Source organism: Sphingobium sp. RSMS (assembly GCF_005406185.4).
Taxonomy (GTDB): domain Bacteria; phylum Pseudomonadota; class Alphaproteobacteria; order Sphingomonadales; family Sphingomonadaceae; genus Sphingobium; species Sphingobium fuliginis.
Window position 1 is genome coordinate 3136650 of record NZ_CM191257.1, and the last position, 113578, is coordinate 3250227.

Genomic DNA, 113578 nt, shown 5'->3' on the forward strand with positions numbered 1-113578 from the left:
GCGGAACGCTATGCGGCGGGCCTGATCGACGACCTCACGGTCCCGGCGCGCCCGCGCTGGCCGCTGGACCCCGGCGCGGAAAAGGCGCGCGGCGCAGGAGTGAAAGCATGAAGGCTCCCTCCCTGAAGGCAGGCGTCATCGGAGCAGGCGCCTGGGGCACCGCGCTGGCTCAGACGCTGGCGGCGGACGGGCGGCATGTCCGCCTCTGGGCGCTGGAACCCGAAGTCGTGGCGGCGGTCAACGGCGACCGCCAGAACCCGCTCTACCTGCCCAATATCCCGCTCAGCGCATCGATCGAGGCGACCGGCGACATGGCCGCCATGGCCGACCGCGATCTGCTGCTGATCGTCAGCCCTGCCCAGCATCTGCGCACCGTCGTGGCGCAGGCGCCGGCGGGCACGCCGCTCGTCCTCTGTTCCAAGGGGATCGAGGCGGGCACCAGCCTGCTGATGTCCGAGGTGGCGATGGAAGCGCAGCCGACCTCGCCCATCGCCGTCCTTTCGGGGCCGACCTTCGCGCATGAGGTCGCCAGGGGCCTGCCCACCGCGATCACCCTCGCCTGCGCCGACGCCGCTCTTGCCGCGAAGATCGCGGGCCGCATCGCGCGCCCTGCCTTCCGCCCCTATCTGTCCGACGATGTCGTCGGCGCGGAGATTGGCGGGGCGGTGAAGAACGTCCTCGCCATCGCCTGCGGCGTCGCGGAGGGCGCGGGCCTGGGCCTCAATGCCCGCGCCTCGCTGATCAGCCGGGGCTTTGCCGAAATGACCCGCTTCGGTCTGGCCAGGGGCGCCCGCGCCGAAACGCTGGCTGGACTTTCCGGACTGGGCGATCTCGTCCTTACCTGTTCCTCGACCAACAGCCGCAACTTCTCGCTCGGCAAGGGGCTGGGGGAGGGGCGGGCTGCCAGCGACCTGCTGGCCAACCGCCGGACCATCGCGGAAGGGGCCTTTACCGCGCCCGTGCTGCGGGAAGCCGCCCGCGCCGCCCATGTCGAAATGCCCGTGGTCGAGGCGGTCTGCGCCCTGCTGGAAGATGCCGCGCCGCTCGCCCAGGTGATGGATGCGCTGCTCGCCCGTCCGCTGCGCGCCGAATAAATTCATCGCCCTATCATCATTTGTTGCTACAGTCCGGCTCCACAAAATGACGCGACAGCATTGATGTCACAGGGGGATCATAATTCTTTGGCGGCTGAAGGGGCCTCTCCCGCGCAGCAGGACGATATTGCGGCGCTCGCCAAGGGTGGACGGACCAATGTGTTCGGTTTCCTGCTCCGCCTCGCGGCGCGCCTGCCGTTCCTGTTCATCGCCGGCCGCTGGTATGGCGCCGACGCGCTGGGCCGCTTCGCCTATGCGGTGCTGGTGGTGGAGTTCGTCGCCCAGCTCGCGACGCTCGGCCTGAAACGCGGCCTTGCGGGCGCGCTCGCCCAGACCGAGCGGCCGCACAGCCATGTCGTGACCGACGCCATGGTGGTGACGCTGATCGCCTCCCTGATCGGCAGCGCGCTCCTGGTCGCCTTCCCCCAGGCCATGTTCCCGAACAGCGGCATCAACGGCCTCGACCGCCTGCTCGCCCTGATCGTGATTGCGGTCGCCGGGTCCGACGTGGCGCTGGCCGCCTGCGCCTACCGCTTCGACATCGGCGCCACGGTGCGGGCCCGGTCCATCATCGAACCTTGGGCGATCAGCATCGGCGCCTTCGGCTTCGCTTATTATTCGACCCGCGACGGCCTGATCCTCTCCTATGTGGTCTCGATGATCGCCGCGCTGGTCGCCTCGATCATTCCGATGACCCGCCATTACAGCATTCCCTATGGCTGGCGTCCGGATTTCGGACGGCTGTGGCGGCTGGCGCGCCGCAATCTGCCGCTGGCGGCGGCGGACGGCGTGGAATGGGGGTCGCGCCGGCTGGACATGGCGATCCTCGGCCTGTTCGTCAGCCCCGCCGTGGTCGGCATCTATTATGTGGCGCAACAGGTCGCCTCCCTGCCCCAGAAACTGAAGACCAGCTTCGACCCGATCCTGGGCCCGGTCATCACCCGCAATCTTTCGGAGGGCAATCTCACCGCCATAGCGCGGCAGGTGAGCCAGGTCGGCTTCTGGATCATCGCGGCGCAGGCGGGCATCGCGCTTGCGCTCGGCATTCCGGGCGAAGCGGTGATGGGGCTGGTCGGTCCGCATTTCGTCGGCGGAACGGGCGCGCTCGCCTTCCTGCTGCTGGCCGAAGTCGTGGCGGCGACCGCCGTGGTCAGCGAATCGGCGCTGGTCTATATCGCGCGGCACCGCAATCTGATGATCTCGCTGCTGATGATCGGGCTTCAGGCGGCGCTCAGCTTCGCTCTGATCTTCGTGGCGCGGCGCCTGGGCCTGCACGACATGGCCATCGCCGCCGCGCCGGCGCTGGCGCTCAGCATAGCGCTGGGCGTCAGTGCGCTGGTCAAGGCGCGCCTGCTGTCGAACCTGCTGGGCGCCAGGGTCAACGCCTGGCGCTGGCCGTTGCTCAGCGCTTCCGGCGTCGCCTGCATCGTTGGCGCGGCTTTCGTCGCATTGCCACCTCATTTCGAGTGGGTGGAGCTTGTCTTCGGCGTCTTCACCATCCTCGGCGTCTACGGCTTCGTCATCTGGCGCTGGGGGTTCGGCCCCGACGACCGCGCGCTGTTCCGGAAGCAGAAGGCGGCCTGACGCAAAGGAAAAGGCCGGACTTTCGCCCGGCCTCTCATCTTACCCCAGCGTCTTCGCCCGGATCGCCTTCAGGTCGTCCTCCGGCCGCGCGCCCCAGTGGGAGATTACTTCGGCCGCCGCCGCCGCCCCCAGCTTCAGGCACTTCTCGACCTCCAGTCCCTCCAGATGGCCCGCCAGGAAACCCGCCGCGAACAGGTCGCCCGCACCGGTCGTGTCGATCACTTCGGCCACCGGCGCCGCATGCGCTTCGTACCGCACGCCGTCGACCATGGCGATCGCGCCCTTTTCGCTGCGGGTCGAGACCAGCACCGGCACTTTCGCGGCGATGGCGGCCACGGCGGCGTCGAAATCATGCACCCCGGCCAGCGACTGGATTTCGCCTTCATTGGAGAAGAGGATGTCGATCAGCCCCTGGTCGATCAGGTCGATGAAGTCGGCGCGATGGCGGTCGATCACGAAATTGTCCGACAGGGTGAAGGCGACCTTCCGCCCCGCGCCCCGCGCCGCGTCGATGGCGGCGCGCATCGCCGCGCGCGGCTGCTCCGGATCCCAGAGATAGCCTTCGAGATAGAGGATGGACGCGGAGCGGATAAGGTCCAGGTCCAGCGCCGTCTCGGGCAGGAACTGCGACGCCCCCAGGAAGGTGTTCATCGTCCGCTGCGCATCGGGCGTCACCAGGATCAGGCAGCGGGCCGTCGGCACGTCGCCCTGCATCGCCGGCGTATCGTAGCGTATGCCGAGCGCGCGCACGTCATGGGCGAAGACGGCGCCCAACTGGTCGTCATTGACCTGCCCGATGAAGCCGCATTTCTTGCCCAGCGCGGCCAGCCCCGCCAGCGTGTTCGCCGCCGATCCGCCGCTGATCTCCTTGCCCGCGCCCATGTCGGCATAAAGGCTTTCCGCCGTTTCCGCGTCGATCAGCTGCATGCCGCCCTTGGTCAGGGCATGTTCGGCCAGGAAAGCGTCGTCGCTCCGGGCGAGCACGTCGACAATGGCATTGCCGATGGCGACAACATCAAGCGTGGGGGCAGCAGCGGTCACGCAAAATCCTTCGTGAATAAGGGGAAAAATCCCGCCGTCTCTACCGATCCGGGGCGCGCTGCGCAACGGCGCTGATTGACGCTGCGCGCCAGGGCGGGAATAGCGGTGTCATGGTCCTTGCCGCCGTCCTTCGCGCATTCCCTTCCATCTTCCACGGTGCCGCCCTCCGGCTGCTGTTCAGAACGCTGCTCCTGACCCTGCTCGCCTTCGCGGTCCTCGCCGCCGCCTTGTGGACCGGCATCCACGCCGCCCGCCTGCATTATGGCTGGCTGCCGGGCGCGGGCTGGGGCGGGCTGGCGGAGGCGACCGCGACCGCCATCGGCGTGATCGCCGCGGGCTGGCTGCTGTTCCGCGCCACCGCCATGGCGATCATGAGCCTGTTTGCCGACGACATCGTCATTGCCGTAGAACGGGACAGCTACCCCGCGGCGGCAGCCCGCGCCCGGCCGGTCGGCTGGGGCCGCAGCCTTCGTTTCGCGCTGCGCTCCATCCTGCGGACCGTCGGCTGGAACCTGCTTGCCCTGCCGGCCTATCTGCTGCTGCTGGCGACCGGCATCGGCACGCTGGGCCTGTTCCTGATCCTGAACGCCGCCCTGCTTGGCCGGGACATGGCCGACATGGTCGAGCCCCGCCATCCCGACCTGCCGCCGATCCCGCGCGGCAGCCGGTGGCTCATGGGCCTCGCTTCGGCGCTGATCTTCCTCGTGCCGCTGCTCAACCTGCTTGCACCGATCTGGAGCGCGGCTATGGCGGTCCACATGCTGCACGGTGCCCGAAGGAACATGCCATGACCCGTCCTCATCCGGCGCTCGTCCTGGCTTCGCTCTTGACCCTCGCGGCTTGCGGAGGTGTCGTGCCGCCGCCCGCGACCCAGATCGCCCGTCCGCCCGCCGGTCCCCCGGCCAGCGCCTTCACCCGCCCCGGTCCGCTGATCGGATCGGACGCGAAGCAGCTCATGCACCTGTTCGGCCAACCCCGGCTCGACATTCGCGAAAGCACCATGCGCAAGCTGCAATTCGCCAATGGCCGCTGCGTGCTGGACGCCTATCTCTACCTGCCGCCGCAGGGGAAGGAGCCGCTCGTCACCCATGTCGATGCGCGTACGCCCACGGGCACGGACGTCGACCCCGCAAGTTGCTCTGCCGCCTTGCAGGCGAAATGATCTTTTCGATGGGAGAGGGAGGTGCTCCCGCGGAAGGCGGGAGCCCCGTTCATGCGCTTGAACAGGACAAGCGCTAGGCCAGCCGCTCCAGCGCCCAGCGAGCCGCCTCCGCCACCACCGGATCGTCATCCGCCACCAGCGCCCGCAACCGGTCCGCCAACCGCCTGTCACCACTGTTCCCCGCCGCGATGGCGGCATTGCGCACCATCCGGTTCCGTCCGATCCGCTTGATGGAGGAGCCTGAGAAAATCTCGCGAAAGCCCGCATCGTCCAGCGCCAGCAGGTCGCCCAGTTCCGGGGCCGCCAGCTCCGCCCGCCCGACAAAGGCGCGGTTCGCCGCTGCCGCGTCCGCGAACTTGTTCCAGGGACAGACGGCCAGACAATCGTCGCAGCCATAGATGCGATTGCCGATCCCGGCTCGAAACTCCTCCGGTATCGGTCCCTTATGCTCGATGGTCAGGTAGGAAATGCACCGGCGCGCGTCGACCATATAAGGCGCAGGAAAGGCGTCGGTGGGGCAGGCCGCCTGACAGGCGGTGCAACTGCCGCAATGGTCCTTCTCCGGCGCATCGGGCGCCAGCGCGATCTCGCTGTAGATCGCCCCCAGGAACAGCCAGCTTCCATGCGCACGGCTGACGAGATTGCTGTGCTTCCCCTGCCAGCCCAGGCCCGCGGCCTCGGCCAGCGGCTTTTCCATCACCGGGGCGGTATCGACAAAGACCTTGAGCGCGCCGGGATGCTGCTCAACCAGCCAGCGGGCGAGGGACTTCAACCCCTTCTTGACCACGTCATGATAGTCGCGCCCCTGCGCATAGACCGAAATCCGCCCCCGGTCCGGCACATCCGCCAGCGCCAGCGGATCGCGCCCCGGCGCATAGCTCATCCCCAGCATGACGACGCTGCGCACGTCCGGCCAGAGCCCTTGCGGCGATCCGCGCTGCCCGGCGCGCTCCTCCATCCACAGCATCTCGCCATGATGCCCGGCGTCCAGCCATTGCCGCAGCCTTTCGGCCGAACGCGGCGCCGCATTGGCGGGCGCAATGGCGCAGGCCGCGAAGCCCAGCCGCAACGCTTCGGCCTTAAGCCGCTGTTCCAAGGTTTCGTTTTGCGTTGGCATGCGATGCGACTATCAGAGGCCGATGATCGGGGCTCCTCAACCGACCTATGCCGTCGAAGGGCGTGGTCTTGTCAAGACATTCGGTGATTTCCGGGCGGTGGACGGCATCGACATCGCGGTGCCCGCCGGGTCGATCTACGGCATTCTGGGCCCCAATGGCGCGGGCAAGACGACGATGCTGCGCACGCTGCTCGGCATCATCGATCCCGATGAGGGGCATCGCAGCCTGCTGGGCGATCTCGCGCCGCTGCGCCAGGCGCGCAATGTCGGCTATCTGCCGGAGGAACGCGGCCTCTATCCTTCGATGAAGGCGTTCGAGGCCATCGCCTTCATGGGCGCGCTGCGTGGCCTGCCGCTCAGGATCGGGCGGGAACGCGCCCGCGCCATGCTGGCGGACTATGGCATGGGCGCCTCCGCCGAAAAGCCGATCCGCCAATTGTCGAAGGGCATGGCCCAGACCGTGCAGCTTTTCGGCACCATCGTTCACGAACCGCGCCTGATCGTGCTGGACGAACCCTTTTCCGGCCTCGACGCCTTCAACCAGGGCAAGCTGGAGGCGCTGATCCGGGATCAGGCCCGGCGCGGCGTCACGGTGCTGTTCTCCACTCATGTCATCGCCCATGCCGAACGGCTGTGCGAGCGGGTCGCCATCGTCGCGGGCGGCCGCGTCCGTTTCGAGGGCACGGTGGACGACGCCCGCAACCGGCTGCGCCCGCAGGTGCGCCTGCGCACCCGCGCCAGCGATGGCGGCTGGCGCCGCGCCCTGCCCGCCGAAACCATGGCGCAGGATGGAACCTGGCATTTCGCCCTGCCGCAGGAGGGCATAGAACCGCTGCTGCGCGCCCTGCTCGACGGCAATGCCGGGATAGAAAGCCTGTCGATCGAACGCCCCGGCCTGCACGACGCCTTCGTCGCCATTGCGGGCGAGGCGGCCGCCCGGCAGATGCAGGACGACCAGCAGAGGGAGGAAGCGGCATGACCGAATTGATGCGCGCCGCCTTCGTCATCGCCCGGCGGGATTTCACCGCCGTGGTGCTGTCGCGCACCTTCATCTTCTTCCTGCTGGGGCCGCTGTTCCCGATCGTCATCGGCATGGCGTTCGGCGGGCTGGGCGACAAGATTTCGACCACCGACCTGCGTCCGGTCGTCGGCGTCGCCATGTCCTCCGCCGATGCGGCGCGGATGGAGCGCGCCCATGCCCGGCTGGCGGAGCGCATGGGGCCGCAAGCGCTGCCGGCGCTGCGCCGCGTGCCGCTGTCTCCCGCGCCCCGCGTTCAGTTGGCCGGGACGAATGCGGACGTCATGGTGATCGTGTCGGGATCGCCCGCCCGGCCGGTGATGACCGGCCAGCCGCAGGACATCCGGCGGCTGGAAGGGGACATCAGCCTGCTCGCCAGCGCCGCCGTGGCCGAAAAGTCGCTGCACATGGTCCAGGTGGAGGCGCAACAGGTCGCCACCAGCGTCGGCGCGCAGACCCAGGGCAGGCTGGTGATCGGCCGGATCGCGCAGATCGTCGTCTTCTTCCTCACCATCCTGCTCGCGGGCATGATCCTGTCCAATCTGGTCGAGGAAAAGACCAACAAGATCATAGAAATCCTCGCCGCCGCCGTGCCGGTCGACGCGATCTTCCTGGGCAAGCTGATGGCGATGCTGGCGATGAGCTTCGTCGGCATCCTCTTCTGGGGCGGGACCGCCTTCTGCGTGTTCCTGGCGCTGAAGACCCCTGGCGTCAGCCTGCCGGAGCCCGCCATCGGCTGGCCCCTCTTCCTGATGCTGGCCGTCATCTATTTCGCCATGGCCTATACGCTGCTCGGTTCCCTCTTCCTGGGCATCGGCGCGCAGGCGGCGACCGTGCGGGAGGTGCAGACGCTCAACATGCCCGTGACCATGGGGCAGATGCTGATCTTCTTCTTCGCCACCTATGCCGTCGACAAGATGGGATCGCCGCCGGAGGTCGCGGCGGTGATCCTGCCCTTCTCCTCCCCGTTCGCCATGATCGCCCGCGCGGCGCAGGTGGACACGCTCTGGCCCCATCTCCTGGCCATAGGCTGGCAGATGCTCTGGGTCGGCCTCATCATCCGCATCGGCGTGCTGCTGTTCCGCCGCCATGTGCTGAAATCGGGCGGCGGCTGGTGGAAGCAGCTGTTCAGAAGCGCGACAGGCTGACCCTGCTATGGCGGGGCCATGAACCGGCGGCGCTTTCTGGGCATGGGCGGCTGTGCCGCGACGACGATCGTCCTCTGGCAGGCCGGGCTGGGCCGGGCCGCCGCCTATCCTTTCACGCTCGGCGATGCCGAATGGCGCAAGCGCCTGAGCCCGCCCGCCTATCAGGTGCTGCGCAAGCGATCGACCGAATATCCCTTCACCAGTCCCCTCAACAAGGAACATCGCACCGGTATCTTCGCCTGCGCCGGTTGTGGGCAACGGCTTTTCAGCTCGAAGACCAAGTTCGACAGCGGCACGGGCTGGCCCAGCTTCTGGGCGCCGCTGCCCCGCGCCGTCGGCACTTCGCGCGATTTCGAACTGGGCTATCCGCGAACGGAGGTGCATTGCGCCCGCTGCGGCGGCCATCTGGGCCATGTGTTCGATGACGGGCCGAAGCCCACCGGCAAGCGCTATTGCATGAACGGCGTTGCGCTGGCCTTCGTCGCCGGCTGAGCGATCACCTTGTAGATGCGGAGCGGCCCCTTGGTGGGAACCGGCTGCAGCCAGCGCGGCGGCCGGTTGCGCTTCAACGCCGCGGCCAGGCCCTTCGGGAAGTCGGCGCGATAATGTTTGATCTCGTTCATCTCGTTGCAGATCAGCAGATAATCCGCACCCCTGCCGCCATTCAGGCGCATGATGGTCGCAAAGGCCTTTTCGGGCGCTTCCGTGAAACCGTCGATGACCGCGGTGATGCCGGCGGCATTGCGGTGATGGGCCGTGCCGATCACGCTGTGCCCGGTTCGCACGAGGATGTCGGGCCCCAGATCGAGCGGCGCGAACAGGGTCGAGCGGGGCAGCGCCCGCAAGGGCGCCAGCAGCGCGGCCGTCCGGCAATTGACGGTTTCAGGCTGCTCCTTTTCCGCCGCGCCGCTCGTGATCAATATCCAGGCGCCGCACAGGCCCGCCGGGGTGAGCAATATGGCGACGCTCGCCGTCACCAGGATGCGCGCCACGGCCCTGCTCCAGCTCTGGATATGCTGAAAGATCGCCAGCAGCAGCCAGGCCGTGCCGGGCAGCGCCAGGACATGCGCCACCGACATGGCGCGCAGGACGAGGATCGCGACCGCCAGCGCTCCGGTCAGCAGCAGGGCAATGACGATCCAGCGGTCCCGCGCCTCCCTTTCCGTGGCGCGCCAGGCCGCGACGATCGTGCTGACCAGCCCCATGGCCGCCGGCAGCAGGATGATCCCCGCCATCAGAAGACCCTGTTCCCAGACCGGGCGGCCCTCCTTCACCTGGAGATACCATAAGCGATAGGCCACCGGACCGAGCGCCTTGAAGGGATCGCCGGAAAGGCAGGCTCCGCCGCTCAGCAGGAACACGCCGGCCGCCGTAACTCCTGCCGCCGCCGTCGCCATGAAGCGTCGCCGGACGCTGGTCGTGCCGATCAGGCGCAGGGCAAGCGGCATCGCCAGCGCAAAAGCCACGAGCGGCCAGATATAGGCTGCCGAAAGGCTGTCGCAATATCGGACCAGCGCCGCACCGGGGCCGCGCAGCAGCAGCAGGAGGAGGAGCGCGCCGCCGCCCAGCGTGGCGGCATAGGCGGCGATCCGCGCCGCATCCCGCCGGTCGAACCAGGTCCGCAGGGCGAAGGCGCCGGCGAACAGCGCGGCATAGGGCAGCGCCTCGCTGGAGATCTGAAGCCACACCGCCAGCGCAAGGCCGGCCGTGAAGCCGCCCCTCAGGCGACGGGCATCCAGTGCGCCGCACAGGGCCATGGCCGCCATCCAGATCTGCCACCCGTGATGGTCGATCCGGAACGGGGTGAACTGGACCAGGATGGTCGGCGTGGTCAGCAGCAGCGCAACCGCCAGCATCGGGACGAAGACGCCGCCGGCAGCGCGCCGCGCCGCCAGGAAGACCGTGCCCGTCAGCCCGCCCAGCAGCAGCAGCGGCACCAGCGCACAGGCGGCGACTTCGGCCCTTGCAGGCCCAAGCAGCGGTTGGAGCATCAGGATCAGCGCGGCGATCGGCATGTCGACGATGCGCGACCAGTGCATCGGTCCGCCCGCCGGCGGGTTTACCCGGTGCTGGCTGACGTCCCAGAAATCCTGGCCATGCAGCCAGTCGCGGACCTGTTGCAGCCGCATGGCGTCATCGGGATCGCGGAATTCGAGCGTGGTCAGCCCGTTGCGGAACAGCCAGAGCATGACCGCGCAGCACAGGGCCCAGAGCAGCAGGACCGCCACGCCGATCTGCCAACCGGCGATAGAGGCTGTCTTGGGAAGGGGGCCGCTGTCAGGCGCGGGCGAAGATGCCATATTTCCGGATCGCATAGACGGACAGGAAGCTCACCGGCACGGCCGCCAGCTTGGCCATGGCGGGCGGAAGCCCCAGGCTGCTCAGCCCGCCCACCAGCCCCATGGTGATCGCCATGCCGATCAGGGCGCTGAGGATGAAGGCGATCCGCTGTCCATGCGTCGCCGGCTGCTGCATGTCGAACACGAATTGCGTGCTGATCATCCAGTGCAGGACCAGTCCGCCCGAATAGCCGCCGAACGCAGCAATGGCAGGCGGCACGCCCAGCCGGTGGAACAGCATGAACAGAGCGAAATCGGCCGACAGCGCGCAGATGCTAGCCAGAAGATAGCGCGTGAAGGTGAAACGGCCGAAGACGGCGTTGAACGGCCCGGCCATGCTCCGCACCCAATGGGGCATGGGGGTCAGGCCGCCTTCAGACGATTGGGCACCAGCCTTTCGCTGGCGAGCGCGGCGCGCCGGCCGGCTGCGTCCTGCCCTTCCTCGCCCGCTTCGTGATATTCGGCATCCTCATTGACCGCCCAGATGTCGTAAAGCTGCTCGCCCGCCTCGATATTGCGGACCGTCAGCATCGCCGTCATCATCGCATGGTCCTGATTATTGTAGCGGTGCATGCCGTTGCGGCCGACCAGATGCAGCGTCGGATAAAGCCGCTGCAATTCGGTGCGCATCGCAAGGACATTGTCGGCATAGCCGTCATCATAGACCGGATAGGCCTTTTCCTGCCGCACCACCGCGCCGCCGACGACATCGGCGGGGTCGCACAGGCCCAGGGTCGCCATTTCCTTCTTCGCCAGTTCGATCAGATCGGCGTCGCTCGACGACCAGAGGCCATCGCCCTCGAAGCAGAAATATTCCAGGCCGACGCAGGCCAGATCGGGGTCCGGCACCATTTCGGGGGACCAGCTCCGAAAATTCTGGATGCGGCCGACCTGCACCTTCGGATCGTGGATATAGATCCAGTTGTCGGGGAAGATGTCCTCGCCCTTCACCATCAGCGCCACGGTCAGGAAATCGCGATATTTGAGGTCCATCGCCTGGCCCAGCGTCGCGGGCAGCGGACGGATGCGGCCGGCCAGCTCGCGCATCGGGGCGGAACTGATGACATGGCCGGCGGTGATGGCGACTTCGCCGTCCGGGCCGCGCGCCACCATGCGCCAGCCGCCGCTCGCCTGATCCTGCGACAATTGCTCCAGGCTGTGCGCCATCAGCACGCGGTTGCCCCGCGCGACCACGAAGTCGCGGGCCGCTTCCCACATCATGCCGGGGCCAAGGCGCGGATAGCGGAAGCTTTCCAGCAGCGTCTTGGTCGCCATGCCGTCATTGGGCTTTTTGTTGAGGCCCAGGGATCGCCTGAGGCCGTCGGTCACTGCGCCCCAGAGCGACAGGCCCTTGATGCGCTGCGCCGCCCAGTCCGCCGACATCTCGTCGCAGGGCATGCCCCACACCTTCTCCGTATAGGTCTTGAAGAAGATCGAGAACAGCTTGTCGCCGAAGGCGTTGACCGTCCAGTCCTGGAAGGAACGGACATCGCGATTGGGGAACAGCTTCGCCTTGGCGAAGCTCGCCATGCAGAGCGCCGATCGCCACAATCCCAGATTGCCGAGCGCTTCGAAGGCGCGCAGCGGATAGCTGTAGAATTTGCCTTCATAATAGATGCGGCTCATCCGCGGGCGCTGGATGAAGTCGTCGGGCAGTATCTCGTTCCAGAGGTCGACGACCTCCTTCGACTTGGAAAAGAACCGATGGCCGCCAATGTCGAAACGGAAGCCGTTCAGTTCCACCGTTCTGCTGATGCCGCCGACATAGACCGGGTCTTTTTCGATGACGCTGACCGAATAGCCCTTCTTGGTCAGCAGATAGGCGGCCGTCAACCCAGCCGGCCCCGCGCCAATGATGGCGACATCCACATGGTGGTCGTTCTGCGGCATCCAAGGCCCCCCGGTGAAATCCTTCGCCGGTTTAGGTGAAGGAAATCTTCTAAGGAGTAGTTAATAGCCGGTAACAATGCAAGATAAGGCAAGGCCGGCGGCCATGGTGAGCCGCCGGCCTCCACTCTTTTCAAAAGGGCGGATCAGCCCTGGCGCTGTGCCTGGATCAGCGTGTTGAGGTCCGTGCGAGCGCCGTCGAGCGCCTCGCCGAAACAGGCGCGATAGTCCGGCGTGGCGGGCAGGATCGATCCGTTCATCCAGCCGCAGACCTTCTTCGCCGCCTTGGTGATGCGGGAGTCGGCCACGCGGACGCCATGGGTGCTGGCAAGGTTCAGGTCAGCCATCGACACGGCGATGCTGCGGGTTTCCGTCCCGGTGCGGCCGTCGACCACCACGTCCATATCGTTGATGCCGGCAAAGGCATTTGCTGCGGGCAAGGCAAGGGTCATCGCGGCGGTCAGCGCCACCAACGTCTTTCTGGTCATCCTGTATCTCCTGTCGAACTCTTATCGGATCTGCCCAACGCCTGACGTGGGAGTAGGGTCCTCTTCTAAATAGGCTTCGCGAAGGCATATGAAAAGGGGCCACTTGGCAGAAAGTGGCTGAAAACCGCTATTTTTGCGGATGCGAAAGGATCGGCGCCCTTTCGCATCCGCATCAATCGCCCTTAGTGGCGGAAGTGGCGCATGCCGGTGAAGACCATCGCCAGACCCGCTTCGTCAGCAGCGGCGATCACTTCCTCGTCGCGGATGGAGCCGCCGGGCTGGATCACCGCCGTCGCACCCGCCTCGACCGCCGCCAGCAGGCCGTCGGCAAAGGGGAAGAAGGCGTCCGACGCAACCGCCGAACCGATGGTCCGGGCCTCCGCCCAGCCGGCCTTTTCCGCGGCATCCTTCGCCTTCCACGCGGCGATGCGCGCGGATTCCAGCCGGTTCATCTGTCCCGCGCCGATGCCGGCGGTGCTGTTGCCCTTGGCATAGACGATGGCGTTCGACTTCACATGCTTGGCGACGGTCCAGGCGAACAGGCAGTCGTTCAGCTCCTGCTCGGTAGGCGCGCGCTTCGTCACCACCTTCAGCTGATCGCGGCTGACGCGGCCATTGTCGCGGCCCTGCACCAGCAGACCGCCGGCAATGCTCTTGATCTGGAGGCCGGCACGGGCCGGATCGGGCAGGTCGCCGGTCAGCAGCAGGCGGAGGTTCTTCTTCCTGGCGAAGATCGCCTTGGCGTCCTCGTCCGCATCGGGGGCGGCGACGACTTCGGTGAAGATGCCGCTGATCGCCTCGGCGGTCGGACCGTCAAGCGGGCGGTTGACGGCGATGATGCCGCCGAATGCCGACACGCTGTCGCAGGCAAGCGCGGCTTCATAGGCTTCGATCAGCGTGGCGCCGGTGGCGACGCCGCAGGGATTGGCATGCTTGACGATCACCACGGTCGGCGGGCCGTCGCGGAACTCGCTGACCAGCTCCAGCGCGGCGTCGGCGTCGTTGTAATTATTGTAGCTGAGTTCCTTGCCCTGAATCTGCTTCGCCTGGGCGATACCGTTGGCCGACGGGCCGACGGGCAGGTAGAGGGCAGCCGACTGATGCGGGTTTTCGCCATAGCGCAGCGTCGAACCCAGCGTGCTGGAGACCGAGAGGCTTTCGGGGAACTGCACGCCCTGATCGGCAAAGGCGAACCAGCTTGCGATCATCGCATCGTAAGCGGCGGTGGCGGCATAGGCCTTGGCCGCGAGCATGCGGCGGAAGTCGTAGCTGGTTGCGCCGCCCTTCTCCTCCATTTCCGCGATCAGCCGGGCATAGTCGGCGGGGTCGGTGACGATGGCCACGCTTTCATGATTCTTCGCGGCGGAACGGACCATGGAGGGGCCGCCAATGTCGATATTCTCGATGATCTCCTCGCGCTCCGCACCCTTGGCGACGGTGGCGGCGAAGGGATAGAGGTTGACGACCACCAGATCGATCGCGCCGATGTCGTGCGCCTGCATGGAGGCGACATGATCGGGATTGTTCCGCACGGCGAGCAGGCCGCCATGGACCTTCGGATGCAGCGTCTTGACGCGGCCGTCCATCATTTCCGGGAAGCCGGTGAGGTCAGAGATGTCCTTGACCTCCAGACCCGCCTCGCGCAGCGCCTTGGCCGTGCCGCCGGTCGACACCAGCTCGACCCCATGCCTGCCCAGCGCCTGACCCAGTTCGATGAGGCCGGACTTGTCCGAAACGGAAAGAAGGGCGCGCTTGATGATGACGTCTGACATGGAGGTGCTTCCTGCTGCTGTTCGGGTGCCGCTCAGGCTTGCCGCAGGCCTCTAGAGCGATTCCGAGTGAAAGGGAACATTCGCCGTCCCGGAAATCGCGGCAATCGCCATGGGGCAAGCCGCCGGCCTCATTGCACGGGCCGCGAGGCGCTCAGCTCACCTTTTTCAGCAACCACCCCACGGTCGAGCCGCCCGGAAGGGCCTCGCTGGTGACAGCCAGCTGCTTTGTGCCATGGGGGCGGCCTTGGGCATCCACCCACAGGCTTTCCTCGATCGCCAGCTTCCCCGCATTGGCGCGGAACTGCCATGTCGCGCCGGTGTCGATGCGCAGCAGGGCGCCCATGCCGTCGGCGGTGGGCGTGGGCTCGACGCCGGGGGCGAGGTGGAATCGAAGCTGGACCGGCAGCTTCACTGGCTTGCGCCGCCGCACCGCGGGCGTCAGCATGTCCTCGCCACGGATTTCCTTGCCGTCCGCGCTCATCAGCAGCAGGCGGCGGTGGACATAGCCCATGCGCCGCACATAGCCGTCATGGCTGAGGTCGAGGCGGCTGCCGCTTTCCGTCTCCTGCCGGTTGATCTCCACCTCTGTCACGCCCTTGCCCAGCGTGCCGTCGGGCAGCAGGGCGGTGGAATTGCTGTCGTCCAGCACCAATGTGCTGTGCGCCGCGGTGGTGCGCAGCCCCTGCGCCAGATCGCGCGGCATCCACGCGCCCTCCAGCGCGGCGCCGCCGCAGTTGACGATCAGCCGTTGCTGCCCGTCGCTGATCTCGACCGCGCCGGTGGAGGCGCAGCCCGCATCGGCCAGTTGGGCGACGGGGGGCGGGGCGGCATCGACCTGCACCACGGTGCCCCCGGCGGCGAGCCGCTGATAGCCCCAGCCATTGGCCTGCCGCAGCGGACGGGCGCGCACGCGGCTGGCGCGGATGACGGCGTCGATCGTGGCGGGATCGATGGCGCCCGCGCCCTGCCAGTTGCCAAGCCCGCCATCGCCATGGGTGAGGCCGAGCAGCGCCGGCACGGCCTTGGCCAGTGCCTCCTTCAGCAAGGCAGGCGTCTGTTCGCGGCGCACTTCATAGACGGCGGCGACCATGGTCAGCAGCATGATCGCTTCCAGCTGGTCCAGCGGCGAGCGCGAGATGATGCCGCCGTCGCCATGGAGGCCGCTGTCGAGCGCGCGCTTGAGGCCGGCTTCTCCGAACAGCTTGCGCGCCGCGCCGCCCGGCAGCAGCATCGACGCCGCGACGATTCCGCCCCAGGCGACCAGGCGCGGCAGGCCGACCGGCGCCTTGTCCGCGCTGCGGTCCAGATGACGGGCGGTGCGGGCGATGCAGTTCAGCACCAGAGAGCGATAGACGAGGTCGCTCGATGAAAGGATCAGCGGCGCATGGGCCGACCAGAAGAGCAGGCGCCAGCCCGCATTGTCGGCGCGCCATGCGGGTTCGCTGGGCGTGTCGGCATGGGCGGCGAGCCATTTGCGCATCACGCCTTCGGCAATCGGCGCGGCCTGTTCGCGGGTGGCCACGGTGGCAAGGTCGCGCAGCCAGTGGAAGCCGTGCAGATAATCGGCAAAGCCCGCCGTCACGCCCGGATTGGCGAAATCCAGCCTGTCGAGAGGCAGTTTCAGGCCTCGGAACAGGAAATAGCCGGCGCGGATCGCCTGACCCGCATGGGCGTTGCCCGGGATTTCATCGTCGGGCACGGCAAGCAGCTTGAGCGGATATTTGCCCTTCAGCCGGCGGCCGTGGATCGGCGTCTTCCAGCTCAGCAGATAGAAGCGGTTGGCGATGCGCTGCGCCAGCGAAAGCCCCTTGTCATCCGCGATGCGGATGAGCCGCTTGCCCTGTTCGATCCCGTCCTCCGGGCCGGGTCCGGCCTCCTCGGGGGCGGAATGGGGGGAAGGGCGGCGGCGGTCGCTCACCCGCCGCGCAGCGTCCGGATGTTGTCGGCATAGGCGGACGGACCGCCCCGGAAGGTCGCGGTGCCCGCCACCAGAACGTCGGCGCCCGCCCCGATCGCCTGTGGCGCGGTGGCGAAGTCGATGCCGCCGTCCACCTGCAGACGAATGTCGCGGCCGGACTTCTCGATCATCTTCCGGATCGCCTCGATCTTGCGGAGCTGGTTGGCGATGAAGCTCTGTCCGCCGAAGCCCGGATTGACGCTCATCACCAGGATCAGGTCGACATCGTCGATCAGGTAATCCAGCATCTTGGCCGGGGTGCCGGGGTTCAGCACCACGCCCGCCTGCACGCCCAGCGACTTGATGTGCTGGATGGAGCGGTGGATATGCGGTCCGGCCTCCGGATGGACGGTCAATATGTCGGCGCCCGCCTCCGCAAAGGCGTTCAGATACTGGTCCACCGGGGAAATCATCAGGTGGACGTCGAAAGGCTTCTTCGTGTGCGGACGCAGCGCCTTCACCACGCCGGGACCAATGGTGATGTTGGGTACGAAATGGCCGTCCATCACGTCGATATGGATCCAGTCCGCACCCGCTTCGTCGATGGCGCGGACCTCCTCGCCCAGACGGGCGAAATCGGCGGACAGGATGGAGGGTGAGATCAGGATCGGGCTGGTCATTTGACCATCGGCCTTAGCCTTGGCCGCAAGTCAGGGCAACGCCCGATTAACGCTATCCACAGGCTTTTGGCGACAGGCGTCGGCGTGCGGACTCGCCCGGCCTGTCAGGACAGGATGAACAGCGTGGGATCAAGGCCGGTCGACGGCCTGGAACCCCTGGGCAGGAACTGCTTGACGCCGTGCAGCGCAACCACCTGATTTCGCTGGATGATGGGCGCGGCGATCAGGCGCATGGCGCATTCGCCGCCGTCCGCCGGGCGGATGTCGACATCCACCGTGAAGCCGCGCCTGTGGCGTATCGCATAGGCGCGCAACTGCTCCATCGCGGCACGGCTTTCGGGCGTGTAGAGCGACACCGCGAGCGGGCGGGGGACCGTCATCCCGCGTTCCAGCCCGAAAATGTCATAGACCCCGTCCGTCCAGTTCAGGCTGTCGTCGCTGAGGTCGCAATGCCACAGGCCCAGGCCGCGCTCCGCCAGCGCCCCATCGTCGCGGGCGATCCGGTCGTCCAGCATCACCGGCGCAAGATGGTCGCGCAACGCATAGAGCGGCCAGCTATGGTTCAGGGGAAGGGGCTCGGTCGGGCGCAAGGCAGGTCTTTCTGAATGCCGGATCGCACCATAGGGTTGCTTGGTTAAGGCTTAGTGGATCGTATCAGCCTTGCAACGAAAAAGCCGTCGGTTCCGCCCTGCGCGGCAAGGCTGTCCGGCAGGGTGCGGACCCATCCTTGCGCCGTCGGCACGATGCTGTCGGGCAGCTCGGCGGGCGTCGCGGGCAGCGGGCTGAAATCCGGCCGGGCGTCGATGAAGCGGGCGACCTGCTCCTCGCCCTCGGCCCGTTCGAGCGAGCAGGTGGCGTAGATCAGCGTGCCGCCCGGCTTCAGCCATGCCGCAGCGCGAGCCAGCAGTTCGGTCTGGAGTTCGGCCAGCTCCGCGATCTGGCGCGGGCCGATGCGGTGCAGCACGTCGGGATGCCGGCGGTAGATGCCGGTTGCGGTGCAGGGCGCGTCGAGCAGGATGGCGTCGGCCGCCCCATCGGGTTCCCATGCGCGCAGGTCGCCCTGCACGATGGCGGCGGAAAGGCCGGTCCGCGCCAGATTTTCGCCCAATCGTTCAAGGCGCTTCTTCGACTGGTCGACCGCCGTGACGCGCCACCCCGCGGCGGCAAGCTGCATCGTCTTGCCGCCGGGCGCGGCACAAAGGTCGAGGACGTGGCGTCCCTCGCCCAAGCCCAACAGGCGCGCGGGGGTGGAGGCGGCCAGATCCTGCACCCACCAGGCGCCTTCGCTGAAGCCGGGCAGGTCGGGGATCGCTGCACCTTCGGGCAGGCGGACATGCCCGGGGGCAAGGCTCCGGCCGTTGAGCGCTTCGGCCCAATGCGCGGTCCGGGCGGGATCGCGAAGGCTGATGTCGACCGGCGGACGCTGGCCATAGGCGTGCGCGGCGGCCTGCGGCATGGCGTCCCCCCATTGCGCGGCCCAGCGGCTGGCGGTCTCCGGGGGCAGGGTGGGGGGTGAGGGAAGCGCCGGATCGGCGCGGGTCAGCGTGCCGAAGACGCCGTGCACCAGCTTGCGCGGACCGCCATCCACCAGCGGCAGGGCGGTGGCGATGGCGGCGTGCGGCGCGGTGCCCAGCGCCAGCACCTGGATAAGGGCGATGCGCAGGACCATGCGCGCCTTGGCGTCGTGCGGCAGCGGCTGGCGCGTGGCGCTGTCGATCAGCGCGTCGAGATCGGGCAGGTGGCGCAGCGTCTCGGCAGCGATGGCGTGAACCAGCGCCCGGTCGGCGGGAGCAAGCCCCTGCGCCGCGCCATGCAGCGCCAGTTCAAGCGGATCGCCGCGCCGAAGCACGGCGTCGAGCAGGCGAAGCGCTGCGCGGCGGGCGGGGAGGCCGGGGACGTCCTCGGGGCGGAAAGGGCGGGGCATGGGAAGCGCCTAGGGCAAAATGCCGGGGAAAGTAAGTTTTGTTGGCGGCTGGCGCATATTTGCCGATCGCGGGATCAAGCGCCATGCTCGTTCCGATGCCGGCGCAGCAACGCGGTTCACCGGGCCGGCCATCGACCTTCGCCATCTTGCCCGACCACCAAAAGAAAAACGCCCCATCCTTCCGGGCGGGGCGCTCATCCTTCTTTCAGGAAAATGCCCTCAGAACGGCACTTCATCGTCCAGGTCATTGTCGAAATTGGGCCCGCCAGCGCCGCCGCGTCCGCCGCCGGAAGAGCGGCCGGAACCGCCGCCAAAGCCGCCGCCGCCGCCGAAATCGTCATAATCGCCGCCGCCAAAGCCGCTCGAACCGCCGCTCCAGTCGCCGCCGCCCTGCGAGCGGCCGCCACCGCCGAAGCCGCCTCCCTGACTGCCGCCGCCCGGCGCGCCGTCCAGCATGGTCAGCACCGCGCCCGGCCCCTGCAGCACCACTTCGGTGGTATAGCGGTCATTGCCCGACTGGTCCTGCCATTTGCGGGTGCGCAGCTGGCCTTCCAGATAGACTTTCGATCCCTTGCGCAGGAAGCGTTCCGCCACGCCCGCCAGCCCCTCGGAGAAGATGGCGACGCTGTGCCATTCGGTGCGTTCCTTGCGCTCGCCCGACATGCGGTCCTTCCAGCTTTCGGAGGTCGCGATCCGCAGGTTGCACACCTTGCCGCCATTCTGAAAGCTCTTCACCTCCGGGTCCGCGCCCAGATTGCCCACCAGAATAACCTTGTTGACCGAACCCGCCATGTTTCCTCCGAAGCGTTAGCAGGCCCTTATAGCGGGCTGTCTTGGAAGGTCCACAAATCAGTGCGCGATGATGCCCAGCAGCAGGCGCCCGACAGCAAGGCGAGCCGGGACGCCGCGATCCGGCACAGCCACAGGGGGTGCGACCGACGCCACAGTTTCAAGGAGAAATGAAGTCCTTGGCTTCGCCGCCTTCGGCTCGACAGGCTCAGGGCAAACGGGGGAAAGCGGTCTGTCTGCGCCCAATTCGTCTCCTCCCGCCAATGACTACAAGCTGGAGCGTTCTCGGGCAATTTGAGGCAGCACCTAGGGCTGTCACCATTGGAAATGGTCAAAAATTAATGTTGCAACATATCATGTAAATATGTTGTAACATGACATGTCGATCCGGGAAGGATCGCATGACAGGAGGGTGCGATATGCGACTGATGACGTTGCGGACAGCAGGTGGGCAGGCTCAGGTTTCCGGCTATAGCGGCGGCAACCGATCTTCCTTCGGCATAGGCGGGGCGATCGCCGTCCATGCGCTGGTGGTCGGGGCCTATCTGCTGATGCCCAAGGAAGTGGTCGATGTCTTCCGCGATCCACCGCCGCTGCTGACCTATCCGGTGGACGATACGCCGCCGCCCCCGGAACAGCAGCAGCCGGAAAACGACTCCAAACCCCTGCCCCGAACCAAATCCCACCCGACCGTGGTGGACAAGCCCGTCGTCCCGCCGCCGCCGACGGGCTTCACGACGAAGGCCGACGATGGCATGGCCGCCGGCGATTCCGGCACGGGCACGATCATGCCGCCCATAGTCCCGCCGACGCCCGAACCGGTGCTGGCCGATGCCACCATCGATCCCCGCGCGCTGGCCGCGTTCCAGCCCGACTATCCCGGTGCGATGATCCGGCAGGGGATGGAGGGCAAGGTGGTGGTCCGCGTCACCATCGGCCCCGACGGGCGCGTCACCGACATAGAGCGGCTGTCGGCGGCGGACGAGGCCTTCTGGATCGCCACCCAGCGCCATGCCCTGCGCAAATGGCGCTTCCGCCCGGCGACTCGGGATGGCGTGCCGATCAGTTCGACCAAGGTGCTGACCGTCCATTTCCGCCTGGCAGACGTCTGAAATCCAACAGGAAGGGGCCGGAAATCATGACGGACAGCAACAGCGCTTTTGCATCCGGCCCCGCCTTACCCTATATCGGCGCGATGGCGATCTTCCCCCGTCCGGTGTCTCCCAAGAGCGCGATGAGCGACCTGTGGAGCTATTTTCGTGAGAACCGGCCTCATAAATGGCCGCTGCTCGGCCTGTCCGTCGCGGTCACCTGGGTCATCATCTGGGCCTTCATCGTCGACGCCAACACCAACACCATGCCGACGCGCAACCAGATCTTCTATGTCCAGAGCTGGGACTCCAGCCGGTCCGACGCGGCGATCATCCTCCAGCAGAAGATCGACCTCGCCAAGCGGGAGGCGGCGATCGAGAAGAAGCAGAAGGAAATGCAGGGCGTGGCCGATATTTTCGGCATCGACTGGAAGAAGGACGAGGCCCGCAACACCGCCCGCCGCAAGGAAGCATTGAAGCAGATCAACGCCCAGCTCGACGCCCGGCTGGCCAAGGCCGAGGCTGCGGAGAAATCCGTCCCCGGAGCAGCCCAGAGCGGGGCGGCCCAGCCCTGAGCGCCCGATCCAAAAGCGTCTTGCCCCCCGCCGATCCCGCTCAGGACCGGCGCTTCATGGCCGCCGCCATCGCACTTTCCGAACGGGGACGCGGCCTTTCCACGCCCAATCCCAATGTCGGCTGCCTGATCGTGAAGGACCGGCATGTGGTCGGGCGCGGCTGGACGCAAAAGGGCGGCCGCCCCCATGCCGAGGCGCAGGCGCTTGAGGAGGCCATGGACCGCGCCCGCGGCGCCACCGCCTATGTGACGCTGGAGCCCTGTTTCCACCTTTCCCCGCGCGGTCCGCGCTGTGCCGACCTGATGGCGCGGGCAGGGGTTCGCCGCATCGTCATCGCCCTGCGCGATCCCGATCCGCGCACCGACGGGCAGGGCGCCGCCTGGCTGCGCAAGCGCGGCATCGTGGTCGAAATGGGGCTGATGGCGCAGGAAGCCACCGCCGCGATGCGGGGTTTCGTGCTGCGCCAGACATTGGGCCGCCCGGCCGTGACGCTCAAGCTGGGTCTGTCGCTCGACGGCCGGATCGCGCTGGCCGATGGGTCCAGCCGCTGGATCACCGGTCCGGACGCCCGTGCTCATGCCCATGTGGAACGGGCACGGCATGACGCCATATTGGTTGGCGGCGGCACGCTGCGCACCGACGCGCCCCGGCTGGATGTGCGCCTGGCCGGCCTGGAGGACCGCTCGCCCCGGCGCGTGCTGCTCAGCCATGGCGACGCGCCTGATGGGTGGGATAGCATTGCCGCGCCGGAAGACATCGCCACCCTGCCGCATGTCGACCATCTGCTGGTCGAGGGGGGCGCACAGACCGCCGCCGCCTTCCTGCGCGCCGATCTGGTCGACCGCCTGCTGCTCTATCGCGCGCCGATCCTGATCGGCGCCGGGCTTGCCGGGATGGGCGACATCGGCCTGACCGATCTGGCCGGCGCGCATGGCCGCTGGCGGCTCGACGACGAGCGGCGGCTGGGCGATGATCGGCTGGAGGTTTACCTCCGCAGCCGGAACGCCTAGATCACCCCGAAAGCCCCGCCCCTTCCGGGCGCGGCCAACGGAACACAAGCAAGGCGCTCCTCATGTTCACCGGCATCATCACCGACATCGGCACCATCCGCACCCATGAACAGCGCGGCGACCTGCGGCTGGCGATCGGCTGCGCCTATGACATGGAAACGGTCGCCATCGGCGCGTCCATCGCCTGTTCGGGCGCCTGCCTGACGGTGGTGGAGAAGGGCGCCGACTGGTTCGCGGTCGACCTGTCGGCCGAAACCGTCGCCCGCACGGCGCCGGGCCTGTGGGACCAGGGCGGCCGCCTCAACCTGGAACGCGCGCTCAAGGTCGGGGATGAGTTGGGCGGCCATATCGTCACTGGCCATGTCGACGGCATCGGCACTTTGGTGTCCGCCGCGCATGAGGGCGATTCGACCCGCCTTGTCATCGCCGCGCCCGCCGCGCTGGCCCCCGCTCTGGCGGCCAAGGGTTCGATCACCGTGGACGGCATTTCGCTGACCGTCAACACGGTGGAGGATCAGGCGGACGGCTCCGTCCATTTCGGCCTGAACATCATCCCGCACACGGCCGCCGCGACGACGCTGGACAGTCTGACGCCGGGGCGCGCCTTCAATCTGGAGATCGATGTGCTGGCGCGCTATCTCGACCGGATGCAGAGCCTTCGCTCTCGCTCAATGTGATTATTGCTTGCCATAATCACATCTTGATGTGATATGCCGCTCCATCCCGCCGTGGGAAGGAGTCTTCAGCATGTCGTCAGCCCTTATCAATACGGTCCGTTCGCTGGTTACGGAGGGCGGCATGTCGCGGTCCGGCCTTGCCCGCGCGGCGGGTCTCCATGCCAATTCCCTGCGCAAGCTGGGCGAGGCGGACTGGAATCCGACGGCGGAAACTCTGGGCAAGCTGGAAAGCTATCTCGCCAAGCGGGAGGGCGGCACCGCGCTCGCCTCTCCCGAGGAGATCATCAATGAGGCCCGCAACGGCCGCATGTTCATCCTGGTCGATGACGAGGACCGGGAAAATGAGGGCGACCTGGTCATTCCCGCGCAAATGGCGACGCCGGACGCGATCAACTTCATGGCCACCCATGGCCGCGGCCTCATCTGCCTGGCGTTGAGCAAGGAGCGGGTCGACCATCTGGGCCTGGGGCTGATGAGCCGCAACAACGGCACCCGCCACGAAACCGCCTTCACCGTGTCGATCGAGGCGCGCGAGGGCGTGACCACCGGCATCAGCGCCGCCGACCGCGCCCGCACCATCTCCGTCGCGATCGACGGGTCGAAGGGGCCCGAAGACATCGTGACGCCCGGTCATGTCTTCCCGCTGGTGGCGAAGGATGGCGGCGTGCTGGTCCGCACCGGCCATACCGAGGCGGCGGTGGACGTCGCCCGTCTGGCCGGGCTCAATCCGTCGGGCGTCATCTGCGAGGTGATGAAGGACGACGGCACCATGGCGCGGCTGGACGACCTCATCCCCTTCGCCCAGAAGCACAGGATGAAGATCGGCACGATCCGCGACCTGATCGCCTATCGCCGCCGGCATGACCATATGGTCGAACGCCGCGCCGAAACCGTCTTCAACAGCCAGTGGGGCGGCGACTGGAAGGCGATCAGCTTCTACAACAAGGCGACCCAGACCGAACAGCTCGTGCTGCAGAAGGGCCATGTCTCCCCCGACGAACCGACGCTGGTCCGCATGCACCAGCTCTCCCTGCTGGACGATGTCTATGGATCGACCGGGCCGCGCAACGGCCTGCTTGCCAAGTCGATGGAGATCATCGCCCGGCAGGGAGCCGGCATCGTCGTCGTCCTCGCCGCCCAGGCGCCGGGCGATTTCATGAGCCGCAGCCTGCGCCATCATGCGGGCCAGCCCGACTCCGGCATGGACGAATTGCGCGACTATGGCGTGGGCGCGCAGATTCTGGCCGAACTCGGCGTCCATGACATGATCCTGCTCAGCAACACGCACCACAGCCTGATCGCGCTTGACGGCTATGACCTGGCCGTGGTTGGGCAGCGGTCGATCGAGCTTTAAGGAACCTATCCATGGCAAAATTCCTGATCGTCGAAGCGCGCTTCTACGACCATCTCAACGACCTGCTGATCGAGGGCGCGGTCGCCGCGCTGGAGGATGAGGGGCATAAATATGAGGTGGTGACGGTTCCCGGCGCGCTGGAGATTCCCGGCGCGGTGGCGCTGGCGGCGGAGACCGGTCGTTATGACGGCTTCATCGCCATCGGCGTGGTGATCCGGGGCGAAACCTATCATTTCGAAGTCGTGTCGAACGAAAGCGCGCGCGGCCTGATGGCGCTCAGCATGGACGGCATCCCGATCGGCAACGGCATATTGACGGTCGAGAACGAAGCCCAGGCGCTGACCCGCGCCAGGCGGGACGAGAAGGACAAGGGCGGCGAGGCGGCGAAGGCGGCCATCGCCATGCTGGCGCTGCGGGAGAGATTCAGCGCCTGAGACGCCGGATTTAGGTGTGCAAAGGGGCTGCTGCCGGGCGGCCCCTTTCTTTATGCGGTTCGGGGTTGCGGCGGGCCAGGACGGGAGGCCGAAGTTGGCCGATCCCGCCCGCCTCCCTAAGGCGTGAAGGGGGGTGTCCACCTTTCACCCCCCAGACCTCTATTCAGGCCGCTTCCTCCAGCGCCGGATAGTCGACATAGCCTTCCTCGCCCTGGCTGTAGAAGGTCGCCATGTTCGCGCCATTGAGCGGCGCATTGATCCGCAGGCGCTTGGGCAGGTCCGGATTGGCCAGGAAAGCGCGCCCGAAGCTCACGCCGTCGGCCAGGCCGCTGTCCAGATCCCGCTGCGCCCGCTCCAGGTCGTAATCGCTGTTCAGGATCAGCGGCCCGGAAAAATGCCGGCGGATGACCGGCGACTGGCGCGGCACGTCGGTCCGGCCGAAGGACCCGTCCGGCCCCGGCTCCCGCAGTTCCAGGAAGGCGATGCCGATCTGCTGCAGCACGTCCGCGGCCGCCGCGAACAGGGCGGAAGGATTGCTGTCGTCGACGCCCTGCGTCTCGCCATTGGGGGACAGCCGCACCGACACGCGGTCCGCACCGATGGCGTCGGCCACCGCCTGCGTCACCTCCCGCAGCAGGCGCACGCGATTTTCGATCGAACCGCCATAAATATCGTCGCGATGGTTGCTGCCGTCGCGCAGGAACTGGTCGATCAGATAGCCGTTCGCGGCATGGATCTGCACACCGTCGAAACCGGCCGCGATGGCGTTTTTGGCAGCGCGGACATAATCCGCGATCACGCCCGGAATTTCGTCTATGGCCAAAGGCCGCGCCTGTTCATAGGGCTTCTTGCCCTCATAGGTGTGCGCGTCGCCCGGTCCTGCGGTGGCGCTGGCCGAGACGGGCTGCTCGCCGGTCACGCTGCTGTGCACCACGCGCCCCATATGCCAGAGTTGCGCGACGATCCGGCCGCCTGCCTCATGCACGGCCTCCGTCACCGGCCGCCACGCCTCAACCTGCTCTTCCGACCACAGCCCCGGCGCGAAGGGCCATCCCAGCCCCTGCCGCGAAATGCCCGTCGCCTCGCTGATGATGAGGCCGGCCGAAGCGCGCTGGCGATAATAGTCCGCCATGATCGGCGTCGGCACATGATCGCGGGTCGCGCGGCCGCGCGTGAGCGGCGCCATCAGCACGCGATTGGGGGCATGGATCGCCCCGAGCTGTACCGGTTCGAACAGATTCGCCATGAAATACTCCCTTTTCAAAGTTGCAGATTGCAACGGGACTTGCCTGCCAAAGCCAGCTAGGATGCCTAGGTAGCCGCTTCAAGACCCTGGCCGTCGCCATGCCGCCAAGTTTTGCTTTCCCCGCCTTCATCTCGGCTAATGCGTCCGCGCGCTTGTACGCCTGCGCGGCGGGGCGTAATAGCGGGCCATGACCCCGACGCATCAAGACATGACGCTCGACGAAGTGCGGGCCGCGCTCGCCCCGATCCTGCCCCGCCATGCCGCCTTCGACGGCTGGCGCCGGGAAGCGGTGGCCATGGCGGCGGAGCAGTGCGGCATCGATGCCGACATCGCCGCGCTGGCCTTTCCAGGGGGCGCGATGGACATGATCGATGCCTGGTTCGAAAGCATCGATGCGCGGATGCTGGAGGCGCTGCCGGCTGAGAAGCTGGCGGCCCTGTCGATCCGCCAGCGCATAACGCGGCTGGTGGAAAGCCGCCTGACCCTGCTCGCGCGCGACCGGGAAGCGCTGCGCCGGGCGCAGGCGGTCATGGCCATGCCCCGCAACGCGGCCCGCGCCGCCAAACTCGGCTGGCGCGCGGCGGACGTGATGTGGCGCGCCGCGGGCGACGAGTCGACGGACCTCAATCATTACAGCAAGCGCCTGACGCTGGCGGGGGTTTATGCCGCGACCCTGCTGGTCTTCGTCGATGATGAGAGCGATGACTGGGCGGAGACCCGCGCTTTCCTGGCGCGGCGGATCGAAGGCGTGATGCGCTTCGAGCGCGCCAAGGCCCAGTGGAAGGGCATTAGCGGCGGCGAACGGCTGAGCTTCGCCCGCTTCATCGGGCGGCTGCGCTACCCGGCCATATAATCTGCCGCGCCGCCGCACCGATTCGCGCTGGCCTTTTCCAATCGGTATTGATAGTCACTCGCAGAAGTAAATGACGAGTGCCTTACCCTTGCGCCTGACCGACCTGCCGCTGCGCCAACCCGCTTATGTGGACCTGATCGACTGGAACGCGCTGTCCGCGTCCGACGGGCAAAGGCTGCGTGAATTCGGCCTGTGCGAGGGCGCGAGCGTGGAAGCGCTGCACCATGGCGGGTTGCTGGGCCGCGGGCCGATCGCCTGCAAGGTCGGCCGCATGACCATCGCCATGCGCCGCAACCATGCCGCCGCCATCACGGTCCGCACCGGCCCCTCGGACAGCGACCTGTGACGAACCTGCCGCTGATCGCGCTGGTCGGCAATCCCAATGCCGGCAAGAGCGCCCTGTTCAACGCCCTGACCGGGGCGCGGCAGAAGCTGGGCAATTATCCCGGCGTCACCGTGGAGCGCAAGGCGGGCCGCTTTTCCCTGTCGGACGGCCGCCCGATCGAACTGGTCGACCTGCCCGGCACCTACAGCCTCAACCCCACCAGTCCCGACGAACAGGTGACGCGCGACGTCATATTGGGCAGGCAGGCGGGCGAGCGCCTGCCTGACGCGCTGGTCGTGGTGGTCGACGCGTCCAATCTCGACAATCACCTCCGCTTCGCGCTGGAACTGATCGCGCTTGGCCTGCCGACCATCGTGGCGCTCAACATGGTCGACCTCGCCACCCGCGACGGGCTGGAACTGGACGCCCATATCCTCTCCCGTGAACTGGGCGTGCCGGTGATCTCCACCGTGGCGGTGCGCAAGCGCGGCCTGGATCATCTGCGCGGCGAGCTTGAATCGATGCTCGACGGCAGCGCAGGCAAGGTCCGCGCTTCAGCCGAACAGCGCGATTTCGAAGGGCTGCGCCGGGAAGCGCGCCGGATTGCCCGCGCGGCCATCGTGCGCGAAACCCCCTCCCGCCGGCTGACCGCGGCTGTCGACCGGGTGGCGCTGCATCCCGTGGCGGGGCTGATCCTGCTGCTCGCGCTGCTCTTCATCATGTTCCAGGCGGTCTATGCCTGGTCCGCAGCGCCGATCGCCATGATCGAGGGCTTTGTCGCCAGCGCCAGCGACGCCGTGACGGCCGCGCTGCCCGATGGGCTGCTGCGTTCCTTCCTGGTCGACGGGGTGCTGAACGGCGTTGGATCTGTCATCGTGTTCCTGCCGCAGATCCTGATCCTCTTCTTCTTCATCCTGATGCTGGAGGCGACCGGCTATATGGTCCGCGCCGCCTTCCTGATGGACGGGCTGATGGCCAAGGTGGGCCTGTCTGGGCGGGCCTTCATCCCGCTGCTCTCCTCCTTCGCCTGCGCGGTGCCGGGGATCATGGCGACCCGCACCATCGCGGACCCGAAGGACCGGCTGACCACCATATTGATCGCGCCGCTGATGACCTGTTCGGCGCGGCTGCCGGTCTATGCGGTGATCATCGGCGCCTTCATCCCGGCCCGAACGGTGGCGCTCGGCATCGGCTTGCAGGGGCTGGTGCTGTTCTGCCTCTACATCTCCGGCATCGTCGGCGCGATGCTGGCCGCGCTGGTGCTGCGCCGCACCGTCACCAAGGGCGCGAGCGGCGGCTTCCTGATGGAGATGCCCAAATATCAATGGCCGCGCCCACAGGACATATTGCTTGGCCTTTGGCAGCGCGCGGTGATCTTCCTCAAGCGCGCGGGCACGATCATCTTCACCTCGACGGTGATCCTCTGGGTGCTGCTGAGCTTTCCCAAGGCGCCGGAAGATAGCGGCATCAGCCAGGTCAACTATTCGGTCGCGGGACGTGTCGCCAACGGGCTCAACCTGGTGCTCGCGCCGATCGGCTTCAACCGCGACATCTCGCTCGCGCTGATCCCGGCCATGGCGGCGCGCGAAGTGGCCGTGTCCGCGCTCGCCACCGTCTATTCGCTGGACGCCGACGAGGATGAAGCGAAGCTGGAACGCAGCCTGGGCGACCGGCTGAAGGACAATTGGCCGCTGCCGACCGCACTCGCCTTCCTCGCCTGGTTCGTCTTCGCGCCCCAATGCATCTCCACCATCGCGGTGACGCGACGCGAGACCAACGGCTGGAAATGGCCGCTGTTCATGATCGGCTATCTGTTCATCCTGGCCTATGTCGCGGCGGGCCTTACCTACTGGACGGCGACGGCGCTCGGCCTAGGGTAGAGCGCGCAGGTTGATATTGGGTGGAAAGTGGATGCTAAGCCCCACCCTCCCCTGAAGGCGAGGGGAAGTGCGAACGTACATAACTGGCCATTTGCTACGGTCAAATGCACCGTGTTCCTGAGAAGTCAGTGGCCGGATTCCGATGGGGTAAGGCACGAAGGTTGGGGACATATTGAGCCATTGGAGCCACGATGGCGACGAGGGAGAATGTTCGAGACTATGGTGCGGTCCTCAACCCTCGGCTTTTCCGGCTTTCCGCGCGGAAGATGCGGCTCGATCGCACCCCCGCGCCGCAGATCAGAAGGAAAAGTTCAGCGAGAAGGACGCGACATTGTCATTGCTGTCGTCGGCGTCCGGGCGGAAGCCGTGCTGGTGCAGATAGCCGATCTCCGCATTCACATTCTTCGCTACGGGGGTGGTGATGGCGATCAGGTTGCGCATCCGCTCCTCCCCCTGCACCCGCTGGAAATTGGTGGTGTTGAAGTCGATGAAGCTCTCATGGCTGAGGAGCAGCGCGGTCCTGCCGCCTTCCCTGAACGGCAGCACATATTTGACATAGGGACGCAGCCGCCAGGCGGTGCCGTCGATCCCCTCGCGCCAGCGCTCCTCCAGCCGGAGGCGCGCGCTGAGCTGGCCGGGTCCGATCTTCACGATATTGTCGAAGGTGACCTGCTGGCGCCCGCGATGCTCCATCACGGAAAAATGGCCCGCGTCATATTGCGGGTCATGGGTATAGCCCGCCCAGACCGTCACCTTCTTGCCGATCCTGTAGCCGACCAGCGAATTCATCTCGACCTCGTACAGCCCGTCGCGATCGTTGCTGAACCGGGCGACGACCTCTTGCGAAAAGCGCCAATGATCGCTCAGCTTCACCGTCGCGTTCGCCGTGGTCCAGAGCTGTTCGTCCTCGCTGGCATGCGCCACGGCCGGGACAGCCAGCAGGGCAAGCGCGGGCAGCAGCTTGTGGGTCAGTCGCATGAAGTCAATCTCCCCTCGCCATCGTGGCGGACGCGGGCGAACTATGACCGATGCGTTACATTCATGTGACTATCTCATTTCTAATTTATGACAATCTCGCCCGACGCCGAACCGTTCGGCCCGCTATAGTGCGCGGTTCGACGTCGCAGGCCCGGTTTCAGGCCGGATTATGGTCCTTCAAAAAGGCGTCGAGCCGTTGGAGGAATTCCAGCCGATCGGCCTGGCGGGAAAAGAAATGGTCGGCCAAAGGCTGTTCGACATAGATATAGTCGCGTCCGGCGACCTTGCCCGCCGCCTTCAGCTTCTCCGCCATTTCGCGCGACTGGTTCACCTGCACCCGCCGGTCCTTCCTGCCATGCATCAGCAGGATCGGCGTTGAGAATTGCGCGGCGAAATTGATCGGAGAAACGGCGGTGAAATCGGGGGCCTGCTCCTTCATCCAGTCCTTGCGCGAACCATGATTGAGGAAGCGGCGGTCATAGCGCATCATGGCCGAGAGGTCCGACACGCCGGCATAGGAGACCGCGCAGCGGTAGCGCGCGCCGTCGCGCTGTGCGCCGCGCATCGCCGCATAGCCGCCATAGGAGGCGCCGACGATGCAGACGCGCTTCGCGTCGGCAATCCCTTCCTTCACCGCCCAGTCGACCGCGTCGTTGAGGTCGTCCTGCATGGCAAGGCCCCACTGCCCCTCGCCCTTGTCCGCAAAGGCGGTGCCATAGCCGGAGGAGCCGCGATAATTGGGCTGCAGCACCGCATAGCCGCGATAGGCCAGGAACTGCACCCACCAGTCCCATTCCTCGCTGTCCCGTGCGAAGGGGCCGCCATGCGGCATCAGGATCAACGGCAGACCCTTGGGGTCCTTGCCCGCCGGCACGGTCAGCACCGCCGCGATCTCCAGCCCGTCGCGCGCCTTGTAACGGATCGTCCTGACCGGGGAGAGATGGACGCCGGGCCCGAAATTTTCGCTGATCTTCGACAGGATGCTCATCGCGCCGGCGGCGGTGTCGTAATAATAATAGGTGCCCGGCTGGTCCGCGCTGCCGACGTGAACGATCATGCGCTGATGATCCCGGCTGGTGGACACGATCCGGGCGCGGCGATGGGCGCCCACCGCCTTGTCGATGTCGGCCTGGATCTTCGCCAACCCCTCGTCGAACCAGTGCACCCCCGGTCCTTCGGCGGTATAGCGCACCCCGGCGAGGCCGGTGCCGGCGGTGTCGCGTTCGATCCCGTCTATGTCGAAGCCGGGCGCGGCGAAAATCTTCTTGCCCAGTTCCAGCCTTGTCAGGTCATATTCGTACAGCGCGTCAGTACCCTCATGATCGTCGCTGGCGATCGCCTTGCCCGGATCGGCCGTGAACAGCAGCGGCACGACCATGGATTCGTCGCGGCGGCGATTGGCCCGGTCGATCGTGCGGAAACCGGACCGGCCGTCGACGCGATAGAGCAGCTTCGACATGCGCGTGGCATCGTCATAGCCCACGCCCATGCGCACCGTGCCGGTCGCATCGGCATACCAGGACATGACATTCTGGCGCGACTGCACCATCGGGCGCATCTTGCCGGTGGCGACATCCACCTCGTCCACCTGCGGCCAGAAGCCGAGTTCACTGCCGAAGATGGACGATTGATAGGCGAGCAGGATGCGCGGCGTGCCATCGCGGGCGACCCAGATGACGTCATCGCCATTCTGCGCCGCCACATTCTTGGCCAGCAGGTTGATCTTCGACCCGTCGCGCTTGATGCTGACGACGCGGCTGATCGACCAGGGCATGCCCTGGACGTTGGTTTCGCTGCCTATGCCCGCGATCAGCCAGTCGTCATTGACCCAACGCCACCAGTTGAGATCGTTTTCCCCCAGTTGCAGGGTGCGGATACGGTTGGGCTCTTCGATGATGGAGGCGATCATCAGCAGCAGTTCGCCATTGCGCGACACCCTGGCGGCGAGGCGCATCCCATCGGGCGAGAGTTGCGGTTCCACCATCATCGGCAGTTCGGCAAAGGCCTCGATCGGCCATTCCTTGCGCGGTACAGGCGCCATTTGCGCACTGGCCGACACGCAAAGCTGCGCGAGCGCCATGCCCGCGACGACAGAAAGCCCCCTCAATCTTACCCCCATAATATAATGGCCCCGCCTTTCTATAGGGCGGAGCCATTTTGCTGTCTTTCCCTTTTTTAACGGGGCATTACGCGCCGTGCGCCAGGGCGGCCAGCAGCAGCAGGGCGACGATGTTGGTGATCTTGATCATCGGATTGACAGCGGGGCCAGCCGTGTCCTTGTAGGGATCGCCCACCGTATCGCCGGTCACGGCCGCCTTATGGGCTTCGCTGCCCTTGCCACCATGATGGCCGTCCTCGATATATTTCTTCGCATTGTCCCAGGCCCCGCCGCCGGAGGTCATGGACAGCGCGACGAACAGGCCGGAGACGATGACGCCCAGCAGCAACGCGCCCAGCGCCGCGAAGCCGTTGGGCGTGCCAGCCACCGCGGAGATCGCGAAATAGACGAAAATCGGCGCCAGCACCGGCAGCAGGCTGGGCACGATCATCTCCTTGATCGCGGCGCGGGTGACGAGGTCCACCGTACGGGCATAATCGGGACGCGAGGTGCCCTCCATGATCCCCTTGTTGGTGGCGAACTGGTCGCGCACGTCCTTGACCACGTCGCCCGCCGCGCGGCCCACCGCCGTCATGCCCATCGCGCCGAACAGATAGGGCAGCAGCGCGCCCAGCAGCAGGCCGACGATGACATAGGGGTTGGAGAGGCTGAAATCGACCGGCTCGGTAAGGCCGAGAGCCGAGTTGTAGAATTTCAGATCCTCCGTATAGGCGCCGAACAGCACCAGCGCGGCCAGGCCCGCCGATCCGATGGCATAGCCCTTCGTCACCGCCTTCGTGGTGTTGCCCACGGCGTCGAGCGCATCGGTCTTGACCCGCACGCTGTCGTCGAGATGCGACATTTCCGCGATGCCGCCCGCATTGTCGGTGACGGGGCCATAGGCATCCAGCGCCACCACCATCCCGGCAAGCGCCAGCATCGCGGTCGCGGCGAAGGCGATGCCGATCAGGCCCGCAAGCTGATAGGCGACGATGATGCCGACGACGATCACCAGCGTCGGCAGGGCCGTCGCCTCCAGACTGACGGCCAGCCCCTGGATGACGTTGGTGCCATGGCCGGTTTCCGACGCCCGGGCGATGCTGCGCACCGGGCGGTAGTTGGTGCCGGTATAATATTCGGTGATCCAGACGATCAGGCCCGTGACCGCGAGGCCGACCATCATCGCCCAGAACAGCGCCATACCGGTGTACCCCCCTGCGCCGTCCAGATCGGCGCCGAAACGGGCGTTGAGGTCGCCCAGCGCGAACTGCGTCACGGCATAGAGCGCCGGGATGGACAGGATCGCGGTGGTCCAGAACCCCTTGTAGAGCGCGCCCATGATCGACTGGCTCGCGCCCAGCCGCACCATATAGGTGCCGATGATCGAGGTGATGATGCATACCCCGCCGACGATCAGCGGCAGCGACATCAGGCGCATCAGGAAGGCGTTGTCGACGCCCGTCACCAGCAGCGCGGTCAGCACCATGGTCGCGCCGACCGTCACCACATAGGTTTCGAACAGGTCGGCCGCCATGCCCGCGCAGTCGCCGACATTGTCGCCGACATTGTCGGCGATGACGGCGGGGTTGCGGGGATCGTCCTCCGGAATGCCCGCTTCCACCTTGCCGACAAGGTCCGCGCCGACATCGGCCGCCTTGGTGAAGATGCCGCCGCCAAGCCGCGCGAAGATGGAAATGAGGCTGGCGCCGAAGGCCAGCGCAACGAGGGAGTCGATCACGATCCGGTCGTCGGGCGCATGGCCCGCGGGTCCGGTCAGATACCAGAAGAAGACGCTGATCGCGAGCAGGGCCAGCCCCGCCACCAGCATGCCGGTGATCGCGCCCGCCCGGAAGGCGACGGTCAACCCGCTTTGCAGCGTGCCGCGCGCGGCCTCGGCCGTGCGGACATTGGCGCGGACCGAGATGTTCATGCCGATGAAGCCCGCCGCCCCCGACAGGATCGCGCCGATCAGGAAGCCGACCGCCGATGTCACGCCAAGGAAGAAGAAGACCAGCGCCGCGACGACGACGCCGACCATGGCGATGGTCGTATATTGGCGGCCGAGATAGGCCTTCGCCCCCTCCTGAATCGCGCCCGCAATCTGTTGCATGGTTTCATTGCCGGCGGACGCCGCCAGCACCTGTCGACTGGTGATGAGGCCGTAGAGCACGGCCAGCAGGCCGCACCCTATGGCAATCGTGACAATCTGCATGGATGTTCCTCTCCCCCTGTTATGCCTGTCATCGGCCGCTCCGCAGGGAATGACGGGCGGGCGAAGGGCGTAAGGGCGGGCGGCCGGAACATGCGCTTCCGGCGTCGGGCACCGCGTCAATCAGCATCGTAGCTCACGCACATCATGCGGTCCTACCGGGCTGAGAAAGGTCGGGGGTGAAGCTACAGGGCGGACGGCGTGCGTCAACCCGTTACGATATTAAGGCAAATCAGCCATGTTCCCAGCCGAGCCGGTCCGGCAGCGGGATCGCCACGCCGTCTATCGTCAGCGTCAGTCCCCCGCCCTTGGCGAAGCGGCCGACGGGTATGGCGCGCACGGGCGGCTTCACCGCGGCGGGAAGGGCGAAGAGCAGTTCATAATCGTCCCCCGCCCGAGCCGCGGCGATCTGAACGGCGTTGCTGGCTCCGCGCGTCGCCTCCAGCGCGGGGGAGAGCGGGATATGGTCGATGGTGACGGCAAGGCCGCTCGCCTCCGCCATGCGGGCGGCGTCGATCAGCAGGCCGTCCGATACATCCATCATCGCATGGACATGGCGGGCGAGCAGCGCGCCCTCCGCCAGACGCGGACGCGGGCGGCGATAGGCCTCGACCAGCGGCCCCGAAGCGCCGGGCATGTTCCTGAGCAGGTCGAGGCCCACGCCCGCATCCCCGACAGGACCGGTCAGATAGAGCCGGTCGCCGGCCTTCGCGCCACTCCGCGCCGGGATCGGGCCCGTCGCTTCGCCCAGCGCGGTCAGGCTGTAGCTGCGCGGGGCGCCCTTGGGCATCTGCACCGTGTCGCCGCCCAGCAAGGGCATGGCATGGCGGCCAAGCGCCTCGCCCAATCCTTCAAGGAAGGCCGCGTCCCAGGCGTCGTCGCCGGACAGCACATAGTTGAGCAGACAGCCGACCGGCTTCGCGCCCTTGGCAGCGAGGTCGGACAGGTTCACGGCGGCCAGTTTCCAGCCGATGTCCGCGGGCGGATCGGCCGGCAGATAATGCACCCCCTCCACCATCGTGTCGCTGGTGAGGATCAGGCGGGCGCTGCCGATTTCGAGGACCGCCACATCGTCCCGCAAGCCCTGGGCGGCAGGATCGTTCGCCAGCAGGCGGAGAAGGGTCAGGAAACGGGATTCAGCGGACATTGAAATGAAATCCGTTCACCCTGAGCTTGTCGAGCCGAAGGCCGGCGAAGCCAACGGCTTTTTCTTCTTTTTAAGGAAGTGAAGGGCTTCGACAAGCTCAGTCCGAACGGATATTTTCTGTTCCTATTTCCGCACGTCCTTGGCCACGGCGTCCAGCAGCCCGTTCACGAAACCCGCCTCGCGCTTGTCGTAGAAGGCATGGGCGACGTCGACATATTCGCTGATCGCCGTGCCGGTCGCCACATCCTTGCGGGCGAGCAGTTCATACGTCCCGGCGCGCAGGATCTGCCGCATCGGCTTGTCGAGCCGCTCCAGGCTCCAGCCCTTGGAGAGCCGCGCCACGATCAGCCCGTCAATCTCCTCGCGCCGCCGGTCCACGCCCTGCACGACATCGTCGAAGAAGCTTTCCTCCGCCTGCGCATAGGTGACATCCTCTATGGTCGCGCCCAGGCGGTGCTGGTGGAATTCATGCAGCAGCAGGTGGAGCGGCGTGCCCTCCATCTCAAGTTGGTAGAGCGCCTGCACCGCGGCGAGGCGCGCGGCGGAGCGGGATTTGGAGCGGTCGTTCATAGTCTTTCCATAACCGTTCGGGCCGAGCCTGTCGAAGCCCTTTGCCGAACGCAGCGAGGGGGGAAATTATTTCAAACGCAGCGCCACCGATGCAGCATGGGCCGGAAGCCCCTCCGCCTCCGCCAGCGCGACGGCGGCCGGGCCGATGGCGTCGATGGCGTTCTGATCGAGGCTGAGGAAACTGGTGCGCTTCATGAAATCCAGCACCGAAAGGCCGGAGGAGAATCGCGCCCGGCGGCCGGTCGGCAGCACATGGTTCGGCCCGGCGACATAATCGCCCACCGCTTCCGGCGTCATCCGGCCCAGGAAGACGGAACCGGCATGGCGCACCTGCTTGAAGAGCGCGTCGGGATCGTCGACCGCCAGTTCCAGATGCTCGGCCGCCAAGCGGTCGACCAACGGCATGGCCTCTTCCAGGTCGCGCACGACGATGATCGCGCCATTGGCGTTCCAGCTCGCGGTCGCGACTGCCTGCGTGGCGAGCAGGGGCAGGCGCCGCTCCACCGCCGCCGCGACCGCATCGGCAAAGGCCGCGTCGTCGGTGAACAGGATCGACTGGCTGGTCGGGTCATGCTCCGACTGGCTGAGCAGGTCGGCGGCGATCCAGTCGGGATCGTTCTTGCCGTCGGCCACCACGACGATCTCCGACGGACCCGCCACCATGTCGATGCCGACCACGCCGTAAAGCTGTCGCTTCGCCTCCGCCACCCAGGCGTTGCCGGGGCCGGTGATGACGTCGACCGGCCTGATCCGGTCCGTGCCATAGGCCAGCGCCCCCACCGCCTGCGCCCCACCGACGCGCCAGATCTCCTCGATCCCGGCGATGGCGGCCGCGGCCAGCACCAGCGGGTTGATCTCGCCATGGGGGGTGGGCGTGACCATGGCGATGCGCTCGACGCCCGCGACCCTGGCGGGGATGACGTTCATCAGCAGCGAACTGGGATAGGCCGCCCGTCCGCCCGGCACGTACAGTCCAGCCGCATCCACCGCATTCCAGCGCGCGCCGAGACGGACGCCCGCCGCGTCCACGCTGTCGCTGTCCTGCGGCTTCTGCTTTTCATGATAGGCCGCGATCCGCGCCGCCGCGAGTTCCAGCGCGTCGCGCAATTCGGTCGAAAGGCCGTCCAGCGCCTTGCGGCATTCGGCGGGTTCGACCGCCCAGCCGCTGACGTTCAGGTCATGCCGGTCGAAACGGCTGGTATAGTCGGCCAGCGCCGCGTCGCCCTCGGCGCGCACGCGCTTCAGGATAGCGGTGACGTCGCGCGACACATCCTCATCGGCCTCGCGCCGGGCATCGACCAGGGCGGCGAAGGCGGCTGCGAAATCGCTGTCGGCGGTAGAAAGGCGGAAGGTCATGGGCGCACCCTTTCCATTGCCGTCATCCCCGCGGAGGCGGGGATCCATCTCCCATAAGACGCACCAAGCGCAACGTGCGGGAGACGGGTTCCCACCTGCGCGCGAACGACGGTGAAGGGATCACGCCGCATCCTTGACCCCCACGGCCTTGCGGAAGGCATCCACCAGCGGCGTCAGTTCCGCCGATCGCATCTTGAACGCGGCGCGATTGACGATCAGCCGCGCCGACACCTGCATGATGACGTTGGTTTCCACCAGCCCATTGGCCTTCAGCGTCGCGCCCGAGGACACAAGGTCCACGATCCGCCGCGACAGGCCCAGCGAAGGGGCCAGCTCCATCGCGCCGTTCAGCTTCACGCATTCCGCCTGAATGCCACGCGCCTCATAATATTTGCGCGTCAGGTGGGGATATTTGGTCGCCACGCGCACATGGCTCATCGCCGCTTCGTCCTCGTCGGCAAGACCTTCGGGTTCCGCCACCGACAGGCGGCAATGCCCCATGTCGAGGTCGACGGGCGCATAGATTTCCGAATAGTCGAACTCTTCCAGCACATCCGATCCGACGATGCCGATCTGCGCCGCGCCATGCGCGACGAAGGTCGCCACGTCGAAGGCGCGCACGCGGATGATCGACACGTCCGGCCGGTTGGTGGCGAAGCGCAGCGCGCGGCTCTTCTTGTCATGGAATTCCGCCTCCGGCTCGATACCGGCTTTGGCAAGCAGGGGCAGCGCCTCATCGAGAATGCGGCCCTTGGGAATGGCGAAGGTGAGCGGACGAGTCATGACGCGCGGGCCTTACTTGCGAAAGCCTGAAAGAACAAGGTCGCGCAGGCCCACCCCCAACCCCTCCCGCCTGCGGGAGGGGAGCGAGACTTGCCATGCCGCAGGCGTAGCTTAGTCGCAGCGGGGAGGGGCTTACGCCGCCTCCGCCAGCGCCGCTTCCGTCGCTGCGATCCAGCCGCCGCCCAGCACCCGGTCCCCGGCATAGAGCACCGCCGCCTGCCCCGGCGCGACGCCATATTCGGGCGCGTCGAAGACCAGCCGCTCACCCTCCAGCCGGGCCGGGACGGGTTTGGCCATGGAGCGCACCTTGGCCGTCAAGGGCCCGGAAAAATCCCCGCCCAGCCAGTTGATGTCGCTCAGCCTTGCCGCCGAAACCGCGAGCGCCGCCTTCGGCCCGACGATCACCCGCCGCGCCTGCGCATCCAGCCGCACGACATAGAGCGGTTCGGCCTGGCCGCCGATCTCCAGCCCTTTGCGCTGGCCGACGGTATAGTGGATCATCCCCTTGTGCGTGCCCATCACGCGGCCGTCGATATGGACGATGTCGCCGCCCTCATCAGCGTCGGGCCGCAGCTTGCGCACGATCTTCGCATAGTCGCCGTCGGGTACGAAGCAGATGTCCTGGCTGTCGGGCTTCATCGCCACCGACAGGCCCAGTTCGGCCGCGATCTCCCGCACCTGCGGCTTGGGCAGGCCGCCCAGCGGGAAGCGCAGATAGTCGAGCTGCGCCTGAGTCGTGGCGAAGAGGAAATAGCTCTGGTCCCGCGCCGGATCGGCGGCGCGATGCAGTTCGGCGCCCTGCGCTCCCTCCACCCGACGCACATAATGGCCGGTGGCGAGACAGTCGGCGCCCAGATCGCGGGCTATTGCAAACAGATCGGTGAACTTCACCCCCATATTGCACTTCACGCAGGGGATGGGCGTGCGCCCGGCCATATATTCGTCGGCAAAATCAGCGATCACCGAATCCCGGAACCGGCTTTCGTAATCAAAGACATAATGGGCGATGCCGATGCGATCCGCGACCGCCCGCGCGTCGCGTATGTCCTGCCCGGCGCAGCAGCTTCCCGTCCGCCCCACCGCCGCGCCATGATCGTAGAGCTGGAGCGTGACGCCGATGGTCTCCGCCCCCGTGCGCGCGGCGAGCGCTGCGACGACGCTGCTGTCCACGCCGCCGGACATGGCGACGACGATGCGCCGCGCATCGAGCGGCTCGTTTAGCTGGAACTGGGGCTGCATGCGCGCGCATATAGTCGCCCGCCCTTCGGGGTGCCAGACGAATTCAACGTTTCGTCGCATTCCATACCCCATTTTGGGGGCAAATTTACCGGACCTTATCCTTTGCTCCGTAAACCGCTCTCGCATGGATCTGGGATTCCTCAGGACGGGCGGGCTCAAGGCCGGCTTCGTCAAGCCTTCGGGCCGGCGGCGCGTGCCGGTCTGGCCGTCCTTGCGGGCCGCTTCGGCGGCGGCGCAGGCGGCCAGCCCCACCGCGCAGGCGGTCGCAGGCGTCCTGCGGGGGCAGGAGATCGAGGGAGACTGGGTCCAGGAACTGGCCGATATTCTCGCGCCACGTTCCGGCGGCAAGATCGAGGCCGTGGGGCTCGCGGGCAGCTTTAACCCGTTGATCGCGAACCGTTTAAAGGTGGGGAAAGGATGATGAAGGGGGCGTTTACCGTGGCGCTTTAGGGCCTGTTCAGGGCTTGAAGCGCAAACAGGCAAGCACTGCTGAAATCGGCAACGCCAGTGCCGCTTATTGAGGGTGATAATGATCGAAAACCAGAAAATCAGACCTGCACAGGTCGTCGGGCCGCTTGGAGAACCCCTGACTCTGGAAAGCCTGCCGCCCGTCGATACGACTCGCTGGGTCGTGCGCCGCAAGGCTGAAGTCGTGGCGGCCGTGAACGGCGGCCTGCTGACCGTGGACGAAGCCTGCGCGCGCTATTCGCTGACGCTGGAGGAATTTGCGAGCTGGCAGCGCGCCGTCGACCGTTCGGGCATGCACGGCCTGCGCGTGACGCGCATCCAATATTACAAGTCCCTCTACGAACGGCAGCAGAAATACTGATCATCCGTTTCAGCAATGAAGGGTCGCACAGGAAGGCCGCCGGATATGTCATCCGGCGGCCTTCTTCTTTGTCAAGTGCGAAAGGGAACGTAACGCCGACTTCTCCGTTGAACAGATCAGCCCACCCGAAAGGGGCTATGGTCCAAGGAGAGTGAGAAATGGGCATCATCTTGTGGCTCGTTGTCGGCGGCATCATCGGCTGGCTTGCCAGCATGGTCATGCGGACCGACGCACAACAGGGCATCCTGCTGAACATCGTCGTCGGCATCGTCGGCGCGTTCATCGGCGGCCTGATCTTCAGCGGCGGTTCGATCAATGACGGCCTGACGCTTTACAGCTTCCTCGTGTCGCTGGTCGGCGCCATCATCCTGCTCGCGATCGTCAATCTGGTCCGTCGCGGTTCGGTCCGCTAAACAGCGCCGGAGACGATCAAAAGGGCCGTGCCCCGAAAGGGCGCGGCCCTTTTTTGCGTTCAGCCCCGTCCGGAGAAGAAGCGATAGAGCGCCAGCACGCCGATCGCCCCCAGCACCGCCGCGATGAAGCTCGCCTGCTCGCCGGGCGCATAGACGCCCAGCAGCCGCCCGACATAGCCCGCCAGCAGCGCGCCGGCGATGCCCAGCAATATGGTGACGACGCAGCCCCCCGGATCGCGCCCGGGCATGACCAGCCGCGCGATGGCGCCCGCGAACAGGCCGACCATGATCCATCCGAGCAATTCCATCGCCGCCCTCCAGCCGCCATACAGGGCATAGCGCCATAGTCGCGCCGCTTTGGCAAGGGCCCGCAGGCGCGGCGGAAGGGCTTTGCCGTCCTCCGCACCGCCGTGATAATGGGGGCTTGAGCCGGGTGATGTATTCATATAATACAGCAACCCGAACGGCGCCTATGGCCGAAAGATGGGTTCAGGATGAATTACGAAACTTCATTGGTCGGCGACGCTCCGGCAAATGTCCTTGGCGAGCAGGAGGAACGCTCCGTCTGGCGCCGTCGGCTGACGATCGGCGCCGTGATCGCGATCATCCTGATCGCCGCCGCCACCTGGGTCAGCATGCACGGCAAAGGGGCGGAGGCGCCCGCCGGCGCCGTGCAGGCGCCGGTCGTGACGGTGATCAGCCCGGGCCGGTCGACCGTATCGAACACCGTCAGCGCCACCGGATCGCTCGCGGCGCGGGTGGAGATGCCGGTGGGCGTGGTCGGGGAAGGCGGCGCGGTGACGCGCGTGCTGGTCCAGCCGGGCGACTGGGTGCGCGCCGGTCAGGTGCTGGCGACGGTCGAACGCTCCGTCCAGACCGAGCAGATCCGCTCCCTCGCCGCGCAGGTGGAGGTCAACCGCGCCGACGCCAAGCTGGCGCAGGCGCAGCTCGACCGCGCCCGGGCGCTGGTGTCGCGCGGCTTCATCAGCCAGGCCGACATCGACCAGCGCACCGCCACCCGCGACGCCGCCAATGCCCGCGTCAGCGTCGCCATCGCGCAGCTGGCCGAACAGCGCGCCCGTACCGGCCGCCTCGACATCCGCGCGCCCGCCGCGGGCCTGGTGCTGACCCGCGCGGTGGAACCTGGCCAGATCGTGAGTTCGGGCAGCGCCGTGCTGTTCCGCATGGCGAAGGGCGGGGAGATGGAGATGCTGGCCCAGGTCAGCGAGGGCGATCTGGCCGCGATCCGTCCGGGCAACAGCGCCACCGTGACCCCGGTCGGCGGCACGGCGCAATTTGCCGGGCGCGTCTGGCAGGTGTCGCCGGTGGTCGACAATCAGACCCGGCAGGGCATCGCCCGCATCGCCATCCCCTATAATCCGGCGATCCGTCCGGGCGGCTTCGCATCCGCCGCGATCGTCAGCGGCACCGGCTCCGCGCCGATGCTGCCGGAATCGGCGGTGCAGAGCGACGAGAAGGGCAATTTCGTCTATGTCGTCAACGGCCGGGACGAGGTGCAGCGGCGCGACGTCAAGATCGGTCAGGTGACCGATGCGGGCGTGTCGATCCTGAACGGCCTCAACGGCGACGAACGCATCGTGGCTTCGGCCGGCGCCTTCCTGACGCCGGGGCAGAAGGTGAAGCCGGAAGCCGGCAAGTCGAAATGAAGCGGCGGGATGCGTCTGACCGGCGCATCCACCGGCAGGCGAGGAAGCCGTCATGAGTTTTCGTAATATCTCCGCCTGGGCCATCCGCAACCCGGTGTCGCCGATCGTCCTGTTCGTCGCGCTGCTGCTGGCCGGCCTGGTCAGCTTCAGCCGGATGGACGTCAACCAGAATCCCGACGTCAGCTTCCCCATGGCCAGCGTCGTCGTGCGCCAGCCCGGCGCCGCGCCGACGGAGCTGGAGACGCAGGTGACGCAGCGCGTCGAGGCCGCCGTGCGCGGCATCAGCGGCGTGGACGAGATCACATCCTGGGTGTCGGAGGGCGAATCCAACACCAATGTGCAGTTCCAGATCGGCACGCCCGTCGACCGCGCCGTCAACGATGTGAAGAACGCCGTCGACCAGATCCGCAGCGACCTGCCCGAAGGGATATTGGAGCCGCAGGTCAGCCGGGTGGACATCGACGGCGGGCCTATCGCCTATTTCAGCGCCGAAGCGACCGACATGACGCTGGAGGAGCTGTCCTGGTATGTCGACAATACGGTGGCGAAGCGGCTGCTGGCCGTGCCGGGCATGGCGGCGGTCAAGCGCGGCGGCGGCGTGTCCCGCGAAATCCGCGTCATATTGGACCCGGCCAAGCTGCAGTCGCATGGCATCACGGCGTCTCAGGTCAACCAGCAGCTTCAGCAGGTGAACCTCAACGCGGCGGGCGGCCGCACCGAAATCGCGGGCGCCGAACAGGCGATCCGCGTGCTCGGCAACGCCCGCGACGCCTATGCCCTGGGCCAGACCCAGATCGCCATTTCCGGCGGCCGCACCGTCAAGCTGGCCGATCTGGCCGACGTGCGCGACATGTATGCCGAACAGCGTTCGCTGTCCCTGATGAACGGACGGCAAGTGACCAGCTTCAGCATGGAAAAGGCCAAGGGATCGTCCGACGTCACCGTCTTCGACGAGGCGATGAAGGTGCTGGACCAGCTCCGGAAGGAAAATCCGAAGGTCCAGTACAAGCAGCTCTACACCAGCGTCGAATATACCAAGGGCCAGTATCACAGCGCCATGCAGGCGATGATCGAGGGCGCGGTGCTGGCCGTCGTCATCGTCTTCCTGTTCCTGCGCGACTGGCGCGCGACCATGATCTCCGCGCTCGCCATTCCGCTGTCCGCGATCCCGGCCTTCTGGTTCATGGACATGATGGGCTTCACGCTGAACGGCATCTCGCTGCTGGCGCTCAGCCTGGTGGCGGGCGTGCTGGTCGACGACGCCATTGTCGAGATCGAGAATATCGTGCGCCACATGCGCATGGGCAAAAGCGCCTATCAGGCATCCATCGACGCCGCCGACGAAATCGGCCTCGCGGTGCTGGCGACCACCATGGCGATCGTCGCGGTGTTCCTGCCCGTCGCGCTGATGCCGGGCATTTCGGGACAGTTCTTCATTCAGTTCGGCATGACCGTGGTGGTCGCGGTGCTGCTCAGCCTGGCGGTCGCGCGCCTGATCACGCCGATGATCGCGGCCTATTTCCTGAAGGCGCATGGCCAGGAAAGCCATGGCGAGGGTTGGCTGATGGACGCCTATATGGCCGTGCTGCGCTGGTCGCTGGACGAGCGCAAGGCCGTCGCCCATCGCGCCCGTGGCGGCATGGCCCGCTTCACCGCCTGGATTCGCGACCACCGCATCTGGACGCTGGGCATGGGTTTCCTGGCCTTTGTCGCCACGATCTTCGCCTTCGGCACGCTGCCCATGTCGTTCCAGCCGACGATCGACACCGATTTCAGTCAGGTGAAGATCGAAACCGTGCCCGGCAGCACCCTGCAACAGACGACGGCGATCACGCGCAAGGTCGCGGACATGCTCGCCGCCGACAAGGATATGGTAGAGGCCGCCTTTGCCGACATCCAGACGACGGGCGCCGACATCTTCCTGACATTGAGGAAGGACCGGCCCATCTCCTCCGTCGAATGGGAACGCAAGGTCGCGCCCAAATTCCAGCAGGTGGCCGACGCCCGCGTCAATTTCCAGTCGCAGTCGGGCGGCGGCTTCGGCCGCGACATCATCATCATGTTCGGCAGCGACGATCCGGTGAAGCTGGAGGAAACCGCCAACAGGCTGGTGGCGGAAATGGCGGGCATCCATGAAATCCGTGCGCCGCGGGTGGCGGGCGACATGAACCGGCCGGAAATCGTCATCAAGCCGCGCTTCGACCTGGCCGCCAGCCTGGGCGTCACCACCGCCGCGCTGAGCCAGACGATCCGCGTCGCGACGATCGGCGACATCGACCAGAACAGCGCCAAATTCTCGCTGTCCGACCGGCAGATTCCGATCCGCGTGGCGGTCGCGGAAAACAGCCGGCGCGACCTCGCGACGATCCAGAACATGCCGGTGCCCACGGTCAGCGGCGGGTCCGTACCGCTGAAGGTCGTGGCCGACATAGAATTCGGCGCGGGCCCGACGCAGATCCGCCGCTACAACCAGATCCGCCGCATCGTCGTGGGCGCGGACCTGGCGCCGGGCATCGTGACCAGCCAGGCCATGGCCAAGATCGACGCCCTGCCGACCATGAAGGCCATCGCCGCCGGCAAGATACTGGGCGTGCAGAAGCTGAATACCGGCGACAGCAAGTGGCAGGCGGAGATGATCCAGAATTTCGTCATCGCCGTCATTTCCGGCATCATGCTGGTGCTGGCGGTGCTGACGCTGCTCTACAAGCGGCTGATGCCTCCGTTCGTCAACCTGGGGTCGCTGCTGCTGGCGCCGCTGGGCGGGGCGGTGGCGCTGCACCTGACCGGCAATCCGGTGTCGATGCCGGTGCTGATCGGCCTGCTGATGCTGCTGGGCATCGTCGCCAAGAACTCCATCCTCGTCATCGACTTCGCGCTGGAGGAGATGGGCAAGGGCGTGCCGAAGCTGGAGGCGATCATCGACGCCGGGCACAAGCGCGCCCAGCCCATCGTCATGACCACCGTGGCGATGGTGGCGGGGATGGTGCCCACCGCCCTGTCGCTGGGCGGCGACGGCGCATGGCGCGCGCCCATGGGCATCACCGTGATCGGTGGGCTCATCCTCTCGACCGTGCTGACGCTGGTGATCGTGCCCGCGACATTCAGCCTGGCGCTGGGGATCGAGGAATGGGTCGGCCCGCGCCTGGGCCGCCGCCTGCTGACCTACAAGCCCGGCGACAACCGCGCTGCGACGGCGCAACCGGCGGAATAGGGTGGTTTCTGCCTTTCAGCTTTTCTCATAATGCGCCGTGCTCCCGTGAAGGCAGGAGCACGGTTCACCTGAACCGAACGCGAACGCCCGCTATCCGCCCTACCGTGCCAAAGCCGGACGGCGGATCGGCGGTCGGGCTTGCCCGCTCCCGCTCCGCGGGCCTATAGGCCGCGCCATGACCAGCGAACCCTTCCGTTCGCAGCTCGCCGCGCTGGAAAAGCGCGGCCGCCTGCGCAGCCTGACGCCCCGCGCCGGGCGCGACTTCGCTTCCAACGACTATCTTGGCCTGGCGGGCGATCCGATCATCGGTCAGGCCGTGGCCGATGCCGTGGCGCGCGGGGTGCCGGTGGGGTCCGGCGGATCGCGCCTGCTGCGCGGCAACGCGCCCGAACATGAAGGGCTGGAGGCGAAGGCCGCCGCTTTCTTCCGCACCCAGGCGGCGCTGTTCATGGCCAACGGCTTTGCCGCCAATCTGGCGCTGTTCTCCACCCTGCCGCAGCGCGGCGACCTGATCGTCGCGGACGAGCTGATCCACGCCAGCGTCCATGACGGCATCCGCATGTCGAAGGCCGCGGCCGTCTTCGCCCGCCACAATGATGTGCAAAGCTTTGCCGACCTGATCGCCGCCTGGCGGCAGGAGGGCGGCAAGGGGCGGGTGTGGATCGCGGTCGAAACGCTCTATTCGATGGACGGCGACATGGCGCCGCTCGGCGACCTCGCGACGCTGGCGGCCAGGCATGACGCCATGCTGATCCTGGACGAGGCCCATGGCACCGGCGTCTTCGGCCCTTCCGGACGGGGCCTGTCGGCAGGGCTGGACGGGCTGCACAATGTCGTGACGCTGCACACCTGCGGCAAGGCGATGGGCGTGGAGGGCGCGCTGATCTGCGGGCCGCGCATTCTGATCGATTACCTCATCAACCGGGCGCGCGCCTTCATCTTCTCGACCGCGCCGTCGCCGCTGATGGCGGTGGCGGTCTCCGCCGCGCTGGACCGGATCGAGCAGGCGGGCGACCTGCGCGAGCGGCTGAAGACGCTGATGGTCGATGCGGGCGAGAATATCTGCGCGCCGCTCGGCCTGCCAAGCCCGCGCAGCCAGATCGTGCCGGTGATATTGGGCGAGGACCGTCGCGCCATGGCCACCGCCGCTGCCTTGCAGGAGGCCGGCTTCGACGTGCGCGGCATCCGTCCGCCGACGGTGCCGCCGGGCACCAGCCGGCTGCGCATCTCGCTGACGCTGAACGTGGGGCGCGCCGACATCGCCGCCCTGGGGGACATTTTGCGGCGGGTGGCGGCGTGAGCGGCTTCATCGTCACGGGCACCGATACGGACATCGGCAAGACGGTCTTTGCCGCCGGCCTGGCGGGTGCCCTTGGCGCCCATTATTGGAAGCCGGTGCAGGCGGGCGTCGATCCGGAGGGCGACAGGGAGCGGGTCGCCGCGCTGTCGGGCCTGCCTCCGGCGCATATCCTGCCCGAAGCCTATCGCCTCACCACGCCCGCTTCGCCCCATCTGGCGGCGCGGATCGACGGGGTGGAGATCGCGCTTGACCGGCTTGTCCTGCCGAAGGTGGACGGCCCGCTGGTGGTCGAGGGCGCCGGCGGCCTGATGGTGCCGGTCAGCGACAGGATGCTGATGATCGACCTGTTCGCGCATTGGGGCCTGCCCGCGATCCTTTGCGCGCGGACGGGGCTTGGCACCATCAACCACAGCCTGCTCAGTCTGGAGGCCCTGCGCGCGCGGGCCATCCCCATCGCCGGCATCGTCTTCATCGGCGAACCGCATGAGGAAAATGAACGGATCATTCCGCTGCTGGGCCAGGTGCCCAGCCTTGGCCGCCTGCCCTATCTCGATCCGCTGGATGCGGGGCAGTTGCGGACGGCTTTCGCAGCATCGATCCGTCTGCCCGGCTAAAGACCGGTGAGGCAAAGCGGAAAGCGCCCAAGTTTTTCGACAAACGACATGGACATCCTCGCTTCGAAGCGCTCAATTCCCTGCATCGCATAAAGCAAGGGAAAGCTTTGATGAAATATCTCCTCCTCGGCGCGGCGGCAGTTGCGCTGGCCGCAGGCGCGTCCGTGGCCCAGACCGGTCAGACGACCGATCCGGCCGCAAAGCCCACCTATGGCAGCTACGGCTTCGACAGCGCCGGCATGGATAGGTCGGTGAAGCCCGGCGACGATTTCTACGACTACGCCAACGGTAGCTGGGCGAAGAACACGCCCATCCCCGCCGACAAGTCCAATTACGGCGCTTTCAACACGCTGGACGACCTGTCCCGCGAACGGACCAAGGCCATTCTCGACGCCGCGCAGAGCGATCCGAACAGCAAGATCGGCAATGCCTATGCCAGCTATCTCGACGCCGCGACGGTGGAGAAGAAGGGCCTGACCCCCGTCAAGCCGTGGCTCGCGAAGATCGGGGCGGTGAAGGACAAGGCGTCCTATGCCCGGCTCGCCGCCGAAGCCGCCCGCGCCGGCATCGACGGCCCCTTCGGCTTCTACGTCAATCAGGACGACAAGGACCCGGAAACCTACATCCTCGTCCTGCACCAGTCGGGCCTGGGCCTGCCCGACCGCGACTTCTACCTGGAACCCGACGCCAAGATGGCGGCGATCCGCACCGCCTATGTCGCGCATCTGGAAAAGATGCTGACCCTAGCGGGAGAAAGTGATGCCAAGGCCCGCGCCGCCGCGCTGATGGCGTTCGAAACGGACGTGGCCAAGGTCCACTGGACCCAGGTCGACAGCCGCGACGCCGACAAGACCTATAACAAGATGACGCTGGCCGATCTGCAAAAGGCCGCGCCGGGCTTCGACTTCGCCGCCTTTTTCGCCGCCAACAGGCTCGCGCCCAAGGATCTGCTGGTGTCGCAGCCCAGCGCCGTGGCCGGGGAAGCCGCGCTGATCGCCAAGACCCCGGTCGGCGTGCTCAAGGACGCGCTGCTGCTGCGCACGCTGCACGGCTTTGCCGACCAGTTGCCGGACGCGGTCGCCAATGAGAATTTCGCCTTCTACGGCACCACCCTCTCAGGCACGCCGGAGCGCGAGGCGCGCTGGAAGCGGGCGGTGGACTTCCTCAAATCCTCCATGGGAGAGGAAGTGGGCAAGGTCTATGTCGCCAAATATTTTCCGCCCGAAACCAAGGCGGCGATGGACCAGCTCGTCAGGAATGTGATCGCCGCCATGGGCCGCCGCATCGACGGTCTCACCTGGATGAGCGACGCCGCCAAGGCCCGCGCCCACAAGAAGCTGGCGGCCTTCACGCCCAAGATCGGCTATCCGGACAAATGGCGCGACTATAGCGGCCTGAAGATGCAGCGCGGCGACCTGTTCGGCAATGCGCTGCGGTCGAACCAGTATGAGTTCGACTATCAGATGGGCAAGCTCGGCAAGCCCATCTATCGCTGGGAATGGGGCATGACCCCGATGGAGATCAACGCCTACGCCAATTTCGGCATGGTGGAGATCGTCTTCCCTGCCGCCATTCTGCAGCCGCCCTTCTTCGATCCCCATGCCGATCCGGCGGTCAATTATGGCGGCATCGGCGCGGTGATCGGCCATGAGCTCAGCCATCATTTCGACGATCAGGGCGCGAAATATGATGAGACCGGCAAGCTCAACCAATGGTGGAGCGATCAGGACGTCGCCAATTTCAAGGCGCTGACCGACAGGCTGGTCAAGCAATATGACGCCTATGAACCCTTCCCGGGCGCGCATGTGAAGGGCGCCTTCACGCTGGGCGAGAATATCGGGGACCTGGCCGGAGTCGCGGTGGCGCTCGACGCCTATCATGCATCGTTGGGCGGCAAGCCCGCGCCGGTCATCGACGGCACCACCGGCGACGAGCGCTTCTTCCTGGGCTGGGCGCAGGTGTGGCGGCGCAATTATCGCGAACCCAATCTGCGCCAGCGGCTCGTCACCGATCCGCATTCGCCGTCGCAATATCGTACCGACACGGTACGCAACTTCGATCAGTGGTATGCGGCTTTCAAGCCTGATGCGGGCGGCAAGATCTATCTTGCGCCGCAAGATCGCGTGAAGATCTGGTAAGGATATGGAGCGGGGGCCGGAAGTGATTCCGGCCCCATTTTCGTTCTTATTACGTAATGATTTCCTCGGACGATGAATCGTGAGTTACGGGCGATTAACCGCATTTTCTTTGTTGACCGTCTCTTAAATGCAACATTTTGTCGGATCGCCCTTTAATCGGTTCAACCTCTTCCTCAGCTTGGCGTTCAAAGTCTGTGCAAGTTTGAGGAGAAGCATTTTGACGGGTCTGAAATCAATCATTCTGAAAAGCGGCATGGCCTCGATCGCGCTGGCGGTTGCAGGCCCGGCGCTGGCGCAGGGCGCTGCCGCTCCCGCCGCCCCGGCTGCTCCAGCGGCGGCGGGCGCGAGCACATTCAGCGATGCGGAGATCAAGCAGTTCGCCGCCGCTGCGGTCGAGGTGACGAAGATCCAGCAGGATACGTCCATCGCGGAAGCCGACAAGCAGCCCAAGATGCTGGCCGCGCTTCAGGCGTCCGGCATCCCGCCGGAAAAGTTCAACCAGATCGGCCAGGCGGCTGCGGCTGACCCCGCGCTCCAGCAGAAGATCCAGGCGGCGGCTCCGTCCGCGCCCGCCGCTCCGGCGGCGCCTGCGGCCGGTGCGGCTCCGGCTTCGCCGGCCACGCCGCCCGCCCAGTAAGCGCGGCGTTGGAAGCATCATTGCATTGGGGGAGGTCATCGGCCTAAGCAGCGGCCATGACCTCTCCCGTCTGGCACCCTTTTTTCCAGCATGGCTTGAACGAGCCGATCCCCCTCGTCCGCCGGGCCAAGGGGGCTTTGCTGCATCTGGCCGACGGCGGCACGCTGATCGACTGCATTTCAAGCTGGTGGGTCACGACCCACGGCCATTGCCATCCCCGGATCGCCGCGGCGATCGCCGGGCAGGCCGGGCGGCTCGACCAGCTGATCTTCGCCGGCTACACCCATGAACCAGCGGAGGAGGTGGCGCGCGGGCTGATCGAACTGGCCCCCAGGGCCGCGGATCGCGACCCCCTCGCTCATGTCTTCTTCTCGGACAGCGGCTCCACGGCGGTCGAAGTGGCGCTGAAAATGGCGCTTGGCTACTGGCACAACCGGGCGCTGGACGGCCTTTCCGACCCGCGCCACCGCATCCTCGTCCTCCAGCACAGCTATCATGGCGACACCATCGGCGCCATGTCGGTGGGGGAACGCGGGGTCTATAACGCCGCCTGGTCGCCGCTGCTGTTCGATGTGGACACGATCCCCTTTCCCCATGAGGGCAAGGAACAGGCGACGCTCGACGCGCTGGAGGCCGCCTGCGCGCAAAGGCCGGCCGCCTTCATCGTCGAACCGCTGATCCTGGGGGCAGGGGGGATGCTGATCTACCCGCCTTCCGTCCTGCGGGACATGGCGGCGATCTGCGCGCGCCACGACGTCCTTTTCATCGCGGACGAGGTAATGACCGGCTGGGGCCGCACCGGCACCCTTTTCGCCTGCGATCAGGCCGGCGTGGTGCCGGACATCATGGCCGTGGCGAAGGGCATCACCGGCGGCGCGATCCCGCTCGCCGCGACGCTCGCCACGCCGCGCATCTTCGACGCGCACAGGTCCACCGATCGCGCCCGCCTTTTCTACCATTCCAGCAGCTACACGGCCAACGCCATCGCCTGCGCCGCCGCCGCCGCCAATCTCGCCATCTGGCGGGAGGAGGATGTGCTTGGCCGCATCGCGACTCTAGGCCAGGCCATGGCTGATCGACTCGAAGAACTCGACGCGCATCCCGCCTTTGCCAAGGCTCGCCGGCTGGGCGCCATCGCCGCCATCGACCTGATCACGCCGGACGCCGGCTATCTGTCCGACGTCGCGCCGCGCCTGCGCGCCTTTGCCCATGAAAACGGCCTCTTGCTGCGGCCGCTGGGAAACACCATCTATCTGATGCCGCCCTATTGCCTTGACGCAGATCAGCTCGATCACGTCTTCGCGGTGCTTCAAAAAGCCGGTGAAAAGTTCGGACGTCCCGCCTGACTTTCTTTTTCCGCATTTTGGCGCTATGGCGGCGCGATTTTTCGGCTTTCCAGGATATTATGGCAAAAGAAGAACTGCTTGAAATGCGCGGACAGGTTGTGGAGCTTCTCCCCAACGCCATGTTCCGCGTGCGGCTTGAAAATGATCACGAGATCCTCGGCCACACTGCCGGCAAGATGCGCAAGAATCGCATCCGCGTGCTGGTGGGCGACGAAGTGCTGGTCGAACTGACCCCCTACGACCTGACCAAGGGTCGGATCACCTACCGCTTCAAATAAGCCGCCTCACGCATGCGGCTCATCCTTGCTTCGGCTTCTCCCAGACGGTGTGAACTTCTGGGTCAGATCGGCGCGTCTCCGGACGCGGTGGACCCGGCCGATCTCGACGAAACACCCCGGAAGGGCGAACTTCCCGCCGCCTACGCTGCCCGCGTCGCCGCCGAAAAGGGCGCGCTGGTGGCAGGGCGTCACCCCGGCGCCTTGGTCCTGTCTGGCGACACGGTGGTCGCCGCCGGTCGCCGCATCCTGCCCAAGACGGAAACGGAAGCCGAAGCGCGCGAGTGCCTCCGACTCCTGGCCGGCCGCCGCCATCGCGTCTTCAGCGCAATCACCCTGATCGACGCGGAGGGCAAGGCCCGCCACCGCCTCTCGACCAATATCGTCACGTTCAAACGGCTCGATCGCCCCGAAATCGAAGCCTATATCGCTTCTGAAGAATGGCGCGGCAAGGCGGGCGGCTATGCGATACAGGGCCGCGCCGCCGGACTCATCCGCGCCATCCAGGGCAGCCACAGCGCGATCATGGGTCTGCCCCTCTACGAAACCCGCGCGCTGCTCAAGGCAGCGGGCTATCCACTGGACTAACCGCACATGGCCGAATGGCTCTACGAAGAAGGCATTGGCGAGGCCCGCGCCGCGCTGATCGAAAAGGGCCGGCTGGTCGAAGCGCAGATCGAACGGGAAAGCGACGCCGCCCGTGCCGGTGCGGTGATGCAGGGCAAGCTGATCCGCACCGTCATCCCGAAGAAGCGCGGCATCGCCCGCCTGATCTCCGGCGAAGAGGTTCTGGTCGAACCCATCCCGCCGAAGATCGCGGAGGGCGCGACAATCCTCCTCGAAATCCTGCGCGAAGCCATCCCGGAGGAAGGGCGCGCCAAGCTCGCCAAGGCGCGCATCGCCCAGCCCGGCTCCAAGGCGCATCCTGCCCCAAGCCTGCTCCAGCGCCTGCGCGCCACCGGGCTGCCCATCGTCCCTTGCCCCGCGCATGAGGAAGACCGCTTCGAAGCCCATGGCTGGAGCGAACTGATGGAAGAGGCGATCTCCGGCGAGATCGGCACGGAGGAAGCGGCGCTGCGCATCTTCCCCACGCCCGCGATGATCCTGATCGACGTCGACGGCTCCCTGCCCCCGGCCAAGCTCGGCCCCAAGGGCGCGAAGCTGGCGGCGCAGGCGATCCGTCGCATGGGCCTGACCGGCTCGATCGGCATCGACCTGCCGACGATGAACAACAAGGACGAGCGCGCCGTCGCCTCCGCCCAGATCGACAAATATCTGCCGCTCCCCTTTGAGCGCACGGCGGTCAACGGCTTCGGCTTCGTCCAGATCATCCGCCGCCGGGAACGCATGAACCTCATGGAACTGCTCCGCGCCGACCCGGTCGAGACGGCGGCCCTGGCGCTGCTGCGCCGCGCCGAGCGCCACGGCAATGGCGGCCCGGCGACGATCACGGCAGCGCCTGCGATCATCGACCGCCTGCACAAGGCGACCGACTGGATCGAACAGCTCGCCAAACGGCGCGGCGGCGTGATCGGCTTGAAGGCGGACGCGGCACTGACCATATCGGCCGGCCATGTCTCCTAAAGCCTCCTCCTGCCCGATCTGCGGCCAGCCCTCGCACCCCGAAACCCGCCCTTTCTGCGGAAAGGCCTGCCGCGATCGCGACCTTCTGCAATGGCTGGGCGAGGGCTACCGCGTCCCCGGCGCACCCGCTTCGGACGAGATGAAAAAAAGTGACGAAGATGGGGTAGACAGCACCCCGACCTGATGCCTATAGGCACGCCTCACCAAACGACAGGTGGTCCTCACCGTCGCCCGTGCCCGGGTAGCTCAGTTGGTAGAGCATGCGACTGAAAATCGCAGTGTCGGCGGTTCGACTCCGTCCCCGGGCACCATTTCCCCTATATTCCATAGGCCTATGACCGTCGGGAATGACGGTATATATTTGGCTGGCTGGCGGTATATCGTCCACTGCCATCCGGGTGATAGCTCCGCGACGATACTGGCGCACCCGTTCAAGCCACGCGCTTATTTCGGCTTTGGGAAAATCTGCATCACAGACAGATCAGGAAAAATGGTGCTGCCGGCGAGGATTGAACTCGCGACCTCAGCCTTACCAAGGATGCGCTCTACCACTGAGCTACGGCAGCACTATTTTCAGTTCCATCCGGCTTATCGCGCCGGCGGAGCCGGGCCTATGGCTGCCTCCTCGCGCCATGTCAAGGCGGCTTGCGGCAGAAGATGCAATTTGATTATGGGCGGGCCATGACAAACGGTCAGGACGAACGGAAAGAGCGCTTGGCGCAGGCGTTGCGGGACAATCTGCGTCGCCGCAAGGCACAGTCCCGCGAATCGCGCGACGCGGAAACCCCCCGGCGCCCCGACGGCGCCAAGGGGTAATTCCGATCCGTTACAGCGGGGCGCAGGCCGCCTTCAGCCAGTCGAGCGCGCCGCCCTCCAGTTGCGGGCCGACGATCTCCAGCACCCGGGCGTGATAGGCATCCAGCCACGCGCGCTCCTCGTCCGTCAGCAACTCCGTCGCGATCGCATTCCGGTCGATGGGCGCGTAGGTCAGCGTTTCGAAGCCCAGCATCTCCCGCTCCGCTCCCGGCACGTCGCGGGGTTCGACCAGCACCAGATTCTCGATGCGGATGCCATATTCGCCGGTCTTGTAATAGCCCGGCTCGTTGGAAAGGATCATCCCCGCCTGAAGCGCTTCGTCCCCGCCGCCGAAGGTCGCGATCCGCTGCGGCCCTTCGTGCACCGACAGGAAGCTGCCGACGCCATGCCCGGTGCCATGGGCATAATCCAGCCCTTCCGCCCAAAGGAACTGACGCGCCAGCACGTCGAGCTGCCCGCCCCGCGTCCCCTTGGGAAACTGCGCGCGGGCAAGGGCGACATGCCCCTTCAGCACCAGCGTGAAGCGGCGCTTCATCTCCTGCGTCGGCGTGCCGATGGCGACGGTGCGGGTCACGTCGGTCGTGCCGTCGCGATATTGCCCGCCCGAATCGACCAGATAGAAGCTGCCCGTCTCGATGGGCCGGTTCGTCTTCTCCTCCACCCTGTAATGCACCACCGCGCCATTGGGGCCCGCTCCGGAAATGGTGTCGAAGGACAGGTCCTCCAGCAGCCCGGTCTCCTTGCGGAACGTCTCCAGCTTCGCCGCCGCGCCCAGTTCGTCGACGCCGCCCTTGGGCGCCTCGGTCGCGATCCAGTGCAGGAAACGGCTGAGCGCCGCGCCGTCCCGCGCCTGCGCCGCCTTGTGCCCGGCGATCTCGACCGGGTTCTTCACCGCCTTGGGCAGCACCGCCGGATCGCGCAACGCCAGCACATGCGCGCCGCCGGCCTCCAGGCCCGTGAAGATCGCCGCCACCGCCCGTTCGGGATCGGCGGCGACCGTCTTGCCCGCAAAGCCCGCCAGCGCATCCGCGAACGCCTCGCGGTCATGCACCCGCACCGCATTGCCCAGATGCTTCACCACCGCTTCGTCGATCTTCTCCGGCGCGACATAGAGGTCCGCGGTCGCATCGGCATGGACGATGGCATAGGCGAGCGCGACCGGCGTCCGCTCCACATCCTTGCCCCGGATGTTGAAGGTCCAGGCCAGCGAATCGAGTGCGGACAGCACCGCCGCATCGGCATGCTTCGCCACCAGCCAGTCGGCCATGGCCTGCCGCTTCTCCGCCGCCGACTGCCCGGCATAGCGGTCCTCATGCACTACCAGCTTGGCGTCGCTGGGCGCGGGGCGGTCGGGCCATATGGTGTCGACCGGATTGGTGTCCACCGCCACCAGTTCCGCGCCGCGTTCGGCCAAAGCCTCGCTCGCGGCCTTCACCCAGGCGCGCGTATGCAGCCAGGGATCATAGCCGATCCGTCCGCCGACCGGCGCATGCTCGCCCAGCCACGCCGCGACGGAGGTCTGCGGCACGCTCTCATATTGCCAGTGCGCGCCATCCACCTGCTCGCGCACCTGCAAGGTATAGCGGCCGTCCACGAAGATCGCGGCCTCCTCCGGCAGCACCACCGCGCTGCCCGCAGACCCCTGGAAACCGGTCAGCCAGGCCAGCCGCTGCGCATAGGCGCCGACATATTCGCTCATATGCTCATCGGTCAGCGGCACGACAAAGCCATGCAATTCATCGCGCACCAGTTGGGCGCGCAGGGCTTTCAGCCGGTCTTCATAGCTAGACATCAAATTTCCCTTGGACTTGCCGGCCCTCTTGCGCAGGGCCTATGGCCGCCAACATAAGCAGACCAGCACAGTTTCGCCAGATCAGGACATTGAATGACCGTTCCCGCCCAAGTCCCTGCCGCCGCCCGCCGCCCGTACAGCTTCACCCGTCACGGCATCACCGTGCAGGACCCCTATGCCTGGCTGCGCGATCCCGGCTATCCGGAGGTGAAGGACAGGGACGTGCTCTCCTATCTGGAGGAGGAGAATGGCTTCTTCGAGGCCGCGATGCAGCCGCACAAGGCGCTGACCGACCGCCTGTTCGAGGAGATGAAGGGCCGCATCAAGGAAGATGACAGCTCGGTCCCGCAGAAGGACGGCGACTATATCTACTGGCGCGCGTTCGAGGTCGGCGCCCAATTTTGCAAATGGTATCGCAGACCCGTGGCCGCCCGGGACGACGGCGCCGAGGATCAGCTCATCCTGGACGAACCCGCGCTGGCGGAGGGGCATGACTATTTCCGCCTCGGCGCCCTGTCGGTCAGCCCGGACGGCCGCTACCTCGCCTATGCCATCGACAATAATGGCTCCGAACGGTTCGAGGCGCGGATCAAGGACCTCTTCACCGGCGAAATCCTGCCGGAGGTGATCCCCGATACCCTATCCTCGCTGGTCTGGACGAGCGACAGCAGGGGCCTGCTCTACGGCATCGCCAATGAACAATGGCGCACCGACAATGCCCGCCTCCACTGGCTGGGCCAGCCGGTGGAAAGCGACGTCGAACTCTTCCATGAGGATGATGAGGGCTTCCGCGTCTCGGTCGGCCTCACCTCATCCGAAAAATGGATCGTGATCGCGACCGGCGACCATGTGACCAGCGAGGTCTGGCTGCTCCCCGCCGACAATCCCGCCGCAGCGCCGCTGCTCGTCGCCCCGCGCAAGCCGGGCCGCGAATATGAGGTGGATGAGCATGAGGGCACGCTCTACATCCGCACCAACGACACGCATCCCAATTTCCGGTTGGTGAAGGCGTCGCTGGAAAATCCCGGCGACTGGGCCGAAGTGATCGCCCCGGACGCGCATTTCTATCTGACCGACTTCACGCTGTTCAAGGGCTTCTACGTCACGGAGGGGCGGCAGGACGGCCTCGACCAGATCGAACTGCGCGACTATGCGACCCACAGCGCCAGGCGCATTCCCTTCCCGGAGGCGAGCTATTCGGCGTCGCTGGACGATAATCCCGAATATGACGTGACGAAGCTGCGCATCGGCTATGAATCGATGGTTACGCCCGACACCATCTACGACTATCACCTCGCCACCGGTGAGCTGGAAGTGCTGAAGGTGCAGGAGATTCCCTCCGGCTATGATGCGACCCGCTACGCGACCGAGCGTCTCATGATCCCGGCCCGCGACGGCACGCCGATCCCGGTGTCGATCGTCTATCCCAGGGATCTGCCCCGCGACGGCAGCGCGCCGCTGCACCTCTATGGCTATGGCGCCTATGGCATTGCGATGGAGCCGGGCTTTTCCACCAGCCGCCTGTCGCTGCTGGACCGGGGCTTCGCCTTCGCGCTGGCCCATATCCGGGGCGGCGACGACCTCGGCCAGCAATGGTATCTGGACGGCAAGCTCGACAAGCGCACCAACACCTTCACCGATTTCGTGGACGTGGCCAAGGGGCTGATTGAGCGTGGCTACACCTCGAAGGGGCGGATCAGCATTTCCGGCGGATCGGCGGGCGGCGAACTGATGGGGGCAGTCATCAATTCGGACCCCGACCTGTGGGGCGCGGTGGTGGCGCATGTGCCCTTCGTCGACGTGCTCAACACCATGCTGGACGAAACGCTGCCACTGACGCCGGGCGAATGGCCCGAATGGGGCAATCCGATCGAGGACAAGGCGGCGTTCGAGACGATCCTGTCCTATGATCCCTACAGCAATGTCAGCGCCCAGGCCTATCCGCCGCTGATGGTGACGGCGGGCCTCAACGATCCCCGCGTCACCTATTGGGAACCGGCCAAATGGGTGGCGAAGCTGCGCGCCACCAAGACGGACGGCAACATCCTGCTCCTGAAAACCAATATGGGCGCGGGCCATGGCGGCAAGTCGGGCCGCTTCGAAAGCCTCCACGAAACGGCGGAGGAATTCGCCTTCATCCTCTGGCAACTGGGTATCGAAGAAGCATGAAGGCGCCCGCCTCTCCTCCGTTCGCTTTGAGCTTGTCGAAGGGGCTCTCTTTTCTCGAAGAAGGAAGGGGCTTCGGCAGGCTCAGCCCGAACGGAGGGAGAGGATAATGCCCTCCACCTACACCACCCAATTCACCGCCGGTCCCGGGCATATCGACATTCTGGGCCATGTGAACAACGCTGTCTGGGTGCAGTGGATGGAGCAGGTCGCCACCGAGCATTGGACCCGCGACGCCGCGCCGGAGCATCTGGACGCCTATGTCTGGGTCGTGACCCGGCATGAGATCGACTATCGCGGCAATGTCCGGGAAGGCGAAACCGTCACCGCCCGCACCTGGATTCCCGAAGGCCCGCGCGGCGCCCGTTTCGACCGGCACATGGAATTCACCGGCCCGGACGGCAAGGTGAAGGTCGCGGCCAAGTCCACCTGGGCGATCATCGACCGGGAAACGGGCCGCATCCTCCGGGTTCCCACCGAAGTCGCGGCCCGCTTCCTCACCTCCTGACCGCCCCTAACCAATGTCCGTCATCCCCGCGCAGGCGGGGATCCATCTCCTGGCATAAAGTCTGGACGCAAGGCCGAGGTGTCGCTTACGCCACCCGCTTTCCCTCTTCCCGCGTCTTCCACAGCGACCAGCCCACCCCCGCGCCGATCAACGCGAAGGTGACGCCCAGGCTGAGGACCGGCGGAAACTTGTCGCCGCCTAGCAGGAAGTCCGCCACGAAGATCTTCGCTCCGATGAACACCAGGATCGCGGCCAGCGCATATTTCAGATAGTGGAAGCGGTGCACCATCGCCGCCAGCGCGAAATACAGCGCCCGCAGGCCCAATATCGCCATCACGTTCGACGTGTAGACGATGAAGGTGTCCGTCGTGATCGCGAAGATCGCGGGCACGCTGTCCACCGCGAACACCAGGTCCGCGAAATTGATCACCACCAGCGCCAGCAGCAGGGGCGTCGCCGCCGTCACCGCTCGGCCGGTCTTCGGATCGGTCATGCGCGCCAGGAAATGCTCGCCATGCAGCTCCGGCGTCACCCGCATATGGCGGGAAATGAAGCGGATCGCCGGATTGTTGCCGACGTCCATCGGCTTGTCCCCGGTGAACATCATCCTGATGCCGGTGAAGATCAGGAAGGCGGCGAACAGGTACAGCACCCAATAGGCCTGATGCAGCAGCATCGCCCCGCCCGCGATCATCAGGCCGCGCAGCACGATCACGCCGATAATGCCCCAAAGCAGCGCGCGATACTGATATTTCGCCGGAATGGCGAAATAGGAGAAGATCAGGCTGATGACGAAGACATTGTCGATGGACAGCGCCTTCTCGATGAAGAAGCCGGTAAAATATTGCATGCCCGGCTCCGGCCCGCGGACGAACCAGACCCAGAGGCCGAATGCGCAGGCGATGCTGATGTAGAAGACGGAAAGCTTCAGGCTCTCCCTGATGCCGATTTCCTTGTTCTCCTTGTGCAGGAAACCAAGGTCGAAGGCGGTCAGCGCCACGACGATGGCGAAAAAGGCGAGCCAGAACCAGGCGGGCGTCCCCAGCCAGTCCGTGACGAGAAATTCCATGGGATATGCTCCTCTCGTTCAACGGCAAAGGTCGATCGGAGAATCCGCTGCCATGAATGGGGGATGGGGTGAGCCAGACCGCCATGCGCATCGGATAGTCCGATGCGGTCCGACATCACGCGCTGGGAAAAGCGCGCCAGAGGGGCCCGGTCCGCGAGGGGGGAGGATAAAGGGTGAGGCGGTGAAAATCAACCGGGCTGAGGTGTTCCGGCGGGTTTTGGCCAATCCAGGACATTCCCCTCCCGCAGGCGGGAGGGGTTAGGGGTGGGTGCGAGCGCAGCGAGCTTCCAGCTTAGCCGTTGAAAATTCACGCTGATGTCGCGCCAGCCCACCCCCTAGCCCCCTCCCGCCTGCGGGAGGGGGAATGGGGACTGTCAGGAATTTCGTGTGCGGCGAGGCGGTTGACCATCAGGCCGTCATGGCCCTGATGAAGCGTTCGCCGAAGAGAACGGCAAATTGAGCCTTCGCCATGTTCCACTCGCGCGGCGGCATTTTCCACTCTTTTTCCGATCGGTTCAAGATCAGATAGAGCAGCTTGGTGGCGGCCTCATCGTTGGGGAAATGACCTCGCGCACGAACGGCGCGGCGGAGCTTTGAATTGAGGGCCTCTATCGAGTTTGTCGTGTAGACGATCCGCCTGACTTCTTCAGGAAACGCGAAAAATGGGATGACTTCGGGCCACGCCCTGCGCCAGCTCTGGCCGATAGCCGGATAGCGTTGCCCCCAGAAGCCCGCTTCGAAGGCCGTCAGCGCTTCCTCGGCGGCTACGGCATCGACGGCGCGGTAGATGGCCTTCAGAGCTGCCCCAAGCGCCTTACGGTCTTTCCATGCCACGAAATCCATCGAGTTCCGCAGCAGATGGACGATGCATGTTTGAACCATCGCTTCGGGGAAGACGGCGGTGATGGCGTCGGGAAAACCCTTCAGGCCATCGACGACGGCCAGCATGATATCCTCGACACCGCGGTTGCGCAGTTCGTTCATGACGCGCAGCCAGAACTTGGCGCCTTCATTCTGCTCCAGCCATAACCCCAGGACCACCTTGGTGCCGTCGGCCATGACGCCCAGGGCAATATGGATCGCCTTGTTGCGGACCATGCCTTCGTCGCGGATCTTGACCCGGATCGCATCGAAGAAAACCAGCGGATAGGCTGGGTCCAGCGGGCGTTGCTGCCAGGCTGTGACCTCCTCCAACACCGCGTCCGTGATCGTGCTGATCAGGTCGGGCGAGGCCTCGATGCCATACAGTTCGCGCAGATGCCCGGTGATCTCCCGGGTGCTCATGCCGCGCGCGTACATCGAAATGATTTTGTCGTCGAAGCCGGGGAAGCGTCGCTGGTATTTGGCAATCAACTGCGGATCGAAGCTGCCAGCCCGATCGCGTGGCACCTCGATCTCGATCCGTCCTCCGTCGGTCGTCACTGTCTTGCGGCCATAGCCGTTCCGGCTGTTGTTCCCTTGCTCCTCCTGGCCAAGATGGTGATCCATCTCCGCATTGAGCGCACGTTCGGCAAAAGCCTTCTTCAGGGAATCAAGCAGGCCGCCCTGGCTGAGCGCTGCCGCCGCGTCAGTGCCGGCAAGCAGCTGATCGAGAATGTCGTTCGGTATCGAGGGTTCTTTGCGTCGTGACATATTGGGTCTCCTTGTTACCCATTATGCCTCGCCACACACGAAATTCCTGACAGTCCCGGGGAATGTCCTGATTACCCCCCAACTCAGCCGTCACCCTCTCCCGCCAGGCCCTTCCACCACCTCGAACACATCCTCGATCTTCGGCTCGATCCCCGGCTCGACCGGCATATCGTCCCGCTCGGTCGCCTGCCGCGCCCACATCGCCGCATAAAGCCCGTCCGCCCGCACCAGATCGCCATGCCGCCCGCGCTCGACCACGCGGCCCTTCTCCATGACGATGATCTCATCGGCATCGACCACGGTGGAAAGCCGGTGCGCCACGATCAGCGTCGTGCGCTTGCGCGCAATGCTGCGCAGCACGTCCTGAATCTCCGTCTCGGTCCGGCTGTCGAGCGCGCTGGTCGCCTCGTCCAGCACCAGCACCGGCGGGTCCTTCAGCAGCGTCCGCGCAATCGCCACCCGCTGCTTTTCGCCGCCGGACAGCTTCAATCCCCGCTCGCCCACCCGCGTCTCATAGCCCTGCGGCAGGCCCATGATGAAATCATGGATCGACGCAGCCTTTGCCGCCGCCTCGATCTCTTCCTGCGTCGCGCCCTCGCGCCCATAGCCGATATTATAGCCGACCGTATCGTTGAACAGCACCATGTCCTGTGGCACGATGCCGATCGACGCCCGCAAGGATTGCTGCGTCACCGCCGATATGTCCTGCCCGTCGATGCTGATCCGCCCGCCCTGTATGTCGTAGAAACGGAACAGCAGCCGCGCGATGGTCGACTTGCCCGCGCCCGAAGGCCCCACAATCGCCAATGTCCTGCCGGCGGGCACGGTGAAGCTCACCCCGTGCAATATCTCCCGCTCCGGATCATAGCCGAAATGCACATGGTCGAAGCGCACCTCGCCCGCCTCCACATGCAGCATCGGCGCGTCCGGCGCGTCGCTGATCTCCGCCTGCGTGTCGATCAGCCTGTACATCGCCTCCATGTCGATCAGCCCCTGGCGGATGGTGCGATACACCATGCCCAACAGGTCGAGCGGCCGGAAAAGCTGGCTCAGCAGCGTGTTCACCAGCACCACGTCGCCGGTCGAGAACTGACCCCGGCTCCACCCCCAGACGGTATAGCCCATCGCCCCCGCCATCATCAGGTTGGTGATCAGCGACTGGCCGATGTTCAGCCAGGCAAGGCTGTTTTCCGACTTCACCGCCGCGTCGGCGTACCGCCGCATCGCCTTGCCGTAACGGGTGGCTTCGCGCTCCTCCGCGCCGAAATATTTGACCGTCTCGAAATTCAGCAGGCTATCGACGGCATGGGCGACCGCATTGGTGTCCATGTCCACCATGTCGCGGCGAAGCTGGTTGCGCCATTCGGTGATGGTCCGGGTGAACCAGATATAGAGCGCCACCATGACCAGCGTCGCCGCGACCAGCCCGGCTCCGAACTTCACGAAGAAGATCACGCACACCGCCGCCAGTTCCAGGACCGTCGGCGCGATGTTGAAGAGGAGGAAATAGAGCATCGTATCGATGCTCTTGGTGCCGCGCTCGACGATCTTGGTGACGGCCCCGGTACGCCGGTCGAGATGGAAGCGCAGCGACAGCCGGTGCAGGTGGACGAACACATCGTCGGCCAGCCGCCGTCCGGCTTCCTGCCCGACCCGCTCGAAAATGGCGTTGCGCAGATTGTCGAACAGCACGCTGCCGAAGCGCGCGCCCGCATAGGCGAAGACCAAGGCGATGGCGAGGCCCGCGCCGGATTCCATGCCCGGCGCCATGCGGTCGATCGCGCCCTTATAGGCGAAGGGCATGGCAAGGCTGACGACCTTCGCCACCAGCACCAGCGCCATGGCGATGGCGACGCGCCGCCGCAGGGCCGGAGCGTCGGCGGGCCAGAGATAGGGAAAGAAGCGCCGCATCGTCGCCCAGACGGGCGGAAGGGGGCTATTGTCGGGCGTGGATGGCGGCATGGGGGTTATGTAATGGGGAAGCCTTCACCTCACAATAAGCCCCTCCCCTTCAGGGGAGGGGTTGGGGTGGGGGATCTCCCCAAGCGCTGACGGTGGAGGCGCGCCCCCACCCCCAACCTCTCCCCTGAAGGGGAGGGGAGTGAGGCAGCCTTCAATCCCGCAGCAGCTCGTTGATCCCGGTCTTCGACCGCGTCTGCGCGTCGACCCGCTTCACGATCACCGCGCAATAAAGGCTCGGCCCCGGCGTCCCGTCGGGCAGGGGCTTGCCGGGCAGCGAGCCGGGCACGACCACCGAATAGGGCGGCACTTCGCCGATGAACACTTCGCCCGTGGCGCGGTCGATGATCTTGGTGGACATGCCGATGAACACGCCCATCGACAGCACCGAACCCTTGCCGATGCGCACGCCCTCCACGACTTCGGACCGCGCGCCGATGAAGCAGTCGTCCTCGATGATCACCGGATCGGCCTGCAACGGCTCCAGCACGCCGCCGATGCCGACCCCGCCCGACAGATGGACATTCTTGCCGATCTGCGCGCAGCTTCCCACCGTCACCCAGGTGTCGACCATCGTGCCCTCATCGACGAAGGCGCCGATGTTCACGAAGCTCGGCATCAGGATCACATTCTTGGCGATATGCGCGCCCGCGCGGGCGAACGACCCCGGCACCGCGCGGAAACCGGCGGCGCGAAAGGCCGCCTCGTCCCAACCCGCGAACTTGCTTGGCACCTTGTCCCACCAATGGCCCGCGCCCGGCCCGTTGTCGATCATGACATTGTCGTTGAGGCGGAAGGACAGCAGGACCGCCTTCTTCGCCCATTGATTGACCTGCCAGCCTTCAGCGGCCGGCTCCGCCACGCGCAGTTCGCCCTTGTCCAGCAGGGCAAGCGCCCTGTCCACCGCCTGACGGACCTCGCCCTGCGTCTGGAGATTGACATTGGCCCGGTCCTCCCAAGCGGCGTCGATGGTCGCGATCAGTTCTTTGCTCATGGCTGCTCCCCAAAAATATCCGCCAGAAACGGCGTCAGATGGTCGGTTTCGAAGTCGATGAAGTCGGGATGATGCTCGTGATTGCCCGCCTCGGACCCGTTATTGACCCAGATGGTGGTCATGCCGATCGCCTTGGCCGGGCGCAGGTTGCGCGCCATATCCTCGAAAAAGGCGGCGCGGCCCGGCTCCACATGATGCACCCGGCACAGTTCGGCATAGCCCGACGGATCGGGCTTGGGCACATATTGGCAGGCATGGATGTCGTGGATCAGCTCGAACGCGCCAGTCAGGCCCAGCCTGTCGAGCACCCGCGTCGCATAGGCGCCGTCGCCATTGGTGAAGATCAGCCGCCGCCCCGGCAGCGCCGCGATATGGGCGTTCAGCGCCTCGTCCACCTCCAGCCGGTCCATGGAAATGTCGTGGACATAATCCAGAAAGGCGTGCGGCTCGATCCCATGATGGTGCATCAGGCCGGACAGGGTGGTGCCATGCTCCAGGAAATAGCGTTTCTGCGTTTCCTTCGCGACGACCGGATCGCAGCCGAGCAGGCCCTGGATGAACTCGCCCATCTTCACGTCGATCAGCGCGAAAAGGTCCGCCTTCGCCGGGTAGAGCGTGTTGTCCAGATCGAAGATCCAGGTGTCGACATGGGCGAGATCGGCGCGCATGGCCGGGCCCTAGTCCCGTGCGGCGGGCAGGGCAAGGGCCATGGCCTACTTCCCGACAGCCAATCCCGACCGCGCTCCTGCGCGGGCAGGAGCGCGACGCGCATCACGCGCAGCCCGGCGCTTCCGAATCCTGGTAAAAGCTCTGCACCGCTTTCCACGCTTCCTCGGCCGTTTCCACCCAGGTCAGCAGGTTGAGGTCCGACGGAGAAATCACGCCTTCGTCCGCCAGCGCCTCGAAATCCACCACGCGCGTCCAGAATTCGCGCCCGAACAGCAGGATCGGGATCGGCTTCATCTTGCCGGTCTGGATCAGCGTCAGCAGTTCGAACATCTCGTCGAACGTGCCGAAGCCGCCGGGGAACACCGCCAGCGCCCGCGCCCGCAGCAGGAAATGCATCTTGCGCAGCGCGAAATAGTGGAACTGGAAGCTCAGCTCCGGCGTGACGAAGCGGTTGGGCGCCTGTTCATGGGGCAGCACGATGTTCATGCCGATGGTGGCGGCGCCCACATCGTCGGCGCCGCGATTGGCCGCCTCCATGATCGAGGGGCCGCCGCCCGAGCAGACGACGAAATGGCGGCATCCCGCCTCGTTCACCGGATATTGCGCCGCGATCCGGGCAAGCTTGCGCGCCTCGTCATAATAGCGCGCCTTTTTGCCCAGATTTTCCGCGATCCGCCGCTGTTCGGGCGTGGTCGCGGCGTCGATGCGCGCCTGCGCCTGCTCCGGTTCGGGAATGCGCGCCGATCCGTAGAAGACGAAGGTCGATTCGATCTTCGCCTCGTCCATCAGCAATTGGGGTTTCAGCAATTCCAGTTGGAACCGCACCGGCCGCAAATCCTCCCGCAGCAGGAATTCGGTGTCCTGAAAGGCCAGGCGGTAGGCGGCGCTGCTGGTCTGCGGTGTTTCCACCCCCTTGCGGGCGTCGGCGGCTTCCTGACGGGCGGGGCGGAATTTGCGTTCTTCGATTTCTTTTCTGGTCATTTTCACCAAGGTAGGCGGCCAAGGCGGCAAAGCCAAGGCGGTTAAGATTAAATGCCGTTAAGTTCGGCCCGCTTCTTCCGCCCGCCCAGCGGCAGAAGCCGCCGCGTTCCCGTTTCCGCTTAGCGGCAGAAGCCGCCGCGTTCCCGTTTCCGCTCAGCGGCAAAAGCCGCCGCGGCCGCCCATGTCGAAGTGAAAATGGTCGTGATGGGCGGCGTTGTAATCGGGGCTCAGCACCGTGCGGAACCGCTTGCAGGCGCTGGCGTGGATGATCTCCAGAAACTGGCGGACGCGCCGGTCGCCGTTCCAGTCGTTCTGGATGGTGATGCGCCGCCCGTCGCTCAGCACGAATCCCGACACGTCGACCGCATTGCTGTGGGCATGTTCGCTCAGCTTGCCGCTGCCCGCGATCGGCCGGCAATTATAGGTGCCGAACGTCTCGATCTTCTCGACCTCCGCCCCCAGGATCAACCGGGCGGCAGGCTGCACGCCGAAGCGGGCCCAGGCCGCGAAATTGGCCGCCAGATTGCAGGTCATCGCACCCAGATTGGTCGCGGGCACGCCGATGTCGAGCAGCTTGACGCTGCCATAGGCGCTGCACCCGCCGCCGAAATTCTGGTCCGGCAGGGGCGTGAAGAGGACGGATTGCGATTGCAGCTTCGCCATGCACTGCCGCACTTCCATGGGCGGCGGGGCGGCTGGCCGGGCGGTCTTCGCGGGCCTTGCCGGGCGCTCCACCCGGCCGCGCGGGACGAGGTCGCCGCCGCAGCCTGCCAGCGTCAGCGCGGCAGCCGCTGCGGCCGCCAGCGCCAGGCCGCGAAAAATCGCTTTCCCCCTAACCCGCTCGATCATGACGGGACCATTTACCACGTCCGGCTGGCCCAAGGGTTAACGGCATGCTCGGTTCATCGCGTCCAGACATTCAACTTGACTCTTTGGCCGGAGACTTTAGGGCGGCCAGCGGGCCACGCGGTCCCAACGCCGCGCGTGCTCTCTGTAAGGAGACGCATACATGACTGACCTGACTGCCGTTGACGCCACCCTTGCGCCTGCTGAAAAGCCCGCCAACCGTCCGGCCAAGAAACCCGAGCGCCCCTATTTCTCTTCCGGTCCCTGCGCCAAGCCTCCGGGCTGGAGCGCCGACAAGCTGAGCGCCGACTCCCTCGGCCGCTCGCACCGCGCCAAGATCGGCAAGACCCGCCTCGCTTATTGCATCGACCTGATGCGCGAGCTGCTGAACCTGCCCGAAACCCACCGCATCGGCATCGTCCCCGGTTCCGACACCGGCGCCTTCGAAATGGCGATGTGGACGATGCTGGGCGCCCGCCCGGTGACGACGCTCGCCTGGGAAAGCTTCGGCGAGGGCTGGGTGACGGACGCCGCCAAGCAGTTGAAGCTCGATCCGACGATCATCCGCGCCGACTATGGCCAATTGCCCGACCTGAACGGTGTGAACTTCGCCCATGACGTGCTGTTCACCTGGAACGGCACCACCTCCGGCGTGCGCGTGCCGAATGCCGACTGGATCCCCGCCGACCGCGAAGGCCTGACCTTCGCCGACGCCACCAGCGCGGTCTTCGCCTATGAGATCGACTGGACCAAGATCGACGTCGCCACCTTCTCCTGGCAGAAGGTGCTGGGCGGCGAGGGCGGCCATGGCGTGCTGATCCTCGGTCCCCGCGCGGTCGAGCGCCTCGAAACCCACACCCCGGCCTGGCCGCTGCCCAAGGTCTTCCGCCTGATGGCGAAGGGCAAGCTGGCCGAGGGCATCTTCAAGGGCGAGACGATCAACACCCCCTCCATGCTGGCGGTCGAGGATGCGATCTTCGCGCTGGAATGGGGCAAGTCGATCGGCGGCCTTTCCGGGCTGATCGCGCGCAGCAACGCCAATGCGGCGGCGCTGAACAGGATCGTCGAGGAACGCGACTGGCTTGGCCATCTCGCCGCCGATCCCGCCTCCCGCTCGACCACCAGCGTCTGCCTGACCGTCGAGGGCGCGGACGAAGCCTTCATCAAGAGCTTCGCGGCCCTGCTGGAGAAGGAAGGCGCCGCCTATGACGTCGCGGGCTATCGCGACGCCCCGGCGGGCCTGCGCATCTGGTGCGGCGCGACGGTCGAGACCGCCGACATCGAAGCGCTGGGGCCTTGGCTCGACTGGGCCTACGCCACCGTCAAGGCTGCTTGATCTCTATTTGAAGCCGTCATTCCCGCGCAGGCGGGAACCCATCTCCTGAACGTCCCGCTTGACGCTTCTTATGGGAGATGGGTCCCCGCTTCCGCGGGGATGACGGGCATATTTCCAAAGGAAACACAGATGCCCAAGGTACTCATCAGCGACAAGATGGACCCCCGCGCCGCCGCGATCTTCCGGGAGCGCGGCGTGGAAGTCGACGAAATCACCGGCAAGACCCCCGAAGAGCTGAAGGCGATCATCGGCCAATATGACGGCCTCGCCATCCGCAGCTCGACCAAGGTGACGAAGGACATTCTCGACCACGCCACCAACCTGAAGGTCATCGGCCGCGCCGGCATCGGCGTCGACAATGTCGACATCCCGGCCGCCTCGTCCAAGGGCGTGATCGTCATGAACACCCCCTTCGGCAACTCGATCACCACCGCCGAGCACGCCATCGCGCTGATGTTCGCACTGGCCCGCCAGTTGCCCGAAGCCAATGCCCAGACGCAGCAGGGCCTGTGGCCGAAGAACGGCTTCATGGGCGTGGAAGTCACCGGCAAGACGCTGGGCCTGATCGGCGCGGGCAATATCGGTTCCATCGTCGCCAGCCGCGCCTTGGGCCTCAAGATGAAGGTCGTCGCCTTCGACCCCTTCCTGACCCCGGAACGCGCCGTCGAAATGGGCGTGGAAAAGGCCGATCTGGACACGCTGCTGGCGAAGGCGGACTTCATTACCCTGCACACGCCGCTGACCGACCAGACCCGCAACATCCTGAGCAAGGAAAATCTGGCCAAGACGAAGAAGGGCGTGCGCATCATCAACTGCGCGCGCGGCGGCCTGATCGACGAAGCCGCGCTCAAGGAAGCGCTGGATTCGGGCCATGTCGCTGGCGCCGCGCTCGATGTGTTCGTGACCGAGCCGGCGAAGGAATCGCCGCTGTTCGGCACGCCGAACTTCATCTGCACCCCGCATCTGGGCGCGTCGACCGACGAAGCGCAGGTCAATGTCGCGCTTCAGGTGGCGGAACAGCTCAGCGACTATCTGCTCGACGGCGGCATCACCAATGCGCTGAACGTGCCCAGCCTGTCGGCGGAGGAAGCGCCGAAGCTCAAGCCCTATATGGCGCTGGCTGAAGAACTGGGCAGCCTTGTCGGCCAGCTTGAGGGCGACCGCATCCAGAGCGTCTCGGTCGAGGTCGAGGGCCATGCCGCCGAACTCAACCAGAAGCCGATCACCGCCGCGGTGCTGGCCGGGCTGATGCGCGTCTATTCGGACACGGTGAACATGGTCAACGCGCCCTTCCTGGCGAAGGAACGCGGCCTCGACGTGCGCGAAGTGCGCCATGACCGTGAGGGCGACTATCAGACGCTGGTGCGCGTGACCGTGAAGACCGAAGGCGGCGACAAATCCGTCGCCGGCACGCTGTTCGGCAATGCGCAGGCGCGCCTGGTCGAACTGTTCGGGATCAAGGTCGAGGCGGATCTTGCGGGGCACATGCTCTACATCGTCAACCAGGACGCGCCGGGCTTCATCGGCCGCCTGGGCTCCACTCTGGGCGAGGCGAACGTCAACATCGGCACCTTCCACCTTGGCCGCCGCAACCAGGGCGGTGAAGCCGTGCTGCTGCTGTCGGTCGACGGCGTGGTCAATGAAACCGTCCTCAACGACATCTGCAAGCTGGCAGGCGTCAAGACGGTGAAGCTCCTCCGCTTCGCCTGACACCGGTTCGGGCCTGACACCGGTTCGGGCCTGATATGGTTCGGGCTGGCCTTGCGCGCATAATCCGCTAAAGGCCAGCCCATGACCACGATCCCGCCCGGCCTTCTTCCCGAAGGACTTTCCGACCGCCTGCCGCCGCAGGCAGAGGCTTCCGCGCGTCTTGCGCGCCGCGTGCTCGATACCGTCGCCGCCCATGGCTATGAGCGGGTGATGCCGCCGATCGCGGAGTTCGAGGATTCGCTGGTCGGCCGCCTGAAATCGATGAAGGCGCAGGACCTTGTCCGCGCCATCGATCCCGTATCCCAGCGCAGCCTGGCGCTGCGTCCGGACATGACCGCGCAGGTGGGCCGCATCGCCGCCACCCGGCTGGCTGCCGCACCGCGTCCGCTGCGCCTGTCCTATGCCGGGCCGGTGATCCGCCTGCGCGCGAATCAGCTTCGTCCGGAACGGGAGCGCTTCCAGGTCGGCGCCGAACTCATCGGCAGCGACAGCGTCGCCGCAGCCGTGGAGATCGTGAACGTCGCCATCGAAGCGCTGCAGGCGGCGGGCGTCACCGGCATCACCATCGACTTCACCTTGCCGGACCTGATCGACACGCTGGCCGCCGGTCCGCTGCCTCTCGCCCCGGAAGAGATAGAAGCCGTCCGCGCCGAGCTGGACGCCAAGGATGCGGGCGCGCTCGCGGCGATCAGCCCGGCCGCCGCCGCCTATCTGCCGCTGATAGAGGGCACCGGCCCCTTCCACGCGGCGATGGAGCGTCTGGAAGCGCTCAACGCGGAACTGGGCGGCGCCATCGACAGCCGGATCGCCGGCCTGCGCGCCATTGCCAGGCCCATCGGCTGGGACATCACCCTGACGCTCGATCCCACCGAGCGGCATGGCTTCGAATATCAGAACTGGTTCGGCTTCTCGATCTTCGCGGACGGCTTCACCGGAGAGATCGGCCGGGGCGGCAGCTATGCGATCATCCGCGCCGACGGGTCGGAGGAACCGGCCATGGGCTTCTCCCTCTATCCCGATCCGTTGATCGATGCCGGCTTCGGCGGCCAATCCCCCAAGCGCCTGTTCCTGCCGCTGCACCATGACGCGGCGCGCGCGGCGCAGTTGCGCGCCGAAGGCTGGCAGACCATCGCCGCGCTGACGGGCGAGGAGAATGGCGAAACGCTGCGCTGCTCCCACTGGCTCGACGGCGTAGAACCCCGGCCTTACTGACCGAAGCGGCGGCTCAGATATTGGTCGACGATGGCGGTTCCGGGATAACCGGGATCGCCCATCGCCCGGTTGATCTGCATATGCCCGCGCAGGCCCCGGCCCGCCAGCGCAGTCATCTCCACCGGCGTTCCCGCCTTGCGCAGCGCCGCCGCCAGCGCCTCCGACTGCGCCGTGCCGTCCGCGCGGTCGACATGCAGGATCAGGAAGCCGGGCGCATTGGGTTGCCCGGCATGCAATGTCGGCGACAGCGCCTTCTGCCGCGCCGGATCGGTGCCGAAGGCCTGTTCATAGGTGCCCGCCATGAAACGCCCGCCCTCCGCCATTTGCCTGCCGACATCATAGGCCGCGCCGTCCAGCAGGATCACCCCACGCACGGCGTCCGGCCCCAGTCCCGCCCTGGCGAAATAGCGCATGTCCGTCCCTACCAACGCGGCCAGATGCGCACCCGCGCTATGCCCCATCAGCACGATCCGGTCCGCATCGAAGCCCAGGTCCATTGCCTTCGCTCGCAAGAAGGCCAGCGCGTCGGCCACGTCCTGCGCCTGTTGTTCCACCGTCGCGTTCGGCACCAGCCTGTAGTCGACGGAGGCGAAGGCATAGCCAAGCCCATGATAATGTTCGGCCTTGGCGGCTCCGGTGGCATTGTCCTTGCTCCCGCGTTTCCACCCGCCGCCGTGCACGAAGACGACCAGTGGCGCCTTTTGCGATCGGGCGGGCCAATAGTCCAGAATCTGCAGGCCATCCCTGCCATAGGCCATGGTCTGTCCGCCCGGCGCATTCTGCTGCCCTTCCGCCATCCGCGCCCGCCAGCGTTCGCGCAGGCCCTGCGCCTCGCTGCCCGATGCGACCAGCATCAGGGCCAACATCGCTCCCGTCGTCAATCGCCGCATTCAGCCGCCCTTTCGCGTTCCCGAGCGGAAGCTTGCCAGACCGGCCGGCCGCGTAAAGCCATCCCGCTGTATCAAAGTGTAACCCCTTCGCCTTGACGCGCCCGCCATGCCCCGCTAACGCGCGCCCCGCACAGGACGGCCATCGTCAACCGGGGCGTCCACCCTATCCCACCGGCATGCCGAGTCCCGTCGAAGGGCATGGCCGGTCCGCGCGGCGGGCGGAGGACTGTAACTGTGGCAAATGTGACCGTGATCGGCGCCCAATGGGGCGACGAAGGCAAGGGCAAGATCGTCGACTGGCTGTCGGAACGCGCCGACGTCGTCGCCCGGTTCCAGGGCGGCCACAATGCCGGCCACACGCTGGTCGTGGGCGAGAAGGTGTACAAGCTCTCCCTGCTCCCCTCCGGCATCGTGCGCGGCACGCTGTCGGTGATCGGCAATGGGGTGGTGCTGGACCCCTGGCACTTCCGCGACGAGGTCGCGAAGCTGAAGGGGCAGGGCGTGGAGATCACGCCCGACAATCTCCAGATCGCGGAAACCTGCCCGCTGATCCTGCCTTTCCACCGCGACCTGGACGGCCTGCGGGAGGATGCTTCGGGCGCGGGCAAGATCGGCACCACCCGCCGCGGCATCGGCCCGGCCTATGAGGACAAGGTCGGCCGCCGCGCCATCCGCGTCTGCGACCTCGCTCATCTGGACGATCTGGGCCCGCAACTCGACCGCCTGACCGCGCATCACGACGCGCTGCGCGCCGGGTTCAACGAAGCGCCGATCGACCGCGACGCGCTGATGGCGGAGCTGCGCGACATCGCCGGCTTCATCCTGCCCTTCGTCAAGCCCGTCTGGCTGACGCTGAACAAGGCGAAGGCGGAAGGCAGGCGCATCCTGTTCGAAGGGGCGCAGGGCACGCTGCTCGACATCGACCATGGCACCTATCCCTTCGTCACCTCGTCCAACACCGTGGCGGGCACGGCGGCGAGCGGCACCGGCCTTGGCCCATCGGGCGCGGGCTTCGTGCTGGGCATCGTCAAGGCCTATACCACCCGCGTCGGCTCCGGTCCTTTCCCGACCGAGCAGGAAAATGACGTCGGCCAGCGTCTGGGAGAGCGCGGCCATGAATTCGGCACCGTCACCGGCCGCAAGCGCCGCTGCGGCTGGTTCGACGCCGTGCTGGTGCGCCAGTCGGTCGCCGTATCGGGCGTCACCGGCATCGCCCTTACCAAGCTGGACGTGCTGGACGGTTTCGAAGAACTGAAGATCTGCGTCGGCTACAGGATCGGGGACCAGAGCTTCGACTATCTGCCCGCCCATGCGCAGGACCAGGCCAAGGCGGAACCGGTCTATGAGACGATCGAAGGCTGGCAGGACACGACGGCGGGCGCCCGCAGTTGGGCCGAACTGCCTGCCCAGGCGATCAAATATATCCGGCGGATCGAGGAACTGATCGGCTGCCCGGTCACGCTCGTCTCCACCAGCCCCGAGCGCGAGGACACCATCCTCGTCCGCGATCCCTTCGCGGATTGACGTCTTTTGCGGTTTCAGCGAGGCTGAAACCGTTCGGCTCCGGCCCGCTCCCCCACCCGGCCACCCATAGGATACTGCCCTTGGGTGGCCGGGTGGGAGTGGGCCGGAGCGGTCACCTAGAGCGTTTTCCAAGCAGATGGAATCATCTGCTGACTCGGAAAACGCGACAAAACAAAAACTTAGAGCAGTCGAGCCGATGCAATCGGATCGGAATCTGCTCTAGAAGGAAATCCGATGGCCGGCGACCGCTTCGAGCGTCACAAGCAACCCTGGACGGCGGACGAGCTGCAAAAGCTCCACACGCTGGCGAAGAAGGGCATGGCGCTGAAAGCCATCGCCAAGGCCCTGACCCGCAGCGAGGAATCCGTGAAGGCCCGTGCCAAGCAGGACGGGCTGAACATCGCGAAGTTGCGTTAATTCAGCCAAGGACCATGCCGTGTTCCCGCAAGCGCGGGGGCACGGCACGCCTTATGGCAGCAACGGGCCCGATTCAACGCAGCGCGCCCTAGCCCTTTTCCTCTTCCTCCACCATGTCGGGCGCCAGTTCCAGCCCGGCTCGGCCGTGCGCGGCGGTATGCGCCGGCGCCTTGGGGTGGGGCACATATTCGGGTTCCTCGACCTCCAGCATGCCTTCCCATTTGGTGATGACGGATGTGGCGATGGCATTGCCCAGCACGTTGGTCGCGGTGCGGCCCATGTCCATGAAATGGTCGACGGCCAGGATGAAGGCCACGCCCTCCACCGGCAGGTCGAACTGCCCCAGCGTCGCCGCGACCACCACCAGCGACGCGCGGGGCACGGCGGCGATGCCCTTGCTGGTCACCATCAGCACCAGCAATATGGTGATCTGCGTGGCGATCGGCAGGTCGATGCCATAGGCCTGGGCGATGAAGATCGTCGCGAAGGTCGAATACATCATCGACCCGTCCAGATTGAAGCTGTAGCCCAGCGGCAGCACGAAGCTGTAGATGCGGCGCGGCACGCCGAAGCGGTCGAGCTGCTCCAGCATCTTGGGATAGGCGGCCTCCGACGAGGCGGTGGAGAAGGCGATCAATATCGGCTCGCGCACATAGCGGATCAGCTTCACCATCCGCTTCCCCAGGAAGATCGATCCCGCCGCGAACAGCAGCAGCCAGAGCGCGATCAGCGACAGGTAGAATTCGCCCACCAGTTCGCCGAAGGTCTTGAGCACGCCCAGCCCCTCGGTCGTCACCACCGACGCCAGCGCGCCGAACACGGCGAAGGGGGCGACGCGCATGACATAGCCGGTCACCTGCAGCATCAGTTCCACCATCGCCTCGATCACGGTGACGACCGGCTTGCCCTTCTCACCGATGGCGGTCAGCGCGATGCCCACGAACAGGGAGAAGACGACGATCTGCAGGATCGAATTTTCCGCCATCGCCCCGACCATGGAGGTCGGAAAGACATGCAGGATGAAGTCGCGGAAGTTGAGCGCCTCCGTATTCACGCCCGAATCCGCGCCCGACCGGACGAGGTTCAATCCCTCGCCCGGCGCGAAGAAATTGACGAAGATGAGGCCGAGCGTCAGCGAGATCAGGCTGGCGATGATGAACCAGGCGAGCGCCCGCCCGCCGATCCGCCCCAGCGCGGCGCTGTCGCCCATATGCGCGATGCCCGCCACCAGCGTGGAGAAGACCAGGGGCGCGATGATCATCTTGATCAGATGCAGGAAGATGTCCGCCAGCAGGTGGTAATAGCCCGCCACATCCTTCGCCAGCGCCTTGTCGCCACCCACCCAGATATTGGTGGCAAAGCCCACGATCACCCCCAGAACCATGCCCGTCAGGATGAACGCCGTCAGTCGATTTCGCATCTCGTTCCTTTAACCGGCGCGTGGGCGCACCGCATTCATGGTCTGTCCCAAATGGTGGCTACACCTAACAGCCACCCGCAGCGCCCGCAATCGAAGGCGCGCGCCTGCCGTCATCGGGTTAGACGAATGAGGAATCATATTCCGCGCCCCGTCCGGCGCCGGAAAAGCACGGCCTCAGGGGTAGAGCAGCCCCTCGCGCCAGCCGTCGCCGGTCCGTTCGAACAGGCGGCGCTCATGCAGGCGATGTTCGCGATCCTGCCAGAATTCGATTCGTTCGGGGATGAGGCGGAAGCCCGACCAATGCGGCGGACGCGGCACCGGCCCGCCCTCGAAACGCAGGCTGACTTCCTCATATCGCGCCATGAACACGTCGCGCGATTCCAGCGGGCGCGACTGGTCGGATGCCCAGGCGCCCAACTGGCTGTCACGGCTGCGCGTCGCGAAATAGGCGTCGGCCGCGGCCTCCTCCACCGGGCCCACCGCCCCCTCGATCCGGACCTGCCGCCGCAGCGACTTCCAGTGGAACAGCAGCGCGGCGTGCGGATTGGCGTGCAGCTCCTCCGCCTTGCGCCCCTCGAAATTGGTGTAGAAGACGAAGCCGTCCGGCCCATGCCCCTTCAGCAGCACCATCCGCACCGAAGGCCGCCCGCGCGCATCGGCGGTGGCCAGCGCCATGGCGTTGCTGTCGTTGATCTCGGTTTCGCGCGCCTCGACATACCAGGCATCGAACAGGACGAAGGGATCGGTCATGCGCGGTGATGTACGCCCCTCATAAAGCCATGTCGATAAGGCTTTCCCACGCTTGAACGACGCCGCGCCTTTCGCCACATAAGGCGCAAACGGTTTTTCATGCAAAAGGATATGTTGGCGGCAATGGCTGATCCCTACTCCACCCTGGGCGTCGCGCGCAGCGCGAGCGAGGCAGAGATCAAATCGGCCTATCGGAAGCTCGCCAAGGAACTGCATCCCGACAGGAACAAGGACAATCCCAAGGCGGCGGAGAAATTCTCCGCCGTCACCAGCGCCTACGACCTGCTGTCGGACAAGGACAAGCGCGCGCGCTTCGACCGGGGCGAGATCGACGGCGAGGGCAATCCGACCGCGCCCTTCGGCTTCGGCGGCGCCGGGGCGGGCGGCTTTCGGGGCCGGCCGGGTCAGGGCGGCGGGTTCGAGTTCCAGGAAGGCGGCGCCGATTTCGGGGACATATTCGAAGGCCTGTTCGGCGGCGGCGCAGGCCGCCGTGGCGCGGCGGGCGGGGGCTTTGGCGGTTTCGGCCGTGGCGCGCCGCCGCAGAAGGGCGCGAACGTCACCTATCGCCTCGCCGTCCCGTTCGTCGACGCCGCGACGCTCGCGCCCCAGCGGATCACGCTCCAGGACGGCAAGACCATCGACCTCAAGCTCCCCGCGGGGGTCGAGACGGGCACGCAGATGCGGCTTTCCGGCAAGGGGCAGCAGGGTCCCGGCGGCGCGGGCGACGCGATCGTCACCATAGAGGTGAAGCCGCACCCCTTCTTCAACCGCGACGGCGACAATGTGCTGCTCGACCTGCCCATCACCCTGGACGAGGCGGTGCAGGGCGCGAAGGTCAAGGTGCCGACGGTCGACGGCCCGGTGATGCTGGGCGTGCCGGCGGGCGCCTCCTCCGGCAAGACGCTGCGGCTGCGCGGCAGGGGCTTCACCGGCAGGAACGGCCAGCGCGGCGACCAGCTCGTCACCCTGCTGATCGACGTGCCCGCCGACGATCCGGCGATCAAGGCGCTGGTGGAAGGCTGGCGGGACAGCCGCGCCGTGCGGACCCATCTGGGCGTTTGAGGGGTTAGGGGGGAATGCCGCAGCCGTCCCCCTATTCACCGGAGTCCCGTCGCCAGCGGCTCACCGAAGAGGCCCGCACCAAGTTCCACCGCCAGATCGCCCGGGTGCGCCCCGGCAGCCATGCCTTCGAAATCGCGAAGCGGGTGGCGGTCGGCACCTATAGCGACGGTTTCATCCATGCGGGGAACCTTGCCTATCTCTCGCTGATGACTTTGTTCCCTTTCTTCATCGTGGCGGCGGCGGTGGCGAGCATCTTCGGCCGGTCGCAGGACGGGCTGGCGGCGGTCGGGGCCTTTCTGGAAACGGTGCCGCCCGGCGTCGCGGAGGTGGTGCGCCAGCCGATCGTCGATGTGCTCAACGCCCGCACGGGGCCGCTGCTCTGGCTGGGCGGGCTGGTCGGGCTGTGGACCGTCGGCAGCCTCATAGAGACGATCCGCGACATATTGCGCCGCGCCTATGGCACCAGGAGCACGCGCCCCTTCTGGCATTATCGCCTGACCGCCATCGGCATCACCCTGGTCAGCGTGTTCGCGGTGATGTTCGCCTTCTCCATGCAGGTGATCATCACCGGCATCGACCAGTTCCTGCACCAGATCCTGCCCTTTGCCGACCAGGCGATACAGATCGTCGGCCTGACCAAGCTGGCGCCCATGGCGATCCTGTGCGTCGCGCTCTATTATCTCTACGTTTCCCTTACCCCCAGCCTGTACAAGGATCCGCGCTTCCCGAAATGGCCCGGCGCCATCGCCACGGCGCTCTGGTGGTACGGCGTCACCCTGCTGCTGCCGGTCACGCTTTCCATGCTCGGCGGCTATGACATGACCTATGGCAGCCTGGCCGGCGTGATGATCACCCTCATTTTCTTCTTCCTTGTCGGGCTTGGCGTGGTAATTGGCGCGGAATTGAATGCGGCGCTGGCGGAGTTCCCGGAAGAGGAAGCTGCGGCCGCCGCGCAGGTCGACAAAGGGAATGGGACGACGAAATGACAGGCTTGATGGCGGGAAAACGCGGTCTGATCATGGGGCTGGCGAACGACAAGTCGCTGGCCTGGGGCATATCGAAGGCGCTGCACGCCCAGGGGGCGGAACTGGCCTTCTCCTATCAGGGCGACGCGCTGGCCAAGCGGGTCAGGCCGCTGGCGGAGGAACTGGGTTCCGACTTCCTGATCGACTGCGACGTGTCGGACATGGAAAAGCTCGACGCCGCCTTCGAAGAGGTCAGGGCGAAGTGGGGCAAGCTGGATTTCGTGGTCCATGCCATCGGCTTTTCCGACAAGAATGAGCTGCGCGGCAAATATGTCGACACCAGCCTGGAGAATTTCCTGCTGACGATGAACATTTCCGCCTACAGCTTCGTCGCCGTCGCCAAGCGCGCGCGGGCGTTGATGGCGGAGGGCGGCAGCCTGCTGACGCTCAGCTATTATGGCGCGGAAAAGGTCATCCCGCATTACAACGTCATGGGCGTGGCCAAGGCGGCGCTGGAAACCAGCGTCAAATATCTGGCGATGGACCTGGGCCCGGAAAATATCCGCGTCAACGCCATCTCCGCCGGGCCGATCAAGACGCTGGCGGCCAGCGGCATCGGCGATTTCCGCTACATCATGAAGTGGAACGAACTGAACAGCCCGCTCCGCCGCAACGTGACGATAGAGGATGTGGGCGGCGCCGGCCTCTACCTCCTCTCCGATCTGGCGTCGGGCGTGACCGGCGAAATCCACCATGTCGACGCGGGCTACAATGTCATCGGCATGAAGGCCGAAGACGCGCCAGACATCGCGCTGGACAAATAAGGCATTTCAACCCCTCTCCCGCAAGCGGGAGAGGGAGGGCCCCGGCGCGAAGCGCTGGGAGGGTGAGGGCGAACCACCTCACCCAAAGGGCAGGGATCATGAGCTTCAACACATTCGGCCGCGTCTTCCGCTTCTCGACCTGGGGCGAGTCCCATGGTCCCGCCATCGGCGCGATGGTCGACGGCTGCCCTCCGGGCCTGTCGCTCAGCGTAGCCGACATCCAGCCCTTCCTCGACAAGCGCAGGCCCGGCACCTCCAAATTCACCACCCAGCGCCGCGAGCCGGATGAGGTGCGCATCCTCTCCGGCGTGTTCGAGGGGCGGACCACCGGCACCCCGATCAGCCTGATGATCGAGAATACCGACCAGCGTTCCAAGGATTATGGCGAGGTCGCCAAGGCCTATCGCCCCGGCCATGCCGACTATGCCTATGACGCCAAATATGGCTTCCGCGACTATCGCGGCGGCGGGCGATCCTCGGCACGGGAAACCGCCAGCCGCGTGGCGGCCGGCGCGGTGGCGCGGCTCGTCATCCCCGATGTCGACATCTTCGCCTATGTCAGCGAAATCGGCGGCGACGCCATCGATCCGGCCCGTTTCGACGCGAGCGAGATCGACAGCAACCCCTTTTTCTGCCCCGACCCGGAAGCGGCGAAGCGTTGGGAGAAACTGGTCGATGACGCCCGCAAGGACGGCTCGTCGCTCGGCGCGGTGGTCGAATGCGTCGCCAGCGGGGTTCCGGCGGGCTGGGGCGCGCCGCTCTATGCCAAGCTGGACAGCGAACTGGCTGCCGCGATGATGAGCATCAACGCGGTCAAGGGCGTGGAGATCGGTGACGGTTTCGCCGCCGCCCGCCTGCGCGGCGAGCAGAATGCCGATCCGATGCGGCCCAATATGGACGGGGGCAATGACGGCAACCCCGTCTTCCTCGCCAACCATGCGGGCGGCATTGCGGGCGGCATCTCCACCGGGCAGCCGGTCAAGGTCCGCATCGCCTTCAAGCCGACCAGCTCGATCCTGATCCCGGTCGAAACCGTCACCCGCGAAGGCGAGGCGTCGGAGATCATCACCAAGGGCCGCCACGACCCCTGCGTCGGCATTCGCGGCGTGCCGGTGGTGGAAGCGATGATGGCGCTGGTGCTGGCGGACCAGAAGCTGCTCCACCGCGCGCAATGCGGTGAAGGCTGAGTCAGGCGTCGCCCTGCTCCTGCAAGGGCAGGAGCCCGCAGGAGAACCGCGTTCACCGCCGCAATATAACGCGCCGAATCGAGCCATTCTTTCGATAAAGGCAGGATTTGCGCGAGACGACTCAGCCAATCTGCGGTAACATCATCGTCACAGATCGCCCGCGGGAGGGCGAGCGGCAGTGCGTAAGCCTGGGGAGCGTCACCATGGTTTCCATGGATTGACGGTCAAAACGTCCCCTTCAGCCGCGAACACGGGCCAGCCATGCAACCATGGCTGGCCCATTTCGTTCAGGCAGGACGCGAAAACGCGATCCGGGGCACAAGACGCATGCATTTCATCACCGCGCTGATCGGCATCTATCGCGCGGAAATCGGACTTCTCATCCTCGCCCTGATGTTCGTCGCCTTCGTGCGCGAACGCTATTCGCCCACGGTCGTCTCCGTGGTCGGGGCGTGCGCCTTCGCGGTGCTGGGCCTGCTGGACGAAAAGGACCTGTTCTCCGTCTTCTCCAACAGTGCGCCGCTGACGGTGGGCGCGATGTTCGTGCTTTCCGGCGCGCTGATCCGCACGGGGACGATCAATCGCGTTGCCGATCTGGTCATGGCCCGCGCCCAGCGCCACCCGCGTCTGGCGCTGGCCGAAGTCACGCTCGGCACGGTCATCCTCTCGGCCTTCCTCAACAACACGCCCGTGGTGGTGCTGCTGATCCCGATCATGTTCAAGCTGGCGCAGGCGACCGGCTATCCGGTGAAGAAGCTGCTGATCCCGATGAACGCCGTTGCCGTGATGGGCGGTTGCGTGACGCTGATCGGCACATCGACCAACCTGATCGTCGCGGGCATCGCCGCCGATCAGGGCATGGCGCCCTTCGGCATATTCGACATCACGCCCTATGGGCTGGCGGGGGTCTTGGCCGGCGTCGCCGCGCTGGCCGGCCTGTCCTTCCTGCTTCCCGGCGATCCGCCCTCCATCGCGGGGGAGGATGGCGGCAATGTGCAGGATTATCTGACCGAACTCACCCTGTCGCGCGACAGCGACCTCATCGGCCGCACGGTCGGCTCCCTGTCGATCATCGGCCGCTCCGCCAGCCTGCTCGGCCTCAAGAGGGCGGGGGAGATACGGCGCCGGGGGATAGAGGAAGAGGAACTGCACGCCGGCGACCGCCTGCTGGTCCATGCCGACGGCGCGACGATCATGACCCTGCGCGAATCCGGCGATTTCGAAATCGGGCTGGCCGCGGCGTCGGAGACTCCGGGCAGCGGCACCGTCATCGAAGCGATGATCGCGCCCAGCCATCCGTCCATCGGGGAACGGCTGATCGACATTCCCTTCCTGCACGCGCTGCGGGTGCGGATCATCGGCATCCACCGGGCGCGTCACCTGCCGGGGCCGGACCTCAGCGAAACCCGCGTGCGCGGCGCCGACCGCCTGCTGATCGCGGGCAGCGACGACAGCATCCGTTCGCTCAAGGACAATGCCCATCTGATCGGCGTCGACATCAGCCGCGCCCGCGCCTTCCGCCCGCGAAAGGCATGGATCGCCATTCTTGCCCTGACGGCGGTGGTGCTGCTCTCGGCCGTCGATCTCATCGGCATCGGCCTTGCCGCCTTCATCGCCGTGGGCGTGATCCTCGTCACCCGCTGCATCGACCCGGAGGAAGCCTGGGCCGCCATCGACGGCGACGTGCTGATCCTGATCTTCGCCATGCTCGCGGTCGGGCTGGCGCTCGAACAGGCGGGCAGCGTCGCGCTGATGGTCGGCTGGATCGAGCCGCTGCTCGCCGCCGCTCCGGCATGGACGCTGGTGTTCCTCATCTATTTCTTCGCGCTTCTGCTGTCCGAACTGCTCAGCAACAATGCGGTTGCGGCGCTGCTCACGCCGCTCACCATCGCGCTCGCCCATCAACTCGGCGCCGATCCGCGTCCGCTGGTGATCGCGCTGATGATCGGCGCGTCGGCCTGCTTCGCCACGCCGATCGGTTATCAGACCAACGCCCTCGTCCATGCGGCGGGCGACTATCGCTTTTCCGATTTCGTGCGCATCGGGATTCCGCTCAACCTGATCGTCGGGCTGGCGGTCTGCACCACGCTCACCCTCCTGGCTTGAGGAGCGGGCCGGGCCTGAGGAGCCGGGCCACGCCAAGCCATTTTCGGCGGACCGGCCCTGTCCCCGCACCGAACGCATCGTCATGATGGCCCGAAACCAAAGGATTGCCCGTGACCAGCCTGCCCATCATTCAGGTCGACGCCTTCGCCGACGCTCCCTTCACCGGCAATCCGGCCGCGGTCATGCCGCTTGGCCGATGGCTGGACGATGCGACGCTTCAGGCGATAGCGGCGGAAAATAATCTGTCCGAAACCGCCTTCACCGTGCCCACGCCCGACGATCCGGAGGCGGACTATGCGCTGCGCTGGTTCACGCCCGCCGTGGAGGTCAAGCTCTGCGGCCACGCCACGCTGGCGAGCGGCCATGTGCTGATGGGCGGGCGTACCGCCGTCCGCTTCCGCACGCGGGAAGCGGGCATCCTGACCGTGTCGCGGGACCGCGACGGCTATGGCCTCTCGCTCCCGGCCTGGCCGACCGCGCCCAGCCCGCTGCCGGAGCTGGCGGCGGCGATGGGCGGGGACGTCCTCGAAACCCAGTGGCGCGAGGGCGGCTTCGCGATCTTCGTCTATCGCGATGCCGCCGCGATCCATGCGCTGGAACCGGACTTCGCGACGCTGAAGAAGGCGGGCCCCCTGCTGCTCATCGCCACCGCACCCGGCGAGGACAGCGACATGGTGAGCCGCGTCTTCGTTCCCGGCGCGGGCATAGACGAAGACCCGGTGACCGGCTCCGCCCATTGCCTGCTCATGCCCTATTGGGCGAAGCGGCTCGACAAGATCAGGCTGACGGCATTTCAGGCATCGCAGCGCGGCGGGCGCTTAACGTGCCGGCTTTCAGGCGACCGGGTGATCCTGACGGGCGCCTGCCGCACGGTGATCGAAGGCAATTTCCTGCTTTGAGAGGTGGCGATGGCTGAGGCCGTCCGGCCAATTCCAGCCAACCGGCGACCCTGCGCAAAGAAAATAAAGGTCAGTTCACCGCGAATAAAGCCCGACGAGCTTCGCCAGCCCCGTCTTCAGCGCATCGCGCTCCGCCTTCGTGGGCGACATGCCCAGCCGCACGACCGTCAGGCGCTGCGAAGGCGAAACCAGTATATATTGCCCGCCATGCCCGACGCAGCCGAACAGGCTGCGCGGCGCCTGCCCCGGCATCAGCGCGCTGTCCTCGCTGTCCCGGTTCAGCCACAGATGCGCGCCATAGGCGGCATTGCGGGGCGAGGGCGCGCGCATATAGTCGATCCACTTTTCCGGCACGATCTGATGCCCCGCCACGCCGCGCCCGTGATTGCGCAGCAATTCCCCGAAGCGGGCATAATCCCGCGCCGTCATATGCATGAAGCTGCCGCCGATCATCGTCCCGGCCGCATCATATTCCACCGCGAGGCTGTCGAGGCGCGCCGGAATCTTCAGCCGCCCGTCGATGAACATCTGCATCGCCCGCCGCCGCACGTCGGGATCGGTGCTGTTGGTCAGCATCCGCGCCATCAGGTCGGCCAGGATGACGCTGTTGCCGGTCGAATAGGAAAAGGCGGTCCCAGGCGCATGGGCAAGCGGCTTGGCCTCCGCAAAGGCGCCCATGTCCTGCGCTCCGTCGGTGAACAGCATCCTTATCGTGTCGGCCTCCGCCAGCGGTTCCCTGTCCTCGACATGATCCAGGCCCGACGTCATGGCCAGCAACTGCCGCAGGGTGATGCGCCCTCGCGGATCGCCCGGCTGCCCCCAGGCCGCGACCGGCACCGGCGAATCGAGCGCCAGCCGCCCGTCCGACACCATCAGCCCGATCAGCACCGCCGTCACGCTCTTGGCCGTGGACCAGGACGGCAGCTTCGTCCGCGGCCCATAGCCCGGCGCGTAGCGCTCCGCCACGATCTCGCCATCGTGCATGACGACCAGCGCCCGGGTCTCGCCCACCGCATCCTCGAACAAAGGATCGATGGCCGCGCGCAGGGCGGCGGCGTCCGCGTCCGAATCGCCTGCGACATGGTAGACCGGCTCCGGCCCGGCGGCGCGCACCGTCCACAACCCGGCCACGGCCAGAATCGCCAAAATCCCGCCCGGCATGCCAAGGCGCTTTACGCTGTTCCGCTCAAGCCTCATAAGCCGCGGCCTTAGCATGGAGCGCGGGAAAGGGGAGCATGTCCGGTCGCCGGAAATGGATTTATGGGGTTTTGGCGGTGGCCCTGCTGCCGCTGGCGCTGCTGGCGTGGAACTGGAGCGCCCTTCGCGCCCATGCCCAGGTCGGCGCGGGCTTCGGCGCGCGCGTCACCTGCTCCTGCCGCTATGTGGAAGGCCGGTCGATGGAAAGCTGTCATGGCGACAAGGAACCCGGCATGTGGGCCGTGTCGCTGAAGGACATGCCCGAATCGCAATCGGTCAACGCGGCGGTTCCGCTGCTCGCTTCGCGCACGGCGCGCTATCGCAAGGGCTGGGGCTGTCTGCTGGAGCCTTGAGCTTCCATGGTCATCCCGGCTTTCGCTGGGATGACCATGTGGGAAGCTGGCCCCAATCCCCTCAAAGCGCTACAGCCCCTTCCCATGCGTCCCGACATCCCGACCCTCCTCCACGATGTTTTCGGCTTTCCCGGTTTCAGGGGCGTGCAGGAACAGGTGGTCAGCCGCATCATGGAGGGGCAGGCGACGCTGGCGATCATGCCGACCGGCGCGGGCAAGTCGCTCTGCTACCAGCTTCCCGCCGTCGCGCTCGAAGGCTGCTGCGTCGTCATATCGCCGCTGATCGCGTTGATGCACGACCAGCTTCGCGCCGCGCAGGCGGTCGGCATCCGTGCCGCCAGCCTCACCAGCGTCGACGCCGACTGGCGCGAGACGCAGGACCGGCTGCGCAATGGCGATCTCGACCTGCTCTATGTCGCGCCCGAACGCGCCAGCGGGGAGGGGTTCCGCAACCTCCTGCGCGCCGCGAAGATCGCCCTCTTCGCGATAGACGAAGCCCATTGCGTCTCCGAATGGGGCCATGATTTCCGCCCGGACTATCGCCTGCTGCGCCCGCTGCTCGATGAATTTCCGGACGTTCCCCGTCTCGCGCTGACCGCGACCGCCGACCACCACACCCGCGACGACATCCTCGTCCAGCTTGGCATTCCCCGCGAAGGCCTGATCATCGCGGGCTTCGACCGTCCGAACATCCGCTACGCCGTCCATCCCCGCGATGGCCTGCCCCGCCAGCTTTCCGACCTGATCGCCGGCCAGACCGGCCCCGGCATCGTCTACGCCCCCACCCGTGCCGCGACCGAGAAGCTGGCCGAAACCCTCAGCAAGACCGGCCGCCCGACCCGCGCCTATCATGCCGGGCTCGACCCGCAGGTCCGCGCCGCCAACCAGGCCGCCTTCATCGCCAGCGAGGATATGGTGATGGTCGCGACCATCGCCTTCGGCATGGGCATCGACAAGCCCGACGTCCGCTTCGTCGCCCATGCGGCGCTGCCCAAGTCGATCGAGGGCTATTATCAGGAATCGGGCCGCGCAGGCCGCGACGGAGAACCCGCCGAAGCGCATCTTTTCTGGGGCGCCGACGATTTCGCCCGCGCCCGGCAGCGCATCGGCGAGCTCGATCCCCTGCGCCAGCAGGGCAAGCGCGCCCGCATCACGGCGCTGGGCGGGCTGGTCGAAACCGGCACCTGCCGCCGCGCCATATTGCTCCGCCATTTCGGGGAAAATCCCCCGCCGGGCTGCGGCAATTGCGACAATTGCCTCAATCCCCCGCCCAGCATCGACGCGACCCAGACCGCGCGCAAATTCCTGTCCGCCGTCTACCGCACCGGCCAGAGCTTCGGCGTCGGCCATATCGAGCAGGTGCTGACCGGCGCCGTCACCGACAAGATTCGCGAGCGCGGCCATGACAGGATTTCGGTCTACGGCATTGTCGACGGCGAAGAGACGGCGCTGCTGCGCCCTGTTTCCCGCGCCCTGCTGGTGCGCGACGCGCTCCAGACCAACGAGCATGGCGGGCTGGAATTCGGCCCCAATGCCCGCCCGATCCTGCGCGGCGAGGAAGAGGTCAGCCTGGTCCTCCCGCCCCGCAAGGAACGCCGCCGCAAGAGCGCCCGCAACGGCAGCGCGGAAAATCCGGTGGGCGATCCGCTGTTCGACGCCCTGCGCGCCTGCCGCCGCGCACTGGCGCAGGAGGCGGGCGTGCCGCCCTATGTGATCTTCCACGATTCGACCCTGCGTGAAATGGCGGAGCAGCGTCCGACGAGCCTCACGGAACTCGGCCACATCAGCGGCGTGGGACAGCGCAAGCTCGACGCCTATGGCGACGCCTTCCTCGCGGCGATCCGCCCTTATCTTTAGAACGGAAGAATTGACCTGCTCCTGCGAAGGAGCATGCTGCTCTGTGGCCTACCCTCTTGAATCCCGCCGCCCACAAGCGCAAGGAGACCCGAAAAGGAGTCCCGCCCATGTTCCGCCAGCTCACCAAAAGCCTCTACGTCTCCCCGCAGATCAGCGTCGATCAGGTGGCGGAAGCCAAGGCGCTGGGCGTGACGGTGATCATCAACAACCGCCCCGACGACGAGGAGCCGGGCCAGACGAACGGCGCGGAGATCGAGGCCGCAGCCAGGGCCGCCGGCATCGCCTATGCCGCCGTCCCCGTGGCCCATGGCGGCTTCGCGCCCTGGCAGCTCGACGGCATGGCCGCCGCGCTGGAGCAGGCGGGCGAGGGCAAGATACTTGCCTATTGCCGCTCCGGCACGCGCAGCACCTTGCTCTGGGCGCTGACCCGCGCCCGCGCGGGCGACCATCCGGCGGCGCTGACCGAGCAGGCCGCCTCCGCGGGCTATGACGTCACGCCCGTCCGCCAGATCATGGACGCGCTCGCCGCCGGTTGATGGCTTCCCCAGCGGAAACCTATGACGCCATCGTCCTGGGCGCTGGCGGCGCCGGCCTGATGTGCGCGGCCATGGCGGGCCAGCGGGGCAGGCGCGTCCTCGTCATCGACCATGCCGATCAGGCAGGGAAGAAAATCCTGATTTCCGGCGGCGGCCGCTGCAACTTCACCAATATCCACACCGCGCCCGACCGCTACCTGTCCGCCAACCCTCATTTCGCCAAATCGGCGCTGGGCCGCTACACGCCGCAGGATTTCCTCGGGCTTGTCGAACGCCACGGCATCGCCTGGCACGAAAAGACGCTGGGCCAGCTCTTCTGCGACCAGAGCGCGCGCCAAATCGTCGCCATGCTGCTGGCCGAATGCGAGGCGGGCGGCGTCACCATCCGGCTCGACCACGCCATCGCCGCCGTCACCCATGCCGATGGCCGGTACTGCGTCACCCATGGCGACAGGACCGCCACGGCCCCGGCGCTGGTCATCGCCACCGGCGGCCCCTCCATCCCCAAGATCGGCGCAACCGCCCTTGCCTATGACCTCGCCCGCCAGTTCGGGCTCAAGGTGGTGGAACCCCGACCGGCGCTGGTGCCCCTGACCCTCGGCAGCGAAGAGCTGCTCTTCCGCTCGCTCTCCGGCGTCTCGACCGAGGTCATCGCACGCCATGGCAAGACCGCCTTCCGCGAAGCCGCGCTGCTCACCCACCGGGGCCTGTCCGGCCCGGCGATCCTGCAGATTTCATCCTATTGGCGGCATGGCGACGCCATCGCTCTCGACCTCCTGCCCGACCAGCCGCAAGGCTGGCTGACGGAGGCGAAGCGCGGCAGGCCGCGCGCCACGCTGATGCAATGCCTGCGCGGCCACCTGCCCGACCGTCTGGCCGACGCCCTGGCGGAGCGGCTGGCGCTTCCCGGCGACCTGGGCAACGTCCCGGATCGCAAGCTGCAGGACGCCGAACGCCGCCTGTCGGCCTGGCCCTTCACGCCCAATGGCACCGAAGGCTTCGCCAAGGCGGAGGTCACAATCGGCGGCATTTCGACCGCGGGATTGTCCTCGCAAACGATGGAGGCGCGCCACCTCCCCGGTCTCTATGCCATTGGCGAAGCGGTCGACGTCACCGGCTGGCTGGGCGGCTATAATTTCCAATGGGCCTGGGCGAGCGGCTGGGTAGCGGCCCAATATCTCTAGAGCGCGCTGCGTTAAATCAGGCGCAGGCCGCGCGCTCTAAGCTTTTGTTGTCGCATCGTTTAAGCGCAAAACCGGTTCCCACCTTTGCGCACGATGCTCTTAAAAAAGAAGCCCCGGCGCAAGGGAACGCCGGGGCCACAAAGAGGGATGTCCCGGCGGGAGGGGGGAGAAGGCCGGGACAAGAGGGAAATAGGAAGAGCTATTTCAGTTTCAAGATGCTACGGAGAATTTTCTTGGGGCTGGTGCGCCTACTTCGCGCCTCGCGATGGCTGATAGGGAACAGTCGCCATTCAAAACCCCCATCATCAGGATGGAGCCAGCGCCTGCATCCCCGCCTTGGCTTCAACATCGACCGAGCGTCAGGATATCTCCCTATGCATTTCCGCTGGAGCCGACCCGAATGCCATCAGAGCCGCATTGATCATCTGCCGGTGGGCGTCGCTTCCCCTGACCACATCCCGCCAATCCTGCCCGGTCATCGATCCATGACTGTCCTGCCAGATTTTGGAGGCGACCGAGTCCACTTCATCGGCGGTGGGCCTTCGCTGTTCAGCGAAACATTCCATCAAGAGGGCGTGAAAAACCTTTCCCGCAAACGGCTTTGCAACCGGCATAAGGCCTCCTCTCCGACGGTATTTTATAGATTTCCGTAAGGGAAATTGAATGGCCGCCCGAGTCGAGTCAAGCCGTGCCGATCTGCCATCGTGGTGAATTTCCGCCTTAACCCGGCGGTTTTGCTGCTCTAACTCTTAAGGATTATCTCTTCGGTAAGGGAGTCTGCGACGGTTATCCGCACTCCACCGTCACATGCTCCATGCGCGGCAGGGCGCGGACCTGGCGGCGCACGGCGGCGACATCGGCGCCGGGAGCCAGGCTGACGATCGCGGCATGGGCATGCGGCCCGATGCGCCAGACATGCAGGTCGCGGATGGTCGCCCCTTCCGCCTCGGCCAGCGCCTTGATCCGCGCCATCAGAGCCGGTTCGGCCGTGTCGAGCAGGATCGCGGCGGTATCCTTCATCAGCCCCCAGGCCCAGCGCGCGATCACCACCGCGCCCAGCAGGCCGACGGCGGGGTCCAGCCACCACCAGCCCATATAGCGCCCCGCCAGCAACGCCATGATCGCCAGCACCGACGTCAGCGCGTCGGTCAGCACATGCACATAGGCGGCGCGCAGATTATTGTCGGCATGGCCATGCCTGTGATCATGATCATGCCCGTGATCATGGCTATGGTCGTGTCCCAGCAGCAGAGCGCTGATCAGGTTGATGACCAGGCCGATCACCGCGACCAGCGTCGCTTCGCCAAAGGCCACCTTCACCGGTTCGAAGAAGCGCATCACGGACTCGACGGCGATGAACAGGGCGGTGAAGGCCAGGATCAGCGCGGATGCGAAGCCGGACAGGTCGCCCACCTTGCCTGTCCCGAACGTATAGCGCGGGTTGCGCGCATGCCGCCGGGCATAGCCATAGGCGGCGGCCGCCACCGCCAGCGCGCCGGCATGGGTCGCCATGTGGAAGCCGTCGGCCAGCAGCGCCATCGACCCGGTCAGCCAGCCGAAGACGATCTCGACCACCATGGTCGCCGCCGTCAGCCACACCACCCAGATCGTCTTGCGGGCATTCTCGTCATGTCCGCGCGTCAGGTAGATATGGTCGAAATAATGGCTTTCCTCGCCATCATCCCCATTGGCCACCGGAATGCCATGCACATGATCATGGTCCTCAGGATGATGGTGGCCGCCATGGCCATGGTCGTCGTGCATGCTCATTTCCCGTAGCGCCGGATTAGCGCCAGCATTTCCTCCGCCGCAGCCTCTCGCGCTGCGTCGCTGATGCCCGGCCGGGCGACATGTTCGCGCATATGCTGCTCGATCAATTCTTCCATCAGGCTGCCGACCGCACCCCGCACGGAGGCAACGAGTTGCAGCGTTTCCGAACAACCCGCGTCGCCCGACAATTGCCGCTCGACGGCGCCGATCTGCCCGGCGATGCGCCGCACCCGCGCCAACAGCTTGTCCCGATCCGCCACGATATGCATAGGGTACCCCCCTATACTATGCCGGTCTGAAAATCAATCCGTGCATTTCCCCGCGCAGCCCCTAACAAGGGTGCGATGGCGACCATGACCGATTGCGACGTGGCGATAGTGGGCGGCGGCCTTGCCGGCTGTCTGACCGCGCTCGCCCTCGCGGCGCGCCACCCGCATGTCTCCCTGCGCCTGCTGGAAAGCGGCGACAGGCTGGGCGGCAATCATATCTGGTCCTTCTTCGACAGCGACGTTGACGCCGGGGACCGCTGGTTGGTCGAGCCCCTGATCGCCCATCGCTGGCCGGAGGGTTATGAGGTCCGCTTCCCCGGCCACTGCCGCCAACTTGCCGTGCCTTATAACAGCATCACCTCGGCGCGCCTCGACGCCCATGTCCGGGAGCGGCTGGGCGATGCCGTGCTGACCGGCGCGCAGGCCACCGGGCTGACGCCCACCAGCGTCACCCTGTCCGACGGCCGCGTCGTCCGCGCCAAGGCCGTGCTCGACGCCAGAGGGGGCGGCGATCTTTCCACCCTGCGGTGCGGCTGGCAGAAATTCGTCGGCCAGACCCTGCGCCTGCATGCCCCGCACGGCCTTTCCCGCCCGGTCGTCATGGACGCCACGGTCGAGCAGATGGACGGCTATCGCTTCGTCTATCTGCTGCCCTGGGACGAACGGACCGTCTTCGTCGAGGACACCTATTATAGCGACACGCCGGACCTGGACGCGCCTACGCTCAACGCCAGGATCGCCGCCTACGCACAGGCGCAGGGCTGGCGGGTCGAGGGGGTCGTTCATAGCGAAAGCGGCGTCCTTCCGGTCGTCCACGGCGGCGATTTCGACCGCTTCTGGCCGCAGGACGATCCGGTCGCGCGGCTGGGGGCAAGGGCGGCGCTATTCCAGCCCATGACCGGCTATTCCCTGCCCGATGCGGTGCGCTTCGCGCTGCGCCTGGCGAATGAATGGCCGGTGGAGGGGCAACTGCTCGCCCAGGCCACGCGCGGTTGGGCGCGGGACCATTGGCGGCAGGGCGCTTATTACCGGTTGCTCGGCCGCATGCTGTTCGGCGCGGCCAGACCAGACCAGCGCTGGCGCATCTTCGAACGTTTCTATCGGCTTGATCCCTCCCTTATCGGCCGCTTCTATGCGGGCCGCTCGACGCTCGGGGATCGCATCCGCATCTTGTGCGGGCGGCCCCCCGTGCCCATAAGGGACGCCATGCGCGCCCTGTTGAGCCCTCCCGCCTGATGAACCGGACCCGATGAACCGGAAAGCGATCGTCATCGGCGCGGGCTTCGGCGGCCTTGCGCTGGCCATCCGCCTGCAATCCGCCGGAATCGACACCACGCTGGTCGAGGCGCGCGACCGGCCGGGGGGCCGCGCTTATATGTGGGAAAAGGACGGCTTCGTCTTCGACGCCGGGCCGACCGTCATCACCGATCCCGATTGCCTGGGCGAGTTGTGGCGCCTTTCGGGCCACGACATGGCGGAGGATGTCAGCCTCGTCCCCGTCTCCCCCTTCTACCGGCTCAACTGGCGCGACGGCACGAATTTCGACTATTCCAACGACGAAACCGCCCTCCGCGCCCAGATCGCCCGACTCAATCCGGAGGATGTCGCGGGCTATGAAAGCTTCCTCGACTATGCCGACGGCGTTTATCAGGAGGGGTATCGCAAGCTCGGCTCGGTCGCCTTCCTCGACTTCGCCTCCATGGTCCGCGCCGCGCCCGCGCTGATGAAGCATCAGGCGTGGCGCTCCGTCTATTCCGTGGTTTCCTCCTATGTGAAGGATGAGAAGCTGCGGCAGGCGCTCTCCTTCCACACGCTGCTGGTCGGGGGCAATCCGATGCAGACCAGCTCGATCTACGCCCTGATCCACAAGCTGGAGAAGGATGGCGGCGTCTGGTTCGCCAAGGGCGGCACCAACCGCCTCGTCCAGGCGATGGCCACGCATTTCGAGCGGCTGGGCGGCACGCTGCGCCTCGCCGATCCGGTGGTGCAGATCGAAACCTATGGCGACCGCGCCGTCGCCGTGCGCACCGTTTCGGGCTGGCGGGGGGAGGCGGATGCCGTCGCCTCCAACGCCGACCTGATGCACAGCTATCGCGACCTGATCGGCCATCATCCCAGGGGCGAGAAACAGGCGGCGAAGCTTGCCCGCAAGCGCTGGTCGCCCAGCCTGTTCGTGCTGCATTTCGGCATCCGGGGAAGCTGGCCGGGCATCCCGCACCATATGATCCTGTTCGGCCCGCGCTATGAAGGGCTGCTGACCGACATCTATGATTATGGCGTGCTGCCGCAGGATTTTTCGCTCTATCTGCACCATCCGACCGTCACCGACCCCAGCATGGCGCCGGAGGGCCATTCGACCTTCTACGCGCTTGCCCCGGTGCCGCATCTGGGCAAGCTGCCTATCGATTGGGACCGTTTCGCGCCGGCCTATGCGGAACGTATCCTAGACGAGATCCAGCATCGCCTGATTCCCGACATCCGCTCGCGCATTGTGACGCGGTTCCATTATGCGCCGCCAGACTTTCGTCGCGACCTGTCGGCGCATCTGGGCAGCGCATTCAGCCTGGAGCCGCTGTTGACCCAGAGCGCCTGGTTCCGCGCGCATAATCGCGACGACGTCATTCCCAACCTCTATCTGGTAGGGGCGGGCACGCATCCGGGGGCGGGCATTCCCGGCGTGGTCGGCAGCGCCAAGGCGACGGCCGCATTGATGCTGGAAGACCTGGCCTGACACATGAAGGATTTATGAAGAGACTGGCTGTCTATTGCGGCTCGGCCACCCCGGCCGATCCCGCCTATGTCGAATCCGCCCGCCATGTCGGACGCATCCTAGCCGAACGGGGCATCGGCGTCGTCTATGGCGGTGGCCGGCTGGGACTGATGGGCGCGGTGGCCGATGCGGCGCTGGAAGCGGGTGGGGAGGTGATCGGCGTCATCCCCGAAGCGCTGGTCGGGGCCGAAGTCGCCCATCGCGGCTGCACGGAACTGCACGTCGTCCAGACCATGCACCAGCGCAAGCAGCTTTTCACCGACCTGTCCGACGGCTTCGTGACCTTGCCGGGCGGCGTCGGCACGATGGATGAATTGTGGGAAGCGATCAGTTGGGCGCAGCTCGGCTATCACCGCAAGCCGGTCGGCCTGCTCAATGTCGCGGGCTTCTATGACCAACTCATCGCCTTCAACCAGCATATGGTGGAGGCGGGCTTCATCCGCGCGCAGCACGCCAATATCCTGATCCATGCCAACGCGATCGAGGCATTGCTCGACAGGATGGCGGCCTATCAGCCACATGAAACCATCTTCGCGATGAAGGCGGATCGGCTGTGATCCCATAGCAGGACCCGTTCCGAGAAACGGGAAGCGCTGAGCCACGCTGCGGACAAGTTCGGAATGCCGGGAAATGGCCAATCCAAGACATTCCCCTCCCGTAAACGGGAGGGGTTAGGGGTGGGCGCGAGCGTAGCGAGCTTCCAGCTTAGCCGTTGAAAATTCACGCTGATGTCGCGCCAGCCCACCCCCTAGCCCCCTCCCGCAGGCGGGAGGGGGAATGTCCGCAATCCACCCAAATCACCCAATCCGGCGAGTCTTGAATTTGTCCACGCCGGATAGCCGTTTCTCAACTTCGCTCGAAATGAACGGAGGTCGGGTGACTTTGGCGCCTGCGCAGGGCATGTCCTGACCATGTCCTCCGAATTTCCTGACCGCCCCTCCCTCATCGCCCAGGCTCGCGACAGCATCGCCAGGGGTTCCAAATCCTTCGCGCTCGCTTCCAGACTCTTCGACCGTTCCACCCGCGAACGGGCATGGCTGCTCTACGCCTGGTGCCGCAAATGCGACGACATCGCGGACGGGCAGGACCATGGCGGCACGATGCGCGGCGTCGCGGACGGTCAGGCGCGCCTCTCCACCATCCGCGTGCTGACCGGTTCGGCGCTTCAGGGCGAACCCACCGGCGACCCGGCCTTCGACGGCTTCGGCCTCGTCATGCGCGAATGCGCGATTCCGGAGCGCTACGCCCATGACCTGATCGAAGGCTTCGCTCTCGACGCACGCGAATGGCGCCCCCGCAGCGAGGCGGACATGCTGCGCTACTGCTACCATGTGGCAGGCACGGTCGGCTGCATGATGGCGATCCTGATGGGCGTCGATCCCGGCGACGAAGCCACGCTCGACCGCGCCTGCGACCTGGGCCTTGCCTTCCAGCTTGCCAATATCGCCCGCGACATCAGCGAGGATGAGGCCGCCGACCGCTGCTACCTGCCGGAGGAATGGCTGGTCGAAATGGACATCCCGCCGGGCGAGCATATGAAGCCCTGGGTCCGCCCGCGCCTCGCCATCCTTGCCCGTCGCATGGCCGGCATGGCCGCCGCCTATGAGGAAAGCGCCCGCCACGGCACCGGCGCCCTGCCGCCGCGATCCGCCTGGGCGGTCCTCGCCGCCGCCGGCATCTATGGCGACATCGCCCGAGAAGTGGCGCGCCGGGGCGACCATGCCTGGGACCATCGCGTCACAACGCCGAAAGGCGACAAGCTCCGCTGGGTCCTTCGCGCGGGCCTTCAGGTGCCGGGCCGCGCCCGCCGCTGGCCCGCCGGAACATCGCGGCCGGACATGCTCTGGACCCGCCCCCGGAGCTGACAAAAAAAGGGACCGATACTTGCGCATCGGTCCCAAGGCATGTTCGCAGGAGGAACAAGGTGGGGCGGGCGGGCCGTCCTTACCGGCCCGCCCTGCCAAACTTACGGGTTGTAGGCGCGCTCGCCATGTTCGCCGAGGTCGAGGCCTTCCAGTTCGACCTCCTTGCTGACGCGCAGGCCAGTGACCGCCTTGGCGATGAAGATGGCGATGGCGGTGCCGATCGACGCCCAGACGATGGTGGTCAGGACCGCTTCGATCTGGACGATCAGCTTGGCGCCCATGTCATAGTCCGCAGCGCCCGGGCCGCCCAGCGAGGGCGAGTAGACGATGGCGGTGCCGATGGCGCCGATCATGCCGCCAATGCCGTGGATGCCGAAGGCGTCCAGCGAGTCGTCATAGCCGAGCTTCGGCTTGAGGACGGTGACGGCATAGAAGCAGACGATCGAAGCGACGGCGCCCAGGACGATCGCGCCGAAGGGTCCGGAATTGCCGGCGGCCGGGGTGACGGCGACCAGACCGGCGATGATGCCCGAACAGAAGCCCAGGGCCGAACCCTTGTGGCCGTTGACGCGCTCGGCAAGCATCCAGAACAGACCGGCCGAGGCGGTGGCGACGAAGGTGTTGATCATCGCGAGAGCGGCCGAGCCATTGGCTTCCAGCGCCGAACCGGCGTTGAAGCCGAACCAGCCGACCCACAGCAGGCCGGTGCCGACACCGGTCAGCGTCAGGCTGTGCGGCGGCATCGGTTCCTTGGGGAAGCCCACGCGCTTGCCCAGAATGAGGCAGGCGACCAGCGCCGAGACGCCGGCGTTGATGTGGACCACGGTGCCGCCCGCGAAGTCCAGCGCGCCAGCCTTGAAGAACAGGCCGCTCGCTGCCCAGACCATGTGCGCGATCGGGAAGTAGACGATGGTCAGCCACACGATGGCGAACACCATCACGGCCGAGAATTTGATGCGCTCGACCACCGAACCCAGCACCAGCGCCACGGTGATCGCGGCAAAGGTCATCTGGAAGCTGACGAACACATATTCGGGGATTTCGACGCCTGCGGTGAAGGTCGCCGCCTGCGATGCGGGCGTGATGCCCTTCAGGAAGGCCTTGTCGAAGGTCGAGATGAAGTTGCTGAGGCCGCTGGTGTAATCCGGGCCGAACGCCATGGAATAGCCGTAGATCACCCAGATCAGCATGGCGAGGCAGGCCACGGCGCCGATCTGCGTCATGACCGACAGCATGTTCTTGGTGCGGACCAGGCCGCCATAGAACAGCGCCAGGCCGGGCAGGATCATCGCCAGCACCAGGACCGTGGAGGTCATCATCCAGGCCGTATCGCCCTTGTCGACGGTGGCCGCGGGCGCGGCGGCCTGTGCCCAGGCGGGCATCGCGGCGAACAGCGACAGGCCCATGGCCCCCGCGACGCCGCTAAGCTTCTTGGAAAAGGTCATTAATTCCCCCCTTACAGAGCGGTTTCGCCGGTTTCGCCGGTGCGGATGCGCACTGCCTGCTCGACATCGAGAACGAAGATCTTGCCATCGCCGATGGCGCCGGAATTGGCGGCGGCCTGGGTGGCTTCCACGACGCGCGGCGCGAGGTCGTCGTCGCAGACCACCTCGATCTTGATCTTCGGAACCATGTTGGTCGAATATTCGGCGCCGCGATAGATTTCGGTCTGCCCCTTCTGGCGGCCGAAGCCCTTCACTTCGCTCACCGTCATGCCGGCGATGCCGAGCGAGGAAAGTGCCTCGCGGACATCGTCAAGCTTGAACGGCTTGATGATAGCCATGACAAGTTTCATGTCGCCCCCTGTTACTGGTGTGCGACAAACCACTCAGCAAGAGGCGTGCCAATTCGTAAAAGGCGGGTTAATGCGGGCTTTTGATGCGGTGCGTCAAAACAGGGCGCTGAAAAAATGGGCAGCGCCAGGACGATGCTTAAAAATTAGGCACCGTTGCCCATGATCAGGCCCCCCAATTGGGATGGAGCCATCAGCCCAGTCGTAACGAAGTCATCCCCAACGTCATGCTGAAACAGTCCAGCATGACGGAGTGGGGAAAGCCTTACCAAGCCTTCACCAACTCCCACCTTCCTTCGCCGCTTCTTCCTCGCCCGGTCTGTTCGCGCGACCCAGCGTCGCATTACGATGCGGAAAGCGGCCGAAGCGTTCAATCATCTCATAATGCTCCCGCGCAAAGGCCAGCGACTTCTCGTCGCCCGCTCCCTCGAACAGGCTCAGCGAAAGTTTCTGGTCGTCCAGCGCTTCGCTGTGCTGGAAGGGCATGTAGAAGAACAGACGCCCCGCCCCGCCGATCTGGATGTCATAGCCATGGGCAACCGCACCGCGCGCCACTTCCCTGGCAAGAGGATCGGTCGAAAACGCCGCCGCCGATCCCCTGAACATGTTGCGCGGCAACTGGTCGAACAGCAACACCGCGGCCAGCGCGTCATCGGCCCGCTCCAGAAACTCTTCGGCGGGCAAATGGCGCTTTTCCTCCCATAATGCGCGGAAGCGCGCCTGACAGGCCCGGTCCAGCGCCGGATCATGGCTCCACCACCCCTGTTCCCCGATCCGGTTGAACCAGAAATCCAGCAGGGCAGCCGCCCAATCGGCGGTCACCGCATCATGGCTGTCGGTCAGCATGTTCATGAAAGAGATAAAGACGCACTCTTACGCTGGTTCCTCCGCCCGTGGCGTTGGTGCCTCAGGTCGCCGTGCCGCCCACGGTCAGGCCCTCCATCAGCAGGGTGGGCTGGCCCACGCCCGCCGGCACGCTCTGTCCGGCCTTGCCGCACATGCCGATGCCTTCGTCCAGCGCCCAGTCATGGCCGATGCCGATCACCTTGGTCAGCGCCGTCGGCCCGTCACCGATCAGCGTCGCGCCCTTGATCGGCTCGCCCAGCCTGCCATTCTCGACCTTATAGGCCTCGGTGCAGGAGAAGACGAACTTGCCCGACACGATGTCGACCTGCCCGCCGCCGAAGCTCTTTGCGAAAATGCCCGACTTCATCCGGCTCAGCAGCTCTTCCGGATCGTCCTGTCCGCCTTTGATGAAGGTGTTGGTCATGCGCGGCATCGGCGCATGGGCATAGCTTTCGCGGCGGCCGTTGCCGGTGGGTTCGACGCCCATCAGCCGGGCGTTCAGCCGGTCCTGCATATAGCCCTTGAGGATGCCGTCCTCGATCAGCACATTTTCGTTTGTCGGCGTGCCCTCGTCATCGATGGAGAGCGAACCGCGCCGGCTCATGATCGATCCGTCGTCGACCACCGTGACTCCCGGCGCGGCGACCCGCTGGCCCACGCGGCCGGAAAAGGCGCTGGTGCCCTTGCGGTTGAAGTCGCCCTCCAGGCCGTGCCCAATGGCTTCATGCACCAGCACACCCGGCCAGCCCGGTCCCAGCAGCACGGTCATCTCGCCCGCGGGCGCGGCCACGGAACGCAGGTTGACCCGCGCCTGCGCCAGCGCCTCGTCAATGGCGCGGTTCCAGATGGCGGGTTCCATCACCTCATCGTAGAGATAGCGCCCGCCAATGCCGAACACGCCCGTCTCCCGGCGGCCATTCTCCTCCAGGATGACGGAGACGTTGAGCCGCACCAGCGGGCGGATGTCGGTCGCGGTAAAGCCGTCGGCGCGCACGATCTCGACCACCGACCAGCTTCCCGCCAGGCTCACCGACACCTGCGCGACGCGCGGATCGCGGGCGCGGGCGGCGGCGTCGATGGCGGCGCAGAGCGTCACCTTCTCGGCAAAGGGCACGATCTCCAGCGGATTGACGTCGGTATAGAGATGGCGGTTGGTGTGCTGCGGCGGCGGCGCGGGCTGCCCCTTGGCCGGATCGAGCAGCGTCAGCGTCTCGGCCGCCCGGCGGATCGCGGCTTCGCTGATGTCATTGGCATGGGCGAAACCGGTCATCTCGCCCGACACGCCGCGCAGGCCGAAGCCCGCATCGGTCGAATAATCGGCGGTCTTCAGCCGCCCGTCATCGAATCCGAAGCTCTCGCTCGCCCGATATTGCAGGTAGAGTTCGCCATCGTCGCAGCCTTTCAGCGCCTCCGCGGTCAGGCGGCGCGCGCCGTCGGGATCGAGGAGGCCGGGCCGGTAGAGCAGGCCGCGGGCGTCGGTGAACTGGGGAGCAGCTTCGGTCATGCCGTCCGATATAGGGGCGGCAGAGGCTAGAGCCAATCGACATTCAGCCCTGACGGCCTGCAAATGACGCTTTTCCGTGCTTCCGGTGCTCACCTACTTTGAGTAGGCTGCGCGCCGGGTCACGGAAAACCATCATTTTCGGCTCGTTATCTTCTGAATGTCGATTGGCTCTAAGCCCAATTAAAAAGGGATTTCCGTCATCCCCGCGAGGCGGGGATCCATCTCCCCCACTCGCGTCAGGCGGAACGTGCAGGAGATGGATTCCCGCCTTCGCGGGAATGACGATTTGAATGGGATTGCCGTACTTAAAGGCTGGCGCCCGAAGGAATATCCGGCAGCCCGGCGATTTCCGGCGTATCCGCAATGCTGCCGGCCAGCACGAAGCGGCGGTCGCAATAGCCGCAGTCGATATAGCCATGCTCATCGATCTCAAGAAAGACGCGCGGATGGCCGAGCGCGGCGGGAATGTCGCCCGAACCGTCGCAGGAGACGCGGGACTTGGTGACTCGGATGATTTCAGGCGGCTGGATCATGGCCGCACCGATTAGCAGCGCTGGCGCTGCGCCGCAATATCCGTGGAGGCGGGGCTTACATCAGCAGCAATGGCGGCTTCTTTTTCGGGCAGGGCTTCTCCACGCCCAGGTCCACCGCCTTGGCCGGCGCTTCCCAATCCAGGCAATCGCGGGCGGCCGCCAGCGAAACCGGCGAAAACATCAGCAGGAAGGGGGCCACCGTTCCAGCGAGAAGAAGCGTGAGAGACATGATGCAAGTGCCTCACAAAAGCGTTCCGTTGCCGGAACCTTACGCCATTCCCCCGGCCGCGGGAACAGCTTTCTCGAAGAAGGGGGCATGGTGGGCGATGACGGGCTCGAACCGCCGACATTCTCGGTGTAAACGAGACGCTCTACCAACTGAGCTAATCGCCCGATGCCTGTCCTGATGCCAAGCGTCCGGTGCGCGCCTATCTACGGCAATCCGGGCGTCGGTCAAGCGGCGATGCGCACCGGTACGTCACGCGCACAGGAAACGGCGGCTGGCGGTGAACCAGCGGGTCAGCGCCTCTGCCGTATGGTCGGCCAGCGCGATGAAGACGCGGCGCCCGTCATGCGGATCGGCCTGCCTGTCGACAAAGCCCATCTCGGTCAGCGTCCTGATCCAGCGCAGCGCGGTGGTGGGCGGCACGGCCGATGCGATGCACAGGCTGGACACGGACACGCGCTCATGCTCCAGCCGCGCCGCCAGCAGGTCCAGCAGCATGTCCCAGGCCGGGTCAGCGAACAGATCGGCGGGCAGGAAATCGTCGCGCAATCGACGCGCCCGCAACAGGTCGCGCACCTGCGCCGCTTCCAGGGCCGCGGCATCGGCGGACTTGTCGGCGCTGCCGATCGGTTCCAGCGCCGGCATGCCGATATAGTCGCTGGGCTCGTCCGATATGCGGGGCCCCAGGTCGAAGGACGGCGTCGCATGGCGCGGGCGCAGCGTCAGCGCCTCCAGCGTGCGGGCGAGGCGGCTCACCTCGTCGCTCAACTGTTGCAACCGCAGGCCTTCATTATCCCGGTTCGCTTCGTGCAGCGATCCGGACGGCCTCTGGCGGGCGGCCGCCAGAAGGGCGGCGGCCAGATCCGTATGCCCCGGCCGGCAAAGCAATTGCGTCCGCTCGCTGCGCAGGCAGGCATAGGCAAGATCGACGGTTCCCAGATCGGCCACCAATATGACCGGCATGTCGTTCTGCAGGGCCAAGGTCTCGATCTGCACCAGCAGCCGCTCGATCATCGGATCGGGCGTCGGGCAGAAGCACAGGATGATGTCGCAGCCGATCTGCACGTCCAGCCGGGTCGACGCCTGGTCCAGCGGCACCGTGCCCAGCAGCCGAAGGCCCGCCGCCTGGCTCAGCATCGCGGCGTCGTCCAGATAGATGTCGTCGGCCAGGATCAGCAGGCCCGGCCGCTCGTCCCCGCGCGCCGAAGGGTTGGTCCAGGGATGCGCCGAAACCGATCTCATCATGATCCAAACCCACGCCGAAAATCTCCATCCTGTTTGTTCCAGCTTATCGCAACGCCGTCGTTACGCAGCCAAACCATTCTCCATTATGGAGATAATGCCGCCCATCGCGTTCATGGAGCGCCCTGTAAACGGCTCTTTTCCGGCCTCACCGTAACGGACCGCCAAAATGGAGCCTCGATCCCCGCCGAAATGGCGGGAATGGCGGCATTCCCTTAGTTCATCCGAAATGGATCAAGTTTTGCGCGTTCTTTTGCTCAAACCGCCTTTTGCTCAGACAGCGGTGCGCCGCGCAAAGTCGATATAGAGCGTGCGCAGCCGCATCGCGAGCGGGCCGGGCTTGCCGTCCCCGATGGCCCGGCCGTCGATCCGCACCACCGACTGGCAGAGCGTCGACGCGCTGGTGATGAAGGCTTCCTTCGCCGCCAATGCCTCGGCAACGGTGAAGGGGCGGCGGACGATGGCGATGCCGCTTTCCTCTGCCAGTGCGGTCAGCGCCGCGCCGGTGCAGCCCGCCAGCACTGCCTGACTATAGGGCCGGGTGACGATGCCCTCCTCCGTCACGATGAAGGCGGTGGACGAAGCCCCCTCCGTGACGAAGCCGTCCTCGACCATCCAGGCCTCCTGCGCGCCTGCTTCGGCGGCGGCGCGCTTGGCCATGGCCTGGGCGAGCAGGCCGACGCTCTTGATGTCGCGCCGCGCCCAGCGCAGGTCGGGCATGGTCGCGACCGCGATCCCGTTGCGCACGGCGGGCACGTCGAGGAAAGGCTTGGCCTGGACGAACATGACCAGCGTGGGCTGGATGCCGGGCGAGGGCAGGAAATCGCGGGTCGCATCGGCGCCGCGCGTGATCTGGAGATAGACCAGCCCCTCGGCCAGCGCATTGCGCGCCACCAGTTCCTTCTGCGCTGCCTCGATCTCTGCGAGGGAGAGGGGCAGTGCGATGCCGATCGCTTGGGTGGACCGCTCCAGCCGGGCGAGATGGGACGCGCTGTCGACCAGCTTGCCGTCGATCACCGCCGCGACCTCATAAATGCCGTCCGCGAACAGGAAGCCGCGATCCAGCACGGACAGCTGGGCTTGTTCCAGCGGCAGGAAGCGGCCGTTCAGATAGGCGATGGACATGGGATGACGATGAAATCCTTGAGGGAATAGATGGCTGATGTTGCCGCTTGTGTCGGCCGGGTCAAGCTTATGAGCGGATTTGTACCCTCTCCCCTTCCCCGCCTCTAAACCCGCGCTAAGCCGCCTGCCCGCGCAACGCCTTCTGCCGCCGCCGCTGCACCGATGACCCGATCCCCATCGCCTCGCGATATTTGGCGACGGTGCGGCGGGCGATGTCCATGCCCTTGGCGCGCAGCAGGTCGACCAGCGTGTCGTCGGACAATATGGCGTCCGGAGTCTCCGCCGCGATCAGCGCCTTGATGTGGCTCTTGACCGCCTCGGCCGACACCGCGCCGTCGCCGCCGGCCGCAGAAACGCCGCTGGTGAAGAAATATTTGAGTTCGTAAAGCCCGCGCGGGCAGGACAGATATTTGTTCGACGTCACCCGGCTGACGGTCGATTCATGCATCTGGATCGCATCGGCCACGGCCTTCAGCGTCAGCGGCTTCAGATGCTCCACCCCCTTGCGGAAGAAATCCTCCTGCTGGCGGACGATCTCGCTCGCGACCTTGATGATGGTCTTCTGCCGCTGGTCGAGCGCCTTGACCAGCCAGTTGGCGCTGGCGAGGCAATCGGCCAGCCATGCTTTCGAGGTCTTGTCCTGCGGACCGGACGCCAGCTCGACATAATAGGTCCGGTTGATCAGCACGCGGGGCAGGGTGGCGCTGTTGACCTCGATCGCCCAGCCCTCCCGCGTCGGCCGCACGAACAGGTCGGGCGTCACCGGCGCGGCGCTCTCGGTGGAAAAGCGCAGGCCGGGCTTGGGATCATAGCCGCGCAGCTCGCGGATCATGTCCGCCATATCCTCCTCATCCACGCCGCAGATCCGGCGCAACTGGGGCAGGGCGCCCCTGGCGAGCAGGTCCAGATTGGCGAGCAGCTTCGCCATGCAGGGATCGTAGCGGTCGACCTCTTTCGCCTGCAACGCCAGACATTCCGCCAGCGACCGCGCGCCAACCCCGGTCGGATCGAAACCCTGGATCACCGCCAGCACCTGTTCGACCTGAAAGAGCGGCACCCCCATGCCATGGGCGGTCTCCAGCAGATTGGCCTCCAGATAGCCGGCCTCATCGATCTGCCCGATCAATTGCGCGGCGATCATCAGGTCCATGCCCGACAGCGCGCTGCGGGCCTGATCCATCAGATGTTCCTGAAGGCCCTGCTCCGGATTGGCGAAGCTGTCGAAATCGGGCGCCTCGCCGCTGCCGCCGGACAGCAGGTCCACGCCGCCGGAACCGATGGCCGCCGTCGCCATCCGGTCGCCCGGCCCATCGTCGATGAAGGTCTCCGCGCTATAGTCGACGTCCAGCGGCGAATCCGCGCCGCCCAGACCCTGGCCGATCAACTGGTCGGCATCGCCGGTCTCGGCGCGCAGGTCATGCTGTTCTGCCGCCCGGTCCACGCCGTCGGCGGGCGGCGCGAAATCATCCGCTCCGCCGGATTCCAATAACGGGTTCTTTTCCAGTTCGCCCGCGACGAACGCCTCGATCTCCAGATTGGACAGCGCCAGCAGCTTGATCGCCTGCTGAAGCTGCGGCGTCATCACCAGCGACTGGCTCTGCCGCAGGTCGAGACGGGGCGCGAGCGCCATCAGCCTTCCCCCTCGCCGCCGTCAGGAAGGACCCGCCCGCCGCCCATGTCAGAGCGAGAAATTCTCGCCCAGATAGAGCCGACGCACATCGGCATTGGCGACCAGCTCCGTCGGGCTGCCCGCGAACAGCACCTTGCCGTCATAAATGATGCAGGCGCGGTCCACGATCTCCAGCGTCTCGCGGACATTATGGTCGGTGATGAGGACGCCGATGCCGCGCGTCTTCAACTGCTTCACCAGGTCGCGAATATCCGCGATGGACAGCGGATCGATGCCCGCGAACGGCTCGTCCAGCAGCACGATCGACGGATTGGCCGCCAAGGCGCGGGCGATCTCGCACCGCCGCCGCTCGCCGCCCGACAGCGCCATGGCGGAGGAATCGCGCAGCCGGGTCAGGCCGAATTCCTCCAGCAACTGTTCCAGCCGCGCCTGCCGCGCCGCCCTGTCCGGTTCCGCCAGTTCCAGCACCGCGCCGATATTCTGGGCCACGGTAAGGCCCCGGAAGATCGATGTTTCCTGCGGCAGATAGCCCAGCCCCAATATCGACCGGCGGTACATGGGCAGGCCGGTGATGTCCTGCCCGTCCAGCACGATGCGGCCATGGTCCGGCCGCACCAGCCCCATCACCGAATAGAAGCAGGTCGTCTTGCCCGCGCCATTGGGGCCGAGCAGGCCGACCACCTCGCCCTTGCCGACGGTCAGCGACACATCGGCCAGCACGACGCGCTTGTCATAGCTTCTGGCGATGGAGATGACGGACAGGCCTTCTCCCACTTCCTGCGGGGGAAGGGGCGATGCCGGGGCTGAGCGGTCCTGCATCATCACGTCGTCCATCACGTCATCCTTGCTGCCGCATGCTTCTTGCGGGTTGAATCCGTGACCCGTGCGGCAATTGGCAAGCTTTGTGCATGGGATCGCCGCCGGGGCAAGGGGAAAATGGTTCCATGCGCCTTTTAGGGCTGTGAAACGCCGCAAGATTGGGACTGGCGGTGGCGCTTTCAATGACGATGGCGGGAAGCATCCTCGGTTGGCGAGCGCGCCCGGCCAGATTTTCCAACCAGCCAACCATATGCCGCCCGCATACGCATCGCTGCGTCCCCGAACTTGGCGATGATGGGACTATTGGATCTCAAGGAAAATGGTGCGGTCGAGAAGACTCGAACTTCCACGGCCTTTCGGCCACAACGACCTCAACGTTGCGCGTCTACCAATTCCGCCACGACCGCACATTTTCCGGGAACCGGCGGGGCCGGTGCCTTGGTAGGAGGCGGCCCTTAGCAAAGGCTTTTTCCTCATGCAACAACCGATCTTCATTTGCGTTGTTTTGGTAGGAGAAAGTCAGGGGCGGGTGAAGGATAGAGGAAGGGTTGCCCCATGTCCGCGCGTTTCTGGTTGTTTTCATGTGCATGTGCCGGGGTGGCGCTGACCGGCGGCTTCGGTCTGGGCCTGTACGCCACGACACAGCCCAGGCCTGGAACCGAAACCTCCTTGCCGCAGGCGGTCAGCCCCGACGGGACCGGTTACGACATGGGGTCGGCCGATCTGACCGGCCCCGCCATCGTTCGCTGCGACGGCTGCGGTCCGACGCTTGCGGACAGGCAGATGGCGGCCGACATGGCTGGCTGGGACGGAATGAACGATCCTGTGGTGCGCGATTATGCGGCGCAGGGGGATGAGATGGCGCCTGATCATGCCGAACCGCCCCAGACCGTCCGGACGTTGCCGGCCTCCATCGAAAGATTCGCCAATGGCGAGAGCGAAGGCAGTTTCCAGCCCGTCCGGATCGCGCAGGCGCCCGAAAGCTGAACGTCCGCCGAGGAAGCCCCGGCGGACGCTGCCCTGTCTTACTGAACCGGCCGCTTATTCGGCGGCAACGACCTGCGTCGGCGCATCGCTCAGCGGATGGGCGAGGCGGTTCACCATTTCCTTCGGGCAGACCTGCCAGAAGTAGCGGCGCCAGCGGTCCCAATCGTCCAGGATCGTGTTCGACCATTTGCTGTCGGTCGCCACCGCATGCTGAGCGATCAGCGCCTTCAGCTCCGCCTCCCAATGAGCGCTTTCCAGCCGCTGCCAGACGATGCTTTCCGGATTGGCGCGCGTCGGGAAGCTGCCGTCCTCGTCCAGGATGAAGGCCATGCCGCCCGTCATGCCCGCGCCGAAATTGGCGCCGGTCCTGCCCAGGATGACCGCGGTGCCGCCGGTCATATATTCGCAGCCGTTCGCGCCGCAGCCCTCGACCACCACCTGCGCGCCCGAATTGCGGACGGCGAAGCGTTCCCCGGCCTGTCCCGCCGCGAACAGCTTCCCGCTGGTCGCGCCGTAGAGCACGGTGTTGCCGATGATGGTGTTGTCCTTGCTCGACAGCGGCGAGGACACCGTGGTGCGCACGGTGATGATGCCGCCCGACAGCCCCTTGCCGACATAGTCGTTGGCGTCGCCGAAGACCTCCAGCTTGATGCCCTTGCACAGGAAGGCGCCCAGCGACTGGCCGGCCGAACCGCGCAGCCGCACGGTCAGATGGCCGTCCGCCAGCGTCGACATGCCGAACTTCTCCGTGACGGCGGCCGACAGGCGGGTGCCCACGGCGCGATGCGTGTTGCGCACCGTATAGGTGAGCTGCATCTTCTCGCCGCGTTCGAACACCGCGCGGGCATCCTTCATCATCTGCGCGTCAAGGCTGTCGGGCACCGGGTTGCGCCATTCCGTCAGGCTGAAACGGCGCTGGTCGTCGGGCGCGTCCACCTTGGCGAGGATCGGGTTGAGGTCCAGATCGTCCAGATGCTCGGCGCCGCGATTGACCTGCTTGAGCAGTTCGGTCCGCCCGATCACCTCGTCCAGGCTGCGATAGCCCAGACGCGCCAGAATCTCGCGAACCTCTTCCGCGATGAAGGTCATGAGGTTGATGACCTTCTCCGGCGTGCCGGTGAACTTCTCGCGCAGGCGCTCGTCCTGCACGCAGACGCCGACGGGGCAGGTGTTGCTGTGGCACTGGCGCACCATGATGCAGCCCATGGCGACCAGCGACAGCGTGCCGATGCCGAACTCTTCCGCGCCCAATATCGCCGCGATCACGATGTCGCGGCCGGTCTTGAGCCCGCCGTCGGTGCGTAGCTTCACGCGATGCCGTAGGCCGTTCAGCGTCAGCACCTGGTTGGCTTCCGACAGGCCCATTTCCCAGGGCGTGCCCGCATATTTCACCGAAGTCTGCGGCGAAGCGCCGGTGCCGCCGACATGGCCCGCGACCAGGATGACGTCTGCGTGGGCCTTCGCCACGCCCGCCGCCACGGTGCCGATGCCCGCCTGGCTGACCAGCTTCACGCAGACGCGGGCGCGGGGATTGATCATCTTGCAGTCGTAGATGAGCTGCGCCAGATCCTCGATCGAGTAGATGTCATGGTGCGGCGGCGGCGAGATCAGCGTCACGCCGGGCGTCGCATGGCGCAACTTGGCGATGAACTCCGTCACCTTGAAGCCGGGGAGCTGGCCGCCCTCGCCGGGCTTGGCGCCCTGCGCGACCTTGATCTCGATTTCCTCGGCCGACCCCAAATACTCCGCATGGACGCCGAAGCGGCCCGACGCGATCTGCTTGATCACCGAATTGGCGTTGTCGCCATTCTCATAGGGCTTGAAGCGGTTCGCATCCTCGCCCCCTTCGCCCGACACGGCCTTGGCGCCGATACGGTTCATGGCGATGGCCAGCGTCTCATGCGCCTCCGGAGAGAGCGCGCCGAGCGACATGCCCGGCGTCACGAAGCGCTTGCGGATTTCCGTGGTCGCCTCGACCTCGTCGATCGGCACCGCCTCGCGGGCGAAGTTGAACTCCAGCAGGTCGCGCAGATAGACCGGCGGCAAATCGCGCACGCCGCGCGAGAATTGCAGATAGGTCGAATAGCTGTCGGTCGCCACCGAGGTCTGCAACAGGTGCATCAGCTGCGCCGAATAGGCATGCGTCTCGCCGCCATTGCGCTGGCGGTAGAAGCCGCCGACCGGCAAGCGCACGATGGCGCTGTCATAGGCGGTGTCGTGGCGCAGCTTCGCGCTGTAGTGGAGCGACTGATAGCCCTCGCCCGAAATCTTCGCGGGCATTCCGGGGAACAGGTCGTTGACCAGCGCGCGGCTGAGGCCCACCGCTTCGAAATTATAGCCGCCGCGATAGCTGCTGATGACCGCGATGCCCATTTTGGACATGATCTTCAGCAGGCCTTCGTTGATGGCGATGCGATAGCGTTCGAAGCAGGCGTCCAGCGTCAGATCGCCGAACAGCCCCCGCGCATGGCGGTCGGCGATGCTGGCTTCGGCCAGATAGGCGTTCACCGTGGTCGCGCCGACGCCGATCAGCACCGCGAAATAATGGGTGTCGAGCGCTTCGGCGCAGCGCACGTTGATCGACGCATAGCTGCGCAGGCCCTTGCGGACGAGATGCGTATGCACCGCCGCCGCCGCCAGCACGCCGGCGATGGCGACGCGGTCGGCGTTGACATGCTCGTCGGTCAGGAAGATTTCGGTGCGGCCCTCGCGCACGGCCTGTTCCGCTTCCTCCCGGATGCGGGCGATGGCGGCGCGCAACTGCTCCTGCCCGCCCTCGGCCGGGAAGGTGCAGTCGATCTCGGCCACCGCAGGGCCGAAATGCCCCTTCAGCTTCGCCCATTCGGACGAGGTCAGCACCGGCGAATCCAGCACCAGCACATGGCTGTTCTGCGCGTCCTGCTCCAATATGTTGTGGAGGTTGGAAAAGCGCGTCTTCAGGCTCATGACGTACCGTTCCCGCAGCGGATCGATCGGCGGGTTGGTGACCTGGCTGAAATTCTGGCGGAAGAAATGGCTGACCGTGCGCGGCTTGTCGGAAATGACGGCCAGCGGCGTGTCGTCGCCCATCGATCCGACGGCTTCCTTCGCATCCTCGACCATCGGCGCGAGGATCAGCTCCATGTCCTCAAGCGTCAGGTTGGCGGCGACCTGACGGCGCGTCAGTTCGGCCTTGTCCCATGAAGGCAGGGCACTGGGCACATCGCCCAGATCATTGACCGTCATGAAGTCCTTGATCAGTTCCGAATAGGGGCGCTCGCCGGCAATCTGGTCCTTGATCTCATGATCGTCGTAGATCGTGCCTTCCTGCAGGTCGACGGCGATCATCTGGCCCGGACCCATGCGGCCCTTCCGCACGATGGTGGTTTCGGGAACGACGACCATGCCGGTTTCCGAACCCACGATCAGCAGATTGTCGCCGGTCAGCGTGTAGCGCAGCGGGCGCAGCGCATTGCGGTCGACGCCCGCCACGACCCAGCGGCCGTCGGTCATCGCCAGCGCGGCGGGGCCGTCCCACGGCTCCATCACGGAGGCGAGATATTCATACATGTCCGCATGCGCCTGGGGCAGTTCGGCGCTGGCCGACTGATAGGCTTCGGGCACGAGCATCAGCTTGGCAGTCGGCGCGTCGCGGCCCGAACGGCAGATCGCCTCGAACACGGCGTCGAGCGCGGCGGTGTCGGACGCGCCCGCCGGTATCACCGGCTTGATGTCCTCCGACTGCTCCCCGAAGGCGAGCGAAGCCATCTTGATCTCGTGGCTCTTCATCCAGTTCTTGTTGCCGCGGATGGTGTTGATCTCACCATTATGCGCGAGCGTGCGGAACGGCTGGGCCAGCCACCATTGCGGGAAGGTGTTGGTCGAATAGCGCTGGTGGAAGATCGCGACCCGGCTCTCGAACCGCTCGTCCTGCAGGTCCGGATAGAAGACCGACAGCGATTCCGCGAGGAACAGGCCCTTGTAGATGATCGAGCGGCACGACAGCGAGCAGATGTAGAAATCCTGAATCTGCGCGGCGATCACCTTCTTCTCGATCCGGCGGCGGATGAGGTAGAGGTCCTTTTCGAACTCGGCCTGATCGCGCTCTTCCGGCATGGGACCGGCGATCATGATCTGCTCGATTTCCGGACGGGTGCGCTGCGCCTTCTCCCCGATGACGGAGACGTCGACGGGCACCTGGCGCCAGCCATAGATGGTGTAGCCCGCGTCGATGATCTCGGCCTCGACGATGGTGCGGCAGGTTTCCTGCGCGCTCAAATCCGTGCGCGGCAGGAAGATCATGCCGACGGCAAGGCGGTTGGGCAGCGGCTTGTGGCCGGAGTCGGCAATGGCGTCATCGAAGAAACGCACCGGCAGGTCGACATGGATGCCCGCGCCGTCGCCGGTCTTGCCGTCGGCGTCCACGGCGCCACGGTGCCAGACGGCCTTCAGCGCGTCGATGGCGCTGGCGACCACGCGACGGCTCGGGCGGCCGTCCGTCGCGGCGACCAGTCCGACGCCGCAGGCATCGCCTTCCATTTCCGGGTGATACATGCCCTCGGCCGCGATCCGTGCGCGTTCTTCGGGGCTGGCCATGAAATTGGTGTCGGTCATGATGACTTACCCTTGCATGTGGCCGTCCCTGTCTTTGGGTAAGGCCGCTGTCATTCCGTTGGTTGCCGGCATCGCCGGCGCTTTTGTCAGTGGGCTTTCTTGGCGTCCGCGCCGAGCAATGCGGTGAGACGCTCGCGTTCAGCCTTCGTCAGATCATTATAGGTTCGCGGCTTGGGCAGCTTGGCGAGTTCCGCCGTGGAGGATTTCATGATCTCCGGCATGGCCTGCATCATTTCAGGCATGATCTTCTGCATCCGCCCGATATAATGCGGGTCGGCGGCCAGCTCCATGAAGCCCGCGCCGAACTTGGCGCCGACGGGCGTTTTCAGGAACGCACCGATCTGATCAAGCTCGGCCGCGCTGTAGCGATGGGCGAACGCTTCCGCCATGCCTTCCCGCATGTCCGGTTCATAACGTCCCATGAAACGACCCATGGCCGGCATCATGCTGTTGACGATCACGTCCATCCGCTTGCGGAAATTGGGATCGATGATCGCCATCATTTCCTCGATCGTGCCTTCACCCAGATGTTCCGCCCGTTCCGGGTCGAGGCCGCCGACCTTCAGGAACTCGCGGATCGGCATCCTGGTCATGCCGTCCATCATCGGTCCCATCATCTTCTGCATCATCGGCCCCATCATCTTTTCCATGGTGCCGTTGGGCAGGATGACGGCGGCAATCGGCTGAGCCTTGGTCAGCAGTGCCGGATCGACAGACTGGACGGCTGCCGCCTGAACCGGGGTCTGCGCGTCAGCCGCGATCGGCGTCGCCAGCAGGAGGAGGAGGGCGGCGCGCATCAGGCCGCCTGCCTTTCCCCGGCCGCCGCCTTGGCCTTCGCCTTCAGGTAGCGGTGCATATGTTCGGTCACGTCGCGGCCGTCGCGGATCGCCCAGACCACCAGCGAAGCGCCGCGCACGATGTCGCCCGCCGCGAACACGCCGTCCATGCTGGTCATCATCGTCTTGTGATCGACGCGCAGCGTGCCCCAGCGTGTGACGGACAGGTCTTCCGCGCCGAACAGCCTGGGCAGTTCCTCCGGATCGTAACCCAGCGCCTTGATGACGAGGTCCGCTTCCAGCGTGTGCTCCGTGCCGGGATCGGGTTCCGGCGCGCGGCGGCCCGATGCGTCGGGCTGGCCAAGGCGCATCTTCGTGACCTTGACACCGGTCACATGCTCCGTGCCTTCAAAGGCGATGGGCGCGGAAAGCCAGACGAATTCAACGCCCTCTTCCTCGGCATTGGCGACCTCGCGCTGCGATCCGGGCATATTGTCGCGGTCGCGGCGATAGAGGCACTTCACCGAAGTCGCGCCCTGACGCACGGCGGTGCGGACGCAGTCCATGGCCGTATCGCCGCCGCCGATGACGACGACCTTCTTGCCATTGGCGTGCAGCGAACCGTCCTCATGTTCCGGCACGGCGTCGCCGAAACCGGCCTTGTTGGAGGCGATCAGGAAGTCGAGCGCCTTGACCACGCCCGGCGCGCCGACGCCCGGCGCCTTGATGTCGCGCGGCTTGTACACGCCGGTCGCGATCAGGATGGCGTCATGGCGGCCGCGCAGCTCCTCCATGGTCGCGTCGCGGCCGACCTCGAAGCTTTCGTGGAAGACGATGCCGCCGTCCTTCAGCCGCTGGATGCGGCGCATGACCACATCCTTCTCCAGCTTGAAGCCGGGAATGCCATAGGTCAGCAGCCCGCCCGCCCGGTCGTGCCGGTCATAGACATGCACCTCATAGCCTGCGACCCGCAGATATTCGGCGGTCGTCAGACCCGCCGGACCCGCGCCGATCACGCCGACCGACTGGCCGGTGGGCGCGCCGGGGACCAGCGGTTCGACCCAGCCTTCCTTCCAGGCGGTGTCGGTGATGAACTTTTCGACCGAACCGATGGTGACGGAACCGTGACCCGAAAATTCGATGACGCAATTGCCTTCGCACAGACGGTCCTGCGGGCAGATGCGGCCGCAGATTTCCGGCATGGTGCTGGTCAGGTTGCTGAGTTCATAGGCTTCGCGCAGCCGCCCTTCGGCGGTCAGGCGCAGCCAGTCGGGGATATGGTTGTGCAACGGGCAATGGGTCGAGCAATAGGGCACGCCGCATTGCGAGCAGCGCGACGCCTGTTCCTCCGCCCGATCCAATATGAAGCTGCGGCTGATTTCCAGAAAATCGTCGGCGCGATCGTCGGCCGAACGCTTCTCGGGATAGGCTTGGCCCGTTCCCACGAATTTCAGCATTGGATTGTCTGCCATGATGAGTCCCTGAAATGAATTTGCAGGGAGCGCATAGCAGAAAAACCCGCAGAGTCACGCGGATTCTACAGATTATGTCAGTATGATTGACCTATTTTCCGGGAAATGCCTCCGGAACTTCTCCGCTCCTGAAATAATCTTGCGTTAAATAGGTCCGTTTCGGTCTTATCGCATGGAAAGCCACAGCAGGGCGGCTATTCCCGCGACGATTCGGTACCAGGCGAACGGCGCGAACCCATGGCGCGACACCAGCCCCACAAACCATTTGATGACCAGCACGGCGACGATGAAGGACACCACGAATCCCAGCGCAATGCTGTCCCATCCTACCGCGCCGGAGGTGATCTTGTCGCCATTCTTCAGCAGTTCCAGCGCGGACGCGCCCAGCATGGTCGGGATGGCGAGGAAGAAGCTGAACTCCGCCGCCGTGCGCCGCTCCACCCCCAGCGTCAGCGCGCCCATGATCGTCGCGCCCGACCGGCTGACGCCTGGGATCATGGCCAAGCACTGGATGAAGCCGATGCCCACCACCCGCACGAAGGGAATGTCGGCTATGCCGTGGAACCGGTTTTCCTTCACCATTCGCTCGATCGCCAGGATCGCCACGCCGCCGACGATCAGCGCCCAGGCGACGACCCGCGGCGCGCCCAGCAGTTCCTCGATATGATTATGCAGGGCAAGGCCGATCACCGCCGCCGGAATGAAGGCGACCAGCAGAT

The 113578-nt window shown here is 66.0% G+C and carries 105 protein-coding genes and 4 tRNA genes (2 of these 109 only partly in view); 55 read left to right on the forward strand and 54 right to left on the reverse strand.

Annotation, left to right across the window (positions count from 1 at the left end; all coding sequences use genetic code 11):
- From tsaD to EGM87_RS15290, 3 genes are all read left to right on the forward strand, one after another.
- Window positions 1–111 carry the 3' end of a tRNA (adenosine(37)-N6)-threonylcarbamoyltransferase complex transferase subunit TsaD gene (gene tsaD / locus EGM87_RS15280; RefSeq protein WP_025548249.1) on the forward strand. It extends 924 nt beyond the left edge of the window, so the window shows 111 of its 1035 coding nt (coding positions 925–1035); the start codon falls outside the window, past its left edge; it ends in the stop codon at window positions 109–111.
- Window positions 108–1094 (forward strand): NAD(P)H-dependent glycerol-3-phosphate dehydrogenase, encoded by a 987-nt coding sequence (locus EGM87_RS15285; RefSeq protein WP_137709651.1) that lies wholly within the window; start codon window positions 108–110, stop codon window positions 1092–1094. The genes tsaD and EGM87_RS15285 overlap by 4 nt, the downstream gene beginning before the upstream one ends.
- Window positions 1095–1157: 63 nt before the next feature.
- Entirely contained in the window at window positions 1158–2678 is a 1521-nt protein-coding gene (locus tag EGM87_RS15290; RefSeq protein WP_410483098.1) for a lipopolysaccharide biosynthesis protein, read from the forward strand.
- A 39-nt stretch (window positions 2679–2717) separates the two neighbouring features.
- Here the strand turns inward: EGM87_RS15290 and EGM87_RS15295 are convergent, their stop codons facing one another.
- The gene (locus EGM87_RS15295) at window positions 2718–3719 is read right to left on the reverse strand and encodes an adenosine kinase (RefSeq protein WP_044661192.1); all 1002 of its coding nucleotides are present in this window, start codon (window positions 3717–3719) and stop codon (window positions 2718–2720) included.
- A 110-nt stretch (window positions 3720–3829) separates the two neighbouring features.
- Here EGM87_RS15295 and EGM87_RS15300 point away from each other — a divergent pair, with 110 nt between their 5' ends.
- Together EGM87_RS15300 and EGM87_RS15305 are read left to right on the forward strand one after the other, a co-directional pair.
- Entirely contained in the window at window positions 3830–4510 is a 681-nt protein-coding gene (locus EGM87_RS15300; protein ID WP_137709649.1) for an EI24 domain-containing protein, read from the forward strand.
- Window positions 4507–4881, forward strand: coding sequence for a hypothetical protein (locus tag EGM87_RS15305; RefSeq protein WP_025548253.1), 375 nt, complete (start codon window positions 4507–4509; stop codon window positions 4879–4881). Before EGM87_RS15300 ends, EGM87_RS15305 begins: the two co-directional genes overlap by 4 nt.
- 73 nt (window positions 4882–4954) lie before the next feature.
- Here EGM87_RS15305 and queG read toward each other — a convergent pair whose 3' ends face one another.
- Window positions 4955–5977, reverse strand: coding sequence for a tRNA epoxyqueuosine(34) reductase QueG (queG, locus tag EGM87_RS15310; RefSeq protein WP_137709648.1), 1023 nt, complete (start codon window positions 5975–5977; stop codon window positions 4955–4957).
- Between the two features lie 43 nt (window positions 5978–6020).
- Between queG and EGM87_RS15315 the strand changes: the two genes are divergently transcribed.
- The 3 genes from EGM87_RS15315 to msrB are packed head-to-tail and all read left to right on the forward strand — an operon-like array spanning window position 6021 to window position 8656.
- The gene (locus EGM87_RS15315; RefSeq protein WP_137709736.1) at window positions 6021–6977 is read left to right on the forward strand and encodes an ABC transporter ATP-binding protein; all 957 of its coding nucleotides are present in this window, start codon (window positions 6021–6023) and stop codon (window positions 6975–6977) included.
- On the forward strand, window positions 6974–8164 hold the full coding sequence (locus EGM87_RS15320; protein ID WP_137709647.1) for an ABC transporter permease: 1191 nt from the start codon (window positions 6974–6976) through the stop codon (window positions 8162–8164). Before EGM87_RS15315 ends, EGM87_RS15320 begins: the two co-directional genes overlap by 4 nt.
- 18 nt (window positions 8165–8182) lie before the next feature.
- Window positions 8183–8656: a peptide-methionine (R)-S-oxide reductase MsrB gene (gene msrB, locus EGM87_RS15325; protein ID WP_137709646.1), complete on the forward strand. Its 474-nt coding sequence runs from the start codon at window positions 8183–8185 to the stop codon at window positions 8654–8656.
- Here msrB and EGM87_RS15330 read toward each other — a convergent pair.
- The 10 genes from EGM87_RS15330 to ssb all read right to left on the reverse strand — a co-directional run bounded on the left by EGM87_RS15330 (window position 8614) and on the right by ssb (window position 19943).
- The gene (locus EGM87_RS15330) at window positions 8614–10464 is read right to left on the reverse strand and encodes a hypothetical protein (RefSeq protein ID WP_137709645.1); all 1851 of its coding nucleotides are present in this window, start codon (window positions 10462–10464) and stop codon (window positions 8614–8616) included. The genes msrB and EGM87_RS15330 overlap by 43 nt on opposite strands.
- Complete coding sequence (locus EGM87_RS15335) at window positions 10442–10861, reverse strand: GtrA family protein (protein ID WP_061940754.1); 420 nt, start codon at window positions 10859–10861, stop codon at window positions 10442–10444. Before EGM87_RS15335 ends, EGM87_RS15330 begins: the two co-directional genes overlap by 23 nt.
- A 5-nt stretch (window positions 10862–10866) precedes the next feature.
- Window positions 10867–12393: an NAD(P)/FAD-dependent oxidoreductase gene (locus tag EGM87_RS15340; RefSeq protein ID WP_137709644.1), complete on the reverse strand. Its 1527-nt coding sequence runs from the start codon at window positions 12391–12393 to the stop codon at window positions 10867–10869.
- Between the two features lie 143 nt (window positions 12394–12536).
- Complete coding sequence (locus tag EGM87_RS15345) at window positions 12537–12878, reverse strand: UrcA family protein (RefSeq protein ID WP_044661200.1); 342 nt, start codon at window positions 12876–12878, stop codon at window positions 12537–12539.
- 182 nt (window positions 12879–13060) lie between these two features.
- Window positions 13061–14650, reverse strand: coding sequence for a bifunctional phosphoribosylaminoimidazolecarboxamide formyltransferase/IMP cyclohydrolase (gene purH, locus EGM87_RS15350; protein ID WP_048576386.1), 1590 nt, complete (start codon window positions 14648–14650; stop codon window positions 13061–13063).
- A gap of 151 nt (window positions 14651–14801) precedes the next feature.
- On the reverse strand, window positions 14802–16568 hold the full coding sequence (locus EGM87_RS15355) for a heparinase II/III family protein (RefSeq protein ID WP_025548266.1): 1767 nt from the start codon (window positions 16566–16568) through the stop codon (window positions 14802–14804).
- Window positions 16565–17227, reverse strand: coding sequence for a ribulose-phosphate 3-epimerase (gene rpe / locus EGM87_RS15360; protein WP_025548268.1), 663 nt, complete (start codon window positions 17225–17227; stop codon window positions 16565–16567). The genes EGM87_RS15355 and rpe overlap by 4 nt, the downstream gene beginning before the upstream one ends.
- Window positions 17228–17331: 104 nt before the next feature.
- The gene (locus tag EGM87_RS15365) at window positions 17332–17817 is read right to left on the reverse strand and encodes a hypothetical protein (protein WP_048576388.1); all 486 of its coding nucleotides are present in this window, start codon (window positions 17815–17817) and stop codon (window positions 17332–17334) included.
- Between the two features lie 44 nt (window positions 17818–17861).
- Window positions 17862–19151, reverse strand: a complete 1290-nt coding sequence (locus EGM87_RS15370) for an RsmB/NOP family class I SAM-dependent RNA methyltransferase (RefSeq protein WP_137709643.1) — start codon at window positions 19149–19151, stop codon at window positions 17862–17864.
- Between the two features lie 219 nt (window positions 19152–19370).
- A complete protein-coding gene (ssb, locus tag EGM87_RS15375) occupies window positions 19371–19943 on the reverse strand; it encodes a single-stranded DNA-binding protein (protein WP_137709642.1) in 573 nt (190 codons plus the stop codon).
- Window positions 19944–20359: 416 nt separating this feature from the next.
- Between ssb and EGM87_RS15380 the strand changes: the two genes are divergently transcribed.
- The 6 genes from EGM87_RS15380 to ribH all read left to right on the forward strand — a co-directional run bounded on the left by EGM87_RS15380 (window position 20360) and on the right by ribH (window position 25081).
- On the forward strand, window positions 20360–21052 hold the full coding sequence (locus EGM87_RS15380) for an energy transducer TonB (RefSeq protein ID WP_025548275.1): 693 nt from the start codon (window positions 20360–20362) through the stop codon (window positions 21050–21052).
- Between the two features lie 26 nt (window positions 21053–21078).
- Complete coding sequence (locus EGM87_RS15385; RefSeq protein ID WP_044661207.1) at window positions 21079–21606, forward strand: hypothetical protein; 528 nt, start codon at window positions 21079–21081, stop codon at window positions 21604–21606.
- 20 nt (window positions 21607–21626) lie between these two features.
- A complete protein-coding gene (gene ribD, locus EGM87_RS15390) occupies window positions 21627–22616 on the forward strand; it encodes a bifunctional diaminohydroxyphosphoribosylaminopyrimidine deaminase/5-amino-6-(5-phosphoribosylamino)uracil reductase RibD (RefSeq protein ID WP_262856980.1) in 990 nt (329 codons plus the stop codon).
- 62 nt (window positions 22617–22678) lie between these two features.
- Window positions 22679–23293 carry a riboflavin synthase gene (locus EGM87_RS15395; RefSeq protein WP_137709641.1) on the forward strand — a complete coding sequence of 205 codons (615 nt, stop codon included), beginning with the start codon at window positions 22679–22681 and terminating at the stop codon, window positions 23291–23293.
- Between the two features lie 70 nt (window positions 23294–23363).
- Entirely contained in the window at window positions 23364–24647 is a 1284-nt protein-coding gene (ribB, locus tag EGM87_RS15400) for a 3,4-dihydroxy-2-butanone-4-phosphate synthase (protein WP_137709640.1), read from the forward strand.
- A gap of 11 nt (window positions 24648–24658) precedes the next feature.
- A complete protein-coding gene (gene ribH, locus EGM87_RS15405; RefSeq protein ID WP_044661210.1) occupies window positions 24659–25081 on the forward strand; it encodes a 6,7-dimethyl-8-ribityllumazine synthase in 423 nt (140 codons plus the stop codon).
- Window positions 25082–25244: 163 nt separating this feature from the next.
- Here ribH and EGM87_RS15410 read toward each other — a convergent pair whose 3' ends face one another.
- Window positions 25245–26327 carry an alkene reductase gene (locus EGM87_RS15410; protein WP_025548282.1) on the reverse strand — a complete coding sequence of 361 codons (1083 nt, stop codon included), beginning with the start codon at window positions 26325–26327 and terminating at the stop codon, window positions 25245–25247.
- A 187-nt stretch (window positions 26328–26514) separates the two neighbouring features.
- Here EGM87_RS15410 and EGM87_RS15415 point away from each other — a divergent pair, with 187 nt between their 5' ends.
- The 3 genes from EGM87_RS15415 (at window position 26515) to feoB (ending at window position 29385) form a co-directional block, all read left to right on the forward strand.
- Complete coding sequence (locus tag EGM87_RS15415) at window positions 26515–27180, forward strand: COQ9 family protein (protein ID WP_137709639.1); 666 nt, start codon at window positions 26515–26517, stop codon at window positions 27178–27180.
- Between the two features lie 88 nt (window positions 27181–27268).
- Entirely contained in the window at window positions 27269–27526 is a 258-nt protein-coding gene (locus EGM87_RS15420) for a FeoA family protein (protein ID WP_025548285.1), read from the forward strand.
- Window positions 27523–29385 (forward strand): ferrous iron transporter B, encoded by a 1863-nt coding sequence (gene feoB, locus EGM87_RS15425; protein WP_044661212.1) that lies wholly within the window; start codon window positions 27523–27525, stop codon window positions 29383–29385. Before EGM87_RS15420 ends, feoB begins: the two co-directional genes overlap by 4 nt.
- Before the next feature lie 297 nt (window positions 29386–29682).
- Here feoB and EGM87_RS15430 read toward each other — a convergent pair whose 3' ends face one another.
- The 8 genes from EGM87_RS15430 to mnmA all read right to left on the reverse strand — a co-directional run bounded on the left by EGM87_RS15430 (window position 29683) and on the right by mnmA (window position 39765).
- Entirely contained in the window at window positions 29683–30363 is a 681-nt protein-coding gene (locus EGM87_RS15430) for a DUF2490 domain-containing protein (RefSeq protein ID WP_048576397.1), read from the reverse strand.
- A 157-nt stretch (window positions 30364–30520) separates the two neighbouring features.
- Window positions 30521–32443 (reverse strand): alpha/beta hydrolase family protein, encoded by a 1923-nt coding sequence (locus EGM87_RS15435; protein WP_171010017.1) that lies wholly within the window; start codon window positions 32441–32443, stop codon window positions 30521–30523.
- Between the two features lie 106 nt (window positions 32444–32549).
- Window positions 32550–34673 (reverse strand): sodium-translocating pyrophosphatase, encoded by a 2124-nt coding sequence (locus tag EGM87_RS15440; RefSeq protein ID WP_025548289.1) that lies wholly within the window; start codon window positions 34671–34673, stop codon window positions 32550–32552.
- A 229-nt stretch (window positions 34674–34902) separates the two neighbouring features.
- The gene (gene thiL, locus EGM87_RS15445; RefSeq protein WP_137709637.1) at window positions 34903–35817 is read right to left on the reverse strand and encodes a thiamine-phosphate kinase; all 915 of its coding nucleotides are present in this window, start codon (window positions 35815–35817) and stop codon (window positions 34903–34905) included.
- Window positions 35818–35940: 123 nt separating this feature from the next.
- The gene (gene nusB / locus EGM87_RS15450; RefSeq protein WP_048576400.1) at window positions 35941–36387 is read right to left on the reverse strand and encodes a transcription antitermination factor NusB; all 447 of its coding nucleotides are present in this window, start codon (window positions 36385–36387) and stop codon (window positions 35941–35943) included.
- 66 nt (window positions 36388–36453) lie between these two features.
- Complete coding sequence (hisD, locus tag EGM87_RS15455; RefSeq protein ID WP_137709636.1) at window positions 36454–37743, reverse strand: histidinol dehydrogenase; 1290 nt, start codon at window positions 37741–37743, stop codon at window positions 36454–36456.
- 120 nt (window positions 37744–37863) lie between these two features.
- Window positions 37864–38526, reverse strand: a complete 663-nt coding sequence (gene hisG, locus EGM87_RS15460) for an ATP phosphoribosyltransferase (RefSeq protein ID WP_025549747.1) — start codon at window positions 38524–38526, stop codon at window positions 37864–37866.
- A 132-nt stretch (window positions 38527–38658) separates the two neighbouring features.
- Window positions 38659–39765 carry a tRNA 2-thiouridine(34) synthase MnmA gene (gene mnmA / locus EGM87_RS15465; RefSeq protein WP_044661219.1) on the reverse strand — a complete coding sequence of 369 codons (1107 nt, stop codon included), beginning with the start codon at window positions 39763–39765 and terminating at the stop codon, window positions 38659–38661.
- A 124-nt stretch (window positions 39766–39889) separates the two neighbouring features.
- On the opposite strand from mnmA, the gene EGM87_RS15470 reads away from it, so the two are divergent.
- The 3 genes from EGM87_RS15470 (at window position 39890) to EGM87_RS15480 (ending at window position 41007) form a co-directional block, all read left to right on the forward strand.
- The gene (locus EGM87_RS15470; RefSeq protein WP_025549749.1) at window positions 39890–40186 is read left to right on the forward strand and encodes a hypothetical protein; all 297 of its coding nucleotides are present in this window, start codon (window positions 39890–39892) and stop codon (window positions 40184–40186) included.
- A 108-nt stretch (window positions 40187–40294) separates the two neighbouring features.
- Entirely contained in the window at window positions 40295–40594 is a 300-nt protein-coding gene (gene sciP / locus EGM87_RS15475) for a CtrA inhibitor SciP (protein ID WP_007687284.1), read from the forward strand.
- Window positions 40595–40752: 158 nt separating this feature from the next.
- Window positions 40753–41007, forward strand: coding sequence for a GlsB/YeaQ/YmgE family stress response membrane protein (locus EGM87_RS15480; protein WP_025549750.1), 255 nt, complete (start codon window positions 40753–40755; stop codon window positions 41005–41007).
- A 59-nt stretch (window positions 41008–41066) separates the two neighbouring features.
- On the opposite strand, the gene EGM87_RS15485 is transcribed toward EGM87_RS15480, so the two are convergent.
- A complete protein-coding gene (locus tag EGM87_RS15485) occupies window positions 41067–41315 on the reverse strand; it encodes a GlsB/YeaQ/YmgE family stress response membrane protein (protein ID WP_025549751.1) in 249 nt (82 codons plus the stop codon).
- A 186-nt stretch (window positions 41316–41501) separates the two neighbouring features.
- Between EGM87_RS15485 and EGM87_RS15490 the strand changes: the two genes are divergently transcribed.
- From EGM87_RS15490 to EGM87_RS15545, 12 genes are all read left to right on the forward strand, one after another.
- A complete protein-coding gene (locus EGM87_RS15490; protein WP_137709635.1) occupies window positions 41502–42674 on the forward strand; it encodes an efflux RND transporter periplasmic adaptor subunit in 1173 nt (390 codons plus the stop codon).
- 52 nt (window positions 42675–42726) lie between these two features.
- Complete coding sequence (locus EGM87_RS15495; protein WP_025549753.1) at window positions 42727–45885, forward strand: efflux RND transporter permease subunit; 3159 nt, start codon at window positions 42727–42729, stop codon at window positions 45883–45885.
- 175 nt (window positions 45886–46060) lie between these two features.
- Entirely contained in the window at window positions 46061–47185 is a 1125-nt protein-coding gene (locus EGM87_RS15500) for an 8-amino-7-oxononanoate synthase (protein WP_061938638.1), read from the forward strand.
- Window positions 47182–47799: a dethiobiotin synthase gene (gene bioD, locus EGM87_RS15505; RefSeq protein ID WP_137709634.1), complete on the forward strand. Its 618-nt coding sequence runs from the start codon at window positions 47182–47184 to the stop codon at window positions 47797–47799. Before EGM87_RS15500 ends, bioD begins: the two co-directional genes overlap by 4 nt.
- Window positions 47800–47909: 110 nt before the next feature.
- Window positions 47910–49937: a M13 family metallopeptidase gene (locus EGM87_RS15510; protein WP_137709633.1), complete on the forward strand. Its 2028-nt coding sequence runs from the start codon at window positions 47910–47912 to the stop codon at window positions 49935–49937.
- A gap of 253 nt (window positions 49938–50190) precedes the next feature.
- Window positions 50191–50574: a hypothetical protein gene (locus tag EGM87_RS15515; protein ID WP_410483099.1), complete on the forward strand. Its 384-nt coding sequence runs from the start codon at window positions 50191–50193 to the stop codon at window positions 50572–50574.
- A gap of 56 nt (window positions 50575–50630) precedes the next feature.
- Entirely contained in the window at window positions 50631–51920 is a 1290-nt protein-coding gene (locus EGM87_RS15520; protein ID WP_137709632.1) for an adenosylmethionine--8-amino-7-oxononanoate transaminase, read from the forward strand.
- A gap of 59 nt (window positions 51921–51979) precedes the next feature.
- Complete coding sequence (infA, locus tag EGM87_RS15525) at window positions 51980–52198, forward strand: translation initiation factor IF-1 (RefSeq protein WP_003049127.1); 219 nt, start codon at window positions 51980–51982, stop codon at window positions 52196–52198.
- A 12-nt stretch (window positions 52199–52210) separates the two neighbouring features.
- Window positions 52211–52783 (forward strand): Maf family protein, encoded by a 573-nt coding sequence (locus EGM87_RS15530; protein ID WP_137709631.1) that lies wholly within the window; start codon window positions 52211–52213, stop codon window positions 52781–52783.
- A 6-nt stretch (window positions 52784–52789) separates the two neighbouring features.
- Complete coding sequence (locus EGM87_RS15535) at window positions 52790–53779, forward strand: hypothetical protein (RefSeq protein ID WP_061938618.1); 990 nt, start codon at window positions 52790–52792, stop codon at window positions 53777–53779.
- The gene (locus EGM87_RS15540; protein ID WP_137709630.1) at window positions 53769–53963 is read left to right on the forward strand and encodes a DNA gyrase inhibitor YacG; all 195 of its coding nucleotides are present in this window, start codon (window positions 53769–53771) and stop codon (window positions 53961–53963) included. The genes EGM87_RS15535 and EGM87_RS15540 overlap by 11 nt, the downstream gene beginning before the upstream one ends.
- 51 nt (window positions 53964–54014) lie before the next feature.
- Window positions 54015–54090, forward strand: a tRNA-Phe gene (locus EGM87_RS15545).
- Between the two features lie 180 nt (window positions 54091–54270).
- Here EGM87_RS15545 and EGM87_RS15550 read toward each other — a convergent pair.
- A tRNA-Thr gene (locus tag EGM87_RS15550) sits at window positions 54271–54345 on the reverse strand.
- 115 nt (window positions 54346–54460) lie between these two features.
- Here EGM87_RS15550 and EGM87_RS15555 point away from each other — a divergent pair.
- Complete coding sequence (locus tag EGM87_RS15555; RefSeq protein ID WP_255309048.1) at window positions 54461–54595, forward strand: hypothetical protein; 135 nt, start codon at window positions 54461–54463, stop codon at window positions 54593–54595.
- 10 nt (window positions 54596–54605) lie between these two features.
- Here EGM87_RS15555 and EGM87_RS15560 read toward each other — a convergent pair whose 3' ends face one another.
- On the reverse strand, window positions 54606–56387 hold the full coding sequence (locus EGM87_RS15560) for an aminopeptidase P family protein (protein WP_137709629.1): 1782 nt from the start codon (window positions 56385–56387) through the stop codon (window positions 54606–54608).
- Window positions 56388–56480: 93 nt separating this feature from the next.
- Between EGM87_RS15560 and EGM87_RS15565 the strand changes: the two genes are divergently transcribed.
- A complete protein-coding gene (locus EGM87_RS15565; protein ID WP_137709628.1) occupies window positions 56481–58556 on the forward strand; it encodes a S9 family peptidase in 2076 nt (691 codons plus the stop codon).
- Window positions 58557–58662: 106 nt separating this feature from the next.
- On the forward strand, window positions 58663–59061 hold the full coding sequence (locus tag EGM87_RS15570; protein WP_137709627.1) for an acyl-CoA thioesterase: 399 nt from the start codon (window positions 58663–58665) through the stop codon (window positions 59059–59061).
- 85 nt (window positions 59062–59146) lie between these two features.
- Here EGM87_RS15570 and EGM87_RS15575 read toward each other — a convergent pair whose 3' ends face one another.
- From EGM87_RS15575 to EGM87_RS15605, 7 genes are all read right to left on the reverse strand, one after another.
- Complete coding sequence (locus tag EGM87_RS15575; RefSeq protein ID WP_137709626.1) at window positions 59147–60130, reverse strand: TerC family protein; 984 nt, start codon at window positions 60128–60130, stop codon at window positions 59147–59149.
- A gap of 408 nt (window positions 60131–60538) precedes the next feature.
- On the reverse strand, window positions 60539–61762 hold the full coding sequence (locus tag EGM87_RS15580) for an IS256 family transposase (protein ID WP_044660505.1): 1224 nt from the start codon (window positions 61760–61762) through the stop codon (window positions 60539–60541).
- A 90-nt stretch (window positions 61763–61852) separates the two neighbouring features.
- Complete coding sequence (locus EGM87_RS15585) at window positions 61853–63724, reverse strand: ABCB family ABC transporter ATP-binding protein/permease (protein WP_137709625.1); 1872 nt, start codon at window positions 63722–63724, stop codon at window positions 61853–61855.
- Between the two features lie 151 nt (window positions 63725–63875).
- Entirely contained in the window at window positions 63876–64715 is an 840-nt protein-coding gene (gene dapD, locus EGM87_RS15590; RefSeq protein ID WP_137709624.1) for a 2,3,4,5-tetrahydropyridine-2,6-dicarboxylate N-succinyltransferase, read from the reverse strand.
- Window positions 64712–65383 carry a pyrimidine 5'-nucleotidase gene (locus tag EGM87_RS15595; RefSeq protein ID WP_137709623.1) on the reverse strand — a complete coding sequence of 224 codons (672 nt, stop codon included), beginning with the start codon at window positions 65381–65383 and terminating at the stop codon, window positions 64712–64714. The genes dapD and EGM87_RS15595 overlap by 4 nt, the downstream gene beginning before the upstream one ends.
- Window positions 65384–65486: 103 nt before the next feature.
- A complete protein-coding gene (locus tag EGM87_RS15600) occupies window positions 65487–66365 on the reverse strand; it encodes an LOG family protein (RefSeq protein ID WP_137709622.1) in 879 nt (292 codons plus the stop codon).
- 153 nt (window positions 66366–66518) lie between these two features.
- Window positions 66519–67214 carry an extensin family protein gene (locus EGM87_RS15605; protein ID WP_044661234.1) on the reverse strand — a complete coding sequence of 232 codons (696 nt, stop codon included), beginning with the start codon at window positions 67212–67214 and terminating at the stop codon, window positions 66519–66521.
- Window positions 67215–67374: 160 nt separating this feature from the next.
- Between EGM87_RS15605 and EGM87_RS15610 the strand changes: the two genes are divergently transcribed.
- The 3 genes from EGM87_RS15610 to EGM87_RS15620 all read left to right on the forward strand — a co-directional run bounded on the left by EGM87_RS15610 (window position 67375) and on the right by EGM87_RS15620 (window position 71469).
- Entirely contained in the window at window positions 67375–68547 is a 1173-nt protein-coding gene (locus EGM87_RS15610; RefSeq protein ID WP_137709621.1) for a phosphoserine transaminase, read from the forward strand.
- Between the two features lie 129 nt (window positions 68548–68676).
- Window positions 68677–70257, forward strand: a complete 1581-nt coding sequence (gene serA, locus EGM87_RS15615) for a phosphoglycerate dehydrogenase (protein WP_048577887.1) — start codon at window positions 68677–68679, stop codon at window positions 70255–70257.
- Window positions 70258–70338: 81 nt separating this feature from the next.
- Window positions 70339–71469 carry an ATP phosphoribosyltransferase regulatory subunit gene (locus EGM87_RS15620; RefSeq protein WP_048577888.1) on the forward strand — a complete coding sequence of 377 codons (1131 nt, stop codon included), beginning with the start codon at window positions 70339–70341 and terminating at the stop codon, window positions 71467–71469.
- Here EGM87_RS15620 and EGM87_RS15625 read toward each other — a convergent pair.
- Window positions 71463–72266, reverse strand: a complete 804-nt coding sequence (locus tag EGM87_RS15625) for an alpha/beta hydrolase (protein ID WP_253719161.1) — start codon at window positions 72264–72266, stop codon at window positions 71463–71465. The genes EGM87_RS15620 and EGM87_RS15625 overlap by 7 nt on opposite strands.
- Before the next feature lie 327 nt (window positions 72267–72593).
- Between EGM87_RS15625 and EGM87_RS15630 the strand changes: the two genes are divergently transcribed.
- Together EGM87_RS15630 and EGM87_RS15635 are read left to right on the forward strand one after the other, a co-directional pair.
- Window positions 72594–73883: an adenylosuccinate synthase gene (locus tag EGM87_RS15630; RefSeq protein ID WP_044661237.1), complete on the forward strand. Its 1290-nt coding sequence runs from the start codon at window positions 72594–72596 to the stop codon at window positions 73881–73883.
- A 234-nt stretch (window positions 73884–74117) separates the two neighbouring features.
- Window positions 74118–74300 carry a hypothetical protein gene (locus EGM87_RS15635; RefSeq protein WP_007685461.1) on the forward strand — a complete coding sequence of 61 codons (183 nt, stop codon included), beginning with the start codon at window positions 74118–74120 and terminating at the stop codon, window positions 74298–74300.
- Between the two features lie 88 nt (window positions 74301–74388).
- On the opposite strand, the gene EGM87_RS15640 is transcribed toward EGM87_RS15635, so the two are convergent.
- Both EGM87_RS15640 and pdxH read right to left on the reverse strand, forming a co-directional pair.
- Complete coding sequence (locus EGM87_RS15640; protein ID WP_025552151.1) at window positions 74389–75720, reverse strand: dicarboxylate/amino acid:cation symporter; 1332 nt, start codon at window positions 75718–75720, stop codon at window positions 74389–74391.
- Window positions 75721–75894: 174 nt separating this feature from the next.
- Window positions 75895–76470: a pyridoxamine 5'-phosphate oxidase gene (gene pdxH, locus EGM87_RS15645; RefSeq protein WP_103001288.1), complete on the reverse strand. Its 576-nt coding sequence runs from the start codon at window positions 76468–76470 to the stop codon at window positions 75895–75897.
- A 123-nt stretch (window positions 76471–76593) separates the two neighbouring features.
- Here pdxH and EGM87_RS15650 point away from each other — a divergent pair, with 123 nt between their 5' ends.
- From EGM87_RS15650 to EGM87_RS15675, 6 genes are all read left to right on the forward strand, one after another.
- The gene (locus EGM87_RS15650; RefSeq protein WP_137709620.1) at window positions 76594–77532 is read left to right on the forward strand and encodes a DnaJ C-terminal domain-containing protein; all 939 of its coding nucleotides are present in this window, start codon (window positions 76594–76596) and stop codon (window positions 77530–77532) included.
- Between the two features lie 14 nt (window positions 77533–77546).
- Window positions 77547–78518 carry a YihY/virulence factor BrkB family protein gene (locus EGM87_RS15655; protein WP_044661240.1) on the forward strand — a complete coding sequence of 324 codons (972 nt, stop codon included), beginning with the start codon at window positions 77547–77549 and terminating at the stop codon, window positions 78516–78518.
- Window positions 78515–79321 carry an enoyl-ACP reductase FabI gene (fabI, locus tag EGM87_RS15660; protein WP_137709619.1) on the forward strand — a complete coding sequence of 269 codons (807 nt, stop codon included), beginning with the start codon at window positions 78515–78517 and terminating at the stop codon, window positions 79319–79321. The genes EGM87_RS15655 and fabI overlap by 4 nt, the downstream gene beginning before the upstream one ends.
- 98 nt (window positions 79322–79419) lie before the next feature.
- Window positions 79420–80508, forward strand: a complete 1089-nt coding sequence (gene aroC, locus EGM87_RS15665; RefSeq protein WP_137709618.1) for a chorismate synthase — start codon at window positions 79420–79422, stop codon at window positions 80506–80508.
- A 327-nt stretch (window positions 80509–80835) separates the two neighbouring features.
- Window positions 80836–82614: an SLC13 family permease gene (locus EGM87_RS15670; protein WP_048577891.1), complete on the forward strand. Its 1779-nt coding sequence runs from the start codon at window positions 80836–80838 to the stop codon at window positions 82612–82614.
- A gap of 110 nt (window positions 82615–82724) precedes the next feature.
- On the forward strand, window positions 82725–83513 hold the full coding sequence (locus tag EGM87_RS15675) for a PhzF family phenazine biosynthesis protein (protein ID WP_137709617.1): 789 nt from the start codon (window positions 82725–82727) through the stop codon (window positions 83511–83513).
- A 75-nt stretch (window positions 83514–83588) separates the two neighbouring features.
- Here the strand turns inward: EGM87_RS15675 and EGM87_RS15680 are convergent, their stop codons facing one another.
- Window positions 83589–84710: a serine hydrolase domain-containing protein gene (locus EGM87_RS15680; RefSeq protein ID WP_025551871.1), complete on the reverse strand. Its 1122-nt coding sequence runs from the start codon at window positions 84708–84710 to the stop codon at window positions 83589–83591.
- Between the two features lie 38 nt (window positions 84711–84748).
- On the opposite strand from EGM87_RS15680, the gene EGM87_RS15685 reads away from it, so the two are divergent.
- The 4 genes from EGM87_RS15685 (at window position 84749) to EGM87_RS15700 (ending at window position 88640) form a co-directional block, all read left to right on the forward strand.
- Window positions 84749–85063: a hypothetical protein gene (locus tag EGM87_RS15685; RefSeq protein ID WP_025551869.1), complete on the forward strand. Its 315-nt coding sequence runs from the start codon at window positions 84749–84751 to the stop codon at window positions 85061–85063.
- 84 nt (window positions 85064–85147) lie between these two features.
- A complete protein-coding gene (gene recQ, locus EGM87_RS15690; RefSeq protein ID WP_137709616.1) occupies window positions 85148–86920 on the forward strand; it encodes a DNA helicase RecQ in 1773 nt (590 codons plus the stop codon).
- A gap of 107 nt (window positions 86921–87027) precedes the next feature.
- Window positions 87028–87456: a protein tyrosine phosphatase family protein gene (locus EGM87_RS15695; RefSeq protein ID WP_025551865.1), complete on the forward strand. Its 429-nt coding sequence runs from the start codon at window positions 87028–87030 to the stop codon at window positions 87454–87456.
- Window positions 87456–88640: a BaiN/RdsA family NAD(P)/FAD-dependent oxidoreductase gene (locus EGM87_RS15700; protein ID WP_137709615.1), complete on the forward strand. Its 1185-nt coding sequence runs from the start codon at window positions 87456–87458 to the stop codon at window positions 88638–88640. Before EGM87_RS15695 ends, EGM87_RS15700 begins: the two co-directional genes overlap by 1 nt.
- Window positions 88641–88999: 359 nt before the next feature.
- Here the strand turns inward: EGM87_RS15700 and EGM87_RS15705 are convergent, their stop codons facing one another.
- The 3 genes from EGM87_RS15705 to EGM87_RS15715 form a co-directional block, all read right to left on the reverse strand.
- Entirely contained in the window at window positions 89000–89254 is a 255-nt protein-coding gene (locus EGM87_RS15705; protein WP_048577896.1) for a hypothetical protein, read from the reverse strand.
- A 172-nt stretch (window positions 89255–89426) separates the two neighbouring features.
- A complete protein-coding gene (gene dmeF / locus EGM87_RS15710; protein ID WP_137709614.1) occupies window positions 89427–90410 on the reverse strand; it encodes a CDF family Co(II)/Ni(II) efflux transporter DmeF in 984 nt (327 codons plus the stop codon).
- Window positions 90407–90679, reverse strand: coding sequence for a metal/formaldehyde-sensitive transcriptional repressor (locus EGM87_RS15715; protein ID WP_025552137.1), 273 nt, complete (start codon window positions 90677–90679; stop codon window positions 90407–90409). The genes dmeF and EGM87_RS15715 overlap by 4 nt, the downstream gene beginning before the upstream one ends.
- Window positions 90680–90754: 75 nt before the next feature.
- Here EGM87_RS15715 and crtY point away from each other — a divergent pair, with 75 nt between their 5' ends.
- The 4 genes from crtY to EGM87_RS15735 all read left to right on the forward strand — a co-directional run bounded on the left by crtY (window position 90755) and on the right by EGM87_RS15735 (window position 95314).
- A complete protein-coding gene (crtY, locus tag EGM87_RS15720; protein ID WP_137709613.1) occupies window positions 90755–91915 on the forward strand; it encodes a lycopene beta-cyclase CrtY in 1161 nt (386 codons plus the stop codon).
- 13 nt (window positions 91916–91928) lie between these two features.
- The gene (locus EGM87_RS15725) at window positions 91929–93410 is read left to right on the forward strand and encodes a phytoene desaturase (protein WP_137709612.1); all 1482 of its coding nucleotides are present in this window, start codon (window positions 91929–91931) and stop codon (window positions 93408–93410) included.
- A gap of 14 nt (window positions 93411–93424) precedes the next feature.
- A complete protein-coding gene (locus EGM87_RS15730) occupies window positions 93425–94006 on the forward strand; it encodes an LOG family protein (protein ID WP_025552142.1) in 582 nt (193 codons plus the stop codon).
- 354 nt (window positions 94007–94360) lie between these two features.
- Window positions 94361–95314, forward strand: coding sequence for a phytoene/squalene synthase family protein (locus tag EGM87_RS15735; RefSeq protein WP_137709611.1), 954 nt, complete (start codon window positions 94361–94363; stop codon window positions 95312–95314).
- Between the two features lie 101 nt (window positions 95315–95415).
- Here the strand turns inward: EGM87_RS15735 and EGM87_RS15740 are convergent, their stop codons facing one another.
- From EGM87_RS15740 to EGM87_RS15795, 12 genes are all read right to left on the reverse strand, one after another.
- Window positions 95416–96759, reverse strand: coding sequence for an ammonium transporter (locus tag EGM87_RS15740; protein ID WP_061939579.1), 1344 nt, complete (start codon window positions 96757–96759; stop codon window positions 95416–95418).
- 11 nt (window positions 96760–96770) lie between these two features.
- The gene (locus EGM87_RS15745) at window positions 96771–97109 is read right to left on the reverse strand and encodes a P-II family nitrogen regulator (protein ID WP_013847864.1); all 339 of its coding nucleotides are present in this window, start codon (window positions 97107–97109) and stop codon (window positions 96771–96773) included.
- A 273-nt stretch (window positions 97110–97382) separates the two neighbouring features.
- Window positions 97383–97958: a DUF924 family protein gene (locus EGM87_RS15750; protein WP_025549955.1), complete on the reverse strand. Its 576-nt coding sequence runs from the start codon at window positions 97956–97958 to the stop codon at window positions 97383–97385.
- Between the two features lie 55 nt (window positions 97959–98013).
- The gene (gene tldD, locus EGM87_RS15755) at window positions 98014–99456 is read right to left on the reverse strand and encodes a metalloprotease TldD (protein WP_137709610.1); all 1443 of its coding nucleotides are present in this window, start codon (window positions 99454–99456) and stop codon (window positions 98014–98016) included.
- A gap of 305 nt (window positions 99457–99761) precedes the next feature.
- Window positions 99762–99989 (reverse strand): zinc-finger domain-containing protein, encoded by a 228-nt coding sequence (locus tag EGM87_RS15760; RefSeq protein WP_137709609.1) that lies wholly within the window; start codon window positions 99987–99989, stop codon window positions 99762–99764.
- Window positions 99990–100044: 55 nt separating this feature from the next.
- A complete protein-coding gene (locus EGM87_RS15765; RefSeq protein WP_165363344.1) occupies window positions 100045–100218 on the reverse strand; it encodes a hypothetical protein in 174 nt (57 codons plus the stop codon).
- 88 nt (window positions 100219–100306) lie between these two features.
- Window positions 100307–100382, reverse strand: a tRNA-Val gene (locus tag EGM87_RS15770).
- 85 nt (window positions 100383–100467) lie between these two features.
- Window positions 100468–101460, reverse strand: coding sequence for a winged helix DNA-binding protein (locus EGM87_RS15775; protein ID WP_137709608.1), 993 nt, complete (start codon window positions 101458–101460; stop codon window positions 100468–100470).
- A gap of 270 nt (window positions 101461–101730) precedes the next feature.
- On the reverse strand, window positions 101731–102582 hold the full coding sequence (locus EGM87_RS15780; RefSeq protein WP_137709607.1) for a D-amino-acid transaminase: 852 nt from the start codon (window positions 102580–102582) through the stop codon (window positions 101731–101733).
- Window positions 102583–102697: 115 nt separating this feature from the next.
- Window positions 102698–104212, reverse strand: a complete 1515-nt coding sequence (rpoN, locus tag EGM87_RS15785) for an RNA polymerase factor sigma-54 (protein WP_137709606.1) — start codon at window positions 104210–104212, stop codon at window positions 102698–102700.
- Window positions 104213–104260: 48 nt separating this feature from the next.
- Window positions 104261–105046 (reverse strand): LPS export ABC transporter ATP-binding protein, encoded by a 786-nt coding sequence (gene lptB, locus EGM87_RS15790; protein ID WP_137709605.1) that lies wholly within the window; start codon window positions 105044–105046, stop codon window positions 104261–104263.
- Between the two features lie 305 nt (window positions 105047–105351).
- Window positions 105352–105438: transfer RNA gene (locus EGM87_RS15795), tRNA-Leu, on the reverse strand.
- Window positions 105439–105586: 148 nt separating this feature from the next.
- Between EGM87_RS15795 and EGM87_RS15800 the strand changes: the two genes are divergently transcribed.
- Window positions 105587–106018: a hypothetical protein gene (locus EGM87_RS15800; RefSeq protein WP_137709604.1), complete on the forward strand. Its 432-nt coding sequence runs from the start codon at window positions 105587–105589 to the stop codon at window positions 106016–106018.
- A gap of 54 nt (window positions 106019–106072) precedes the next feature.
- On the opposite strand, the gene gltB is transcribed toward EGM87_RS15800, so the two are convergent.
- From gltB to EGM87_RS15820, 4 genes are all read right to left on the reverse strand, one after another.
- Window positions 106073–110611 (reverse strand): glutamate synthase large subunit, encoded by a 4539-nt coding sequence (gltB, locus tag EGM87_RS15805; RefSeq protein WP_025549948.1) that lies wholly within the window; start codon window positions 110609–110611, stop codon window positions 106073–106075.
- A gap of 86 nt (window positions 110612–110697) precedes the next feature.
- On the reverse strand, window positions 110698–111408 hold the full coding sequence (locus tag EGM87_RS15810; RefSeq protein ID WP_137709603.1) for a DUF2059 domain-containing protein: 711 nt from the start codon (window positions 111406–111408) through the stop codon (window positions 110698–110700).
- Window positions 111408–112859 (reverse strand): NAD(P)-dependent oxidoreductase, encoded by a 1452-nt coding sequence (locus EGM87_RS15815; protein ID WP_025549946.1) that lies wholly within the window; start codon window positions 112857–112859, stop codon window positions 111408–111410. Before EGM87_RS15815 ends, EGM87_RS15810 begins: the two co-directional genes overlap by 1 nt.
- A 165-nt stretch (window positions 112860–113024) precedes the next feature.
- Window positions 113025–113578: the 3' portion of an undecaprenyl-diphosphate phosphatase gene (locus tag EGM87_RS15820; protein ID WP_137709602.1), read on the reverse strand. Its footprint extends 256 nt past the window's final position; only the last 554 of its 810 coding nucleotides appear in the window; the start codon falls outside the window, past its right edge — the gene reads right to left on this strand; it ends in the stop codon at window positions 113025–113027.

Bases quoted from the DNA above. Each gene is read 5' to 3' on its own strand.
- dmeF (WP_137709614.1), bottom strand. From the start codon at position 90,410: ATGAGCATGCACGACGACCATGGCCATGGCGGCCACCATCATCCTGAG.
- EGM87_RS15315 (WP_137709736.1), top strand. From the start codon at position 6,021: ATGATCGGGGCTCCTCAACCGACCTATGCCGTCGAAGGGCGTGGTCTT.
- EGM87_RS15340 (WP_137709644.1), bottom strand. From the start codon at position 12,393: ATGCCGCAGAACGACCACCATGTGGATGTCGCCATCATTGGCGCGGGG.
- EGM87_RS15430 (WP_048576397.1), bottom strand. From the start codon at position 30,363: ATGCGACTGACCCACAAGCTGCTGCCCGCGCTTGCCCTGCTGGCTGTC.
- nusB (WP_048576400.1), bottom strand. From the start codon at position 36,387: ATGAACGACCGCTCCAAATCCCGCTCCGCCGCGCGCCTCGCCGCGGTG.
- EGM87_RS15540 (WP_137709630.1), top strand. From the start codon at position 53,769: ATGTCTCCTAAAGCCTCCTCCTGCCCGATCTGCGGCCAGCCCTCGCAC.
- aroC (WP_137709618.1), top strand. From the start codon at position 79,420: ATGAGCTTCAACACATTCGGCCGCGTCTTCCGCTTCTCGACCTGGGGC.
- EGM87_RS15385 (WP_044661207.1), top strand. From the start codon at position 21,079: ATGACGGACAGCAACAGCGCTTTTGCATCCGGCCCCGCCTTACCCTAT.
- EGM87_RS15725 (WP_137709612.1), top strand. From the start codon at position 91,929: ATGAACCGGAAAGCGATCGTCATCGGCGCGGGCTTCGGCGGCCTTGCG.
- EGM87_RS15705 (WP_048577896.1), bottom strand. From the start codon at position 89,254: ATGCCGGTTGCAAAGCCGTTTGCGGGAAAGGTTTTTCACGCCCTCTTG.
- EGM87_RS15605 (WP_044661234.1), bottom strand. From the start codon at position 67,214: ATGATCGAGCGGGTTAGGGGGAAAGCGATTTTTCGCGGCCTGGCGCTG.
- EGM87_RS15810 (WP_137709603.1), bottom strand. From the start codon at position 111,408: ATGCGCGCCGCCCTCCTCCTCCTGCTGGCGACGCCGATCGCGGCTGAC.
- EGM87_RS15520 (WP_137709632.1), top strand. From the start codon at position 50,631: ATGACCTCTCCCGTCTGGCACCCTTTTTTCCAGCATGGCTTGAACGAG.
- EGM87_RS15320 (WP_137709647.1), top strand. From the start codon at position 6,974: ATGACCGAATTGATGCGCGCCGCCTTCGTCATCGCCCGGCGGGATTTC.
- EGM87_RS15650 (WP_137709620.1), top strand. From the start codon at position 76,594: ATGGCTGATCCCTACTCCACCCTGGGCGTCGCGCGCAGCGCGAGCGAG.
- infA (WP_003049127.1), top strand. From the start codon at position 51,980: ATGGCAAAAGAAGAACTGCTTGAAATGCGCGGACAGGTTGTGGAGCTT.
- EGM87_RS15495 (WP_025549753.1), top strand. From the start codon at position 42,727: ATGAGTTTTCGTAATATCTCCGCCTGGGCCATCCGCAACCCGGTGTCG.
- EGM87_RS15440 (WP_025548289.1), bottom strand. From the start codon at position 34,673: ATGCAGATTGTCACGATTGCCATAGGGTGCGGCCTGCTGGCCGTGCTC.
- lptB (WP_137709605.1), bottom strand. From the start codon at position 105,046: ATGGACGACGTGATGATGCAGGACCGCTCAGCCCCGGCATCGCCCCTT.
- hisG (WP_025549747.1), bottom strand. From the start codon at position 38,526: ATGACTCGTCCGCTCACCTTCGCCATTCCCAAGGGCCGCATTCTCGAT.
- EGM87_RS15500 (WP_061938638.1), top strand. From the start codon at position 46,061: ATGACCAGCGAACCCTTCCGTTCGCAGCTCGCCGCGCTGGAAAAGCGC.
- EGM87_RS15285 (WP_137709651.1), top strand. From the start codon at position 108: ATGAAGGCTCCCTCCCTGAAGGCAGGCGTCATCGGAGCAGGCGCCTGG.
- EGM87_RS15800 (WP_137709604.1), top strand. From the start codon at position 105,587: ATGTCCGCGCGTTTCTGGTTGTTTTCATGTGCATGTGCCGGGGTGGCG.
- EGM87_RS15575 (WP_137709626.1), bottom strand. From the start codon at position 60,130: ATGGAATTTCTCGTCACGGACTGGCTGGGGACGCCCGCCTGGTTCTGG.
- sciP (WP_007687284.1), top strand. From the start codon at position 40,295: ATGATCGAAAACCAGAAAATCAGACCTGCACAGGTCGTCGGGCCGCTT.
- EGM87_RS15485 (WP_025549751.1), bottom strand. From the start codon at position 41,315: ATGGAATTGCTCGGATGGATCATGGTCGGCCTGTTCGCGGGCGCCATC.
- EGM87_RS15510 (WP_137709633.1), top strand. From the start codon at position 47,910: ATGAAATATCTCCTCCTCGGCGCGGCGGCAGTTGCGCTGGCCGCAGGC.
- mnmA (WP_044661219.1), bottom strand. From the start codon at position 39,765: ATGCAGCCCCAGTTCCAGCTAAACGAGCCGCTCGATGCGCGGCGCATC.
- ribH (WP_044661210.1), top strand. From the start codon at position 24,659: ATGGCAAAATTCCTGATCGTCGAAGCGCGCTTCTACGACCATCTCAAC.
- EGM87_RS15620 (WP_048577888.1), top strand. From the start codon at position 70,339: ATGACCACGATCCCGCCCGGCCTTCTTCCCGAAGGACTTTCCGACCGC.
- EGM87_RS15760 (WP_137709609.1), bottom strand. From the start codon at position 99,989: ATGATCCAGCCGCCTGAAATCATCCGAGTCACCAAGTCCCGCGTCTCC.
- EGM87_RS15535 (WP_061938618.1), top strand. From the start codon at position 52,790: ATGGCCGAATGGCTCTACGAAGAAGGCATTGGCGAGGCCCGCGCCGCG.
- EGM87_RS15490 (WP_137709635.1), top strand. From the start codon at position 41,502: ATGAATTACGAAACTTCATTGGTCGGCGACGCTCCGGCAAATGTCCTT.
- EGM87_RS15395 (WP_137709641.1), top strand. From the start codon at position 22,679: ATGTTCACCGGCATCATCACCGACATCGGCACCATCCGCACCCATGAA.
- EGM87_RS15815 (WP_025549946.1), bottom strand. From the start codon at position 112,859: ATGGCAGACAATCCAATGCTGAAATTCGTGGGAACGGGCCAAGCCTAT.
- EGM87_RS15305 (WP_025548253.1), top strand. From the start codon at position 4,507: ATGACCCGTCCTCATCCGGCGCTCGTCCTGGCTTCGCTCTTGACCCTC.
- EGM87_RS15415 (WP_137709639.1), top strand. From the start codon at position 26,515: ATGACCCCGACGCATCAAGACATGACGCTCGACGAAGTGCGGGCCGCG.
- EGM87_RS15515 (WP_410483099.1), top strand. From the start codon at position 50,191: ATGGCCTCGATCGCGCTGGCGGTTGCAGGCCCGGCGCTGGCGCAGGGC.
- EGM87_RS15635 (WP_007685461.1), top strand. From the start codon at position 74,118: ATGGCCGGCGACCGCTTCGAGCGTCACAAGCAACCCTGGACGGCGGAC.
- EGM87_RS15640 (WP_025552151.1), bottom strand. From the start codon at position 75,720: ATGCGAAATCGACTGACGGCGTTCATCCTGACGGGCATGGTTCTGGGG.
- EGM87_RS15625 (WP_253719161.1), bottom strand. From the start codon at position 72,266: ATGGCGGAAGGGCAGCAGAATGCGCCGGGCGGACAGACCATGGCCTAT.
- EGM87_RS15715 (WP_025552137.1), bottom strand. From the start codon at position 90,679: ATGCATATCGTGGCGGATCGGGACAAGCTGTTGGCGCGGGTGCGGCGC.
- EGM87_RS15780 (WP_137709607.1), bottom strand. From the start codon at position 102,582: ATGTCCATCGCCTATCTGAACGGCCGCTTCCTGCCGCTGGAACAAGCC.
- msrB (WP_137709646.1), top strand. From the start codon at position 8,183: ATGAACCGGCGGCGCTTTCTGGGCATGGGCGGCTGTGCCGCGACGACG.
- EGM87_RS15595 (WP_137709623.1), bottom strand. From the start codon at position 65,383: ATGCGCGCCGATCTCGCCCATGTCGACACCTGGATCTTCGATCTGGAC.
- EGM87_RS15290 (WP_410483098.1), top strand. From the start codon at position 1,158: ATGTCACAGGGGGATCATAATTCTTTGGCGGCTGAAGGGGCCTCTCCC.
- crtY (WP_137709613.1), top strand. From the start codon at position 90,755: ATGGCGACCATGACCGATTGCGACGTGGCGATAGTGGGCGGCGGCCTT.
- gltB (WP_025549948.1), bottom strand. From the start codon at position 110,611: ATGACCGACACCAATTTCATGGCCAGCCCCGAAGAACGCGCACGGATC.
- thiL (WP_137709637.1), bottom strand. From the start codon at position 35,817: ATGTCCGCTGAATCCCGTTTCCTGACCCTTCTCCGCCTGCTGGCGAAC.
- EGM87_RS15345 (WP_044661200.1), bottom strand. From the start codon at position 12,878: ATGACCAGAAAGACGTTGGTGGCGCTGACCGCCGCGATGACCCTTGCC.
- ssb (WP_137709642.1), bottom strand. From the start codon at position 19,943: ATGGCGGGTTCGGTCAACAAGGTTATTCTGGTGGGCAATCTGGGCGCG.
- EGM87_RS15655 (WP_044661240.1), top strand. From the start codon at position 77,547: ATGCCGCAGCCGTCCCCCTATTCACCGGAGTCCCGTCGCCAGCGGCTC.
- EGM87_RS15555 (WP_255309048.1), top strand. From the start codon at position 54,461: ATGACAAACGGTCAGGACGAACGGAAAGAGCGCTTGGCGCAGGCGTTG.
- EGM87_RS15330 (WP_137709645.1), bottom strand. From the start codon at position 10,464: ATGGCATCTTCGCCCGCGCCTGACAGCGGCCCCCTTCCCAAGACAGCC.
- EGM87_RS15695 (WP_025551865.1), top strand. From the start codon at position 87,028: ATGTTCCGCCAGCTCACCAAAAGCCTCTACGTCTCCCCGCAGATCAGC.
- EGM87_RS15470 (WP_025549749.1), top strand. From the start codon at position 39,890: ATGGATCTGGGATTCCTCAGGACGGGCGGGCTCAAGGCCGGCTTCGTC.
- EGM87_RS15610 (WP_137709621.1), top strand. From the start codon at position 67,375: ATGACTGACCTGACTGCCGTTGACGCCACCCTTGCGCCTGCTGAAAAG.
- EGM87_RS15335 (WP_061940754.1), bottom strand. From the start codon at position 10,861: ATGCCCCATTGGGTGCGGAGCATGGCCGGGCCGTTCAACGCCGTCTTC.
- EGM87_RS15775 (WP_137709608.1), bottom strand. From the start codon at position 101,460: ATGATGAGATCGGTTTCGGCGCATCCCTGGACCAACCCTTCGGCGCGC.
- EGM87_RS15300 (WP_137709649.1), top strand. From the start codon at position 3,830: ATGGTCCTTGCCGCCGTCCTTCGCGCATTCCCTTCCATCTTCCACGGT.
- ribB (WP_137709640.1), top strand. From the start codon at position 23,364: ATGTCGTCAGCCCTTATCAATACGGTCCGTTCGCTGGTTACGGAGGGC.
- tldD (WP_137709610.1), bottom strand. From the start codon at position 99,456: ATGACCGAAGCTGCTCCCCAGTTCACCGACGCCCGCGGCCTGCTCTAC.
- EGM87_RS15585 (WP_137709625.1), bottom strand. From the start codon at position 63,724: ATGCCGCCATCCACGCCCGACAATAGCCCCCTTCCGCCCGTCTGGGCG.
- EGM87_RS15480 (WP_025549750.1), top strand. From the start codon at position 40,753: ATGGGCATCATCTTGTGGCTCGTTGTCGGCGGCATCATCGGCTGGCTT.
- rpoN (WP_137709606.1), bottom strand. From the start codon at position 104,212: ATGGCGCTCGCGCCCCGTCTCGACCTGCGGCAGAGCCAGTCGCTGGTG.
- EGM87_RS15685 (WP_025551869.1), top strand. From the start codon at position 84,749: ATGTCCGGTCGCCGGAAATGGATTTATGGGGTTTTGGCGGTGGCCCTG.
- EGM87_RS15700 (WP_137709615.1), top strand. From the start codon at position 87,456: ATGGCTTCCCCAGCGGAAACCTATGACGCCATCGTCCTGGGCGCTGGC.
- rpe (WP_025548268.1), bottom strand. From the start codon at position 17,227: ATGACCAGCCCGATCCTGATCTCACCCTCCATCCTGTCCGCCGATTTC.
- EGM87_RS15735 (WP_137709611.1), top strand. From the start codon at position 94,361: ATGTCCTCCGAATTTCCTGACCGCCCCTCCCTCATCGCCCAGGCTCGC.
- EGM87_RS15370 (WP_137709643.1), bottom strand. From the start codon at position 19,151: ATGCCCCGCCCTTTCCGCCCCGAGGACGTCCCCGGCCTCCCCGCCCGC.
- EGM87_RS15570 (WP_137709627.1), top strand. From the start codon at position 58,663: ATGCCCTCCACCTACACCACCCAATTCACCGCCGGTCCCGGGCATATC.
- EGM87_RS15580 (WP_044660505.1), bottom strand. From the start codon at position 61,762: ATGTCACGACGCAAAGAACCCTCGATACCGAACGACATTCTCGATCAG.
- EGM87_RS15765 (WP_165363344.1), bottom strand. From the start codon at position 100,218: ATGTCTCTCACGCTTCTTCTCGCTGGAACGGTGGCCCCCTTCCTGCTG.
- EGM87_RS15600 (WP_137709622.1), bottom strand. From the start codon at position 66,365: ATGACCAGAAAAGAAATCGAAGAACGCAAATTCCGCCCCGCCCGTCAG.
- EGM87_RS15560 (WP_137709629.1), bottom strand. From the start codon at position 56,387: ATGTCTAGCTATGAAGACCGGCTGAAAGCCCTGCGCGCCCAACTGGTG.
- recQ (WP_137709616.1), top strand. From the start codon at position 85,148: ATGCGTCCCGACATCCCGACCCTCCTCCACGATGTTTTCGGCTTTCCC.
- serA (WP_048577887.1), top strand. From the start codon at position 68,677: ATGCCCAAGGTACTCATCAGCGACAAGATGGACCCCCGCGCCGCCGCG.
- hisD (WP_137709636.1), bottom strand. From the start codon at position 37,743: ATGACCTTCCGCCTTTCTACCGCCGACAGCGATTTCGCAGCCGCCTTC.
- EGM87_RS15530 (WP_137709631.1), top strand. From the start codon at position 52,211: ATGCGGCTCATCCTTGCTTCGGCTTCTCCCAGACGGTGTGAACTTCTG.
- EGM87_RS15750 (WP_025549955.1), bottom strand. From the start codon at position 97,958: ATGAACATGCTGACCGACAGCCATGATGCGGTGACCGCCGATTGGGCG.
- EGM87_RS15670 (WP_048577891.1), top strand. From the start codon at position 80,836: ATGCATTTCATCACCGCGCTGATCGGCATCTATCGCGCGGAAATCGGA.
- EGM87_RS15565 (WP_137709628.1), top strand. From the start codon at position 56,481: ATGACCGTTCCCGCCCAAGTCCCTGCCGCCGCCCGCCGCCCGTACAGC.
- EGM87_RS15380 (WP_025548275.1), top strand. From the start codon at position 20,360: ATGCGACTGATGACGTTGCGGACAGCAGGTGGGCAGGCTCAGGTTTCC.
- purH (WP_048576386.1), bottom strand. From the start codon at position 14,650: ATGTCAGACGTCATCATCAAGCGCGCCCTTCTTTCCGTTTCGGACAAG.
- pdxH (WP_103001288.1), bottom strand. From the start codon at position 76,470: ATGACCGATCCCTTCGTCCTGTTCGATGCCTGGTATGTCGAGGCGCGC.
- EGM87_RS15745 (WP_013847864.1), bottom strand. From the start codon at position 97,109: ATGAAACTTGTCATGGCTATCATCAAGCCGTTCAAGCTTGACGATGTC.
- dapD (WP_137709624.1), bottom strand. From the start codon at position 64,715: ATGAGCAAAGAACTGATCGCGACCATCGACGCCGCTTGGGAGGACCGG.
- EGM87_RS15410 (WP_025548282.1), bottom strand. From the start codon at position 26,327: ATGGCGAATCTGTTCGAACCGGTACAGCTCGGGGCGATCCATGCCCCC.
- EGM87_RS15730 (WP_025552142.1), top strand. From the start codon at position 93,425: ATGAAGAGACTGGCTGTCTATTGCGGCTCGGCCACCCCGGCCGATCCC.
- EGM87_RS15680 (WP_025551871.1), bottom strand. From the start codon at position 84,710: ATGAGGCTTGAGCGGAACAGCGTAAAGCGCCTTGGCATGCCGGGCGGG.
- fabI (WP_137709619.1), top strand. From the start codon at position 78,515: ATGACAGGCTTGATGGCGGGAAAACGCGGTCTGATCATGGGGCTGGCG.
- EGM87_RS15435 (WP_171010017.1), bottom strand. From the start codon at position 32,443: ATGGCGCTCGCGCAGCTTTGCGTGTCGGCCAGTGCGCAAATGGCGCCT.
- EGM87_RS15740 (WP_061939579.1), bottom strand. From the start codon at position 96,759: ATGACCTTTTCCAAGAAGCTTAGCGGCGTCGCGGGGGCCATGGGCCTG.